The sequence below is a fragment of the Wenyingzhuangia marina genome (genome assembly GCF_900130035.1).
GTDB lineage: Bacteria > Bacteroidota > Bacteroidia > Flavobacteriales > Flavobacteriaceae > Wenyingzhuangia > Wenyingzhuangia marina.
Window position 1 is genome coordinate 1 of the sequence record NZ_FQXQ01000005.1, and the last position, 115,343, is coordinate 115,343.

The following is a 115,343-nucleotide window of genomic DNA, read 5'->3' on the forward strand; positions in this document are numbered from 1 at the left end:
TATGAAAGGAATTATATTAGCCGGAGGATCTGGAACCAGATTGTATCCACTCACCAAAGCAACCTCCAAACAATTATTGGCTATCTATGACAAGCCCATGATTTATTATCCTTTATCTGTTTTGATGCTTGCTGGAATCAAGGATATTTTAATCATTACAACACCCGAAGATCAAGACCGATTTATCAATCTTTTAGGAGATGGAAGCCAACTTGGAATTAAACTTTCATACGAAGTACAACCCAATCCAGAAGGATTGGCTCAAGCTTTTATTATAGGGAAAGAATTTATTGGAACTAATGATGTTGCTCTTATTTTAGGAGATAATATTTTTCATGGACAAGGTTTCATCAAACTACTTTCTAGTGCTATTGAAAATGCTAAAAACGAAAACAAAGCCACTATTTTTGGTTATTATGTAAATGATGCTGAACGTTATGGTGTTGTTGACTTTGATGAAAACAAAACAGCTTTAAGCATAGAAGAAAAGCCTAAAAATCCAAAGAGTAATTATGCGGTTTCTGGTTTGTATTTTTATCCTAATAATGTCATTAAAATTGCAGAAGCTGTAGTGCCAAGCGAAAGAGGAGAATTAGAAATCACCAGTGTAAATCAAGCTTACTTAAAAAATAAAGAATTAAACGTACAAGTAATGGGACGTGGTTATGCTTGGTTAGATACAGGAACACATGAATCTATGTTAGAAGCTTCTAACTTTATTCATACCATAGAAAAAAGACAGGGTTTAAAAGTCGCTTGTATAGAAGAAATTGCCTTTGAAAAAGGTTACATAAGCCAAGAGCAATTGTTAGCTTTGGGACAAGAAATGAAGAAAAATGAATACGGACAGTATTTAATTAGAAGAGCAACAAAATAGATGAAATATACACGTACCGAAATTCCAGATGTTATTATTTGTGAACCCAAAGTGTTTGGGGATCACAGAGGTTATTTTATGGAATCTTTTAAAGAAGATACCTTAACTGAATTCTTAGGGTATAAAATTAATTTTTGTCAAGATAATGAGTCTTCTTCTACAAAAGGAGTCTTAAGAGGATTACATTACCAAATGGGAACATTTGCTCAAACAAAATTGGTGAGAGTGATTCAAGGTGAGGTGATTGATGTGGCAGTAGATATTAGAAAAGGTTCTCCTACTTTTGGACAACATGTGGCGGTAGAATTGTCTGCTGACAATAAAAAACAATTATTGGTTCCTAAAGGATTTGCTCACGGGTTTGTGGTATTGAGTGATACTGCTATTTTTAGTTATAAAGTAGATAATCTTTATAGTTTTGAAAATGAAAGAGGATTGGCTTTTGATGATCCTACTTTAAATATAGATTGGGGATTAGAAAAATCAGCATTGATTTTATCTGATAAAGACACTAAAAACCCGACCATAGGAAACGCTGATTTGTTTGATTATAACATCAACTATTATGAATAATATTTTAGTCACTGGAGCAAGTGGTCAATTAGGATCTGAAATTCAACATCTTTCTAAAGATTACTCACAATATGCATTCTTTTTTACGGATGTTAATGATTTAGACATCACCAATTTAGAAAAGGTACGTGAGTTTTGCAGTACCAATCAAATTAAAACGATCATCAATTGTGCTGCCTACACAGCTGTTGACAAGGCAGAAGAACAAACAGGTATTTGTGATGCCGTAAATCATATCGCGACCATCAACCTAAGTACGGTTGCAAAAGAATTAAATATCAAGTTCATTCATACTTCTACAGATTATGTGTTTAATGGAAAAAATCATGTTCCTTTTAAAGAAGATGACATCACCGATCCTATCAATGTTTATGGAAAAACAAAGTTATTAGGGGAACAAGCCATGATAGAAATCAATCCAAAACATTCCATTATCATTAGAACTTCTTGGGTGTATTCTACTTACGGAAACAATTTTGTGAAAACCATGTTAAAGTTGGCTGAAACTAGAGAACAATTAACTATTATCGCAGATCAAGTGGGAAGTCCTACTTATGCTTATGATTTGGCAAAAACCATTTTGGAAATCCTTCCTAAAATCAACAATGATCAAGTAGAAGTTTATCATTACTCAAACGAAGGAATTTGCTCTTGGTACGATTTTGCTTTTGAAATTTTTCATCAAACCAACACCAATTGTAAAGTGTTGCCCATAGAAACCAAAGATTATCCAACAGCAGCAGAGAGACCACCATATAGTGTCATGAACAAATCAAAATTTAAAAACTCATTTGATACTGAAATTCCACATTGGAAAACATCTTTATCTAACTGTTTAAAAAAATTATAAATGAAAAATATATTAGTTACTGGAGGTGCTGGGTTCATAGGTTCACACTTGGTACGTTTATTAGTAAATAAGTATCCAAATTATAATATTATAAATATGGATCTATTGACGTATGCAGGTAATTTAGAGAATCTAAAAGACATAGAGGATAAAAAAAATTATACATTTATAAAGTGTGATATATGTGATTTTGAAAATGTAAAAAATATATTTTCAACATATAAAATCAATAGTGTTATTCATTTAGCTGCAGAATCTCACGTAGATCGTTCTATAAAAGATCCTTTTTCATTTGCAAGAACTAATGTTATGGGAACTATAAGTTTACTACAAGCAGCAAAAAATGAATGGGAAGGTAACTTTGAAGATAAATTATTTTACCACGTATCCACAGATGAAGTCTATGGTTCTTTAGGAGATGAAGGTTTCTTTTTAGAAACCACAGCGTATGATCCACATTCACCATATTCTGCATCTAAAGCATCCTCAGACCACTTTGTAAGAGCATTTCATGATACTTATGGATTACCAATAGTTATTTCTAACTGTTCTAATAATTACGGATCATATCAATTTCCTGAAAAATTAATTCCATTGTTTATCAATAATATCGTAGAGAACAAGCCATTGCCAGTATATGGTAAAGGTGAAAATATTCGTGATTGGCTATTTGTAAATGATCATGCACGTGCTATTGATGTTATTTTTCATGAAGGAAAATTAGGTGATACGTATAATATTGGAGGATTTAATGAATGGAAAAATATTGATTTGGTTAAGGTTTTAATTGAAACAACCGATCGTTTATTAGGAAGACCAAAAGGGGCTTCTGATAAACTGATAACTTATGTAACAGATAGAGCGGGTCATGATTTACGTTATGCCATTGATGCAACTAAATTAAAAAATGAATTAAACTGGGAGCCTTCTTTACAATTTGAGGAAGGGATTGAAAAAACAGTGAAATGGTATTTAGAAAATAATGATTGGTTGAATAATATTACCAGTGGCGATTATAAAACTTATTATAAAGAAATGTATAAATCTTGATTCATACATTTATTAAAAAGTAAAAAATGAAAAAGAAAATAGCGATTATAGGGAGTGGTATATCAGGAATGACACTTGCTCATCATTTCAAAGATAAATATGAGGTTGAATTATTTGAGAAAGAAAGTAGGCCAGGAGGGTTAATTAAATGTGATGTAATTGATGGTAATTTATACCATATGGTTGGAGGTCATGTTTTTAACTCTAAGAGACAAGATGTCTTAGATTGGTTTTGGAATTTTTTTGATAAAGAGCATGAGTTTACTAAAAGTATTAGAAATGCTGTAGCCTATATGGGGAAACCTATTGGTTATCCAATAGAAAACCATTTGTATCAAATGGATAATGATATCACTAAGGAAGTGATAAATGATTTGTTAGACTTGAGCAAATCAAATGAAGAACCTCAGAATTTTGAAGAATTTCTGAAAGGTAAATTTGGGTTAACATTATATGAAAATTATTTTAAGCCGTATAATGAAAAAATATGGAAAAAAGATTTAAGTAAGGTACCTCTAACTTGGTTAGAAGGAAAGTTGCCTATGCCTAAGATTGAAGAAATATTTTACAATAATATTAAAAAGGAGAAAGAAATGAATATGGTACACAGTTCTTTCTTTTATCCTAAAAATAATGGATCTCAGTTTTTAGCAAATCGATTGTCGGAGGGATTAAAAATTAACTTAAGTACTCCTGTTGAGACCTTGTTAAAAGATAAAGAAAATAACAAGTGGATTGTAAATGCTGATAAAGAATTTGATATGGTTTTTTTCGCTGGAAATATCAAATCTTTAACATCAATGTTAAAAAATGATTTTATAGAAGATTATAAAGAAAAAATTCAATCTCTAGATTTCCATGGAACTACCACTGTTTTATGTGAAATAGATCCAAATGATTTCAGTTGGATATATATGCCAAATGTTAAATATGATGCTCATCGTATTATATGTACTGGGAATTTTTCAAAAAACAATAATAAGGAAGGTATTATGTCTGCAACTGTAGAGTTTACAGATTTTGTTTCTGAAGAAACGATCAAGGAACAATTAAAAGACATTCCTTTTACTCCAAAATATATATCACATAAGTATACAAAATATACTTATCCTATTCAGGACGTTACAACAAGAGCTCTTATTTCCGAAATAAAAGAGTTGACAGAAAAAGAAGGACTTTATTTATCAGGTCGTTTTGCAGAATGGGAATATTACAATATGGATGCTGCTATGGGAGCTGCGATGGATTTAGCTAAAAATTTTTAAGATAATTTAAAAGCTTCTCTAACTTTTACTGAATTAATTTTTATTTATAAAATGCAAACATTTTTTTTTAATACTTCTAATGTATTACCCGTACCTGCTGTTTTTGGCGGAGCTACAGAATCGTTGCTAACATTTTTAATTGAAGAAAATGAAAAGCATAAATTAATGCGTTTTGTAATTCATTGTAAGTATTCTAAAGAGGCTGAATTGTTGAGTGATAAATTGCTTTATACCAAAATATTTTATCACAAAAACTTTCAAGAATTAAGTGTTTATGATAAAATGTTAAACACAGATGTTTTATCTTTTTTATGCTATAAGTTAATCTCTAAAATTAGACCAACTAAGTATCCCAATATTAATAGATACTATTATTTTGCCTATAGAATTGCACGTAAAATAAAACCTGATTATATCATTGCCGAGGGAGGCCTATATGAACAATACGAATATTTTTTAAGAAAATTTGATAAGAGTAAGTTGTATGCTCATTTACATAGAGAAGTTAATGGAAATGAAGATTTATGGAAAATATTTCCAAATGCAATTGCGATTAGTGATTTTATAAAAAATAAATACATAGCATCAAATAAAACAGATAAGTTAAATGTAAAGTTGCTATATAACTCTTGTGATGACTCCAAATTTAAGGCGACAATAGCTGAAGCTAAAAAAGATGAGATTAGAAAAGAACTTCAAATTAAAAAGAACAATTTTGTCATTGTTTTTAGTGGTAGAATTATACCAGAAAAAGGGGTATTAGAATTAATAGATGCAGTAAATTCTATGAATAATAACAATATTAAATTAATCATTATAGGTTCTTCTTTGTTTGCAAATGCTCCTCAATCAGAGTATGAGTCATTAGTTAAATTTAAAGCCGAAGAGTCTAATGGACAAATTGTTGCCACAGGTTTTATCCATAATTCATTACTTCCAGTTTATTTTTCAATAGCAGATACTTGTGTAGTTCCTTCAATTTACGATGAACCTTTAGCACTTGTTCCTGCAGAAGCAATGACTGCTGGTTTACCTGTCATTATAACAGATTCTGGCGGGATGGTTGAATATCAAAAAGAGGAATGTTTAATAGTGGTTAAAAGAGGGGATGATATTGTTAAAAACATTAAAGAAGCAATATTAAGACTGTATAATAACCCTAATGAAAAAGAAGAGTTTATAGAAAGAGGTAAAAAACGTGCCGAGGATTTTACCAAAGAAAAATATTACTTCAATTTTTATGATTTGTTCAAAGCCCTACCTAAAAAATAATGAGTAGCAAATTAAAAATAAATGCCATATACAATGCCTTTTATCAAATAGTATTATTTGTTAGTCCGATAATTGTAGCTCCTTATGTTTCTAGAGTTTTTGGGCCTGAAGGGATTGGAGCTATTAGTTTTTCACAATCAATTTTTATTTTTTTTAATTTACTAGGCTCTTTGGGTTCTGGAACTTATGGACAAAGATTAATTGCCAGTACCAGAAATAACATTGAAGATTTAACAAAGTCTTTTTGGGAAATAGTTATTCTCAAAGTTTTTCTGTCGATTACTAGTATTATTATATATACAACATTTGTGTTTTATTCTAATATTGGCTACAAAACTTTATTATTGGTACTTATCGTGGATCTTTCGGTGAATATGTTTGATATAGCGTGGCTCTATCAAGGGTTAGAAAACTTTAAAAAAACAATCATAAATCAAGTAATCATAAAGGTTTTAGCAATTGTTGGTATTTTTCTTTTTGTAAAGAATTCAGAAGATACGTATGTATATCTTTTGTGTTTTTCTATCCCACTTTTGTTAGGATACATAGCATTATGGAAAGGTGTTAGTAAAAATTTAGTAAAAATAAAAATTAGAGATCTAAAACCGTTTAAGCACTTGGGGGGATTAGTGGCTTTATTTTTACCCTTTATTGCAATATTACTATTCTCTAAAGTAGATAAGTTAATGTTAGGATTTTTGTCTGACGAAATTCTTGAAGTAGGGTATTATGAGCAAGGAATGAAGTTTATTTCCATCGCTCTAGGGTTTATAACTTCTTTTTCAGTAGTGCTGTTACCTACTTTAACAAATTATTTTCAAAGCAAAAACCATAAAGAACTCAAGGATATTATATTAAAAACAATTTTGCGTGTTTTTGGTTTGTCTATTCTGCTTTTTCTAGGACTTTTTGTTGTGAGTAGTAATTTTGTGCCTTGGTTTTTTGGTAAAGAATTTATACCCTCTATTGCAATCATGAAAATATTAAGTGTTTTAATGATGTTTAAAGGTATAAATGCCATACTAGGGTCTGCTTATTTAATTTCTATATACCAGCAAAAAAAATATACAATAGCCATTTATACAAGTGTTATACTTAACATACTGCTTAATTGGTTACTAATACCTATTTATTTTTCTAAAGGAGCCGCTTACACATCAGTGTTTTCAGAAATTTTTTTATTCGCAATGCTAATGTACTTTTCCAAAGACGTCATCAATTATGCTGTTTTATTTAAATTGGTATGGAAATATATTTTAGCAGGTATTTTCACCATTTTACCATTAGGGTTATTGGCAAACCATTTAGACCCCTCAATATTAAATACCATCATTTTAACAATATCTTTATTATTAATGTATGGTACAATATTAATTTTTGTTTTTAAAGATGAAGTAATCATTACTAGTTTTAAAAAAATAGTTGGTAAGTTTTATTAAGTTTTGTTATGGAAGAAAAATTAGTAAGTATCATAATGCCAGTATATAATGTAGAAAACTACCTTAAGGAGTGTTTAGACAGCATTATAAATCAAACATATAAAAATATTGAGCTGATATTAATAAATGATGGCTCTACAGATAATTCGGGCTTCATATGTGATGAATATGCAAGCCAATATAAAAACATAAAAGTACTCCATACAAAAAATGGCGGACAAGGGGCTGCAAGAAATATTGGATTAAAAATAGCAGAAGGTTTCTATGTTTATTTAATAGACTCTGATGATTATATATCCCCTAGTTTAATAGAAAATTGTTGTAGTTTTGCCGAAAAAGAAAAGTTAGATTTGGTTACTTTTAATACAAGTTTAATTGTTGAAAAAGGGGCAACTGTTCAACATCATTACAACAGATCTATCACGCCAAACAAAGTTTATTCCAACATAGAGTTATTTAATTTTATGATTGCCAATGAGGAGTTTTGTGTTCCCCCTTGGTTTTATTTTTATAGGTTAAATTTTTTAAAAGAAAACAATATTTTATTTCTGGAGGGATATATTTATGAAGACAATCTATTTACCATAAAAACATTACATGCCAACGGAAAAATTGGGTTTTTAAAAGAAAAACTTGTATTTCATAGGTTTAACAATCAATCTACTACAGGTAAAAAAATAACCAATTACAAGGTTAAAAGTTTAATTAAGTGCCAACAATCTATTAATGATTTCTACTTAATAAATAAAGGTAAAATAGAGCTAAGGTTTTTACAAAATTTTTTAAAATGGTTTGTAAGTACCACTATTAGGTCTATTATTTTTAACGAAGAAAAAAACAAAGAATCTAAAATATTGGCCAAAGAATATGTTAGGTTTCTGTTTTTTAACAAGCATTTATGGTCAATGCATTTGGTAAAGAGTTTTATAAAAGCAAAAATAAATTAAAGAAATTTATAAATGCCAATAGTTTTTTTGTTTAATAAAATAAAGGGAGTTACAAAGAATAAAATTAAATAAGTTGTTTAAAAAAATGAAAAATTCAAAAATTTTAATCACTGGAGGTTCTGGTTTTATAGGAACCAACTTAATAGAACATTTTTTAAAGAATAACAATGATGTTTTAAGTATAGACATAAAAGCGCCTAAAATATTAGAACACCACTCGGTATATAAAAAGATAGACATAGTAGATTTAGAATCTTTTAAAAGTGCTGTACTAGCCTTTAACCCAGATTACATTATTCATTTAGCTGCCCGTACAGATTTAGATGGTAAAACACTAGAAGATTATGCTGCAAATACAACAGGAGTACAAAATTTAATGACCATTGTATCAGAGCTCCCTACCTTAAAAAAATTGATGGTAGCATCTTCTAAATTTGTAACAGAAAATAATTATCAAATTAAAGATCAATTTGACTATTGTCCACATACTGTTTATGGAGAGAGTAAAGTAGAAACTGAAAGAATGGTTTGGAAAAACGCTCCTAGTTGTGATTGGTGTATTATTAGACCAACGTCTATTTGGGGGCCTTGGTTTGGAGTACCTTACCGTAATTTTTTTGATGTCATAAAAAAACGAATGTATTTTCATATTGGGAATATAAAATGTTATAAAACTTATGGTTTTATAGGTAATAGTATTTATCAAATAGAAACATTATTGTCTACCGAAACGACTAGTAGTGATGATAAAGTTTTTTATATTGGAGATGAACCTGCTTATGAAATTAATGAATGGGCAGATGAAATTGCAAAAGAGTTAGGGTTTAATATGCCAACAATGCCTGTGTGGTTTGTTAAATTATTAGCAAAATTTGGAGATTTTGTAGGAGTATTTGGTTTTCATTTTCCAATGCAATCTTTTCGTTATAACAACATGACAAAAGATGGTAAAAATGATTTAAAAAAGACTCTAAAAATTGCTCCTAACATGCCATTTACAAGAATAGAAGGGGTAAAAGAAACATTAAAGTGGATGCAAAATAATTAGTTAAATGGAAGCAAAAAGAAGAATTAAAATTATTCAACCAACAGATTGGTCTTTTAAACCGATGGATGATTATATAGCATCTGGGGGAGAAGCTTTTTCTGTTTCACGTTTTGGTTATGAGCTTTTTAAAGAAAAAGGAGTTGATGTAGAGGTAATTTCACCAAATTATGATAAATGGATCACACGATTTTTGACAAAGATTTTGCGTCATGAAGGAAGTAATTTGTTACTACAACTAAAATTAATTATTAAAAGCCGTAAATATGATGTTGTTTATTATTCGGCAGATAGACATCCTTATCTTTTAGCATTGGCAAGATGGCTAAGAATATGCAGAACACCTGTTTTAATGGTTTGCCATTTTTCTTATGACACTAGGGCGGTTAATAATAAGTTAAAAAAGACATTGCTTCGTGCAGAACGTTGGTTGGTGTACAGAGGAATGGATAAAATAATATTTAATTGCGAAACTTTAATGCGTTTGGCAGAGCAAGATGGTAAATTGCCTGAAAGACATAAAGAAAATAGTGGTTGGGGAGCAGATTTAAATTATTTTGCAAGAGGTGATAAAGATTTAAATAAGAATATACAACCATACTATTTCTCTGCAGGAGGAGCAAATAGAGATTACCATACGCTAATTTCTGCTTTTAAAAAGATGCCTTATAATATCGTAATAAGTTGTCCTAAAGAAGTTCTCTTAAAAGAGGCTCCATTAACACCTAATATTATTCATTTTGATTATAGCAAATATGGTTTTGAACGTTATGAAAAATTACGTTCTTTCTATCAAGATGCCAAAGCGGTATTAATACCAATTACCGCTAGAAATCATGTAGCCAATGGAGCAAGTGTGTTGGTAGAAGCTTTAGCGTGTGGAAAACCAGTTCTGATATCAGACCTACCTACAGATTTTGTAGATGTTGAAAACGAAATAATTGGAAGAAAAGTAAAGATGCATGATGTTAATGATTGGATTTCACAAATTGAGTATATGGAGAAAAATCCAGAAAAAGTAACAAAAATGGAAGAAAATTCTTTAAAGCTTGCTCAAGAAAAGTACAATTACGAATTGTTTTCAAACAATGTTGTAACACATATAAAAAAATTAGTAAACACATAAAAAATGAAAATTTTAATTTATGATGTACATGCAAGTGAATCTGGTGCATTGGCAATATTAGATGATCTTTATAAACAGGTTTGCAGTCATTCTGATAAAAAAATTGAATGGGTGTTTGCTGTAAGTACACCCAACTATAAAGAAACTAAAAACATCAGAGTAATTAGACATCCTTGGGTTAAAAAAAATTGGTTTTACAGGTTGTATTTTGATCTTATAACAACTAGAAAAATATTAAAAAAAGAAAAACCCAACAAAATAGTTTCGTTACAAAACAAAGGGATTTCTTTTTCTAATTTACCTCAGATGGTCTATTTACACTTACCGTTTGTTTTATGTGATTATAAATTTAATATCAAAAGAGATGGTAAAGTCCTTTGGTTGTATCAAAATGTATTGAGTAAATTTATTTTTAAATCACTAAGAAAGGTCCAAAAAACCATTGTTCAAACGCAATGGATGAAAGAGGCATTAATTAAAAAAGCAAAGGTAAATGAAGATAAAATTGAAATAATAGTACCAGATATCTCTACAAATAACATTCAAAAATATAAGGATTCTATAGAAAACAGAAAACGCTTTTTTTACCCTGCAACGTCCTTTACTTATAAAAATCATTTTATTTTACTAAAAGCATTTAAAATACTTCAAGACAAAGGTTATAAAGATTATGAGCTAATATTTACAATTACGGAAAGTGAAAATGAATATACCTTACAGCTTTCTGAATATGTTAAAAAAAATAGTTTAAATGTAAAATTTAACGGTCCTGTAAAAAGGGAAGAAGTTTTTGAAATGTATGCAAAATCAGTTTTAATTTTTCCTTCTTTTGTAGAGTCATTTGGGCTACCGTTGTTAGAAGCCAGACTAAGTAATGCATTTGTAATAGCAAATAAAACTTCTTTTAGTCAAGAAATTCTTAAAAACTATGAAAATGCAATCTTTTTTAATGGAAATGATGCTGCTGAATTAGCAAGAGGGATTGAAAAGTTAAATTTATTGCCATATATCAATCCAAAAGGTGCTGAATTGAAGAAGGAGTCTGTAAATTTAATTGATTTGTGTATTTCTTTTTAGTCTATAATAAATATTAATCATCAAAAGTAGAGTATGTTAAATATATTCAGTTTTATCTTAATTTTTATTGTTGGCTATATTTTGTCTAAAAAAAACAGCCTCAAGAGTAAGTTTAAGGATTTTTTTATTCTTGAAATTATTTTTTCTGTATTTAGAATTAATGTGGGTTATTTTTTGAAAATTGGTGATTTTGAAATTCAAAATGATGATCTTTTATTAGCTATTTTGTTTGCAATGTCAATAGTAGTATTTGGTTCCTCCATTTCAAAAAAAATTAAAATACGGCAGTATGTAGTAATATATACTATTATAATAATTTTAGGGATGTTAAATTTATATTTAAATCCATCTGATGAAGGTATCATTGCTTTTAATACGGGTAGTTGGGATCGTTATATGCGAGGGGTAACAAACTTAACCACTCCAGTGTTTTCAATGCAGTCTATATTAATGTTTATAAGGGTTGTTATATTTGTGGCAATTATGTTGGCGACAAAAGACCTATTTAATAGAGAAGATTTTATTGAAATGGGAAAGCGTATTGGTTTTTTCTCTAAATTATTATTAATATACGGTATTACAGAGTTTTTACTGTCTTATGTTTTAAAAATTGATACAACCAATATTTTAAAGTTGTTTTTTGGTCGTGGTGTGGCTACTTCAAATGATTTTGGAAGGCTTAAGGGACTTTCACGTGAACCCTCTTATTATTCACATGCATTATACAATGCCATTATTATTCTTTATGCTTTGTCAAAAATAGATTATGAAAATAAAAATATTTTTAAGAAATATAAAGTTTGGATCATCATTGCATTTTTTTTAGGATTAATTTCTTCTTCATTTGCTTTTGTTTTGGTTACAGTTACTTTGCTAATATTTTTTTATGTGGTTTCTAATATTGAAAACAGAAAATTTGTATTTTATTTAAAACCACAAGCTGGGCTAATTTCTATTTTAGGATTACTTATCTTGATGATAATTTTACCATTTGTAGACCTTACAGATTTTACTTATTATGAAAGAATCTTAGAGTCTCTAAATCAATTTTCTAAGGGTGTAAATAGAACCTATAAATTAGGTAGTGATTACTCATCAGAGGCAGTTAGACTTATAAGTGGTATAGAAACTTTTAAAGCAACTTTAAGTCGTCCATTATTTGGTTTAGGGATTGGAACTGCTTATTCTGTTTCGGGAATTATAAGTATTTTAAGTAACATAGGTTTTTTAGGTTTATTTATTTGGTATAGATTAATTTCTACGGAGTTCTATAAAACCAAAAAGAAAATACTAATCTTAATTCTTTTAACACCTATAGTTTTTACAGGTGATATGTATTCTTTGTATGATACATCTTATTTGTTGTTAATTCCTTTAATCGCTATTACAACCGAAACTTTATATATGAAACATCAATTAAAAAAAAGAGATTAATATGAACAAAATAGTATTTGTATCACCCAATATTAATAAAGACGGAGCAGAAAAATCTTTAATAGCATTACAAGTTTATTTAAATAGCAAAGGAATTAGTACTTTAGTAGTAATCCCAAAAAACGGTTTAATAGAAGAGTTGTTAATTAAAGATAACGTAGACTACATAGTTCATCATTTTGTTGGAAGTGTTAATTTTGGACGTGGTAAAAAATTGTTTAGAGGGATAGTTAAAAAATATATAAATATTTTTTCTTCATTTCAACTAGCTTATAAATTGAAAAAAAAAGGAATTAGTGTTGTTGCAGTTCATTCTAATACCATAACAACAGATTTTGGACATTATCTTGCTAGTAGGTTAAATACGCATCATTTCTGGCACATAAGAGAATTTGGGAAGTTAGATTTTAACTTTGATTTTGAGTTAGGAATGGATTATATGGCTAAAATAACAAAGAAAGCCGCTAAAATAATTTGTAATTCTAATGCTGTTAAAAATTATTACTCAAAATATTTTGAGACCAGTAAATTAGTAACGGTTTATAACGGTGTAAAACCAAGTGTAGATGTAGATATACAAAAGGAATCTGGGTTGTTTAAAATGTTGTTAATAGGTAGGTTAAGTAAGGAGAAAGGACAAAAAGAAGCTATATTAGCGTGTAGTAGATTATTAAAGTCTGGAAGAGATAATTTTTTATTAAATCTATATGGTACAGGAAAAGATCTAGAATACCTAAAAGATTTAATTAAGTCTTTACATTTAGAGGAAAAAATTATTTTAAAAGGGTATAGTGATAAAATAGAAATTAATAAATATGATGTTGGCTTGATGTGTTCTCCTTTTGAAGCTTTTGGAAGGGTTACTGTAGAATATATGTTTGCTGGTTTACCAGTAATTGGTAAAAATGCTGGGGGAACACCAGAAATTATTAACAAAGATACAGGGATTTTGTATTCTGATGAAGACTCATTATATAAAGCAATGTCTTTGCTCTATGACAATCAGGATTTGAGAAAAGAAATGGGATATAAAGCCAATGAAAGGGCTATAGAAGTATTTTCCGAAAATAAATACTGCGAAAATATTTTAAAAGTGTACAAAGAAATAATAGAATTATAGATGGATAATAGAAATGACATAACAGCTGTAGTTACTACATTTAATGATAGTAAGAGTATAGTAGATTTTTTAAATAATGTAAGTAAACAAAGTGTTTTGCCAGACAAGATGATTATCGTAGATGGTGGATCAAAAGATAATACTGTTGACGTAATAGAAAAATATGCGTTGACTAGTAAATTTAAGATAGAGGTTGTTTCTGATAATAAAAGAAGAAATATTTCAGAAGGAATTAATACAGGAATAAAATTAGCCAAAACAGAATGGATATTAATCTTGGGTACTGGTAATTCATATAACCCAGAAATGATTGAGCAGTTTATAACTTATAGAAAGAAATCTAAAGCTCAAGTATTTTATAGTGCTATTATTGGAGTGAATGATACTACCTTTGGTTATATATTTAATCAGTATTTTCTTAGAGGAAATCGAATTCAAGATTTAGATGCAAGTAATCACGCTGTATTAGTTCATAAAAATGTTTTTGTAGAAAACGGTTATTTTTGGGAAAGGTTTATTTATGCTGGAGAGGATTTTGAATTTTTTGCGAGACTCAGAAAAAATAACATTGAACTTGTTTATGTAAAAGAAGCAATTTCGTTTTGGGATACTCCTCAAAATTGGAAAGATTACAAGAAGAAAATGCGTGTAAACTCCATTGCAGATTGGCAAATAGAGGATAAATCTAAAATTCTGTTAAAGTGTTATTCTCAATTATTGTTATTACTTATGGTTGTTATACTAACCATAAAAACACCTTTAACACTTTTGCTAATTCCTTTTATTATTGTAGTATCTGGTATTAAAAAGAAAACATTTAATATAATCTCTATTATGTTGGGTCTTTATAATAGATATTTAATGGTCTATTTTTATCTTAAAAATTATAATTACAGTAAAGAAGAATACCATTTTAAAATAGACGAAACTTATGATTCTTAATTTACTATTGTCTGATTTTTTTTCATTTATAATTTATTAAGATTAACTTTTTTTAATAATGAAAGTATCAATTATTACTATAGTATATAACAATGTTAATTGTATTGAAAGCTGTATACAATCAGTATTAAATCAAACATATCCAAACGTAGAACACATCATTATTGATGGAGGTTCAAATGATGGAACTCAAAAAGTGATAGAACCGTATATTCCTAAATTGGGTTGCTATCTTTCAGAAAAAGACAAAGGGTTATACAATGCACTAAACAAAGGAATTAAAGCAGCTACAGGAGACGTGATAGGGATTTTGCACTCAGATGATTTGTTTTATAATGAAAACTGTATACAGGAAGTAGTAAATAGTTTTAAAATCTCTAGTGCTGACGTGCTGTACGGAAATGGAATGTATGTAGAGAGAGACAATATAGAGTCGGTAAAAAGAATTTACAAAGCCAAACCTTATAAAAAAAGATATTTAAACTTTGGATGGATTCCTTTGCATACAACTATTTATGTAAAAAAAGAAGTGTTTGATGATTATGGATTATATGATGAGTCTTATAGAATAGCTAGCGACTATGAAGTCTCTTTAAGGTGGTTCCAGAATGATGCTTTAAAAAAACATCATGTAAACAAGTGGCTAGTAAAAATGAGATTAGGCGGGAAAAGCACTACACCTAAATTACAAAAGTTAAAGTCTACGGAAGATTTAAATATCATTAGGAAGAAAAGTTTATGGGGGGAGTTTACTTTGATTTGTAAAATTGCACGAAAAATACCACAATATATCTTGCCAAAATTTAAAACGTATCGTTAGTTTTTTTGTGTAAACCTTAAGAGGTTAATGAAAGTGAATTTAGAAATATAGCATAGAGAATAATGTCTTGTTATATCAAAAAAAAGAGAAATGACTAGTGTTTAGCCCTGTTTAAGTAAATTGAGATATAGACCTATAGAGAGCCTAAGGCATCAAAATTTTAAAATAAAATAGCCAATATCAATTATTAAGCTTCTTTAATAATATTTTAATCCAAAACATAAAAGCGGTTTTAACAAATCATTACTAACATATGTCATAAAATATTTATAAGTTTGTTGATTAAATTATGTTAAAAAAACAAATTCTATTCACAAGAATGATTTAGTTTGATTAATTTTACTTAAAAAAGCGATGTTCCAAGAAAAGAATAAAAACATATCCATTCTCTCTTTATCAGTAGACTTATTACTCTTATTGATTTCTTTTTTTATAGCCAAACAAACCATTTTTAGTTGGGAAATGTCAGACAAGTTTTTGTATAATGGGTTAATTCTAGCATGGTTAATTATATGGACAGTCATAGGATTAAAACTGGGTTTGTATGACATTCCTAGAATCATTCAAATGCACAAGATTTTTACAAAAAATATTAAATCCATTTTGGTGTTTGGTTTTATATGTACAGGATTGATTTTTTTTGGAACAAACTATAAGTTTTCAAGAAGTTTTGTATTGATAACACTAGGAGTGTTTTTAGTTCTAATTACAATTTGGAGGATGGCTTTAGTCTCTTGGTTAAAATACACCAGAAGAAGAGGGAACAAAGAAAGCAGAATTGTCATTGTGGGGATGAACAAAAATGTAACCAACCTAATTAAAAAAATATATGTAAATCCCAACTTCGGTTTTAATATTTTGGGAGTCTTTACAGATGCCAAAATTACAGAGGAAATACAAGATTATTATAAAGGAAGTTTAAATGAAGTCATTTGTTTTTTTAAAGATAACGACATTGATGAAATTATAATTTCCCTGCCTTATTCTCAAAGTAAGTTAATTAATGATTTGTTTCAATACGCAGACAATAATATGATCAGAGTAAGGGTCATTCCTGAGTTTTCAGAATACTTATCTCAAGTATTTACTATTGACTATGTACAAAATGTACCAGTCATGAAATTAAGAAAAGAACCTTTACAAAGTTTATCAAACAGGTTTATCAAGAGAATTTTTGATTTGGTGTTTTCATTAGGAGTCATTATTTTAATTTTTTCATGGTTATTTCCAATCATTGCCATTATTATAAAAGCAACAAGCAAAGGACCTGTATTCTTTTCACAACTAAGAACAGGGAAAGATGGTAAATCTTTTAAATGTTTAAAGTTTAGAAGCATGGAGGTGAATGAAGAGTCAGATGCTAAACAAGCAACCAAAGATGACAAAAGGATCACACCCTTTGGTGCTTTCATGCGTAAAACCAGTATTGATGAATTGCCGCAAATTATCAATGTATTGTTAAACAATATGTCTCTAGTAGGGCCAAGACCCCATATGTTAAAGCATACTGAGGAATACAGAGTATTGGTAGATAAATTTATGGTGCGTCATTTTGCAAAACCAGGGGTAACAGGTTGGGCACAAATCAATGGGTTTAGGGGGGGAACCAAGTTTGTAAAAGACATGGCAAACAGAGCAGAAGCAGATATTTGGTATATAGAAAACTGGAGTTTCCTTTTAGATGTTAAAATTATTTACATTACGGCTTGGTCTATGTTCTTTAAAAAAGACGAAAATGCTTTTTAGCAACAAACGTTTTTGTAAAGAGAGGAGTCTATAAACAATAATCATCCATTGATGCCTAATAAAATAAGGAATCAAGAACAATATGTACATCATCACTTTCTTAATACTAAGTCTAGTATCAATAGTTTATTTAAAATTAGCAGACAAATTAAATATCATTGACAAACCCAACCAAAGAAGTTCTCATACGGTTCCTACCATTAGAGGTGGAGGAATTTTATTTGTTGTTGCTTTTTTTTTATATCAAATAACCACAGGGTTTACAGATACTTATTTGTCAATAGCGGTCTTATTAATAGCTACAGTAAGTTTTATAGACGACATGGTTACGCTAAGTGCTAAAATTAGGTTTCCTTTTCAGATGGTAACAGTAACTTTAGTAATTTATCAAATAGGCCTTTTTAATTTACCCATTTGGATTCCTTTAATAACTATTTTTTTAGGAACAGCTTTTATTAATTTTTTCAATTTCATGGATGGAATTAATGGAATTACTGGCTTGTATAGCATAGCGGTGTTGATAGGAATATACATAGTAAATTTTAACAATCCCATAATAAGCAATAAGCTAATCGTATATGAATTATTGGCTTTGGTTGTTTTTGGATGTTATAATTTTAGAAAAAAAGCACGTTTTTTTGCGGGAGACATTGGGAGTATCTCAATGGCTTTAATTTTAGCGTACATGCTCATTACCTTGTTTTATAAATTTGAATCTCCAATTTATATTTTATTATTTGTAGTTTATGGTGCAGATGCAACCATAACAGTATTCTATAGAGCAATGATCAAAGAAAACATAACGGAGGCACACAGACACCATATATATCAAAAATTAGTAGATAGAACTCTGTTAACACATCTTCAGGTAGCAGCATTATATAGTGTGTTACAATTAATAATGGTGGCATTCGTTTGGTTAATCTTACCTTATCCAATTGAAATACATTACATATTTACAGGAATTGTGATGTTGTTTATGATGATTTTGTATGTTTTCATCTATACCAAAATGGAAAAAAAATCATAAAAGTAAATTAACAACGATCAACCATCGCCTCCTAACACCTAATTCCCCTCGAATATCGGTTATCGCCCTCGTCTCCTGGCATAATAAATAGCTCCGTAATATTTGCAGAGAACTCTCTTAAAAATTTTAGGCTGTTTGAGTGTTGATAAAATTGTTATAGTGAAAATAATGTAACCACGAGTTCCTAAAATTTAAGAGAGGAACAAAAAATATAGGATGAATTTATGTAGCCTAGATTTTTTTGGTTCGTTTTTTCATCAATGGAAAAAATGAACGTAATTGTTGAAATAAAAAGAGGAGTTAGAAGTGAATAGAAAATTAAACCCTGAATCCATTCCTTTCTCGTCCTGTGGAACTGGTTTCAGCATCTCATTCCTCACAACCCAATCTTCACACTTCGACAACAGAAAAAAAGCAACCATTCATTCCTCACTCCCAACACATAATTCCCCTAGAACATCGGTCATCGCCCTCGTCTCCTGGCATAATAAATAGCTCCGTAATATTTGCAGAGAACTCTCTTAAAAATTTTAGGCTGTTTGAGTGTTGATAAAATTGTTATAGTGAAAATAATGTAACCACGAGTTCCTAAAATTTAAGAGAGGAACAAAAAATATAGGATGAATTTATGTAGCCTAGATTTTTTTGGTTCGTTTTTTCATCAATGGAAAAAATGAACGTAATTGTTGAAATAAAAAGAGGAGTTAGAAGTGAATAGAAAATTAAACCCTGAATCCATTCCTTTCTCGTCCTGCGGAACTGGTTTCAGGATCTTATGCTCCATAACCCAATCTTCACACTTCACCAACAGAAAACAAGTAACCATTCAGGAATCGTTACACAAGTTTAGTGCATAAAAAACACAATTAAATCACAAAAAAAGAACAATTCTTGTGTTTTAAAAAGATATATAGAACTTGGTAGGATTATTTTTCAATTTTTTGTGTATACAAAGGATGAAATCATAAAAAAAGTATAGTATTTTGCGTTTCTGTAGAAATGAGTTTTCAGAACATAAAAAATCAATATTGAATAGCGAAAATGATCAATAAAAAAGTCTTTCAATTAGTAGAGAATGTCAGTGCTTTGTTTTCTTTAAAAGTGATTGATTTAGGATTAAGCTTATGGCTAATTCCTTATTTAATATTAAAAATAGGTTTGCATAACTATGGTGTTTATGCTTTAGCAATGTCTTTGATCTTGTTTTTTGTGAATATTTTAAATTACGGGTTCAATTTATCAACGGTAAGAGAGTTGGCTAGACACAAGAATGATAATATAAAAGTAAATCTTATTTTTAATGAAGTCTTTTCTGTAAAACTTTTTTTATTTGCGTTGTTGTTTCTGTTGTTCATAGGAGTTAGCTTTATAATTCCTAAATTTTCGGAACATTTTCATTTGTATTTTTTTGCTTCTTTAATCTTGTTAGGAGATTTGTTTTCTTTAAGGTGGTTTTTTATGGGCATAGAAAAAATGAAATTTATGACCTTAATTCACTTATGCTCAACCGGAATATTTACAATTTTGGTGTTAATATGTATAACCCTACCTTCAGACTACGTAACAATTCCTTTGTATGAAGCTATTGGTTTGTTAATTAGTGCTGTTTTTTCTTTTATATGGGTGTTGAAAAAATACAAAATTCAAATAAAATTAATTTCTTTTACAGCGGTCTTGAATTATCTTAAAATACATTTTAATTCCTTTGTAAACTTATTGTTGCCATCAACTTCAGGGACACTTATAGTTTTGTTGTCGGGGATGTTAGTAGGGCCTTCTTTTGTAGGTTTAACACAAATAGGGGTCAAATTTACAGCTGCTTTTACAACGCTGAACACCATTTTGACCAGTGCTTTTTATCCTTTGATAAATAGAAATAAAGAAATAGAAGTAACAACAAGAAAAATATTAAATAGCTTAGGCTTCTTAGTTAGTATATCCATGTTTTTATTAGGGGAATTTTTAACAAAAACATGGTTGAATTTTGAATCAGAAGCCATGATGCAAAACATGGTGATGATTGTAAAGATATTGAGTCCTATCCCTTTTTTAGCAGCATTGGTTTCTAGTTATGGAATCAATGGTTTGTTAACGCAATATAAAGACAAATTATTCGGAAGAATAACATTGATCTCTACCTCTGTTATGTTGATAACTGCAATTGTATTAGTACCCTTGTACCCAATAATTGGGGCAGCAGTTTCATTTTTATCAGCAAGAATTGTATATAGTGGTTTATCGTATTATTATTTAAAAGCGAATAGGTAATTGATGAATATTTTAGCGTTAGGAATTTGTGTGGGATTATTTGGATATATAGGATATTTGTTAAAACAACAGATGGGGCTTACAAGCAGCGTAAAGCTTAAATCATTTTTGGTACTTTTTACATTTGTACATTTTTCAATATCCTTAGTATTCGCATCTTATCTAGATAGCTTTTCAAACATTAATGATCCCAAAGATTTTTTTACGATGGCTACAGATAGCAATTCATGGTTACCATTAATAGGCTTAGGTCATGATTTTATAGCTTTCCTAATTTATCCTTTGGTAAAAGCTGGAGTGGGAATTGAGGTCTTATTTTTAATCTTCTCAACCATTAGTTATGTAGCTTTTTTTAAATATTTCAAATTAATTGGCGTTAAAACTTTAGAAAAAACATCAGTATTGTATTTGTTGTTTTATTTAATCCCAACCATTCATGTGTGGACTGCTTTTTTAGGAAAAGAACCCTTATTGATGTGGTTAATGGTTGTGTTACTAGAAATAATAAAAAACAAAAAGAGCTATACTTTAGGAGTCTTGGTGTTAGGATTTATATTTTTAATAAGACCTCATGTTTGTTTGGTGTTAATATTCGTTTTGTTTATTTTAAAATTAGGGGATCCCAAAATATCCAAAAAATATAAAATTAAAATAATCATTGCATTCACAATATTAATTGTTGCTGGTGCAATCCTGTTCATGAAATTCTTTTTAGGTATTGAGTCCTTGAACGTGGAGAGCATCTCAAATTATGTGCAAGAGTTTAAGAATCAAACAACAAATAAAGGTGGGAGTGCCATTAGCATTGAAGATACAAATTTGGGAACAAGAATTTTATATCTTTTATGGATGCCTTTACCTTATTTGTATAAGATAAAAACATCTTTACAAGCATTGGTAGCTTTAGAAAATATATATTATGTTGGGATTATGTTGTGTATAGGTTTTGTGTGTGTCAAAAATAAATTAAAAATGACAATCGAAAAAGAAGTGCAATTTGCCCTCATGGCAGCAGTAGCTTTGATGTTATTATTTGCTTCATATTTGTATAATTTAGGCTTAGGAAACAGAATGAAAATAATGTTTTTACCTTACTTCTTTTATGCATGGATACAAATGAATAAAAGACTTTTTGATAAGACAAAGGGATATGAAAAGAGATAAAGTACTATTAATGGTCATCAATGTAGATTGGCTTTTTTTACTCCATAGATTAGAAATAGCCAAAGAGGCATTAAATAGAGACTGGAGGGTGGTCATTGCTGCAAAAGGTACTGGGAAAGAACATGAAATAAAAGAGCAGGGTTTTGAATTTGTAAATATTGACATCACCCGATCTGGAACTAGTATGGTCAAAGAATTTAAGACCTTTTTTAAATTATATTTTTTATACAGAAAATTACAACCAGAGGTAGTGTATCAAGTAACCATGAAGCCTGTTATTTACGGAACACTTGTGTCAAAGTTTTTAGGAATAAGTACCCTGAATTCAATAAGTGGATTAGGATATAATTTCACCAATGAACGCAAAGGAAGGGTGCAAAACATCATGATAAAAATGATGCGTTATGGGTTTAATAAAAAGAAAAACAGTTTGGTTTTCGAAAATGAAGAGGACTGTCAAGAACTGAGAAATCTTAACATAATTAATATTCAAAACACAGTAAATGTGATCAAAGGAATTGGTGTAAACTTAAACAAATTTAGACCTATAGAGCAACAGCCATCAGATAAGGTAAGAATATTATTGCCTACACGAATGCTTTGGGACAAAGGGGTGAGAGAGTTTGTGGAAGCTGCAATTTTGTTGAAAAAAAAGTATAAAGAAAAGGCAATATTTGTTTTGTGTGGTCGTTTAGATACAGAAAATAAAGAAGCGGTTCCTAAAGAATATCTTGATAAAAATACAATAGAGGGCTATTTAGAGTGGATTGGAAATCAGGAAGATATGGTTACACAGTATAAGAATTCAGATGTTGTAGTTTTGCCATCATATAGAGAAGGTTTACCTGTAGTATTGATGGAGGCATGTGCCATGGGTAAACCTATTGTAACAACCAATGCTGTTGGATGTAAAGAGTGCGTAGAGGAGGGAAGGAATGGGTATAAAGTTCCTGTGAAATCTGTGTTACAATTGGCTGAGGCCATAGAGAAATTAATAAAGAGTCCAGAAGAAAGAATAAGAATGGGACAGGCTTCAAGACAAAAAGCAGAAAAGGAATTTGATAAAACGGTGGTGGTAAAAAAGCATGTAAATTTATGTGAAGAGCTATTAAAGTAGTGTAAGGCTAATAACATGATTATTAATAATAAATGTAATCACAAATGATGTTTAATCTGTAATTATACAGAGAAACAAAAATTGAAAATAGGATGGAAATCATATATTTGCAGCTGTGAAAAAGTATATAATAGACAAAATTAGTAACAACATTCCTAGGTATCTAGTATTGTTAATAGATTTATTGATTGTAACAATCAATTTTATTCTAACTTATTTTATTTTAGAAAATTTTTCGAGGGAGATAGATTATATAAAACTATTGATTCAATTACCATATACAGTTGTCATCGCTTTAGTTTCTTTTTTAATCGTAGGTTCCTATAAAGGGGTAATTAGATACACAGGATTAAGAGATACCATTAGTCTTTACATAAGTATCACTTTAATGAGTATTTTATTTGTATTCATAAATTATGCTAGTGAAACGTTAAATATATCCTCTCTATATAGATTACCCTTTTCGTATATCATTGTTTTGTTCTTGCTAAACGTAATGTTACTGGTAACAAGTAGGTTTTTATTCAAGTTTGTATATAAAACTTTGATAAAAAATCCATTGAATACAATAAATGTTATGATTTTTGGAGCAGGGGAGTTAGGAACAATCGTCTATTCTACCTTAGAAAAAGAAAATGTACAACGAAATAAGGTTCGTTGTTTTATTGATGATGACCCTAGAAAGAAAGGGAAAAGAATTGATAGAATTAATATATATGGTTTAGAAAAAATTGATGAATATTTTGTGAATTCAAGGGGGATAGAAGAAGTAATCATTGCGACAGATAAAATTTCTCAAAAAAGATTGTTAGAGGTCTCTGATAAATTTTTAACACTAGGTGTAAAAGTTAAAATTGTACCTCCAGTAGTCAATTGGGTAGAGGGAGATTTAAGTGTAAATCAAATAAAAGAAATCAATATTGAAGATTTATTAAACAGAACTCCTATAAATATAAAAAATACTTTAATAGAAACAGAAGTGAGTCAAAAAGTGATTTTGATAACAGGAGCTGCGGGTTCTATAGGTGCTGGAATTGTTGAACAATTAGCCAATTATAATTGTGAAAAAATGATACTAATAGACCAAGCGGAGTCTTCATTATATGATTTGCAGCAAAAATTAAAAAGAAATAAAAAAGGAAACATTGTCTGTTATGTGGCTGATGTTAGAGATGTGAACATGATGGAAATGATTTTCCAAAGGCATAAACCTAATTTGATTTTTCATGCAGCTGCTTATAAACATGTGCCTTTGATGGAAGAAAACCCTTATGAGGCAGTAAAAGTGAATGTTGTTGGGACAAAAATCATAGCAGATTTATCTTGTAAATTTAACATAGATAAGTTTGTGATGATCTCTTCCGACAAAGCAGTTAACCCTACAAGTGTAATGGGAGCAACTAAAAGAGTGGCTGAATTGTACGTAGGAACTAAAAACAAAAGAACTAAGGGAACAAAGTTTATAACCACTAGATTTGGAAATGTACTAGGGTCTAATGGGTCTGTAATTCCATTGTTCAAAAAACAGATAGCAGAAGGAGGACCAATTACCTTAACACATCCTGAAATCACAAGGTATTTCATGACCATTCCAGAAGCCTGTCAGTTAGTCATTGAAGCCGGAGCGATGGGAGTAGGAGGGGAAATTTTTATTTTTGACATGGGGAAATCTGTCAAAATCATAGATTTGGCAAAAAGAATGATAAAATTATCAGGATTACATTATCCAAATGATATTGATATCAAAATTACGGGATTGCGACCAGGGGAAAAATTATATGAAGAATTGTTAAATGATGGTGAAAATGCTTTGCCAACACATCATCAAAAAATAATGATTAACAAATCTGAAGTTTTTAATGTGCAAGAGAAAGTAAATTTAATAAAACAATTAATTCAAATCAATCACCCAGAAAATAATATACAAATTGTAGAAAAAATGAAAGAAATTGTACCCGAATTTATTTCTAATAATTCTATCTTTGAAAATCTTGATAAATAACAATATGAAAGGATTAAAAATAATTATTATATCTCTACTGGCATTAGGAACACTGTCATGTGCCTCTAGGAAAGACATCATTTATCTTCAGGATGTAAAGGATAAAACAGCACAGAGTGACGTGCTAGAAATAGATAGTGTATATTTTAAGGCACCAACAATCAAGCCTGATGATCGTTTAACAATCAATATTTCTTCTATCAATCCAGAAGCGGCAAGACCTTTTAATTTATATTTATCAGCGTTCAATACAGGAGGAATAAGTGCTACTGGGCAGCAACAACAACAATCGTATTTGGTAGACGCAGACGGATATATTAGTTTTCCTCAGTTAGGAGATTTAAAAGTAATAGGTTTTACAAGAGTGCAATTAGAAAAACACTTAGAAAAGAAAATAAAACCTTTTTTACCGGATGTAAAAGCCAATGTACAATTGGTGAATTTTAGGGTTTCTATTTTAGGAGAGGTAAAAACTCCGGGAGAATATAGTATCAATAGAGATAAAATATCGGTATTACAAGCCTTAGCTATGGCGGGAGATTTAACCATTCATGGAAAACGTGAAGATATTAAATTGATCAGAGAGAACAAAGGGAAGCTAACTTATTATAACATAGATTTAAGATCTAAGGATATTGTGACTGCTCCTTTTTTTTACTTACAACAAAACGATGTGATCTACGTGGCTCCTAACAAACCTCAAGTAAATGCTTCAGCAAGTTCACCCACAGCTTCTTATATCATATCAGCAACAGGTTTATTAATCACAATTATTTCTATTTTAACGAGATAAATCATGGAAAACAATCTACAGAACAACTTTAGAAATGAAAATGATAGCATAGATATAAGGTCAGAAATTGAAAAATACCTAATCCATTGGAAATGGTTTTTATTATCTACCGTTATATGTCTAGGAATTGCGGTTTTTTATGCCAAATCAAAAGTAAATGTATATCAGTCAAATGCTTCTGTTTTAATCAAGGAAGAAGGGGGAGCTGCCTCTGAACTATCGGCATTCCAAGACTTATCAGCTTTGGGCTTAGGAGGAAAGAACAATGTGACAGATGAAATAGAGATCATCAAATCAAGAACCTTAGCTGAAGCCTATGTAAGGGAACTTGATTTGAATGTATCTTTATTTCAACAACAAGGATTAAAGAAAGTAGAGATATTTAAGAACATACCCATAAAACCTCAAGTATTATCTAACAAAGAATCTTTTTACCAATTAGACACCGTTATAGATATTACAATTATAAACAAAGAACAGTTTAAATATCAAATTGAGGGAACAGATGAAGAAAACACGGCAAGATTTGGGCAGAAATTAAAGATTGGAAACTATGAATTTTTATTAACGCCAAATTTTGAAAAATTTAATGAAGAAGCAAATAATAGTTATGAATTGGTATTTAAAAGTTTAGATGAAACCATTGAGAAATTCAAAAAAGAAGTATCGATGTCGGAAGTTGATGATGCTAATATCATCAATATAAGTTTGCAGTATCCCGTAAAAGCAAAAGCAGAATTGATTCTAAATACTTTGATTGACTTGTATAATCAAATGTCTATAGAAGACAAAAACCAAGTGGGGAAAAAAACAGACGCTTTTATTGAGGAACGTTTAGAAGGAATCAAAAAAGAATTAGATCAAGTAGATCGTATAGAAGAGGCTTATAAAAAGGACAAACAGATCACAGACATTAAAGAGCAAGGAAAGTTATTTGTGGAGGAGAAATCGTTAAATGAACAGGTCTTGTTTCAAAAATCAACGCAGTTGAGTGTCGTTGAATTTATGATTGAGAACATTCAAAAACAAAAAGAAGATTTTGATTTATTACCATCAAGTATTGGTATAGAGGATAATTTGCAGTTAAGTGCCTCCGTGGCAAATTTTAATCAATTATTATTGGAACGAAATAGACTGTTAAGAACATCGTCCTCAGCCAATCCAGTGGTGCAAAATTTAAACATTGAATTGAGTAACTTAAGAGAGAATATTAAGTTTTCATTAATCAATAGCAAACAGCAATTAAAAATAGCTATCAATTCTTTAAAAGAAAAAGAGAGTCAATATGATGGTAAAATTTCTTCAATGCCGCAGCAAGTTCGTGAATACCGTGTCATTTTAAGAAGACAAGAAATCATAGCTCAATTATATTCTTATTTACTTCAAAAGAAGGAAGAAAATAAAATTTCCTTAGCAGTTACTGTATCCAATGCAAAAATCATTGACAGGGCCTATAGTAATAAAAAACCAGTGGCTCCTAAAAAACCTATAATTGCTTTAGCAGGATTAATCATAGGATTAATCATTCCTTTTGCAATCATTTATATTAGAGAGTTATTAGATACTAAATTCCATTCAAGAGAGGATATAGAAAAGCATGTGTCTATTCCAATTTTAGGAGACATTCCTTTTGATAAATCAGAAGAAAAAGTAATCATCAAACAAGGAAGTAGGAGTAGTTCGGCCGAGGCTTTTAGATTATTGAGAACGAATTTAGATTTTATTTTGTCTGGAGTAACTGAAAAATCAAAAGTGATCTTTGTAACTTCTACAGTGTCAGGAGAAGGAAAAACATTTGTGTCTGTAAATACGGCTTCTTCCTTAGCCTTAACAGGAAAAAAAGTATTATTAGTTGGATTGGATTTAAGAGCTCCTAAGATTACGCAATATTTAGGACTACCTAACAGAAGTGGCGTAAGTAATTATTTAATTGGTCAGGAAGAGAAAATTACAGATGTAGTATTCTCTTTACAAGAGGTTGATAATTTAGATGTATTGAGTTCGGGTGTAGTGCCACCAAACCCAGCAGAATTGTTGTTAAATACTAGACTACAAACAATGTTCGAAGAATTAAAAGAGATTTACGACTATATTGTAGTAGATACGGCTCCTGTTAATTTGGTGACGGATACTTTAATGATTAGTAAATATGCAGATATGTTTGTATATGTAGCAAGAGCAAATTATTTAGACAAACGTTTGTTGGAAGTACCTCAAAAATTATATCAAGAAAAACGTTTACCAAATATTTCTATTTTAATAAACGCCATGAGTCATGAAAGATCTTATGGATATGGAGGATATTATACCTATGGTGGTTATGGCTATGGAGAAGAGGACAACGTAAAACAGAATTTTTTCAAAAAAATATTTAAACGATAGTTAACAAAGTGTTTAGAATTAATTTTCTAAACACTTTTTGTATAAAGACAACAAATTGAGAGCAATGAAAAAGATATGTATAGGTTTGTTAATAGTTCCTTTTTTGCTGAATGCCCAAGAGATTCATAAATCTTATTTTCCTAGAACATTAAATTTAGCAGGCAATGTCATCAAAACATCTTTCAAAACCATTCCATCTGATTTTGTGTACATGGGAAAAAATGTATCAGAAGATTGGAAAAAAACGGCCTTATATACTGGCATTGTTGGAGCTTTAGTATTAGTAGACAAGCCTGTGACTCAGTTTTATCAAGAAGAAATTGAAACGAGAATAGACTATACTATTCCAAGATTTAGTAATATAGACTTCCCCTGGTTAGAAGGAAATGATGCCTATATGTTTTATGCCATGGCAGGAACATATGTAGGGTCTTTTTTTGGAGGGTATGAAAAAGGACAATATGCTGCTATTAATGGATTCAAAGCTTTAGGCTACTCTATTTTAGTATCTCAAGTTATCTTAAAAACAATATTTGGAAGAGCAAGACCTTATAATAGTTTAAAAGATAAAAACGCTGATTTTGATTCAGCAACAGATAATCCTTTTGATTTTTTTAATAGTAGGAATGGAGATCATATATATGGAAATTTCTCAGGCACATCACTTCCATCTTTACATGCGACCGCCTTTTTTGCCATGGCAAAAGTATTCCAAATGGAATTTGACAATTATTGGATTCCTTATGGATTCATGACTGCTGTTTTTTTAGCTGAAATAAAAGAACATAGGCACTGGGTATCTGATATGGTAGCAGGTGGAATCATCGGGACAGTTATTGGGAGATCTATCGTAAGGAGTAGTTGGAGAGCTAGAGGAATACTACCGAACAAAGAAAAAGAAATATCGTTTCAGTGGATGCCATCTATTTCATCTCGATACAATGGCTTAACGCTAGTAGCAACTTTTTAACAGCTATCCATTTTCCTAATTTGTAATTCTAAACAATTAACAACATTCATTTTGAAGACGTTTAAGTATCTCAATTTTGAATTTTAAACGTTTAATCTTGAACATCGACTGTTGAGTGACATTCACTGATTTTGTCGAAATCTATTCGAGCTTGGTCATCGAGCGAAGTCGAGATGCACTATCTATACAAATAACAAACAAGTTTTTAAAACGATAGATCTAAGAAATAAGCATGTAGTCATAGAATTGTGTAGCAGGACGGAGCGTTAAAAAAGAATCTAGTAGATTCTTTTAGCGAACGAGCCAGACGGCGGGTTGGAAGATAATAATACGTGAATTGTTACGTAGTAATTTCATAAGATTGATCTTGATTTTTTGATTCGTTTTGTACTTGTGCTGAGCTAGTCGAAGTATCAAGCAAAAATGAATAAAGAAAACATAAATGCATAAATTTTATAATAGTCACAGAACTTATCAGGTAGAGTTTTGGAGTATATCAAAGACGGTTACTGAACTTGTCGAAGTACCAAATAATATCCCAGCTTATATAGATAAAAAACATATGCTATTTGTTTGATTTTAAGTGATTTATTTTTACACTAAAAAAAATGAAATTTTTTATTAAAAAAATGTTTGGTGAATTGTAAAAACCAACTATATTTGCACCCGCAACGCCGATATAGCTCAGCTGGCTAGAGCAGCTGATTTGTAATCAGCAGGTCGTAGGTTCGAGTCCTATTATCGGCTCCAAAGAGACAACTTTCGTTGTCTCTTTTTTTGCTCATATGAGTACTTCCTTTCTTGTAGAGTTTTAGATATATAAATTGTCACTTCGAGTAATTTTTGAGGAACGAAAAAATGTATCGAGAAGTGTCAGGCATAACAAAGCTTAAAAGGTTAACATGGCTTTTCTTAGCTGTATAGCTAAACCATTTTGATTTATAGAAGACTGACGATTAAGTTTTTTATACAAGGTTCACTGAATATGTCTCAGCATCTCAACCTTAGATTTTGAACCTTGAATTCCGAACATAGACCATCGAGCGGCTGTCACAGAGCTTGTCAAAGTCTATTCGAGTTTGGTCATCGAGCGGAGTCGAGATGCACTCTCAATACCAATAACAAACAGGTTTTAAACCGATCAATCTAAGAAATAAGTTATGTAGTCATTGAATTGCGAGCAGGACGGAGCGTTAAAAAAGAATCTAGTAGATTCTTTTAGCGAACGAGCCAGACGGCGGGTTGGAAGATAATAATATGTGAATTGTTACGCAGTAATTTCATAAGATTGATCTTGATTTTTGCGTACTTTGTATCAAGACAAAGTATGAGAATTAAAAAAGAATAGTGATTGTTAGTTTATTTAGTAGACAGTTCTTTATTTTTCACTATTCATTATTCATCTCTCACTCTTCACCAATTCTCGCTCCTCGAATATTGAACCTTAGACATTAAATAATGAATTCCGGACATCGACTATCGAGCGGCTGTCACAGAGCTTATCAAAGTCTATTCGAGTTTGGTCATCGAGCGGAGTCGAGATACATTATATAAAAAAAACTTAATTATCTATTTGTAACTCATAATTCCAAAAAATAATCATTGTAGTACTAATCTCATTTTATTATCTCATCAAAAAAATGCGAAGTAAGTCTAGAACTAACAAAAAGCAACTATCAAACTAACACAGTTAAAAAAAATAAAATTAATGTTTGTCAATGTAGATTTAATTTTTACATTTGCCCTATTATATTACAAGTCATGAAATTATTTAACACTAACGGATTTTATTATTTTTTCTTCTTTATGGGGGAAAAGAGACTTTTCGTGTGTTAATTTTATATAAAACTGCATAACTAGAAGTCTCGATTTATCGAGACTTTTTTTTTTGTTAAAAAAAGAAAATGAAAATAGCAATTCAAGGAATAAAAGGGTCATTTCATCACATAGTAGCCGAGAACTATTTTGGAGAAAACATTGAGTTAATAGAATGTATGACCTTTGGAGAAATGCCAAACCTTCTGTTAAATGGAACCGCAGATTTTTTAGTCATGGCTATTGAAAACTCTATCGCTGGAGCAATCATTCCTAATTACACCTTGATTGATGAAAATGATTTGGCAATTGTAGGGGAATATTATTTGGGAATTCATCAAAATTTAATGAGTTTACCAGGTCAAAAAATAGAAGAAATTAAAAAGGTGTATTCTCACCCGATGGCATTATTGCAGTGTAGAAGTTTTTTTAAAGATTATCCACACATCAAGTTGATTGAAGATACAGATACAGCAGAGGTAGCTAGAAGAATTCAAGAGAATCAATTAAAAAAAGTGGGAGCTATAGCGAGTGATAAAGCGGCAGAAATATATGAATTAGAAATGGTTGCAGAGCAAATTCAAACCATCAAAAACAATTATACAAGGTTTGTGATTTTACAAAGGCAAGAATCATTAAACAATCCAGAAGTAACCAAAGCTTCTTTAAAATTTGTATTAAAAGATGAAAGTGGTTCTTTAGGAGAGGTATTGATGTTGTTGGCAAATCACAAAGTCAATTTATCTAAAATACAATCTTTACCTATCATAGAAACGCCTTGGGAATATGCATTTTTTGCAGATTTGGTTTTTGAGGATTACCAAGAGTACAAAAATGCATTGGTGGACATTAGAGGGAAAGTATCGAGTTTAAAAATATTAGGAGAATACAAAAACAACAAGTAATGATTGTTTCGATAGCAAATAGATTAGAGGAGGTAAAAGAATACTATTTCTCAAAAAAATTAAGAGAAGTAGCCGCTTTAAGAGCAGCAGGGAAACCAATCATTAGTTTAGGGATTGGGAGTCCAGATTTAATCCCTGATGAAAAAGTTTTACAGGCATTAAGTTCGGCAGCTAGTGAGTCTACAGCTCATGGATATCAATCTTACCAAGGATTACCAGCCTTGAGACAAGCAATGGCTTCTTTCTATCAAGAAAATTTTAAGGTAACCTTAAATCCTGATACAGAAGTGTTGCCTTTAATGGGGTCTAAAGAAGGAATCATGCACGTATCGATGGCTTTTTTAAATCCAGGAGATCAAGTATTGGTGCCAAATCCAGGATATCCAACATATACTTCAGTAACAAAGTTGGTGGGGGCAGAACCTGTTTTTTATGATTTAGTAGAAGACAATGAGTGGTTGCCAAATTTTGAGGCTTTAGAAAAATTAGAGGTATCTAAGGTAAAAATCATGTGGATCAATTATCCACACATGCCAACTGGAGCAATAGCGAAGAATCAGGTATATCAAAAGTTAATCGAGTTTGCTAAAAAACATGAAATATTATTGGTAAATGACAATCCATATAGTTTTGTGTTGAATGAAAATCCTGAAAGTATTTTAAACTTTGAAGGAGCCAAAGAAGTAGCTTTAGAGCTGAATTCTTTGAGTAAAAGTTTTAACATGGCAGGTTGGAGAGTTGGAATGTTTGTAGGGGCTCAAGAATATTTAGATCAAATATTAAAAGTAAAAAGCAATATGGACTCTGGAATGTTCTATGGAATTCAAAAAGGAGCTATTGAAGCTTTACACTTGTCAAAAGACTGGTTTAAAAGCATCAATGAACATTATCACAGACGTAGACAAATTGTTTATCAAATATTAGATAGCTTAAATTGTGTGTATGATACCACACATGTTGGAATGTTTGTATGGGCAAAATTACCAGAAGGAATCACATCAGAACAAATGACAGATAAAATGTTATATGAAAAAGATGTATTTATTACACCAGGAACCGTTTTTGGTTCTAACGGAGAGGGATATATAAGATTATCTTTATGTGTTTCCGAAGAAAATTTACAACAAGTTTTAGTTAGGGTTAAGGCATAGTTAAAGTATAGATAAAGCATAGATAGAGTATTAAAAGTATGTTAGTAACAGTCATAGGGTTAGGGTTAATAGGAGGTTCTTTAGCATTAGAATTAAAGAAACGTTTAGGCTATTCCATCCACGGAATCGATGCGAATGAGACGAATGCCCAAAAAGCATTAGACCTTGGTATTGTTGATAAAATAGTAGATTTCCCTCAAATTACTGATAGTGATGTTGTTGTGTTGGCTGTGCCGGTAAATTTTTTACCAGATTTAGCAATAAAAGTACTAGATGTAGTTAAAAAAGACGCCATTGTCTTTGATATGGGCTCTACCAAAGAGAAACTGAGCAAAACAGTTGAAAATCACGAAAAAAGGAGTAATTTTGTGGCCGTTCATCCAATAGCGGGTACAGAACATTCTGGACCAGAGGCTGCTATTTATAATTTGTTTGATGATAAAGTAAATATCATCTGTGATAAAGAGTTAAGTAGTAAGGAGGCCGTAGATAAAGTGTTACACATTTTTAACACTTTAAACATGAGAACTATTTTTATGAATAGTGCAGAACACGACAAGCACATTGCTTACGTTTCTCACTTATCACATATTAGTTCTTTTATGTTAGGGAAAACGGTATTGGAGAAGGAAAAGAACGAGAAGAATATTTTTGACATGGCGGGTTCTGGTTTTGAATCTACCGTTCGTTTGGCAAAAAGTTCTCCAAACATGTGGACTCCTATTTTTATAGAAAACAAGGAGAATATTTTAAGTTCATTAAATGAGTATATAGATAATTTAACTGCATTTAAGAATTTAATCTTAGAAGAAAATAAAGAAGGGTTACAACAAACAATGTTGGAAACCAATCATATAAAAGAAGTATTAACAGGAATTCAAAAATAAAAGTATATAATTACTAAGATGGAAAACAAAAAAGAATTAAGAACGTGGTTGGATGACATGAAATTAGATCATCCTCTAGTAATTGCTGGACCTTGTAGTGCAGAAACAGAAGAGCAAGTATTAAAAATTGCTCACGAATTAAAAGACACAGATGTAACTGTATTTAGAGCAGGTGTTTGGAAACCAAGAACTAGACCAGGAGGATTTGAAGGAGTTGGTGCTGTAGCATTACCTTGGTTAAAGAAAGTAAAAGAACAAACAGGATTGTTAACTGCTGTTGAGGTTGCTAATGTAGCTCACGTAAAATTAGCTTTAGAAGCTGATGTTGATATCTTATGGTTAGGTGCTCGTACTACAGTAAACCCATTTGCTGTTCAAGAAGTAGCAGATGCTTTAGAAGGTACTGATAAAATTATTTTGATTAAAAACCCAATCAATCCAGATTTAGCTTTATGGTTAGGTGGTGTTGAACGTTTGTACAAAGCAAATATTAAAAATTTAGGAGTTATTCACAGAGGATTCTCTTCTTATAAGAAAACTCGTTACAGAAACGTTCCTCAATGGCAATTGCCAATTGAATTGAAACGTCAATTCCCAGATTTACCAATCATCAACGATCCATCTCACATTTGTGGAAACAGAACTGGAATCCAAGAAATTTCTCAAATCGCTTTAGATTTAAACTTCGAAGGATTGATGATTGAAACTCATATTACTCCAGATGATGCTTGGTCTGATGCTGCACAGCAAATTACTCCTGCTCGTTTGGTAGAGATTATGAACGATTTAAAAGTTCGTAAGCCTAAAGCAGAAGGAGAAACTTTAGATCAATTACAACAGTTAAGAGCTGAGATTGATGTGATAGATAACCACATCATTGATACTTTAGCTGAGCGTATGAAAGTTGCCGTTCAAATAGGTGAAGTTAAAAAATCTAAAAACATTTCTGTTTTACAAGATGCTCGTTGGGGAGAAATTTTACAAAACATGGTTGCTGTTGGAGAAAAATCTGGTTTAAGCCAAGATTTTATCGAATCTGTTTTTAAAGCAATTCACCAAGAGTCTATTAACAAACAAGAAGAAATTGTTACTTCTAAGTAATTAAAGATTTTTTTATATTAAAAACGGGGACAAGTTAAACTTGTTCCCGTTTTTGTTTTATGGGATAATAAGAAACAAATAAATTTTTATCTTTCCAATAGAATAAGTTCTTAGGAACAACTATTTTTACCATATGAATGGAATCGTTACAAAATCTACAGGAAGTTGGTATTCAGTAAGAACTGAAGATGGAGAAGTGCATCAATGTAGAATTCCGGGTAAGTTTAGAATGAAAGGAATTAAAAGTACCAATCCAATTGCCGTAGGTGATGTGGTAACTTTTGAGTTAGAACCTAAAAAAGAAACGGGAGTTGTAAAAGAAATTCACGAACGAAGAAATTTCATTGTTCGTAAATCTGTAAACTTATCAAAGCAAACACATATCATCGCTTCTAATATTGATATTGCTTTTCTAATTGTAACCCTTCATAACCCAGAAACCACAACTACTTTTATCGATCGTTTTTTAGCGACTGCCGAAGCCTATAGTATCAAAACAATTTTGTTGTTTAATAAAGTTGATACACATGATGAAGAAATGGATGAGTATCGTGAAGCATTTAAATATATTTATACCAGTATTGGTTATGAATGTATTGATGTTTCTGCGACCGAAAAAATAAATATCAATCTTGTTAAAGTCTTAATGAAAGATAAAGTGAGTTTGTTTGCCGGACATTCTGGAGTAGGAAAATCTACTTTGGTAAATGCTTTAGAACCTACTTTAGATTTAAAAACCAAAGCTATTTCTGAGCAACATCAGCAAGGACAACATACCACAACATTTGCAGAAATGTATCCACTTTCTTTTGGAGGTTATATTATTGATACTCCTGGGATTAGAGGTTTTGGAGTGGTAGATTTTGATAAATACCAAGTCACTGATTATTTTCCTGAATTATTTGCTTTAAAATCAGATTGTAAGTTTAACAATTGTCTTCATTTAAACGAGCCTAAATGTGCGGTAAAAGAAGCTTTGGAGGAAGGAAAAATATCGGAAACCAGATATGAAAGCTATCTTCAATTATTAAGCGAAGATGAGGAACATTATAGACAAGACGTTTTTAAATAATGAGAGTAGTAATTCAGCGAGTTAGTGAAGCATCGGTAACGATTGATCAACAAAAAGTAGCTGAGATAGCTAAAGGATTGTTGGTATTGGTGGGCATTGTTCCTGAAGATACTTATGAAGATATTGAATGGTTATGTCAGAAAATTATCAAGCTAAGGATTTTTGGAGATGAAAAAGGTTTGATGAATTTATCATTACAAGATATTGATGGAGAAATAATTGTTGTAAGTCAATTTACTTTACATGCTTTAACTAAAAAAGGAAATAGACCTAGTTATATAAAAGCCGCGAGGCCAGAAACTGCCATTCCACTTTACGAAAGTTTTAAAAAACGTTTGCAAGAATTATTATCCAAAGAAGTTAAAAGCGGTGAGTTTGGAGCAGATATGAAAGTTGCTTTGATCAATGATGGACCTGTAACGATTACTATAGATTCCCACAATAAAGAATAGTTATGAAAAGAATATTTACATTTTTACTACTCATTTTCTCATTTGTATCTTTTTCACAAAATAAATATCAAGTAGAAAGACTTCCTTCTAGAATTCGTCTTTCTGGTGAAATAGTGAGAATGCAGGGAGAACAAGATTTAGGTTTTTTAGGTCATGGTTATGAAATGTTTGGGCTAATACCTAAGGCTCCAAAATGGTATTTCGGTGTCAATTCATATTCAGCATTAACAGGAATTAGATCAGGTTTATTTGTGTTTGGAGTTACTGCAGGAATTCAGAAGCCTATTATAAAGGATTGGTTATATTATGATGCTGGTCTTTTTCTAGGAGGTGGAGGGGGAAGTGGTGCCCCTGACGGAGGTGGTTTAATGGTTAGACCTCATTTAGATTTAGAAGCTTTTGTAAGTAAGAATATTTCTCTTAGAGCAGGTTTATCCTTAGTTGATTTTCCTAGTGGAGCCATTAACAGTTTTAATCTTAATGTGGGAGCTACCATTAAGACTAATACTTATCTAGCGAATAATATCAATTCAACTGAAAAAGGAAATGGAATTACATTTTTTAATATGATAGAAATAAGTGCGCTTTCTATGAACTTAATGAATTATAAAAAGGGGCCTTTAAAAACAGATGTTGTTGTTGATAAAGATGCTCCAAATATTTCTTTATTAGGGGCACTTTTAAAAAGTGGTCATCATCATAATTTTTATGGGGTTTTAAAATTAGGAGGAGCTTTTATTGGAGAAGTAGATGGTTTTATGATGCTTTTATCAGGAGTAGGATACGAATTGCCAATAACCAATTGGTTGTCTATTGATGCAAAAGGATTGGTTGGAGGTGCAGGAGGTGGAAATGTGCAGTTTGGAGGTGGATTTGCCACTCAAATAGAAGCGGGTGTTGGGCTTCGATTTTCAGATTATTTATTCAACGTAAGCTATGGAAACACCTATGCTCCTAATGGAAATTTTGAATCTAATCACATAGATATTTCTTTAGGAAAAAGATTTAAATTGTATAAAAATCCAGACATAAATTCGATTGAATTGGTAGAGTCAGATAAAATAAAGAAAGAAGAATTTAGTTTTAGTACTTATAACAGGGCTTATTTTTCTGGAAATAAAAAAGATAAAGGAGGGAGAGTTTATGACGATGTTTTTAATTCTATAGGATTTGAATTAGAAAAGAAATTAAATAATCATATTAGTATAATAGGGGCTACCGTTTGGGCATATCAAGGAAATTATGGAGCATATGCTGAAGGTTGGTTAGGACTACAATATTATCATCCTATAAGTACTTCGTGGAGTCTTACTGCTAAAGGATTGTTTGGAGCTGGTGGAGGAGGGAGTATTAATTTAGGAAGTGGAATGATATATCAATATAATATTGGATTAGAAAAACAAATAAACAAGCGTTGGAGTTTTGTTTTAAACACAGGACAAGTAAGAGCTGTTACTGGTAATTTTACACCATTTTTGTTGGATGTAGGAATTAAATTAAATATTAGTCAGTTGGTGAAGAACTAATTCCAGAAATTCCATACAAGACCTAATCTAATAGAAAGGTCTCTAGCAGGATTGTTAGGGGTTACAAAGTAATTTCTTCCTGTAAGAGCGGCAGTTACATTCTCTACTTTAAAATAAATTCGGGTACGTCTTACTTCTCCGTTTACAAATACATCAAAAGTAGGATAATCTCCAATTTTGGTGTCATTCTGAATGTAAAATTCATTTAATACAGGATTAAAAGCATTAGCATAATATTTGGTAAAATATTTAAAACTAATACCTATTTGTGCCAATAAAGGTTTTCCCTTAAAAAAGTAATCTTGATAATATAAAGTGTTTCTAGTCACAAATTCAGGAACTCTAAACACATCACTACCACGTGCCAATTTTTGATACATAATGGTATTGTTCAATCTAAAATTTCCAAACTTAAACTCGTTGTTTACTTTCACTTTTAAATAATCAATGGTTTCGGTATTTTGACTTGCTACGCTGTTACTATTGTAGTAGGTATAGTTTTTTATTTGATGAATATATGCATCTGCATTAATCCACTTGGTTTTGATATTTCCATAAATAGTTCTGTAAACAATGTTTTCGAAATTTTGGTTCCAGTTAAGATTGCTAAAATTAGATTGGTAAAACATCGTATTTGTATTTGGAGCTGCTGTTTTTAATTGAATTCCCGCCCTAGCTAAGGTGTTGTTTTTTAGCTTAAATCCGGCATTTACATGTAAATTACTTCCAAAGTCTCCTCCGCTAATCACTTGTTCGGCATAAGCGTTTAAAAAGATTCCTTTTAGTTTTCCATTCCAATTGGCTCCTGCTGATGTATAACTGGTTGTTTTACTTTTAGGAATAACATTGGATCCTACAACTAAAGAATTATCATATGACTGATTAAAGTTGTAAAGGCTGCTAAAAACTTTAAAGTTTCCTAAAATCCATGGAGAATTAAATTTTAAATATACTTGATTTTCAGTATCAGTAAAGTTGGTTTTATCATTAGTTCCAATATTAATGGTATCTAATCTTGTTCCATATATATTAGGGTTATTGTCGAAATATTGGGTGTCTTTAGACTCGAAAGTATATTTTGATTTTTCGTAACTAATATGATGTCCTAACTTTAAGTTGGTTAAATGTTGATCTAAACTATCTTTAGAGTTTAATATTCTAAGTTCATGCTCGTAATAATATCTGGTTGATTTTAAGAGACTTTCTGAGCTTGATAGGTTTACGTTAACTCTACTTCTTACAGAAAAATCAGGATTGTCATTTTTGAAATTAATGATAGAACGTTCTGTTAAACCACCGTTTTCAAAATTGCTTAATTTTTGAGAAATAATATGGGTTCTGAATTGATACCTTTTAGCTGGATTAAAATAGCTATAGGCAAAACTGAAATTAACATGGCTAACCCTAACTTTTTGATAATCACCTTGAGATCTTAATCCTTTATAATTAATTGCAACATTATTATGTTTGCCAAAATTAGTTGTAAATAAGCTATTTAAATATTGTCCAGTAAAACCAGATCTATAATTTAAAATAGTAGTTGGTGTGGGAACGTGGTAGTAGTTTATATCTTCAACTTTATAAAAATTATATTGCTTGGCTGTAATTCCAAGTTTAGGTGTAATTTGGTTGTTTACCAAATCATATCCTAATTTATTAAAGGTTTGTCCCATGTTTGCAAAAGCCAGCCATTCAAAATCATCTTGATGGGTATAATTATGGGCAAAATATTTTTGAATTGTTAAAGTAGTATCTATTTGTACAGTATCTTGATCATAAGTAATCATTTTATAATCAACATATCTAGCACCATACATGTTCTTAATACTATCTAAAGGGATGTCTTCAGATTTTTTTTCTTTTTGTATTTCTATTTTGGTTTCTACTATTTCATTTTCCTGAGAAAATAGTGGGAACGCCGTAATAAAAAGTATCCAAAGGAAGATGTATTTTTTCATATTCAATAATTGCAAGACAAAGGTAATTTTTTTAAACGAATTAGTTTGATTAATATTGAGCTGTACAACTATCAATATGGGATTAGCGATAAATTTTTCAGGACAAGTATTGGAGGCAGGAACAGATGAAGCTGGTAGAGGTTGTTTATCAGGACCAGTAGTGGCAGCAGCAGTTATTTTACCAGAAAATTTTGAACATCCTTTACTAAACGATTCTAAAAAGTTAACGGAAAAACAACGTAAAATGTTGTTGCCAATTATAGAAAAAGAAGCGATTGCCTTTGGTGTTTCATTTGTTTATCAACAAGAAATAGATGAAATTAATATTTTACAAGCTTCAATAACAGCCATGCATCGTTCGATTGATCAGCTTAGTATAAAACCAGAGTTTATTATTGTAGATGGAAATAAGTTTAGACCTTATCAAGATATTCCTAGCGAAACCATCGTGAAAGGGGATGGAAAGTATTTGTCTATTGCAGCAGCATCGGTCTTGGCAAAAACTTATAGAGATTTTTACATGGAAAAAATTCATAAAGATTTTCCTGCTTATAATTGGAAAAAAAACAAAGGATATCCAACCAAAGAACACAGAAAAGCGATTAAAGAAATAGGAAGTTGTGAACATCATAGACAAACTTTTAAGTTGTTGCCAGATGAACAATTAAGTTTGTTTAAAGACTAAATCAACTCCCATTCAAAAAGTTGACCAAGGTGCTTTAATAATTTTTGCTGAACTTCTTTGATGTCTATTTTCTTACCTAATTCTGCTTCCATAGATGTCACAGCTTTTCCTTTAATTCCACAAGGAATGATATTGTCAAAATAACCCAAATCTACATTTACATTTAAAGCAAAACCATGCATAGTTACCCAACGACTACTACGAACACCCATAGCACAAATTTTTCTTGCAAAAGGAGTTTCAACATCTAGCCAAACACCTGTTTCACCAGAACTTCTTTCAGATTTTAACCCGTATTCATGCAAAGTCAAAATAACGGCTTCTTCCAAAAAACGTAGGTATTTGTGAATGTCAGTAAAAAAATTGTCTAAATCTATAATAGGGTACCCCACTATTTGTCCAGGTCCGTGGTAAGTAATATCACCACCTCTATTGCTTTTGTAAAATGTTGCTCCTTTGGCTTCAAGTTGTTTTTCGTTAAGCAATAAATTAGAAATATCCCCACTTTTACCTAAAGTATAAACATGAGGATGTTCTACAAACAGGAAATAATTTTTAGTAGGAACTTCAGTATTGTTTTTTCTATTATCCATTTTAGACTGAATAATTTCTTGAAACAATTGGTCTTGATAATCCCAAGTTTCTTTGTATCCTTTTTTACCAATATTTTGGTAGGAAACTTTTTTATTTAAGTGTGACTTCAAATTCTAATAAATATGGGTTTAGTGTTAAGGTATCCATCGGATAACTTATTTCTAAAGTTTTTTTATCGTCACTAATAACAGCATCTTTATTGGTAACCTTTTTTATTTTTCTATCAAAATGATATACCAGCTTATAATTGATGCCACTAAAAAATAGTTTGCTATTTTTTATATTAGCTTGGTATTTATTTTCATCTTCTTTAGATAGTTTCTTTTCAATTACAAATCTCTTAAATTTTTTTCTTTTAAAGTCAAAACCTGTATTGTATTTAATAGGATACTTAGTTTCCTTATTTTTATTATTAATGGAAGAAGCTTTTTGCATTAATTCCTCAAAATGTCCAAGTTTACTGATGTGTTTAAACTCGTTAGATATCGCCATTTTTCCAATTTTTTGGTCAGGATCAATGTTCATACGCATACTAAAATTCTTGAGTTCATTAATGGTTTTCTGATCCTCTAAACTTAATAAACCAATACTGTCTTTGTTTTGATCTATAAAATCTTTAAAATAAATAATAGTATCTGTTTTCTTACCAATATTAATTTTGTTTTTAGAATTGCTATTAACAAAACCTTTCATGGTAGAAAGCTGATTTCCGTAGTCAATCACAAAATTGATGTTTCCACTTCCATCATTGTGTAAATATATTTCTTCTTGTATTTCACAACTGATAAGTAATATGGCTGTGACAAATAATAAACATAACTTTTTCATAGCGACAATCATTTTTCTTTTTTTAAAAGTACTAAAAGAATGTTTAATTTAGCTCTAAAATTATAAAGGATGTCTATTAAGGTTGTTCATGTTTCTAAAAAGTACGGAGAGCAAATTGCTGTAAATAATTTAGATTTTGAAATTAACAAAGGAGAAATTGTTGGTTTTTTAGGGCCTAATGGAGCAGGGAAATCTACCTTAATGAAAATGTTAACTGGTTTTTTAACTCCTACCGAAGGTAAATTGTATATTAATGAACTTCCTGTAATTCCTAATCAAAAAGAAACAAACAAACATATAGGATACTTACCTGAACACAACCCACTTTATAAAGAAATGTTTGTGAAAGAATATCTACGATTTATTGCAGACATTCATAAAGTTGATAAAAGAGAGATTGACAAAGTTGTTTATCAAACCGGGTTAACCAATGAAGCTTCAAAAAAAATACATCAATTATCTAAAGGATACCAACAAAGAGTTGGTTTGGCGGCTGCTTTAATTCACAATCCTGAGGTTTTGATTTTAGATGAACCTACCACTGGTTTGGATCCAAATCAAATTCTTGAAATAAGAGCTTTAATTAAAGAAATTGGAAAACAAAAAACTGTGCTTTTTTCTACACATATTATGCAAGAAGTAGAGGCTGTTTGTGATAGAGTTATTATTATTAACAAAGGAAACTTAAAAGTTGATGAAAAATTATCGACTTTAAAAGCAGGGCAACAACAAATTATTCAAGTAGAGTTTGATTTTAAAATTGAAGAACAATTCATCAAACAAATTTCTCATTTAGTTTCTTGGGTAAACTACCATGATAACGAGTGGGAACTTACTTTTAGCACTCAAAAAGATCAACGTTCTGCTATTTTTGATTTTGCTAAGGAGCAAGGTTTAAAAATTTTACAAATGAATACTAAAAATAAGACTTTAGAAACTTTGTTTAAAGAAGTTACTGCCTAGTAATTATTTAATTAATTCCAAGCTAATAGGATATTTATATAATTGTCCACCACTAGCGTTAATAGCAGCAATGACTACAAAAATAATAGATAGTACCCCAAGTATAATGGCTAGAGGTACCATAAGGAAAGCTCCTAAACCAAAAGTAAATAAAGAAAAAAGTAGAGCAGCAGCTCCCACAATTAACATGGTTAACTGAAAGTTTAATGCTGATTTTCCATGCTCATTGATAAATTGACTTTCATCTTTTTTTAGCAACCATATAACTAACGGAATTACAATTGGTAAAAATCCACTTAAAAAAATAGATAAATGTATAATGATGGCTAAAGTTTTTTCTGTGCGAGTATCTATCATAGCATTATTTTTTTGAATTTTATTTGTGTATCTTTTCCTAGGCTTTAAATATACTATGAAACTTACTGTAAAACAATTTAATAGATTTATTTTATACAAACTTCCCTCAGCTTACTTTTGTGGAGTTCGCTTGTTAGATTTGAAACACGATAGTGCGGTAGCAAAAGTTAGGTTCAGGTGGATCAATCAAAATCCTTTTAAATCAATTTATTTTGCAGTATTGGCTATGGCTGCAGAATTATCTACAGGAACATTGGTTTTAAAACAAACCCAAGAAAGTAAACTTAAGTTTTCTACTTTGGTGGTGGGAATGAATGCACAATTTTTGAAAAAAGCAGTTGGCGAAATTCGTTTTACCTGTGCTGATGGGGCTGAGATTCAACAACACATTTATACAGCCATGGAAACTAGAGAAGGAGTTGCCTTTACTTTAAAAAGTACTGGAGTGGATGAAAGCGGTGATGAAGTTGCTCGATTTGAGTTTTCTTGGAGTATTAAAATTAAAGCGTAGCGTCTAATTCTTTTTTTAATAATAATCCATATTTACTTTCTTTTACTTCTGGAGTTAAAGCATCATAAATTTGTTTTTTTAATTTAGGTGTTGCATTCTCCATTCTAGCTAGAGCAATATAGGCCGCAATAATATCGCTACTGTGATTAATAGCGTAGTTTGCAGAGAATAAATAAATTCGCTTTAAATTATTATTGTATTTGTTATCTAATGCTTCTAGTTTATCTAATTCGCCATTTTTTTGTGCGATAAATCTATCTTTAATAAGATCTAAGTTTTGATATTGGATTTGTTTGGTGTAATCATCATGTTCTTTTAATAAATCTTGTTGCGGAGATCCTGTAATTTTTGCGTTTGAAATAAATTTATTTAAATCAGTTTCAATATTCATTTGCCCTGGTTCTCCAAAAAACAATATTTTTTTAGTCATTGATTCATCTAAAGAAATTGCAAAAAGATCTGCTTCTTTAATATTTTCAGAAAAAGAAAAAGTTTCTACTCCATTGTTTATATAAACAGAATCTAATACTTGAGTACTATCAATATCAATTTTTTCTAAATAGATAGTTCCCTTTTTTAAGCCTACTATTTTTCCTTGAATGTTAAAATTTCCGTTTTTGCTTTTTGAACAACTAACGAATAAAACCGCACAAATTACTAGATAAAGAAAATTTCTCATAATGATAAAATAAATAACCCTACTACAAAGGAGTAGTAGGGTTGCAAATATATCTATTTGATTATGATTTGCAAATACTTATTTTAAGAAGTCGGCTAGTGGACTGAAATAAATATAAGTTAACACCACAATAATTACTACAATAATACTTACTGGTTTTAAATACTTCCAAGGAGTAATATCTACTTGTTCAGTGTACTCTTGTACAAAGTCAGTATCTCTTGGTTTTAATTTACCAATAACTAACATAATAACAATATTTAGTACAAAAAGAATAGCCATTACATGTAAAAAGTGAGGGTAAGTACCACCAGCTTCAACAACCATTGGTTTTAAAACAAATTGACTAATAGTATAAAGAACAACTCCAGATATTAATCCAACTTTAGCTGCAATTGCAGGAACACGTTTGGTAACATATCCCACAACAATAATAGTAAAGATTGGAATAGAGTAACATCCGTTAATTTCTTGTAAATAATTAAATAAACCTCCTTTAGCATAAATTAAGAAAGGAGCGATACAAACACCTCCAATAGCTAAAAATACTCCAAAAGTTTGTCCAATTTTTACAACTTTAGCTTCAGACGCTTCTGTATTGATATGCGCTTTATAGATATCTAAACCAAAAATAGTTACAGATGAGTTTAAAGCTCCGTTAAAAGAACTTAAGATTGCTCCAAATAAAACAGCTGCAAAAAAACCAACCATTCCGGCAGGTAATACTTGTTTTACCAATAATGGATATGCTTGATCTTTATAGATACTATCTCCTCCTGCAAAAAAGGTAAAAGATTCAGGATGTTGAGACATATAAAAGGCAATGATACCTGGTAAGACCAACATCAACGGTCCTAATATTTTTAAGAAAGATGCAATTAACAATCCTTTTTGACCTTCAGCCAAGTTTTTAGCTCCTAATGCTCTTTGAATAATAGCTTGATTTGTTCCCCAATAGAACATTTGTACTAACATTAAACCTGTAAAGATTGTTGCGAAAGGTACTGATGCTGTTGAACCACCTATGGCATTAAATTTTCCTGGAAACTCAGTCAGTAAGTTATCAACCCCTGCCATTGCAGAACCATCACCAATAGCAATCAATCCAAATAAAGGAATTGCTAATCCACCAACTAATAATCCAATTGCGTTAATAGAATCAGATACAGCTACGGCTTTTAATCCACCAAAAACAGCATAAATTACTCCAATAAAAGCAATAGAAATTACTGTTGGCCATAAAGCTATAAAGTCATATTCTCTTTGTAAATCTAATAATTCAGTAGGGTTTAAAGTACTTGCTACATCAGCAGGAATGACCAATCCTAAAGCGGTGGGAACATCAAACATGGTGTTTACTGCCAACGCCCCAGAGTATAATACAATAGGTAATAACACTACTACATATCCACTTAAGAACAATCCTGAAACCCAAGTTTTGGTCATTTTATCATACCTATTTTCTAAGAACTGAGGAACTGTTGTGATTCCCCCTTTCAAATATCTAGGTAACAAAAACATTGCGGTAAGAACCATGGCAATAGCAGCTAAGGTTTCCCATGCCATTACTACAACTCCTTCTTCAAAGGCAGCTCCGTTTAATCCTACAATTTGTTCTGTGGATAAGTTTGTTAATAGTAAAGACCCCGCAATTACAGGTCCAGTTAAACTTCTACCTCCTAAAAAGTATCCATCAGAAGAGTTTACATTTTTTCTTGTTGCAAGCCATGCAATTAGGGCTACTAAAAGAGTAAACCCCAAAAAAGATGCTATTGATAAAATCATATTAGATTTGGTATTAAATTAAGTTTTTTACGGACGGCAAATTAGTGATTTTAAGATTCCTATTTCCAGAATCAAATCTTTTTTTTACAGATTTAATTAAAAACAAACCGTAAATATTGTTTTTTGCTACCAGTTGGTATTCTTAATTTTAGAAACCATAAATCCTAAATAAAATTTTTAATAGCTTTGGCTACTCCGTCTCTTTTGTTAGTATCAGAAACAGCATCGGCAATCAGTAAAACTTCTTCTTTAGCGTTTCCAACCGCTACTCCTAGTTTTACCGCTTCTAACATTTCAATGTCATTGTAATTATCGCCAAAAGCAATACAATTTTCAAGCGTTAAGTGAGGGTATTTACAAGCCAATAGCTCATTAATCCCAGTAAGTTTAGAAATATCTTTGTTGGCAATTTCTATGTAAGTGTCTTTAGATCTATATAAGTGTAATTTATCGCCATGTAGTTTTCCTAGTTCAGAATATAAATAATCCATGTGTTCTTTATCTCCCATACACATTACTTTATGAGCTCCTTTTCCTTCTCTAATCCATAAATCAATCACGTCTTTTGTGGGTTTTACAATAGGAGTCACTTTGGTGTTATTTTCTTCTCTTTTTGCCCAAAAATCCATTTCAGGAACATACCAGTCGTCATTATTATATAAACTAATATGGAACTTACCATTTCTGTTTATTTCAAGAATGTCTTCTAAAATGGTTGGGGCAATAGAAATATCGTCTACAACATCTCCATCTACCAAAACCAAACCACCATTATAGCAAATAATTGGTAAGTTTTCTATGTTTAAATCTTTTTGAATATGAGTCATTGCACTTGGCATACGGGAGGAAATTAAAATAAAAGGAACATTTTGCTCAGTAATTCTAGCTACTTGTTCTTTTAACATTTCAGAAACTTCACGTTCTGAATTTAATAAAGTTCCATCGATGTCTGTAAATGCTATTTTGATATTCATGTGTAATAATATTTGAATTGTAACAAAAATAACTTTTTGATTGAATAATGAAGAATGAAAAGTAAATAATACAGTTTTGAGCTAAATAAAAAAACAGCCTTTGTCAAAATTTTGATAAAGGCTGTTTAGTATATTGAGGATTGGTTAAATCAAAATTTTATTTGATTAACTCATAACTACGTTTGATAAATTTGGTTAAATCTTCACCATGTAATAAGTTTTGAGACAATTTAGCCAAATCAAAAGCTTGAGAAATTAATCCTTGTTGCTTTTCTTCATCAGCATTTAAAATATCTGAAACTAATGGATTGTTTGTGTTTACTACCAAGTTGTACATTTCTGGCATGTTTTCCATTCCAAACATTCCACCTCCACCAGTAGCGCTCATCTCTTTCATTCTACGCATAAATTCTGGAACGGTAATAATAAATGGAGAAGCATTAGAATCCATAGCCTCTAACTGAACAGTGTAGTTTTCTTTAGGAACTGCAGCTTCAATAATTGGCTTTAATTTGTCTTTTTCTTCATCAGATAATTTAGAAATTATGTTGTCGTCTTTCTTGATTAAATTATCAATATGATCCGCATCTACACGTACAAAAGTTACATTTTCGTTAGTAGATTCTAATTTTTGAATTAAGTGAGAAACAATAGGAGAATCTAGTAATAATACTTTATACCCTTTATCGTTTGCAGATTGAATAAAACTGTGTTGTGCTTGTTTGTTTGCACTATATAAAACAACTAGTTTACCATCTTTGTCAGTCTGAGCATCTTTAAATTGCTCTTTAATTTCATCAATAGTAACATACTGTCCATCGGTAGTTGGATACAAAGCAAATTTGTTTGCCTTTTCAAAGAATTTCTCGTCAGATAACATTCCGTACTCAATAATTACTTTGATATCATCCCAATATCCTTCAAAGGCTTGTCTGTCTTTTTTATAGATAGAGCTTAATTTATCAGCAATTTTTTTAGTGATGTAACCAGAAATCTTTTTAACTGCACCATCTGCTTGTAAGTAAGAACGAGATACGTTTAATGGAATGTCTGGAGAGTCAATCACCCCTTTTAACATTTGTAAGAAATCAGGAACAATTCCTTCTACATTGTCTGTTACAAAAACTTGGTTTTGATACAATTGGATTTTATCCTTTTGCATGTCCATGTTTTTAGATAATTTAGGGAAGTATAAAATACCTGTTAAATTGAATGGATAATCTACATTTAAGTGAATGTTAAACAATGGCTCTTCAAATTGCATTGGATACAATTCACGGTAGAAGTTTTTATAATCATCAGCTTCTAAATCTGATGGTTTTTTAGTCCAAGCAGGATTTGTATTGTTGATGATATTGTCTACATCAATTTGTTTGTGAGGTTCTTTTTCTTCAGTACCATCTTCTTTTTTAGTAACTTTTGGTTCAAAGTTAGGGTCGTTTACTTTTTTAGTTCCAAATTTAATTGGCACTTGATTAAAACGGTTGTACTTGGTTAATAAACCAGAAATTTTAGATTCTTCAAGGAATTCTTCAGAGTCTTCAGCAATATGTAAAATAATTTCTGTTCCTCTTTCTGCTTTTTCAACTTCTTCTAATTCGTAATTTGGAGAACCATCACAAGACCATTTTACAGCCGGAGCATCTTTGTAAGATTTTGTAATTAATTCTACTTTACTTGCTACCATAAAGGCAGAGTAGAATCCTAATCCAAAGTGACCAATAATTCCAGAATCTTCTACTTTGTCTTTGTATTTTTCAATAAATTCTTCAGCCCCAGAAAAAGCAATTTGGTTGATGTATTTTTCAACCTCGTCTTCTGTCATTCCTAATCCTTGATCAATAATATGAAGTTTTTTTCCTTCCTTATCAATCTTTACTTCTAACTTCGCATCACCCAACTCAACACCTTCAGCTTCACCAATAGTAATTAAATGTTGTAATTTTAAAGTTGCATCTGTTCCGTTAGAAATTAACTCACGTAAAAAGATTTCGTGGTCAGAGTACAAGAACTTTTTAATTAACGGAAAGATATTTTCTACCGATACATTAATGTTTCCTTTAGCCATAATAATATATTTATGTTAATTGTTTAAAATCTGTGATTAGCTTTAAACAAATAGAATACCAAAAGAATAAAAATGACAGGATGTCAGTGGTTAGAACATGTCTCCACCACCATCGCCTTCTTGACCTTGTTGTCCTCTATCATTTTCTTTCTCTTTAGATTTAATACCAAAGTTGTATACAAAACCTAATGTAATTCTACGACTTTCCCATTTAAATTCACCGTCTTGCTCAAAAGGAGCATCAGAATTAAATCGGAATCCAAAAGTGTTAAAAATATCAGAAACACCTAAAGAAATAGTTCCTTTGTCTTTTAATACTTTATAGCTAGCACCTGTGTTTACCATATGCATTGGTTTACGAACTCTTTGTAAGCTTTCGCTAGCTCCACGGTACATGGTAGATAATTGAAAAGTTAATTTATCACTTGCAGTAAAAGTATTACTTACTCTAAAATTAAAACGATTGTTGGTAACGCTTCTGTTTTCTCCTGCTACAAATCCTCTAATTTCTCTAGTGTAAAAATCGGTACTAGCATTTAATCGCCACCAGTTTTGAATTCGTAAATAGGATGCTAATTCAAATCCATAGCTATTTGTATCATCAAAATTATCGTAAGACATAATAGCTCTTTCTGGCATGGTTGGGTCTACAGAAATAGTTCTACTAATATTGTCTTTGGTGTTTCTGTAAAAGGCAGTTGCTGAAACATTTCCGATTCCAACTTCACGATTATATCTTACTTCTAAAGAATTGGTGAATTCTTGCTTTAAGTTTGGATTTCCTCTAGAAGTTGTTAAAGGTGTTCCCCAACTACGAATAGGGGTTACTTGCCTAATAGAAGGTCTATCTACTCTTCTAGAATAACTAAATTGAATTTGGTTGTCTTCGTTCAGTTCATAAGTAGCAAAAAAAGATGGATATAAAGAGTTTACTTTTTGATTGATACTGCTATCTTGGTTGTCTACATCAGTATGGAAATCTCCATCAATATGATATGATTCTGCTCTTAAACCAGCTTGAACTCCTAATTTTTCAAATTGTTGTTTGTAATTAAAATAAGCTGAGTATATTTTTCTTCCATAAGTAAAGTTAGATAGATCTCTTGATACAGGATCTCCATCAATATTGTTTACTTCTTGAGTAGAAAAGTTTTCATTATCAGTGTTTTCTTCTCTATAGGCCAAACCTGTTTCAATATAACTTTCTTCAGCAAAAGGAAGGGTGTAGTCTAAGTTGATTAAAGTAAGATTGTTTTTGTTAGAAATATCTTCAGTGTAATTTGTGCTATTATCATTTGTGTTTAGGCTGTTTGACCATTGACTGTCTTCTGGTTGGGTACGGTCACTGTACATAGCTTCTAAACTTAACTCATGATCTTTGTTTTCTCCAAACTGTTGATGTAATTCTGCATTATAAGTTTGATTATATGGTTTTCTTGTAAAAGCAAATATATTATTACTGGTTGGGGTTGAATTTTTAGTTTCAGAAATAATAGTATTGTTTCTGTAATCTAAATCCACAAAACTTTGCGTGGTAGAAACTCCAATAGATGTTTTTTCGGCTAAATCTATATCTACACCAACTTTAAAAAGTTGATTTAAGAAATCATCATTTCCGTTAATGTCTTGATAATTTGTAGACTGATCTGGGTTGACACGATCTAATTTTCCAAAGGTGTTTTTCTTACCTCCATTGATGTTGTAATTTCCGTAATAATTTACGTTTTTGGTTTTGTAGTTAAGGTTTACACCTCCTGTATGTCTAAAGTTTCTACCGTATTGTGTGTTTGCATTTACACTACCATTAATACCTTGTCTTGTATTTTTTACCAATTCAATATTAATAATTCCGCTGTTTCCTTCTGGATTATATTTTGCAGATGGATTGGTAATTAATTCAATACTTTTAATAGCATTTGAGGGAATTTGTTGTAATAATTGATCTGTAGGAATATTGGTTGGTTTTCCATCTATTAATACTCTAACATTGGAGTTTCCTCTCAAAGAAAGTTCTCCTGTTTGTTGATCTACAGAAACAGATTGTACATTGTTTAAAACAGATGAGGCATCTGTTCCAACAGAGGTCAAATCTTTACCAACATTAATAACCAATCTGTCAATTTTTTGAGTTACAGTAGAGGTTTCTGCTCTCAAAACTACAGCATCCAAAGCTTCTACGTTTTCTTCTAAAAATATTTTTTTTAGATCAACATAATTTTTTCCGTTAAACTCAATTGTTTTATTGATGGTTTTATAACCAATCGCTTCAATAGTTAAATTGTAAGTTTTGTTACTAAGGTTTTGGAGGTTAAATACTCCTGATTCATCAGATAAATTGGTTTTAATTTCATTTCCATTCTTAGCATATATGGTTACATATGGAACAGGTTCTTTGGTGTTTTTGTTGATGATGATACCTGAAATGAAGTTTTTATCTGTTTGGGAAAAGGCAATTTGTGTAAATAGGGTAAGTAGTAATAAAATTCTATTCATGTTGATTATTTCTTGCAGTTGATTTATTTAGACCGAAGAAATTATTAAAGGTTTAATTCTTTCTTTTATATTTTACAAAACTGTAGTCGTAAATGTTTTTTTCGTCAGATTTAAAATCCTCTCTTTTTATTTCTTCCCAAATGTTGGTGTCAATTTTTGGAAAAAAAACATCTGCATCAAAAGTTCTGTGTACTTCGCAAATATCAAGTTCATCAACTAAGTCTATGGCTTTTTTGTAAATTTTAGCCCCACCAATAACAAAAGCATTTTCATCTTTTTTAGCAATTTCAATGGCATGTTCAAGAGAGTCTGTTGTAATACATCCTTCTACTTTATAATTTTTATTTCGGGTAATAATAATGGTGGTTCTATTAGGTAAAGGTTTACCTATAGATTCGTATGTTTTACGTCCCATAATAATATGGTGACCAGTGGTTATTTTTTTAAATCTTTTTAAGTCAGCAGGTAAGTGCCAAATTAAATCATTATTTTTTCCTAACTCGTTGTTGTCTCCTATGGCAGCAATTAGTGTAATCATGTTCATTTTTTAATCGGCTGCAATATAATATCATTTTACGATTTATAATTAGGAATTTTAAAAACCTACACGATAAATTTTTTCATGTTCTTTTTTAATAACCAGTCTTTGAATATAATTTTTGATGTTTTCGGGCAAAGTTCTACCGTTGTCTTTTTCGTATAAAAAATATTTTCTAAACCCTTCGTTGTTTCTAACCAAGTCTGTAATAGTTGAGGGAAAAGTGTATCCGAAATAATAAGGTTCTCCGTTAATTTTTGCAGGACTTTCTGCTTTAGGGAGTGTCTTAATTACTTTGTAATAATTTTCTATCAATTCTTTGTTTTGTGATTCAATTTTGGCAGCTACAACTTTACCATTTTTGTCAATAATAAACTTAGGAAGTACTCTATGGCTATAGTCTATGTCAATATCTTTAGCAAGACTAAGGTCTAGTTTGTTATACATGTAATTTGATATGTATAAATAATTGCAGTTATTTAATCCTTGATAGGTAGTTTCTCCACTACATATTTCAAAAACGGGAGGTGTATAACCAATTACATTTTCGCTACATTTTATAATAGGTTCTCCTTTAAAATCTTCTTGAATTACAACTAAGGTGTATTTGTAGCGAGAATCGTATTCTGGAAATTTAAAGAAATTAAAGTTTAGCTTTTTAAAAGCTTTTTTTAATTGTTTGTCTAATTTTTTACTAGAAGTATTGGTATCTATATAAGTGATTTCTTTTCTGCTGTTTAGTGAAAATTCTATATAAATTTTACTTCTCCACTCTTTAAACTGAACACTTTTTAAGGCATTGTTAGAAATATGTTTTCTGAAGTGATTTGTGATAGGATTTTCAAAACTAGTATGATCTTCTATTTTATCAACTATTTTTTGATCGTATTCAATAAATTTTTGAATGCTATCATTTATTAATAAAGGAAGTTTTTCTTGTTCTAAGGCAATACTATTGTTCACTGCTTGTTTTTTACTTTTACAAGAAACAATTAGCAGTAGCAATATAAATAACTTAACAAGTTTCATTTAGAATATTTTTAAACAGATACTTTTCCTTTAATTAATGGATGTGGGTCGTAATCTACTAAAGTGAAATCTTCATATTTAAAATCAAAAATATTTTTGATTTCAGGATTTAAAATCATTTTAGGTAAAGGTTTAGGATCTCTACTTAGTTGTAACGCTATTTGTTCAAAATGATTGTTATAAATATGTGCATCTCCAAAAGTATGTATAAATTCTCCAGGCTCTAAACCAACCACTTGAGCAATCATTAAAACTAACAAAGCATAAGATGCAATGTTAAAAGGAACTCCTAAAAATACATCAGCACTACGTTGGTATAATTGACATGATAATTTTCCTTCGGCAACATAAAATTGAAAAAAAGCATGACAAGGAGGTAAAGCAGCTTTGTTGTTGGCAACATTTTCTGAAAAAGAAACAGAAGTATCTGGCAGTACACTAGGATTCCAAGCAGAAACCAACATACGTCTACTGTTTGGGTTGTTTTTTAAAGTTTCTATTAGTTCAGAAATTTGATCAATTTCTTCACTGTTCCAATTACGCCATTGATGTCCGTAAACAGGTCCTAAATCTCCATTTTCATCAGCCCATGCATCCCAAATTTTTACATTGTGTTCTTTTAAATATTCAATATTGGTTTCTCCTTTTAAGAACCAAAGCAATTCGTGAATAATAGATTTTAAATGTAGTTTTTTAGTAGTTACCATTGGGAAACCTTCAGACAAATCAAAACGCATTTGATATCCAAAAACACTTTTTGTTCCTGTACCGGTACGATCTCCTTTTTGTACTCCGTTTTCTTGAATGTGCTTAATTAAATCTAAATATTGTTTCATGGTAAAAATATATAAGTATTGGTAAAATTATAAAAAAGCCGATACGTTTAGGTATCGACTTTTATTATTTTATAAAGACATTATTAACAACTTACCTTTTATTGAGTTCATCTCTAATTTTAGCAGCTGTTTCATAATCTTCTTTTTCTATGGCATTATTTAGTTTTTTCTCTAATTCTTGAGTAGAAATATTTTGAAAAGCCTTATTGATGTCTTCAGATTTAGAGCTGTTTAATAAATCTGTAATTTCATCATCCTCTTCTTCCATTAGATTTTCGTTCTCCTCTTCTTCTTGAGCATCTACAAAATCTTCTTGTTTAAGAATAATACCTGCTTTGTCTAAAATGTTTTGGTATGTGTAAATGGGAGTGTTAAAACGAATGGCCAATGCAATGGCATCAGAAGTTCTTGCATCAAACACTTTTTCTTCATTATTTTGAACACAGACCATGCTGGAAAAAAACACGCCATCAACTAATTTGTGAATGATTACTTCTTTTACACGTATGTTATAAGACTCGGCAAAAGTTTTAAATAAATCGTGAGTTAAAGGTCTTGGTGGTGTTATTTCGCTTTCCAACGCAATGGCAATGGATTGAGCTTCAAAAGCACCAATTACAATTGGAAGGGTTCTTTCTCCATTTACCTCACTTAATACTAATGCATATGCACCTGTTTGGGTTTGGCTGTAGGATATTCCTCTAATATCTAATTGTACTAAACTCATTCTTTAATTTTAAAAATTATGCATTTTCAGCTTTAAAGGCTTTTAATTTTTCAATCAATTGTGGCACTACTTCAAAAGCATCTCCTACAATACCATAATCTGCAGCCTTAAAGAAAGGAGCTTCAGGATCTGTATTGATAACAACTTTTGTTTTAGAAGCGTTTACTCCAGCTAAGTGTTGAATGGCACCAGAAATGGCAATGGCAATGTATAGATTGGCAGCTACTGGTTTTCCTGTTTGTCCAACATGTTCTCCATGTGGTCTCCATCCCATGTCAGATACAGGTTTAGAACAAGCGGTAGCAGCACCTAAAACATCTGCTAATTCTTCAATCATTTTAAAGTTTTCAGGTCCTTTTAATCCTCTACCCCCAGAAACTACAATATCTGCATCTGCAATGGCAATTTTACCAGATGCTTTTTCTACTGATTCAGATTTAACGCTTGTAGATAATAATACCGGAGAAAATTCCTCAATTTCAGCAGTAGTAGGTTCTTCTTTTACTTCAAAAGCATTTTTAGCCAATCCAATTACTTTACTATCTGCACTAATAACAGTATTGCTAAATGCTTTGTTAGAAAAAACTTTACGTTCTACGGTAAAAGGAGCAAGGCTACTTGGAGCACTCACTACGTTTGATACGTAACCAGCGTTAAATTTAGCAGCTAATAGTGGAGCTAAATATTTACCATTATTACTACTATCAATTATAATAATATTAGTGTTGCTAGTAAAAGCAGCTTCTGTAATAATACCAGCGTATATTTTTGCATTAAAAACAAAGCTATCATCTTTTACAAATAATATTTTGTTTGCACCATATTTTTGTAACTGTTCTGGTTCTGTGGCATTAATTGTTATTACTGTTAAATCAGTATCTAATTGATTTGCCAGTGCTTTTCCATAAGAAACAACCTCAAGGGCAGATTTCTTAAATTTTCCTTCGCTATTGTCAGCGTATACTAATACAGACATGTTTGTATGTTTTTAGTTGCCTAATTTATTTAAGGCACAAGGTTTTTAAATTAAATTACTTTTGCTTCGTTGTGTAATAAGTTGATCAACTCATCTAGGTTGTTAGCATCAACCATTTTACAAGCACTTTTTTCAGCGTTTTTCTCAAAGTTTGTAATTTGAGTAGTGGTTGTAGATTCTATAGCAGGAACAACGGTTAAAGGTTTTTTACGAGCCATCATAATTCCTCTCATATTAGGTATTTTAAGATCTTTTTCTTCAACCAATCCTTTTTGTCCAGCAATTACTATAGGTAGTGTAGCACTTAGTTTTTCTGTACCACCATCAATTTCTCTAGAAGCACTTACAGTATTTCCTTCAATTTCTAAACCAATACAAGCATTAATGTAATCAATATCTAGGAAAGAAGCAAGTAAACCAGGTACCATTCCTCCATTGTAATCAATAGATTCTTTACCTGTTAAGATTAAATCATATTCTCCATTTCTGTATACTTCTGCAATTTGTTGAGCTACATAAAAACCATCAGTAGGTTTTGCATCAATACGAATTGCTTCATCAGCTCCAATAGCCAATGCTTTTCTTAGAGTAGGTTCTGTTGTAGCATCTCCTACATTTACCACAGTAACAGTTGCTCCTTGTTTTTCTTGAAACCAGATAGCTCTTGTTAGTGCAAACTCATCATAAGGATTTATAACAAATTGTACTCCATTTGTATCAAATTCTGTCGAATCACTTGTGAAATTGATTTTAGAAGTAGTATCTGGGACGTGACTTATACAAACTAATATTTTCATATCGAGATGTTTATCTATTTATATATATTATTAAATAAGTAAAAGCTAATGTAAATTAAATTTTGTAAATATTTTGGTTTAATATTAGAAAATATGGCTGTGTTTTTGTTATTTTTGTGAACGTTTAAATAAAATAGAGTACATGAAAACTATACAATTTAGAGAGGCAATTTGTGAAGCGATGAGCGAGGAAATGCGCATGGATGAGAGCATTTATTTAATTGGAGAAGAGGTTGCTGAATATAATGGAGCTTACAAGGCTTCAAAAGGAATGTTAGACGAGTTTGGTGAAAAACGTGTAATTGATGCTCCCATTGCTGAATTAGGTTTTGGTGGTATTGCTGTAGGTTCTACTATGACTGGTAACAGACCAATTGTAGAGTATATGACTTTTAACTTTGCTTTGGTTGGTATTGATCAAATCATTAACAATGCTGCAAAAATTAGACAAATGTCAGGAGGTCAATTTCCTTGTCCAATTGTATTTAGAGGACCAACTGCATCAGCAGGACAATTAGGAGCGACTCACTCACAAGCTTTTGAAAACTGGTTTGCAAATACTCCAGGTTTAAAAGTTGTAGTACCATCTAACCCATATGATGCGAAAGGATTATTAAAAGCTGCGATTAGAGATAACGATCCAGTTATTTTTATGGAGTCTGAGCAAATGTATGGTGACAAAGGTGAAGTGCCAGAAGGAGAATACATTATTCCTTTAGGAGTTGCCGATATTAAAAGAAAAGGTACAGATGTAACGGTGGTTTCTTTTGGGAAAATTATCAAAGAAGCTTATAAGGCTGCTGAGATTTTAGAAAAAGAAGGAATTTCTATTGAAATTATAGATTTACGTACTGTTCGTCCAATGGATACTAAAGCAATTATAGAATCTGTTAAGAAAACAAATCGTTTGGTTATTTTAGAAGAAGCTTGGCCATTTGGTTCAGTTGCTACTGAAATAGCATATAGAGTACAAGAACAAGCATTTGATTATTTAGATGCTCCAATTCAAAGAATTAATACAGCAGATACACCTGCAGCATATTCTCCTGTTTTAATGGAAGAATGGTTGCCAAATGCACAAGACGTAATTGAAGCCGTAAAAGCAACATTATACGTTAAGTAATTTCTGCGAAACAACATAACTTAATCTAAATTCCTTTCTTACTTTTGAGAAAGGAATTTTTTTATCTACATGAATTATAAACCCCTAATTAATATCATATTTTTATTAATTACTATTGTTGTTTTTAGCCAATCTAAGGTTAAAGGAATAGTAGTAGATATTGATGGGAATCCTTTACCTTTTGCAAGTGTAATTTTTAAAAATACTACCGAAGGAACAGTTTCAGATGAGAATGGATCTTTTTATTTATCATCGCCTAAAACACATACCGAATTACAAGCAAGTTATGTAGGGTTTGATAAAGTAATACTACGAATAGAAAAACAAAATCAGTATTTTAAATTTGTTTTAAAAGAAAGTGCCGATCAACTACAAACTGTAACCATTGTAACGGGAAGAGTTCCTAAAAAAGGAAATCCGGCCATTGCATTGTTGGAAAAAGTTTGGGCAAGAGAAAAAAGTAACGGACTTAGAATGTTCCCGAATTATCAGTACGAAAAATACGAGAAAATTCAGTTCGATTTAAATAATATAGACTCCTCCTTTACAGAACAAAAGATATTCAAAGGGATGGAATTTGTTTTTAAACAAATAGATACTTCTAGAGTTTCTGGGAAAAACTTTTTGCCTGTTTATATAAACGAATCTGTCTATAATGTTTATGGTAAAAATGAGGGGAATAAAGAATTTGTTAGGCAAGATTTAGTAGCCAATAAAAACTCTGGAATTGGTGCGGGTGAAGGAGTTACTACTTACATTAAAGATTTGTATGTAGATTATGATATTTATGATGATTACATTCGTTTGTTTGGTAAGAGTTTTACAAGTCCTGTTGGGAAAGCTGGGGTCAATACTTATAATTATGTGTTAGCAGATAGTGCTACCATTTCTGGAAAATGGTGCTACAATATTATTTATTATCCCATTCGTAAAAATGAGCTAACTTTTAAAGGAGATATGTGGATTGCCGATACTGTTTTTGCAGTAAAAGATATCAGCATGCAAGTCTCTAAAAGTGCCAATCTAAACTGGATCAAAGAGGTTTATTTAGAGCGCGATTATAAGGTTGAAAATGATTCAGTAATCCTTCCAGAAAAAGATTACATGATGGCAGACTTTAGCTTACGTAAGAAAAAATCATCTATGGGTGTTTTTGGAAAAAGAACTACTTATTTTGATTCCTACAGTTTTAACAATCCTAAAAAAGAGAGTTTTTACAAAGAAAAATCAGATGTGTTTGCAGATAGTATTTACAATGCAGGCGATAGTTATTGGAAAACGCATAGAATTGAAAGACTAGATAAAAATGAACAGGGAATTTATTCCATGTTAGATACCCTAAAAACAGTTCCAAAGTTTAAAAGAATCTATAATTTAGGAGTCATTTTAGCGACAGGGTATGTAGAATTTCCAAATTTTGATTATGGACCTGTATTTTCTACTTTTGATTATAATGATGTTGAAGGTGTAAGAATTAGAGTAGGAGGAAGAACCTATTTTGGTGTGAATGATATGTGGCGACTTCAAGGATATACAGCTTATGGTTTTAAAGATCAGAGAGTAAAATATGGAGTGTTTTATAAATACATGTTTGATAAGCAAAAAAGATTAATTTTTGGAATAGGACGTAGAGATGATGTAGAACAAACAGGAGCGGGTTTAACCACAAGTAACGATGTATTAGGAAGAAGTTTTGCAACCTCAGGATTGTTCTCAAGTGGAGCATCAAACTTGTTAACAGATGTAAAGCTAACAAATGTGTTTTTTAGTGCAGAACCCGTTGATAATATCAATTTTGAAATAAACTTTGCTCAAAGGAGTCTAAAATCAGCTTCTCCAGCTTTTAATTTGTCTTATGTTGATGAGTTTGGCAATATTCAAAATGAAACACAACAAACGGAATTAGGTTTTGCGATTAAATACACACCAGGAAGAAAAATATTTGGAAATGGTGTAGAACGTAAAAATGTAAATGATAATTTTCCAGTTTTCTACCTAAGTTATGCCAATGGTTTTGGTGCGTTGTTTAATAGTGATTTTGATTACCAAAAATTACAAATGTATTACAAACAGCCTTTTTATATAGGAAGTATTGGTAGAACCACAACTACGATTGAAGTTGGTAAAACATTTGGAGAGGCTTCTTTAGCGCTTTTAAATATTGTTCCTGGAAATCAATCTTTCTTTAATATTCAAAACACTTTTGGGCTTTTAAATTATTATGAATTTGTAACAGATACTTATGCTTCCTTGCATTTAGAACATAATTTTAACGGACGTATTTTAGGTAAAATACCTTTTTTAAGAAAACTAAATCTTCGTGAAGTGGTTGGTGTAAAAGGAGCTTATGGAACTATCACACAAGCTAATATTGATAGAAACATACCAGCTTTTCAATCACTACCTTTCTTAAATTTAGATGCTAAAACCATTGCTCCTAGTCAAGTTTATTATGAATATAATGCAGGAATAGACAACATACTAAAGGTATTTAGATTAGATTTTTATTGGAGAGGGAGTTATTTAGATCATCCCAACGCTAATAAATTTGGAATTAAAGGTTCATTTGGATTTACTTTTTAACAGATGTATATATACATTTTTTTATTTGTATTTTTGTGCTCTGAAAAATTTGACTTAACATAAAAAAGATATGGCATTAAAAATTTTTGGACATAGATCTCCAGATACTGATGCAACTGCATCGGCAATTGTATGGTCTTGGTATTTAAATCAACAAGGAGTTGAAGCTAAACCTTATGTATTAGGAACTCCTAATACTGAAGCTTTATTTGTGTTAAAACATTGGGGTTTTGAGGTTCCTGAAATTTTAACTTCGGTTTCTGCTCAAGATGAAGTAGTAATTGTCGATACCAACAACCCAGACGAATTGTTTGAAAACATTAATGAATGTAACATTACACAAATTATAGATCATCATAAATTAGTTGGAGGATTAGAGACAGCTGGGCCTATAGATATTACCATAAAGCCTTTAGCATCTACAGCTTCTGTTATGTATTTAATTTTAGGTTCAGAAGAAGTTGAGGATTTACCCAATGAAATTGCAGGATTAATGTTGTCTTGTATTATTTCGGATACATTAGAATTCCGTAGCCCAACCACTACAGAGGATGATAAAATGATGGCTGAACATTTGGCTTTTAAATTAGGAATTGATATTACGGAATATGCTACCAAAATGTTTGAAGCAAAATCTGATATTTCTGCTTTTTCTGATGAGGAATTGATTAAAATGGATAGTAAAAAGTATGAGGCGAGTGGGAATAAATACAGAGTATCTGTATTAGAAACCACAAGTCCTAATATTATTTTAGATAGAAAAAATTCTATTTTATTAGCTATGGAAGCTATAAAAGTAAAAGAGGAACTAGATGAGGTTTTATTATTTGTAGTAGATATTTTAAAAGAAGAATCAACTTTGTTTGTACCTAATGATATAGTAAAACAAGTGGCTGAGTCTAAATTTAACGCAACAGTAACTAGTGATTTAGTAGTGTTGCCAGGAGTAGTGTCTCGTAAAAAGCAAATTATACCAGTATTGTAAATCAATATTAAAACAATAAACAAAAAAAGCCCAACTATTTAGTTGGGCTTTTTTTGTTTGTAAAATGTATTATTCATAAATAGTTTCTTTCTGTGTGTAAGAACTTAAATTTTCTGAGTTTATAATGTTAATAGGTAATAAATTCCTTTTTGGAGTTTTTTTACTAAACATAAAATATTCTATAAGATTTGTTAAGCCTAAGTGTATTTGATGTTTTGCGTTTTGATGGATTAAAAACTGGATTGTGTTATTCTTTAAATAAGTGATGTTTTCTTCTAATAAATCATAACCAATTAATTTAATATCTTTTAAATTGTGTTTTTTGATCAGTTTTGCAACCATATATGTTTTGGAATTTGTTACAAATATTCCTTTTACATCAGGGTTTTGACTTAAAAAATTAGTTAATTCAAGCTCTAAGTTTTCAGATGAAAATGTTTGAGTAACAGAACTTAATGCTGTATCTGTTTGTTTTATATATTCTTTAAAACCTTGGTCTTTCTCGTGAAAATAAGTAGCATTTTTAAAGTTTGCACCAATATAAAGAATTGCTACTTTTCCGTTACCTAAAATTAAATCGAATAATTTAGCAGCAATTCTACCGCTTTTAATTAAATCTTGTCCCACAAAATTAAAAATCTTGTTGTTAGGAATGTTGTTGTTAAAAATACTGACAACAATATCTTGGTTGGCGAGTAAATTAATAATTGTTTCCGATTCCTTTTGAAATGAAGGTACCATTAAAACAGCATCAGGTTTTAGGGCTAATACCTCATTGCTTTTTTGTAAAAATGAGTTAACATCTTTGGAGTGATATAGCAATGTCTTTATTTGAATATCAAATGATGCAAATTCTTGTTTTACAGATTCAATCCCTTCTTTACAAGACAACCAATAATCATCTAAATGATAATCAGGAATTAATACACAAATGCTGTAAACTTTATTATTCTTTAAATTCCTAGCAATCAAGTTAGGTTTGTAGTCAATCTCTTCTAAGATTCTAGTAACATCTATAAGTGCTTTTTCAGAAACCTTTCCTCTTTTATGAATAACACGATCAACAGTCCCCTTAGAAACCCCTGCAAGTTCTGCAATATCTTTAATTGTGTATTTTTTTCTCATGTGGTAAATATAGTAAAAAAACATTTTTCGATTTTTTTTGTGTGTGAAAATGTCATTGTCATGTGTTCGAAAACATTAATAAGTGTGTTCGAGAACAAAATTAAACGTGCTCGAGCACAATAAAATTATGTGTTCGAGCACATTTTTGTGTTTTTTCTTTTTTTTTACGTTTTCATTCTATACTTTAGCAAAGTGAAAAAAACATAAACTCATAATTGATAATTGTTAACTTGTTGTTTTTGAGTGTTTTGTTGGTTGGGTGTAGAGGTGGGGTTTGTTTAAATATGAGTGTGTAATTTTTATAAATTAAAATTTGGGTAAATAATGACAGCAGTAACTACTAAACAAAAAAACTTAGTTCCAATGATGATAATAGCTGGGCTATTTGTCATTTTTGGATTTGTAACATGGATTAATGGAGCGTTGATTCCTTTTATGAAAACCATCAACGAGTTAACAGAATCCGAATCTTATTTGGTAGCGACAGCTTCTTACATTTCATTTGTGGTAATGGCTTTACCTTCTTCTTATGTAATTGGAAAAATTGGTTATAAAAAATCTATTTCTTTAGGACTTGTTATTATGGCAATAGGAGCTTTGGTTTTTATTCCTGCTGCAGAAGCAAGAACCTATTGGGTGTTTTTATTAGCTATTTTTTTACAAGGAGCTGGAATGACTTTGTTACAAACAGCAGCCAATCCATATATCACCATTTTAGGGCCTATAGAAAGTGCTGCAAAACGTATTGCAATTATGGGAATTTGTAATAAAGTAGCTGGAGCTGTAGGGTCTATAATTTTTGGAGCATTACTGTTAACAGGTATTGATGAAGTAAACGAAAAATTAAGCACTGTATCAGCTTTTGAAAAAACTGAACTTTTAAATACGATGGCTAACAGTGTGGTGATGCCATATGTTGTAATGTCTTTAGTATTGGTGATTTTTGCAGTATTAATTAGAAAAGCACCTTTACCTAATGTTGAATCGGAGTCAGAGGCTAGCGAAGATAATAGTTCAGAAAAAACAACAAAAACAAGCATTTTTCAATTTCCACATTTATGGTTAGGAGTTTTAGCATTGTTTGTTTATGTAGGAGCTGAAGTGATTGCAGGAGATACTATTATTGCATACGGAATATCATTAGGTTTCTCTGCTGCCAAAGCAAAGTTCTTTACCACATTAACATTGTTGTTTATGGTAGTAACTTATGGGTTGGGGGCTATATTAATTCCTAAATATATTAGTCAAAATACAGCCTTAAAAGCAAGTGCTGTATTAGGAATTGTTTTCAGTTTGTTAATTCTAAATACTACAGGTTTTACTTCAGTATTATTTGTTGCAGCTTTAGGTATTTCTAATGCTTTGGTTTGGCCGGCTATATGGCCATTAACACTAAAAGGCTTAGGTAAGTTTACCAAAACAGCATCTGCCTTGCTGGTAATGGCTATTTCTGGAGGTGCTATTATTCCACCTTTATATGGAAGAATGGTAGACGCTAGCAAATTGAGTTTAATTAGTGAAGGAGTAGATCAGGTAGAGGCAACTGCAAAAGCAGCAACAGGTAGTTATTGGATCTTAATTCCATGTTATACCATTATTTTGTTCTTTGCATTGTGGGGTCACAAATATAAAAGTTGGTTTAAAAAATAAAGTTGAATATAAAAGTTAGTAAAATGATTAAAAGTAGTATAGATAAGGCGACTGGTTTTGAACGTAGATTTGAAAATATCAATACAAATATTTTTGAAAATGCTAAAAAAGGTTCTATAGCTGTTGCTCAGCAAATAGCGAATGTTATCAAAGATAAACAAGCTAAAGGGGAAAAATGTATTTTAGGATTGGCTACAGGATCATCTCCAAGAGATGTATATGCTGAACTAGTAAAATTGCATAAAAATGAAGGATTGAGCTTTAAAAATGTAATTACTTTCAACTTAGATGAGTATTACCCTATGGATGAAAACTCTGTAAATAGTTACAGACGTTTTATGAGAGAAGCTTTATTTAACCATGTAGATATTGATGTAGAGAATTGTCATGTACCAGATGGTTCTTTAGATAAAGATAAAATTCAAGAATACTGTACAGCTTATGAGTCTAAAATTGAAAAATTAGGAGGAATAGATTTACAGTTGTTAGGAATTGGTTCAAATGGTCATATTGGTTTTAACGAATCAGGATCTTTACAAAATTCAAAAACAAGATTGGTGGCTTTAGATCATTCAACTCGTTTGGCTGCAAGTAAAGATTTTGGAGGATTAAGTAATACGCCAAAAACAGCTATTACTTTAGGTGTTAAAAAAATAATGGAGGCTAAAGAAGTTATTCTTTTGGCTTGGGGTGAAGGAAAATCTGCAATTATAAGTAGAGCTGTTGAAGGTACTGTAACAAACCAAGTACCTGCTTCATTTTTACAAGAACACAGCAATGTAACTTTTGTGGTAGATAGAGAAGCTTCATCTAGATTAACCAGAGTTAAAACACCTTGGTTAGTTGAAAAAGTAGAGTGGAATGAACAATTGACTAAAAAGGCAGTTGTTGGTTTGGCTTTAGAATTAGACAAGCCTATTTTAATGTTAACTGATGCAGATTATATTGAAAATGGAATGAGTGATTTGTTAGCTGAGTTTGGAAATTCATATGACATCAACATTAAAATATTTAACAATCTACAAAACACTATTACCGGTTGGCCTGGAGGAAAACCAAATGCCGATGATAGTAGAAGACCAGAAAGAGCAGAGCCTGCAAGAAAAAGAGTCTTAATTTTTAGTCCACACCCAGATGATGATATCATTAGTATGGGAGGAACTTTTAAAAGATTGGTAGAGCAAGGACATGATGTACATGTAGCTTATCAAACATCTGGAAATATTGCAGTTGCTGATGATGAAGCTTTACGTTTTGCGAATTTTGTAACTGATTACAATCAGCAATTTGGAATAGATAATAAAGAAGCTGGAGAGATTTACGAAAAAGCAAAAGCTTCATTAAAAGATAAAAAGAATAGTGAAGTTGATATTCCTGAAGTAAGATATATTAAAGGAATTATAAGAAAAGGAGAAGCTCGTGCAACAAGTCATTTTGTAGGATTAGAAGATCATCAAATTCACTTTATGAACTTGCCTTTTTACGAAACAGGAACCATTCAGAAAAATCCAATTGGAGAAGCAGATATTCAATTAACTATGAAGTTGATTGAGGAAATTAAACCTCACCAAGTATATGCAGCAGGTGATTTAGCAGATCCACATGGAACACACAAAGTTTGTTTAGATGCTATTTTCGAGTCAATGAAAAGATTAAAATCAAAAGATTTTATGAAAGATTGTTGGTTATGGTTATATAGAGGAGCTTGGCAAGAATGGGGAGTTGATGAAATTGAGATGGCTGTACCGATGAGTCCAGACCAAGTATTAGAAAAGAGATATGGAATTTTTAAACATCAATCTCAAAAAGATGGAGTGGTTTTCCAAGGAACAGATAGTAGAGAGTTCTGGCAAAGAGCAGAAGATAGAAATAGCGAAACAGCTAAGTTATACCAAAAATTAGGTTTGGCAACATATGCTGCTATGGAAGCTTTTGTTAAGTGGGAATATTAAAAAATTATGTTTTTTTTTCAATATCCGAAAGGAGTTGAGTTTTATTAGGTTTCTTAATATGGGCTGCTTTAGAGTTGGTAGCCCATTTAAGAATAAATAAAAGTTTTAAATTGATATATATTTATCCTACCCTATAATTATATACTTACCCTTAAACTAAAAATCCCTCTATCTTTTTTGATAGAGGGATTTTTTATATTATAATAACTAGCTTAAAACAAGCCGTGTACTTGTGCATCAATTCGGTCAATAATAGTTCCTAAGTCTTCAGGATTACTTACGTAATCTAAGTTGTCAATATCAATAATAAGTTTTTTCCCTTTGTCATAAGAAGTAATCCAAGCCTCGTATCTTTCATTTAATCGGCTTAAATAATCTATATTAATAGAGCTTTCGTATTCACGTCCTCTTTTGTGAATTTGTCCAACTAATGTCTTAATATCTGCTCTTAAATAAACTAATAAATCAGGTGGTGTTACTAAATTTTCCATCAACTCAAATAGTTGACTGTAATTGGTAAAATCTCTGTTGGTTAATAAGCCCATTGCGTGTAAATTTGGTGCAAATATTTTAGCATCTTCATAAATGGTTCGATCTTGAATAATGTTTCTACCACTTTTTTGAATTTTTAAAATTTGTTCAAAACGTGTGTTCAAAAAATAAACTTGTAAGTTAAAAGACCAACGCTCCATTTCGTTGTAAAAATCATCTAAATATGGATTTTCTTCAACGCTTTCAAAATGTGCATCCCATTTATAATGTTTAGCCAAAAGTTCTGTTAAGGTGGTTTTTCCAGCTCCAATATTACCGGCAATTGCTATGTGCATAGGATTGTTTGTTTAAACCTTAAAAATAGTTAATTTTTATAAATTGAAAGTGTGTAGATGTTGTTCTTCTTAAAAAAATAAAGTTTTTTATTAATAACTTCAAATGATTCAATTTCATTGGGAGTGTCAATAATTTTATTGTTTTTATGATGTAAAATATTCTCTTTTATGATATATGTATTATTGAGTGATATTGGTAAAAGGTTGTTTTGAATATTAATTGTAGCTTCTTTTCTAGCCAAGTAATTGTATTTTGTTAATTGATTATTGCTATTAATAATAATGGCTTGATTTAAATTTCCTTTGAGCTGTAAAATTTTTTCTTTGATAGGGATTGAGCTAATTTCTGTTTTTTGAGTTTTAAAATTATAGAGCTTCAATATCATTTTAATGTTGTCATAGATCCAAATTTTATCCTTGCTGGCATTGGCAATAAGTTCTGTGCCAATAGGAACATCAAACTCATTTATAAAACTAAGTTGATTGTCTAGCAATATTACTTTGTTAAAAAACTTATAAAGCAATAGAATTTGTAGTGGATTGCTAATATCAATAACGTCTGGAGTGCCGTATTCTATGTTTTTGTAATCGTTTTTTAAACTGCTTTTGTGTAAAGCATCATTTTGTAAATAATAACAGTTTTCATAGATGTCTATACCTACAAATTTGGTTACATCTTTTACCAAAATATTTTGACAAAAGCAGTTTAAATAACAAAAGAATAATAAAATCCAAAGTTTCATATTCTCAAATATAAACTAATAAACTTTAGGTTTTTCATTAGAGTTATACTCAACTCCCATTAAGTTTCCATATCTGTGGTAGTTATGAGAATAACTTTGTTCAATTAAGTAATTTAATAACTCAATACGTCCACTGTTTCTAGGTTCATCTCTGTAAATATTGATGGCGTTTTGGTGACATCTAATTAAAAAGTGATCAGACAACACTCCTAAAGCTCTTACACAAGTAAAATCTTTTGGATGATGTTTTAAGGCGTTACCGCAAGTATCTTTAATTAATGGAATGTTTAAAAATTCTGCAATGTATTCTACCTTATCAATGTGTTTTTGAGGCGTGTGTACATCATATAGTAATAAGATTTCTTTGTATGTGTTATAACTACAAATGTTGTACTGACCTCGTAAGTTTACATAGTCAATTTTTTTACTAAATAATTCATCATACCATTTTTTGTAATCTTCTTTCCAGTCGGTGGTTTTAGATCTGATGTTGGTAAACTGTAATACATAATTAATCCCCCCTGCTTTCATTCCAAAACCAAAACAAGAAGCCTTAATTCCTCCAAAAGGTTGTCTTTGTACAATAGCACCTGTGGTAGATCTGTTTACGTATTTATTTCCTGCTTCAATATGTTTATTCCAATATTCTACTTCGTTGTCATCTAAAGATTCTATTCCGGCAGTTAAACCATAATCTACATTATTGGCAATTTCCACAGCATGTTTTAAATCATCTGCCTTTAAAACAGATAAAATAGGTCCGAACAACTCATTTTGATATGGATAATCATCCATAGTTACATTCCAAATAATTCCAGGAGACAACATGTGGTTTCCGTTTAATCTAGGTTTTACCAACCATTGATCATCTGGGGTGTTTTGAATTACATGTTTTATTTTTTCGGAAATAGGCACTGCTAAAGGTCCAATTTCAGTTGAAAAATCCCAAGGATTTCCGAAGACTTTACTCATAGCAGCATCTTTCAATAAGGTTTTAAATTCCTTGTCATTAAAAACATCTTCAGTTAAAATTAGAAGAGAGGTTGCCGAACATTTTTGACCTGCATTTCCGAATGCCGATTGTACAATGTTTACGCAGGCTTGCTCTTTGTCTGCTAGGCTAGTAACAATAGTACTGTTTTTTCCTCCAGTTTCTGCATATAAGTTTAACTGAGGGTTTCTTTCTAATAAAAAGTGTGCTGTTTCTGTTCCACCAGTTAAAATAACAGCATCAAAAATATTACCGGTACTTAAAAAGTCATCTAAAATAGATTCTTCACAAGGTAAAAAGTATAAGGCATCCTTAGGAATTCCAGCTTCCCACAAACATTTACATACTAAATAGGCACAGGCTGATGCGTTAGTTGAAGGTTTTAAAATTACTTTTTTACCAGCTGCTAACGAAGCTAAAGCACCACCAATAGGAATGGCAATAGGGAAATTCCAAGGTGATAATACCAAATTAATACCTTCATCATCACTGTTAAATTCTTTGGCAATTTCCAAACTACTTTCGGCATAAAAATTAGCAAAATCAATGGCTTCAGAAACCTCTACATCTACTTCTTTTATGGTTTTTCCTAGCTCTGCAACGGCTACTCCAATTAAATTTGCTCTGCTTTTTTCTATTTCTAAAGCAGCTTTTTTAAGTAAATCCGCTCTTTTTTCAACAGAAAAATCTTGCCATTCGGTAGTATTATCAATGGCTTTTTGATAATCTTCTTTAATAGACATTTCGTAACTCCAAGGTGGGGTACCAGACCAATTGTTTACTTTGATGGTATATCTTTCATGATTGTCTAATGCTCCTATCACAGGAATCGTTGTTCCTATAATATTTTCTGGAGTTTTCCAATCTGTTTTAATTTTTTGAGCCCATGTAATGTTTTGTGGTAAGTTCCAATCTGTATTAGGTACATTATGAAAACCTTTCATCAATTCAGGTTTTTCATCATTTCTATCTTGTTTTCTACTAGGATTGGTGTCTAAATCTTCCATTAAAGAAATAGATTTTAAAAACTCTTCTTTTAAACTATCCCATTTTTCCGAACCAATTTTTAAATCATATCCTTCTTTTAAGAAGTTTCCAGCTTGTGTACCTTCATCCAGCCTTCTAACCAAATAAGCAATAGCTGCGTTGTATTGGTTTTCTTTTACAGTAGGTGTGTATAATAATAAATTAACTTTTTCGGCCAATAAATTGTCTACTGTTTGGTTGGCCATACCTTCTAACATTTCAAAATCTACACAATCTTCTAACTGATTTTGTTTTACTAATTGGAGAGCGAAAGAAATATCAAAAATATTATGTGATGCTACTCCAACATTCACAACTCTTGCAGATTGTGGGGTTAACATTTCTGATAATATTTTTTTGTAGTTGGCATCCGTTTCTGGTTTGGTACTAAAGGTTGCCAATGGCCAGTCTTCAATAGAAGATTCTGTCATTTCCATTTCCATATTGGCTCCTTTTACCAACCTTACTTTTACAGAGGAACCTCCGTTGTTAGCTCTTGTATTAGCCCAAGTGAAAAGTTTACGGTAATAATGAATCATTTCTGGAATGTAGGCTTGTAACACAATTCCTGCTCTGATGTTTTTGTATTCTGGTAAAGACAAAGTTTTGATAAAGACATCAAAAGTGATTTCTAGATCTTTGTATTCCTCCATGTCTAAATTCACGAATTTCTGAACTCCTGTTTCTTTTTCAATCTTTAAGATTTCATCATAGAACATAGATAATCTATTAGATAGTTTATCAACGGTGTCTTCGTGAGCTAAAGAAGAGATTTGAGAAAAGATGGTGGAAATTTTAATAGAAATATAGTTTACATCTTTTCTGTTTAATAAAGTTAGATAACCTAGAATTCTTTTTTGAGCTTCATCTTCTCCAATTAACGCTTCACCAATAAGGTTTACGTTTAAAGTAATTTTTTGATCTTTTCTTTTTTGAGCGTGTTTTTTAAACTTTTGGCTATTAATAAAAAAGACCACATCACTAGAAGTTGCTTGAATTTTCTTTAGCATGATAGCGACACTAAAGGATGGGATAATTTTACCTACAATGGTAAAAGTCTTAAGCAATAGGTTTTCTAAAGGAGTGAATAATGCTTGATAATTTTTGTGTGTTTTGAGCAGATGTATTACATGGTCTGCCACTTTTTTATAGTTTTTAGATCGGAAAGCAACATCCATCATTTGTATTAAAAAATGTTTGGATTCAGGTACTTCAATAATGGTTTTAAGCCGATCTGCAAAAGGATTTTTTGCGGTTGTGGTTTGATTGGTTTGTAATTTTTCTGCTAATCTTAGGGTATTTTGTATTTGTTTTTCCATATTTTCTTAAGTTAAAAAAATAGGAGGGGATAACCAAAAAAAAGCCCTGATAATGACGATTATCAAGGCTTTTATAAAAATATGTTAAATGTTTTTTACAAATTAAAAGCTTCTTTAACTTGATTTACATAATCTAACTTTTCCCAAGTAAAAGTTTCAACTTCAATTTCTTTTCTTCCTTCGTAAGGAGATTCAAAAACTACCGTTTTAACTTCAGGAGTTCTACCCATGTGACCATAAGCAGCCGTTTCTGTATAAATAGGGTTACGTAATTTTAATCTAGTTTCAATGGCAAATGGTCTCATGTCAAAAATAGAAGTTACTATTGCTGCAATTTGTCCATCAGTTAAATCAACTTTACTAGTTCCATATGTGTTTACAAAAATACCCATTGGTTCTACAACTCCGATAGCATAAGAAACTTGAACTAAAATTTCAGAAGCAACACCTGCTGCCACTAAGTTTTTAGCAATATGACGTGTTGCATAAGCTGCAGAACGATCTACCTTACTAGGATCTTTTCCTGAAAATGCACCACCACCGTGAGCACCTTTACCACCATAAGTATCAACAATAATTTTACGACCTGTTAAACCAGCATCTCCATGAGGACCTCCAATTACGAATTTTCCTGTTGGGTTGATGTGAAATTTAATATCATCTCCAAATAAATCTTGAACCTCTTGGTTAAAAGTTGCTTTTACTCTAGGGATTAAAATATTGATAATATCAGATTTGATTTTGGCTAACATGGTTTCATCTTCATCAAAATCATCATGTTGTGTAGAAACTACTATCGCATCAATACGTTCAGGTTTGTTGTCATCAGAATATTGTAAGGTAACTTGCGCTTTTGCATCTGGACGTAAATAAGTGATGTCTTTCATTTCTCTACGCAAAGCAGCCAATTCTTTTAATAAACGATGAGAAATTTCTAAAGCCAATGGCATAAAGTTCTCAGTTTCGTTAGTTGCATAACCAAACATCATTCCTTGGTCACCAGCTCCTTGTTCTTCTTTACTAGCTCTATCAACTCCTTGATTGATGTCTTGAGATTGTTCGTGAATGGCAGATAAAACACCACATGAATTTCCATCAAATTGATATTCCCCTTTGGTATATCCTATTTTATTAATGGTGTCACGAGCTATTTGTTGTACATCTAAATACGCTTTAGATTTTACCTCTCCAGCCAATACTACTTGACCCGTAGTAACTAAAGTTTCACATGCTACTTTAGAATCAGCATCATAAGCCAAAAAATGATCAATCAATGCATCAGAAATTTGATCTGCAATTTTATCAGGATGTCCTTCTGAAACTGACTCCGATGTAAATAAATATGACATATCTATTTGTGTTTTTTATTAAATGTTTATTTTGCTGAGTGCCTTGGTCGGCTAAAGAAGTAGATAATTACTGCTTTAGCTCTTTATTTTTTACAGTTGCTTATGGAATACTTTACTAATAGTATATTGTAAACTGTAAAAGAGGTGGCAATCAGTCAAATCTTTCCCCTTTTGTGGGGCAAAATTATAAAAAAGAAATGGAATACCCTCTTTAATAAATCTAATCTTTTTTTTGAATTTAATAATAAGGGATATAATCTGAGTTTAGGTTTTATATATTTGTTGGTTAAATGACTAGAAATTAATAAAAAATAAAAATGGAAAATCAAAGATTAGAAACTTCGGCATTACATGCTGGACATGATGTAAGTAATACGCAAGGAACAAGAGCGGTACCTATTTATCAAACCTCTTCTTATGTATTTAATAATACTGAGCATGCTGCAAACTTATTTGGATTAAAAGAATTAGGATTTATTTATACGAGATTAAATAATCCAACCAATCAGATTTTACAAGATCGTTTGGCTGCTGTAGAAGGAGGAATTGGAGCAGTGGTTTTTGCTTCGGGAACTTCTGCAATTGCAACAGGATTGATGACTTTGTTAAAAGCAGGAGATCACATTGTGGCTTCTAGCAGTTTATATGGAGGAACATTTACCTTGTTAAATGTTACGTTGCCAAGATTAGGAATTACTACTACGTTTGTAGACGCATCAAACCCAGAAGAGTTTAAAGCTGCAGTACAAGACAATACACGTGCATTTTTTGTAGAATCTTTAGGAAATCCAAAATTAGATGTGTTGGATTTAGAAGCGATTGCTGAACAAGCAAAAGCTGCTGAAGTGCCTTTTATTGTTGATAATACAGTAGCATCACCGGCATTGTTAAATCCAATTAAACACGGGGCTAACTTGGTGATTCATTCTTTAACAAAATATATTGGAGGACAAGGAAATTCTTTAGGAGGAGCTATTGTTGATGCTGGAACTTTTAACTGGGCTAATGGAAAATTTCCTGAATTTACAGAACCGTCAGCTGGTTATCACGGATTGGTTTATCATGAAGCATTAGGAGCAGCAGCTTTTACTTTTAAATTAATTTTAGAAGGATTGCGTGATTTTGGTGGAGCTTTAAGTCCAACAAACGCATTTAATATTATTCAAGGATTAGAAACTTTACCAGTAAGAATTAAACAACATTCTGCAAATGCATTAGAATTGGCGACTTGGTTGGAAGAGAGAGAAGAGGTTGCTTGGGTAAATTATCCAGGATTAAAATCTAGTAAGTATCATGATTTGGCTAAAAAATATTTGCCAAACGGACAAAGTGGATTGTTAACTTTTGGTTTAAAAGGAGGTTACGAAGCAGCTAAGAAATTTACAGATGCTACAGAAATTTTTTCTTTATTGGCAAATATCGGAGATACAAAATCATTGATTATTCACCCAGCAAGTACTACACATCAACAATTGAGTGAAGCAGATCAGGCAGGGGCTGGAGTTACTCAAGATTTAATTCGTTTGTCTGTAGGTTTAGAAAATATAGAAGATTTAAAAGCAGACATTGTACAAGCTTTTAGTAAATTGTAATCTTTGTGAAATAAATGAATATAGAAACCATCACTTTTTGTGATGGTTTTTTCTTTTTCTAACTCTTTTGCTCATTTCTTTTATTTCGAAATTTATTTTATATCTTTGCCCCAGCTCATTATGTATTGAAGTAAGTTATCATGAAAGGTAGAGGGAATAGACCCGTTGAAGCCTTAGCAACCCTTTTTTAGTTTCTAAAAATGAAGGTGCTACGTTCTACCAACATTAGTTGGATAGATAACACAGGAGCAATTCTCTTAAAAAAATCACGATAACTTAACAACACACCGCATATTTACTCTAAAAATGTTTAGAGTAGAAAGCTATTTGAGTATAAATGATTTTACGACATTGAATAAAAGTTTACAACATAGAACCCTAAAAGATTACACTACCTTAGTTGGTGTAAATTATCCTAGCTTAGAACTTTCATACGAAGTTTTTGGTCAGCCATTACATACTGCTCCTATAGTGTTGGTAAATCATGCATTAACAGGAAATTCAGATGTAGCAGGTGAACATACAGGATGGTGGAAAGGAATTGTTTCTAAAGGAAATTTAGTAGATACTGATAAGTACACCATAATTTCTATTAATATTCCTGGAAATGGATATGACAACAAGCCTGAAAATTTAATTGAAGATTACAAAAGTTTTACGGTTAGAGATGTAGCACAGTTGTTTGGTTTGCTACTAGAAGATTTAGGAATTACCAAATTACATGCAATTATTGCAGGTTCTTTAGGAGGTGGAATTGCTTGGGAAATGTCAGTTTTATTTCCAGATTTGGCTAATTATGTGATTCCTATTGCTTCTGATTGGAAAGCCACGGATTGGATTTTGGCTCATAATAAAGTACAAGAACAAATTTTAACCAATTCTAAAAAACCTGTACATGATGCTCGTATGATGGCGATGTTGTTTTATAGAACAGCAGCATCATTTAAAGAAAAGTTTAATAGAACTCAGAACGAAGCATTAGGAATTTCCAATGTAGAAAGTTGGTTGTTGCATCATGGATATAAATTAGAACAAAGGTTTGAGTTAAAGGCTTATCAAATGGTAAATCATTTACTAAGTACTTTGGACATTACTTCAGAAAGAGGAACTTTTGAAGAAGTGGCCAAAACAATTAAAGCAACCATTATTCAAATAGGAATAGATTCTGATTTCTTTTTTGTGCCAGAAGAAAATAGAGAAACTCAAGAAGTTTTAGCAAAAATAGGAGCCAAAGCCGTTTATAAAGAAATAACATCAATCCACGGGCACGATGGGTTTTTGGTAGAAGATGAACAGTTAAAAGAATTATTAAAAGACGTTTTTTAATAATTCAGGAGTTAAGGAAAAAGAATTTTAAAGGTTAAGTCTTCGAGCGTAGTCTAGAAGTGGAAACATTAAAAGTTTTAAAAGCGAATTTTAAGGAATTGAAAAATGTGCTAAAAGCAAATAGCTTAAAGCCAAAAGCCTGAAAAGAAATGAAAGTATTAAAATTTGGAGGAAAATCATTGGCCAACGGAGAAGGAATTAAAAGCGTTGTATCCATTCTTTTAAACAAGATAAAAAATAAAGAAGAAATTGTAGTAGTGGTTTCAGCAAGAGGAACAGCTACAGAAGATTTGTTTGAATTGTTAGAGAGAGCTAAAAAAGGAGAGGGGTATCAATCTGCTTTTGAAACTTTTAAAAAGAATCAACTTGAGCCTTATCCAACAATCGATTTTTCTGCGGAATTTACCTTTTTAGAAAAGATTTTTGAAGGGGTAAATTTATTAGGGGATTACAGTCCAAAAATCAAAGATTTGGTTACTGCTTATGGTGAGTTGTTGGCTGGTAAAACCATTACGGCTTTATTAAAAGAAAACAAAGTAAATGCTCAATATACAGATTCTAGAGAGCTGTTTAAAACAGACAATGTATATGGTGAAGCTACTTTGTTAGAAGATATTACAGAAGAGAATACCAAAAAGTATTTTAAAAATATAGATTTAACAACAACAGTTCCTATAGTTACAGGGTTTGTTGGAGCAAGTTTAGAGGGAGAAACCACTTCTATAGGAAACAATGGAAGTAATTATTCGGCTTCATTAATTGCAGGATATTTAAATGCAGAAGAATTAGAAAATTACACTATTGTAAGTGGAATTTACACTGCAAATCCGTTGTTAGTTTCTAATGCACAAAAAATAGATCATTTGTCTTTTAATGAGGCAAATGAATTGGCAAACTTGGGAGATAATGTATTAGATGCCAAAGCGATTATTCCATTGGTAAAAAAGAATATCTCTTTGCGTATTTTAAATACGTTTGAGCCTGAAAGTCAAGGAACTTTAATCAATGCTGAAGCAAGTTCTAAAAATGGAATCAAAGCCATTTCTGTACAAGAAAACATGGCTTTGGTTAGTTTAGAGGGTAGAGGTTTATTGGGTAAAGTAGGTATTGATGCACGTTTGTTTGCAGCTTTACAAAAGGAAAATATAAGTGTGGGAATTATTTCTCAAGGGTCTTCGGAAAGAGGAATTAGTTTTGTGGTTAATGGTAAAGATGCACACAAAGCAAAAGATGCTTTAGGGAACGAATTTAATTTAGACTTTTTAAGTAATGATATCAACAGAATATCTATTACAAGAGGCGTAGCGGTGGTGTCTATTTTAGGGAACTCATTAAGTTCTTTTAACACATCATATACTGCGTTGGTTAATAATAACATTAAGCCATTGCTAATTAATAATACGGTAACGGGTAATAATGTTTGTTTGGTGATAGACAATAAAGAATTAAGAAAAGCAGTAAACGTAATGCATGGAGAGATTTTTGGAATTGCCAAAAAAATCAATGTTGCAGTGTTTGGTGTTGGCTTGGTAGGAGGTACTTTAATCAAACAAATTTTAGAAAGCAAAGAAAATATTCTAAAGCGTAAAGGAATTGATTTAAATGTGTTTGCAGTAGCAAATTCTAAAAAAGTATTTTTTAATGCTGATGGAATTCAAGGAACTTGGAAACAAGATTTAAAAGAAAATGGAACTCCGTACAAAGGAATTGATGCTATTGTGAAATATGCAAAAGACCATCATTTAGGGAACTTAATAGCGGTTGATAATTCTGCAAGTGCAGGAATGACTGAAAATTATATTCCATTAATTGAGAGCGGGTTTAATTTAGTTTCTTCTAATAAAATAGGAAATACAAAATCGTTAGATTTTTATAACGAATTGCGTTTGGCTTTAACACAAAACAGAAAGCAATATTTGTATGAGACCAATGTTGGTGCGGGGTTGCCGTTAATTGATACTATTAAATTAATGCACGCATCAGGAGAAAATATTACAAGAATTAAAGGTGTTTTTTCTGGAACGTTGAGTTATTTATTTAATAATTTTTCTGCTAAAAACGTAAAATTTAGTGAGGTGTTAAATGAAGCAGCAGAGCAAGGTTTTACAGAACCAGACCCTAGAGAAGATTTAAATGGAAATGATGTTGGGCGTAAATTGTTGATTTTAGCACGTGAGTTAGATTTACAAAATGAATTTAGTGATGTGGAAATTCACAATTTAATTCCTGAACATTTAAGAGATGGAGATACCGCTTCTTTTTTAAGTAAATTAGAAGAGTTAGACCCTATCTATCAACAAATAAAAGACAAACAAGAACCAAATCATGTATTACGTTACATAGGTGATTTACACGGTGATTTGGCTTCGGATAAAGGAATTTTAGAAGTAAAATTAGTTTCTGTTCCTAGTGATTCTGCTTTGGGGCAAGTAAAAGGAGCTGATTCTATTTTTGAGATTTATACAGAATCATATGGAGATCAGCCTGTTGTAATTCAAGGAGCAGGAGCAGGAGCCAATGTAACGGCTCGTGGTGTCTTTGGAGACATTATGAGATTAACGGAACTTGAATTATAAAAAAGTTAGTAATTAAAAAGAATAAGAAATGATTATAGAGCCAAAAACTCGTGGATTTATTTGCATTACCTCTCATCCAAAAGGTTGTGAGCAAAATGTATTAAATCAAATAGAATATATTAAATCAAAAGGAAAAATAGGAGAAGCAAAAAGAGTTCTTGTTATTGGTGCATCAACTGGATTTGGATTGGCATCAAGAATAGCAAGTGCTTTTGGTTCAAATTCATCTACGATAGGAGTGTTTTTTGAAAAACCACCAACAGAAGGAAAAACAGCCTCTTCTGGATGGTACAACACAGCTGCTTTTGAAAAAAAGGCTCATGAAGAAGGTATTTATGCAAAAAGTATTAATGGAGATGCTTTTTCAAACGAAATAAAACAACAAACAATAGACTTAATTAAGCAAGATTTAGGACAAGTTGATATGGTTGTTTATAGTCTTGCTTCGCCAGTAAGAACTCACCCTGTAACAGGTGTTAGGCATAAATCAACATTAAAACCTATTGGAGAACCTTACACCAATAAAACAGTAGATTTTCATACTGGAGCTGTAAAAGAGATTACGATTTCTCCTTGTAATCAGGATGATATTGATAATACAGTTGCTGTTATGGGAGGTGAAGATTGGGAGATGTGGATTGATGAATTAAAAAATGCTGATTTGCTTTCTTCAGATTTTACTACAGTAGCTTATTCTTATATTGGTCCAGAGTTGACAGAGGCTGTTTATAGAAAGGGAACTATAGGGAAAGCGAAAGATCATTTAGAGAAAACGGCTTTTACAATTACAGATTTATTAAAAGAAATCAATGGTAAAGCATATGTTTCTGTTAATAAGGCACTTGTTACTCAGTCTAGTTCTGCAATTCCTGTTATTCCATTATATATTTCTTTGCTATATAAAGTAATGAAAGAAAATAATGTACATGAAGGTTGTATAGAACAAATACACAGATTGTATACAGAACGATTAGCATTAGATAAAGTCCCAACAGATGCTGTAGGTAGAATAAGAATTGATGATTTAGAAATGCGTTCAGATATTCAAGAACAAGTATCAGCATTATGGGAGCAAGTTACGGAAGAAAATCTTCCTTCTATAGGAGATTTAGAGGGGTATAAAACCGATTTCTTTAACTTGTTTGGTTTTAATTATGATGAGATAGATTATAATAGTGAAGTAGATGAAATGGTAAATATTCCTGGATTACAATAAATTCGGTTTTAATATTTATAATTTTTTGTGCACATCACAGTGTTTAATTACTAAGCGAATAAAATGAAAGATAGTAATAAAAGTAAAAATTTCGAAACCCTAGCGGTAAGAACACAATCAGAAACAACTCAGTTTTCTGAGCACTCTGTACCCTTGTATTTAACGTCTGGATTTATTTTTGATGATGCCGAAGAAATGAGAGCTTCTTTTGCTGAAGAAAAACAAAGAGACTTGTATAGTAGATACAGTAATCCTAATACCAATGAATTTATTGAAAAAGTTTGTTTGATGGAAGGTGCTGAAGCTGGTTTTGCTTTTTCAAGTGGAATGGCAGCTATCTTTTCTACTTTTGGAGCTTTGTTAAGTGCGGGTGATCATGTAGTTTCTTGTAGTTCTGTTTTTGGAGCTACACATGGTTTGTTTACTAAGTATTTTCCAAAATGGAATATCAATTGTTCTTATTTTGAAGTAAATGAAGTTGATAAAATAGAGAGCTTAATTCAGCCAAATACTAAATTTATTTATGCAGAAACTCCTACAAATCCAGGAGTAGATGTATTGGATTTAGAATTATTGAGCAGTATTGCTAAAAAACATGGAGTTTTATTGGTTATAGACAACTGTTTTGCAACACCATATTTACAACAACCTATTAAGTTTGGAGCAGATTTAGTAGTTCATTCTGCCACTAAATTAATGGATGGACAAGGACGTGTAATGGGAGGAGTAACAGTAGGTAACAAAGAGTTGATTCGTGAAATTTATTTATTCTCACGTTTAACAGGACCTTGCATGAGTCCTTTTAATGCTTGGGTGCTGTCTAAATCTTTAGAAACTTTAGCTGTTAGAGCAGATAGACATTGTGATAATGCTTTGGCTTTAGCTGAATTTTTAGAAAGTCATCCTAAAGTAAAATGGGTAAAATATCCTTTCCTAAAGTCACATCCACAATATGAAATTGCTAAAAAGCAAATGTTAAAAGGAGGAAGCATTGTGGCTTTTGAAGTAGAAGGTGGTGTAGAAGGAGGAAGAAACTTTTTTGATAACATTAAAATGTGTTCATTGTCTGCTAATTTAGGAGATACTAGAACTATTGTTACTCATCCTGCAAGTACTACACATGCTAAAGTAGAACCCGAGGTAAAAAAAGCTGTAAATATTACTGATGGAATGGTTAGGTGTTCATTGGGTCTAGAACACATAGACGATATTATCGCAGATATTAAACAAGCCTTAGAGGCATAAAAATAATAAAAACCGAGACTGTGAAAAGCTCGGTTTTTTTATGTTTAAAAATATCAGATTTTAAAGAGATAAATTTTTTCTTGCAGTGAATAGATAGTAACTTTAGATAAGAAAAATAAAAAAATAATAGAATGAGTTTAAAAGGAAAAAATGCATTAATTACAGGTGCTGGTAAAGGAATAGGGAAAGCTATAGCGTTGGCTTTGGCAGCAGAAGGAGTAAATGTAGCATTGTTAGCAAGAACAGAAAAAGATTTATTAGAAGTTGCCAAAGAAGTTACAGCTTTTGGGGTAAGAGTGGTAACTGCTGTAGCAGATGTTTCTTCACTAGAGGAAGTGAACAAATCAACAGGAGTTGTATTTAATAAATTCGATCACATTGATATATTAATCAATAATGCTGGAATTGGTAAATTTGGAAAGTTTTTAGAGTTAAGTGTTAAAGATTGGGAGCAAATTATTCAAGTAAATTTAATGGGAACCTATTATGTAACTAGGGCTTTTTTACCGCAAATGATTGAAAGAAACTCAGGAGATATTATTAATATTTCCTCAACAGCTGGTTTACGAGGAGCAGCGGTAACGAGTGCTTACAGTGCTTCTAAGTTTGCTGTTTTAGGATTGACAGAGTCTTTAATGCAAGAAGTAAGAAAGCACAATATTAGAGTAACTGCTCTAACGCCAAGTACTGTGGCTACAGATATGGCTATTGATTTAAAGTTAACAGACGGAAATCCAGAATCGGTAATGCAACCTGAAGATATTGCTGAGGTGATTGTTGCACAATTAAAATTAAATAAAAGAGTCTTTATTAAAGATGCAGGAATTTGGTCTACAAATCCTTAATAAGCCTATAGATTACTAAAAAAATCCCATCATGAAAATGATGGGATTTTTTTGTTTAGAAGATCTGTTTTAAATTTTTTAATAAAATTTATAGTACTTTGTTTTGCATAGTACTATTTTTTAGATGTATATTTGCATAAGAAATTACTATAAATAAAAAATGCTATGCTAGAAAATCATCACAAAAACATTGCAACGTTTATTCACCTATCTACTTTTAGTAGGTTTGTGATTCCTTTAGGTAATTATTTAGGGCCTATTATTTTATGGGTATTGAATAAAGAAAAATCAGAATTCATAAATGAACACGGAAAACAAGCTATTAACTTTCAGTTAAGTGTATTGTTATACACTATCGTCCTTGGATTAATTACCATACCGTTTTTTATGTTTAATGTATTTCAGGGTTTTCATTTTGATGGACTTCAACATTTCAGTTTTAATTTAAATAGAGCTTTTCCATTGTTTTTAATATTAGGAGGAAGCATCGGCTTTATAACTGTAATTGGATTTTTGTTTGAATTTGTTTTTGTAATTATAGCAAGTTTAAAAGCCAAAGAAGGAGAATTGTATAAATATCCATTAACTATCAATTTTATAAAGTAAGGATAAGATAATTAGGTTTTAACAAGTAAAAAAGTAGAGAATGAAGATAGAAAACACAAAAGCACAAATGCGAAAAGGTGTTTTAGAATACTGTATACTTTCCGTTTTAAAAGATGAGGATGCGTATGTAGCAGAAATTCTAAGTACGCTTAAAGATGCTAAGTTGCTGGTAGTAGAAGGGACTATATATCCTTTACTAACAAGGCTTAAAAATGCAGGGCTCTTAAGTTATAGGTGGGAGGAGTCTTTGTCTGGCCCTCCTAGAAAATATTATGGTTTAACCGATACTGGTAAACTTTTTTTAAACGAACTAAACACTACTTGGAACGAACTGCAAAATGCGGTTAATATAGTAACAAGCCCAAAACTACCAAAAGATGAATAAAACTGTTAATATAAATTTGGCTGGTATATTTTTTCACATTGATGAAGATGCATATTTAAAGTTGCAAACTTACCTTACAGCTATTAAAAATTCGTTTACCAATTCAGAGGGACGAGAAGAAATTATTGCTGATATTGAAACTAGAATTTCAGAGTTATTTAATGAACGTCTTAAAAATGAAAGACAAGTTGTTAGCATTAAAGATGTTGAAGAGGTTATCGCTATTATGGGACAACCAGAAGACTATTTAGTTGATGATGATATTTTTGAAGATGAAAGCAACTTTACATCTAATAAACAATCAACAAATAATAAAAAACTTTATAGAGATATAGATAACTCATACATTAGCGGGGTGTCCTCAGGTTTTGCTCATTATTTAGGTATAGATCCTATATGGATGCGTTTGTTGTGGGTGTTGCTAGTCATGATGTCGTTTGGAACTTTTGTGGTTATTTATATTCTGTTTTGGATTTTAATACCTGCAGCTACAACTACTGCCGAAAAAATAATGATGACAGGAGAGCCTGTGAACATTAATAATATAGAAAAACAAATTAAAGAAGGATTTGAAACGGTTTCTGGAGTTGCTAAAAATGTATCTAAATCAGTTTCAGATACAGCAAAAAAACATGGAGATACAGTAAAAACAACTTCAAAAAACTTTTTTGATGCCATTGTAGATTTTATCATGTTAGTGGTAAAAATATTCTCAAAATTTATAGGAATCATCATTATAATCTTTTCAGTTTTTGTGTTGATAGCACTTGTGTTGGGATTGATTTCGGTAGGATTTAAAAATATTTTAAATATTCCTGGGATAGAGTTTTTATCTGTCATGAATGCTGCAAACACGCCTATTTGGTTGGGGGTAACAATGGTGTTTTTTGTTGTAGGAATTCCTGTGTTTTTCTTCTTCTATTTAGGTTTAAAGATTTTTGTAAACAATTTAAAATCTATAGGGAAAGTTGCTAAATTGACTTTATTAGGAGTATGGTTGTTTTCGGTAATAGGACTTATTGTTGTTGGCGTTAGAGAAGCTAGCGAACATTCTTTTTCTGAAAGTGTAACAGAGAAAAATATGTTAAATATTACAGAAAATGATACTTTATGGATAGAAATGCGTTCTAGTGATTTGTATAGAAATCAATTTTATATGAACAATGATTTTAAAATTGTAACTAATCAAAACGGAACAAAGGATCTTTATAGAAGAGATATCAGATTAAAGATAAAATCTGCTAGTGATTCTTATGCAAGTATCGTTATTCAGAAAAAAGCAGATGGAGGTGGATATGAACAGGCCTTAAATCGTGCTCAAAAGATTAATTATAATTATTCTTTTGAGAATAATAAATTAACGTTAGATTCCTTTTTGTCAACAAGTATAGAAAATAAATACTGTGATCAAGAAGTAGAAATTATACTTTACTTACCAAAAAAGTTAGTGATTTACACCGAAAGAAATACATGGGATTTCCACGCTAGAGGTTCAATAGTTGATAGAAAGCTAACTAATCATTATTTAAAAATCTTAAAAGATGATGTTGAGTGTTTAGATTGTAATGAGGATTATAAAGTAGAGGTAAAAACACCCAAAGTAAAAATTGATGACGAAGGTGTTGAAATTAATGGTGATGAAGGAAGTTTGAAGATTGATAAAAATGGAATTAGAGCAGAGTCTAATGATGTTAAAGTAAGAATTGATGTTGATGGAATTGATATTCAATCAAAAGAGAATTAATGATTTTAAGCATTATAAACTAAGAGCTTTAAATAAAAAAAATCCCATCATGTAAATGATGGGATTTTTTTTATTGATCAATAATTATTTGCTGTATTGACTTCCAATTTCAGCCAAAGGATCATTTTTAATGTCTTCATAAAATTTAACATAAGTTACATGCATGTATGGGATTAACCATAAAAATCCAATTCCTAAAGTTAAAATACAAAGTAAACTCCAACCAAAAAATCGGATATTTAACCTAAAGAATTTCCATTTATAACCATACATCATTTCTTTACTCTTTCTTAAGGCAGCTTCGGGTCCTATTTCAGGTTCATCTACCATAATATAAAAAACCATTGAATATGAAATTGCAGCAATTATTCCAGGGATAATAAATAATAGACTCCATAAAATAACATACAAAGCCATTAATAAATAAGCGATTAAGCAATTTGCAAAGTTGTTAAATCCTTCAAAAATTTGTTTGATGTCTTCTTTTTGATTTCTAGCAATAGCCATTGAAAATGTTGCTAAACCATAAGAAAATGGTCCTGCTAATATCAAAGCTCCAATACTCCCAAGAATAGGAATTACAGATCAAGACCCAACAATAATATTATAAATTAAAAAAGTGATAATAGCGATCCCCCATTTTAAGTCTAAGGAAGTTCTAGCCTGTTGCATTAATTTCGTATTTTCAGTAGTCATTTTTTACTAATTTTTTTTATTTATAAGTATTTAAATTTTAGAATGCAAAATAATCAATTTATATAGATAAGCATAGTAAAACGGCCTGTGTTATTTATCACATTTTCTTTTTTGCTATCTTCGTTAAAACCTTTACTGTTGAAAGAAAAAATTTATTTATCACCGCCAGATTTAAAAGGAAATGAACAAGCCTTGTTAAAGAATGTTTTTGAAAGTAATTGGATCGCTCCACAAGGTCCTATGATTACTACTTTTGAAAACAATTTATCTAAAACTGTCAGTGTTTCTTATGCAGTTGCCTTAAATTCCGCTACATCTGCAATTCATTTGGGATTAAAGGTTTTGGGTATAAAAAAAGGTGATAAAGTGCTGTGTACAACGTTTACTTTTGTGGCATCAGTGAACCCTATTTCTTATATAGGTGCTGTTCCTATTTTGGTAGATGTAGAAAAAGAAACCTGGAACATTTGTCCTGTTTTATTAGAAAAAGCCATTCTTTCTGAAATAGAAAAAGGACAAAAGCCAAAGGTTCTTATTTTAGTTCATGGTTATGGAATGCCAGCCAAAGTTGATGAAGTTTTAGCAATTACAAAAAAGTACAATATTTTAGTTTTAGAGGATGCCGCATCAGCATTGGGAAGTATTTATAAAAATCAATATTGTGGAACTTTTGGAGATGTTGGAGTTTTTTCTTTTAATGGAAACAAAATCATTACTACTTCGGGTGGTGGAATGTTGGTGACTTATAAAAAAGAACTGGCAGATAAAACTTTATATTTATCTACCCAAGCCAAAGAAGCCAATACAGGGTATGAACATCATCAAATAGGTTTTAATTATAGGTTAAGCAATGTTTTGGCTGCTATTGGGGTAGCGCAATTAGAATTGTTGAATGACTTTGTAAATAAGAGAAGAGAAAATCATTTGTTTTATAAAAATGAACTGAGAGATGTTGAGGTTTCTTTCTTAGAAGATACCATCAACACTAAAAGTAATTTTTGGTTAACAAGTTTGTTGTTTAATAGTCATGAAATAAAAGAGAAAGTAAGATTAAGTTTACTTGCTGATAATATTGAATGTAGGTCTTTGTGGATGCCCATGCATCAACAAAAAATATATCAATTTGCTATTTTTTATAGTAATGGAAATAGTGATGATTTACATCAAAGAGGTTTGAGTTTACCCAGTGGTTCTTCTATGTCTACCAATGATTTACAAAGAGTTTGTAAAGTGATTAAAAATTGTTTTTAGAACCATTTCTTTTTTCTAAAATAGTAGATAGATCCAAGGGTTACAATTACCATTACACCTAATAAAACAAAATAACCATTATGGTGTTTTAGTTCAGGAATATATTCAAAATTCATCCCGTATATTCCTGCCAAAAAAGTCAAAGGAATAAAGATTACAGAAAAAATAGTCAAGGTTTTCATTACTTCATTTAATCGGTGTCCTTGTATACTAAATATCAAATTAATTTTACTCTCCATTTCTTGCAAATCAAAATCAATACTGTTTAATAAGTTGTGAATTTGAGTACTTAGTTCACTGTAAAACTTTTTGTTAATTTTTTGTTGTTCTACTTTTTCTAATTTGGTAATTATATCTCTTAAACTGGTTGCTGCTTTTTTAAAAGTAATTAGGATATTTTTTTCCTTTTCGATATTTTGGGTAAATTCAGGTGTGGGTTTTACGTCAGTTCCTTGGTTTAAGGTTTCCATAGAAGATGAAATTTTATCATAAGCATCTTCATAATTATCAATAATAGACTCAAGAATTAGGAATAGTAAATAATCAGTTTTTTTGTTTCTAACAATTCCTTTGTTTTCTCTAATTCGTTCCCTAATCCATTCAAAATAATCTCCTTTTTCTTCTTGAATGCTCCAAAGGATATGCGGTGTTAATACAAAAAACATTTGCTCTGTCTGAAAGTTTTTGGTTTCTGTTTTTAACACTTTTATGGTTACAAAAAGAGCATTGTCTAGCTCCAGAACTTTGTTTGGGTGTTTTTCTTCGGTAATTAATTTTAATAAAAAATCATCAAGTAAACTTTTTGTAACAATAGCTTTAAATTCACTTTTATGATGGGTTCCATAAGTATTTAACCATCTTATGTTTTTATTTTCAGTTCCAAAATCAATTTCATCTATAGATGTAATAGGGTTTGAATGATAATTCTCTTTAGAATATTCTATTAGCGAAGTGCTTTTAAAGAAATCTTTTTTCATAAAGGATCGTTTTGTTTATGATTCTTGATTTTTAATATGCACATCTAATTGATTGAATGGTACTGAAATACCATTTTCTTTAAATGCTTTGGCAATATTGATTCTAATTTCGCTTTTAATTTTTTCAACTCCAAATATATTTGTGGTATAAAAAATAAGGGTAAAATCTAAAGACGATGCTCCAAAATCTGAAAATCGTACATCTACTTCATCTTTTCTAATGACTTCTGGATGGATAGAAGCACTTTTTCTTAGGATTTGAATTACTTGTTCAACATCACTACCATATGCCACTCCAACTTTTACGGTAAATAGAGTAGTAGGTCCATGGTGACTCCAGTTTACTACTTTATTAGTGGTGATTAAAGAGTTGGGAATAATAACGGAAATATCAAATCTATTGATGGCTTTGGAAGTTCTTAATCCAATACTTTGAATTTGAACTACATCATTATCTACCTCTAAAATATCACCTACTCTGGTGGTTCCTTCAAAAAGTAAAATCAACCCTGAAATAAAATCGTTAAAGGTTTGTTGTAATCCTAAACCAATACCTACTAATAATGCTGCAGATCCAGCTAATAAAAAGGTAATCTCAATACCCAAGCCTTCAAGCATAAAAACAAAGGCAATTATCCAAAAAACATAAGAAGATATTTGTACCAAAGCATAAGCGTTTGAATGATCTATATCTGCTTTTTCTCTATGTTTATGAATGATTTTTGAGACAATCCAAACTAAAATTTTAGTGAAAATAAAAATGGTTAATACCAATAGAACATTAAAAATTTTAATAGAGTTTTCTCCTATTTTAATGATTTCAATATTGATAAATTCATTCAATGCATCCATGTAAAATAATTTTACATAAAAATAGGTAAAAGCCGATGAATATAGGAGAGGAAAATATTTATTTATCCACCAATAGCAATCATGCTACGGTTGTCTAAACGAAGTTCTTCTGAAGTAAATTGTTTTTGAGAATCCATACCACCACGCATTTTCTTTTTAGATTGAATGGCAATTTTAATAGGTTTTTCTATGTTTTCTCCTGCTCTTAAAGTTGTTAAAAGATCTTCTTCTCCACCTGAAAATAAACAGTTTTTTAATTTTCCATTGGCGGTTAATCTAATACGATTACAACTATCACAAAAAGGATTGGTTACTGTACTAATAATAGCAAAAGTTCCTAAAGCATTTTTAAGTTGATAATTTTTAGAAGTGTCGTTTGGGGCATCCTTTATTCTCAAAATGTTATTTGTTCCAAAATGATTTTGTGCGCGATCTACAATGGTTTGTAAAGAAACCAGTTGATCTAATTTCCATTCGTTTCCATTAAAAGGCATAAATTCTATAAAACGAATATTTAGGTTTTGATGTTTGGTAAACTCAATAAAATCATTGATTTCACCATCGTTAACATCTTTCATTAACACACAATTAAGTTTTACTTTAAAAAAATCATCATTGGCAAAAAGCATGATGTTTTTATACACGCGTTCAAAATCGTTACGACGAGTAATTTTGTTAAATTTTTCAGGGTTTAAGGAGTCTATGCTGATGTTTATTTTTTGAATGTTACATTCTTTAAAAACATCCATAAATTTATCAATTATAGCACCGTTGGTGGTAATGGAAAGTTCAACAGGTAAAGTGGCTAATTTTCTTAAAATGATTGCAACATCCTTTCTAACCAAAGGTTCTCCACCAGTAATTCTAATTTTAGTAACGCCTAAATCCACAAACTTTTTAGCAATTTCAAAAACTTCATCATAATTCATAATATGACTTTTGGGAGATAAAGGAATCCCTTCAGCAGGCATACAGTAAGTACATCTTAAGTTGCACTTTTCCGTAATAGAAATTCGCAAATAAGTATGTTCTCTGTTAAAATCATCAATTAATATGTTGTTTGTTTTTTTGATAAGCTGTTTATTTATTGTTTATGTGTTTAATTGATTTTCTAATTTTACTCACTACTCACTACTCACTACTCACTACTCACTACTCACTACTCACTACTCACTACTCACTACTCACTACTCACTACTCACTACTCAATGTCTTTCTCCGTTTAATACACCATAAATATGAAGAACTGCAGGAAAAATAGCTTCCATAGATTCTTCGGCTCCTTTGGTAGATCCTGGTAAGGCTATAACCAATGTATTGTTAATAATCCCTGCCACACTACGTGATAACATCGCATAAGGAGTTCTGGTTTGACCGTAGCTTCTAATGGCTTCCTCAATACCTGGAATTTGTCTTTCAAACAAAGGAGTCAAAGTATCTGGTGTTACATCTCTTGGAGACAATCCTGTTCCACCAGTAAATATAATTAGGTCAAAATCTTTTTGACTGTTAGTAATTGCTTTTTCTGCAATGATGTCTTTTTCATCAGGAATAATGGTATATTCTCCAATAGAAACTTCACATTCTTTCAGTTTTTTAATAATAGCCTTTCCTGCTTTGTCTTCTTTTTTACCTTCAGAAATAGTATCAGAACAAACAATGACAGATGCTTTTAATCCGGCTCCTGATTTTTTATGAAAAGTAGATTTTCCACCTCTTTTTTCTAACAATTTAATGCTACCAATTTCCACTTGTTTGTCAATGGGTTTTAACATGTCATACATGTTCAAAGCCACAACACTTGCTCCGTGCATGGCTTCTACCTCAACACCTGTTTTGTAAATGGTTTTTACCGTCATTAAAATAGTAATCTCTAAACCATTTATTTGATATTCTACCCCTGTAAACTCAATTGGTAACGGATGACAATCGGGTAATAAATAAGGTGTTTGTTTAATTCCTAATAAACCAGCAGCTCTACTCATTTCAAAAACATCTCCTTTTGGAACGGTTTTGTTGTTAATGGCATCAATAGTTTCTTGTTTGCTAACTTTTACAATGGCTTGTGCAGTAGCGGTTCTTAAGGTTGAGCTTTTATGTGTAATGTCGACCATATTGTGTTGATTGGTGGAGTTGTTTATTTGTTTAATTGAGCGTTACGTAAAGCATTTAGTTTGTTTGAAATCATTTCGATTTGAGGACGAATGGATTGATAATCTTCTAAACTAATATAGTTTAATTCGTGAGAAATAATAATTTGATTTAAGACTTCCGTCAATGAACTGTAAGCTAATATTGTAAAATGTGCTTGGTCTTTTGAAATTTTTCTAGAGCTCCCTTCTGCTATATTTGAAGGAACAGAAATAGAGGCTCTTCTTAATTGTGATATCATCCCAAATTTTTCTGAATCAGGAAATTTAGTTGTTATTCTATAAATTTCTTTAACAAATTCTTTGGAGTCTTTCCAAACATTTAATTTCTCAAATGAAAATATATACATGTCAAACAATTAAACAGTTACACAAATCAACAATTCAACTTTATGAATTCACTTTCCACTGATGTGTTTCGTCTTCAAAAATTTCTTTTCCAAAAATAGGACTCTCAGCTTTAATGGTTTCTACCAAATATTCTAAAGCTTTCATCGCTTCTTTTCTTCTTGGAGAAGAAACAAATACAAACAAGCAAATTTCTCCTGCTTTTACTGTTCCTAAACTATGGTAGATATGCATACATGTCAAATCGAATTTATCAAAAGTAGCTTCTCTGATTTCGCTAAATTTTAAGTTGGCCATTTCCTCATATGCGGTATATTCAATAGCAGATACTGTTTTCCCATCAATTTCATCAGCTCTTACCTGACCCAAAAAAATATCATGTGCTCCAATGCTGGTTTTGGTTTGATGCTTGGCTATAGAATTTGCAATAAAATCTGGAGTAATGGCATCTTCAATAAATACATTGTGTTTTTTCATGTTTTTATTCTTTATACTATACAAAGGTAATCATCCTCCTGCGAATGGAGGTAAAAAAGCCAATTCATCTCCGTTTTTTATAGGTTGATTTTTAGTAGCTATTTGTTGATTAACGGCAATGTTATAGGTAGTGTTTTTTAAATTAGGATATCTTGATAGGATAGAAAGTTCAATATCATTAATGGAAATATCTTCCAAATCATACTGATAAGATTCTTGAGTAGTATTGGTAATTTCTACCAACATTCCAAAGTATTTAATGGTGATTAGCATATGTTATATCGTTCTAAATCTTTTGGGGTGTTGATGTTAACAATCTTGTCTCTAATATGATCAGGAGCTACAATGGTTTTATCATCAAGCTGCTTGATCACAAATCGCAATTTCTGAATTTTATTTTTAAGGGCTAGTTTAAAAATCCCTAAGCATTTTCTGTTGTACAACGCAATTAGTGGAGTCGTTCTGGAATCTGCAATGTATTGAACAATGTCATATTTGTTATTTCGTTCCATTAACAAAGGTTTAAAAACTTCAAGATCTACCTTTGGGGCATCGCAACTTACAATAATGCTATAATCTGTTTTGCTTGCTTTTAAGCCTGTGTATACTGCTGCTACAGGACCGTAATCTTTTACATTATCAGGAATTCTTTTTACACCAAATTGATCATAAATTTCATGATTACTTACAATAATAATTTCATCAACAATAGGTTTTAGTTTGTTAATGATGTGTTGTGTGAAGGTAATATTGTTAAGGGTTAGAGTTCCTTTGTCGGTTCCCATTCTTGTACTATTTCCGCCAGCAAGAATAATTCCAGTAATGTTTTTTTGCATAACAATAAATGGTTGTTAATCAATAATATAGGTTTTCACTTTTTCTCCTTTTTTTACCATTTTAACATCATCTTCTAAATAAACCAAAGCATTGGCTTGGGCAAAACTATTTAACATAGCAGAGCTTTGACTTCCCAAAATTTCAACCTCACTTCCTGTTGCTTTTGCTTTTAAAAATTCTCCTCTAGTTCCTTTTTTAATGTATTCGTTAGATAGAGTTAGGGTAGTTGTGGGTTTACTATAATTTGGATTTCCAATGATTTTTTGCAATGCAGATTCAATGTAAATATAATAGCAAGTTAATGCCGATGCTGGATTTCCAGGTAAAGCAAAAATGATGGTATTTTGGTTTTTCCCAAAAAACAAAGGTTTCCCTGGCTTTTGTTTTATTTTGTAAAAGATTTGTTGTGTCTTTAATTCTAACAATGCTTTTCCAACAAAATCATAATCTCCAACGGATATTCCTCCGGAAATTAAAACCAAATCACTTTGTTCTATGACATTGTTTAATACTGTTTTGGTATCATTATAGTCATCTTTTACTTTTACAAGAGTGATGTCTGTAAAGCCTTTTTTAGCCAAAGCAGTTTGTAGCATGATGGCATTGCTCTCATATATTTGTCCAAAGGCTAATGGAGTTCCTGGGGTAACCAATTCGTTACCTGTAATCACAATGCTAATTTTAGGTTTTGGATGCACACTTACTTCGGTAATTCCTAATGTTGCTAAAAAACCAATGGCTGCCGGATTTAGTTTTGCTCCTTTTTGCAAAGCAATTTGTTTTTGTTTGATTTGCTCTCCTTCTAATCTGATGTTTTTATAATCAGTTAATGTGTCATCAATATTTAAAACCCCATTTTCAACAGAGGTGTTTTCTTGCATGATAACGGCATTGGCATTTGTGGGAGTAGGAGCCCCTGTAAAAATTCTTACCGCTTCGCCAATGTTTAATTTTCTTTTGTTATTGTCTCCAGCTTTTATTTCATCAACCAATGTAAAGTTATTTTGATGGGTTTCGTCAAACAAAACAGCAAAACCATCCATGGCAGATTGGTTAAAAGGCGGCATGTTGATAGGGGAAAATACATCTTCTGCTAAAAACAAATCCAAGGCGTCTTTAAGTAAAATCTTTTCAGGTTTTTTGCTTAAAACGTTGGTGTTTACCATTTCCATGGCTTCGCTAATGCTTATTAAATAGTTGTTCATATCAATAAAATATAGAAGACAAAATTAGGGTTATTCTGCTAAAACAACTTCTTTAAACTTAGTTTTTGGAGCTTCGCAAAGACTACAGGTATAATCACTTGGTAAGTCTTTAAATGCTACTCCAGGAGCAATGTTGGCTTCTGCATCCCCAATTTCATCATCATAAACTGTCATGCAGCTAGTGCATTGGTAAACGGGAGTTTCTATCAAACCAGAGTCTTTATTTTCTACTGGTTTGGCAACATTTTCTGTATTGTTGTCTAGTTGTTCAAAATACAATTGACTTAGTTGCATTAGCAAACCAGGTAATTCTATTTCCTCAACATTTTGAGCGTATGAAATATATTCTCTAGTGTTAGGATCAAAGTTTTTACAATACAAAACATTATAAGATGCAATATTTTGGAATTCATTGGTGATTTTTGGAGATGGATTTTTCTCCACAATCATAGAAGTAAAATAATGTGGGTTTTCACTTCTTTCGTGGTATCCAAAAGTTAATCCATAAGTACTAATATCATTTTGATCAAAAGATTTTACAATAAATCTTTTAAGTTTTAGTGCTTCAGCATCGTTTACGGGTAAATGCCAATTTAACTCTAGAGATGAGTGACGTACGTTGATTCCTCTTTGACCTAAGAATTTTTCAAGCATAAACTTGTATTCTTTCTCAATTCCTTTAACAATAAAAGATTTCCAAGGGGTAATACAAATTCTACTGATTTTGTAATCCATACAGAAGTCACAAAAATCTTCTAAAAATTTAATATCGTATTTGTTGTTTCTCCAGTACAATCCTAGCCAATATTGACTAATTCCCATTTTATTCATTCCTTCGTAATAAGGAAATGGCCTGTGTGGAATTTTCAACGGTTCTTTAATTACCTTGTTATTGGCATCGGTTAAATCGGTGATGTGTTTAAATAAATCTTGAGCATTGTCAAAATTCTGATATTCATCTTCAATAATTTTTGCAATCTTCGCGATGTTCCAAGAATATACTAAAACAGGGTAATTGATGTCTTTTTTCCAACCCGGTAAATCTAAATTTAAGTACCAATAATCTTCATCTTTAGAAGCTATAAAGTTTAAGTTTCCACTGTAAATAGGAACCAAATTTTGTTGTGGATCTACAATGTTGATTTTTAATGTTGGGTTGTACTTAAAATCTTCGTGTAAATACAAATAAGTGGAAGCACTTAACCATGGTGTTTGCTGAAAAACATCTGCACAAACATAAGATGAAACAATGTTTTGATATTTATAAGTGTCGTCATCAATATCTTGCTTAAACTCTGGAAAATAAGTTTTTAATAAGTGTTGCTGATTTTCTTTAACGGGCAATAATATATCTTGTCTAGACCCAAAGCTGATAGAAGTTAAATTCAATGCTTTGGCTAAATGTGTTACTTGTTTTAATTCATTGGGAGTAATAACACCTCCTTTGATGAAAATTCTTTTTAGTTTCTCAATCATTATATTATGCGTTTACAGGGGTTAATGATTCTTTTAAAATATCTCTAACTTCTGGCTTACAACTACCACAACCTAAACCGGCACCGGTAGTTTTACAAAGTTCGGTAAAGTTTGTGCATCCACCTGCAATGGCTTGTTTTAAATTACCATCACCTACTTGGCTACAAGAACAAACCAATTGCCCTATCACAGGCTCTCCGCCACCGCCACCACGTAACAATTCATCACGTTTGTCTGATAGTTCTACTCGATCTTCAATCAAAGCTTTAAATTCGGCAAATTCTTTTTTATCTCCCATCAATACAGCTCCAATTAGCACATCATCTTTTACTACACATTTTTTATAGTAACGCTTGCGTTCATCGGTTAAGATAATTTGTTCGTAGGAATTGTCTCCTTTCGGAATTTCAATATTCCCGATGCTACATAGGTCAAGATTTTCAAACTTTAAAATGTTCATCAATACAGAGCCATCATAAACACTTCCTAAATCACCCAAAATATACTTTGCAGCAACATCTGCTTGTTGTTCTGCAGCTGAGGTAATTCCAAATAACCATCCGTTATATTGTGCAATCTCACCCAAAGCAAAAATATTAGGATCGCTAGATTGTAAATGTTGGTTGACTTCAATTCCTCTACCACAATTTAGTTTGATTTCTCTTCCTAATTCAATATTTGGAATAGTACCAATAGCGTAAACAATGGCGTTGGTTTTAATTATTTTTCCTGTTTTTAATCTTACTTCTAACTCTGTTTCTTTATTGGTTTCAAAAACAGTATCCACTTCATTGTTGTAGTGTATTTGGATTCCTCTTTCTTTTACATCTTGATCTAATAATCTACTAGAAACCAAATCTAGTTGACGTTCCATTAATCTGTTGGCACGTTGAATGATACTAGATTTTATATTTATTTTAGAAAGTGATGCGGCTAATTCTAACCCTAACAATCCCCCTCCAACAATAGTTACATGTTGTTTGTCTTGAGGTAATTCTGTTTTTTCTAAATGTGCTTTCAAAGCATCAGCATCTTTTTTGGTACGCATGGTAAAAGCACCAGGCATATCTAATCTAAAATCTTTAGGTACAAAAGCCCTACTCCCGGTAGCCATGATTAAAATATCATAATGATGGGTGTTTCCGTTGCTATCTAAAATTGTTTTTTCTTCTCTGTTTATTTTTACAATACTGCAACTAGCGTGTAAAGTCACTTTTAACTTATCAAGCTCTCCTTCTTTAATTTTTTGTAACTGTTCCCATGTCATTTCTTCATTAATATATTCTGGTAACATCACACGGTTGTAGAATGGGTAGGGTTCTAGAGAGAAAACATCTAACTCATCTTCGGTATTGTGTTCTCTGTATGTTTGAATAAATCTATAAGAGGCAGAACCAGCACCAATCAGACATATTTTTTGTTTTTCTTTTTTGTATTTGGTTACTTCTGCTACCGCGTGTTTAAAATCTGGTTCGCTAGAAACAGGGTCAATTAGTTCGTTGGTTAAATTGTTAGCGCGACCAAAATCAGAACCAGATATTTTCCCAAAATGCATGGGCATAAAAATAGATCCTTTTTTGATGTCTTTGTTGATGATTGCTTTTACTCTAGCAGTACCACGATTGTTTTTTACCACTACTATAGTTCCTTCTTCAATGTTTCTTGCTTTGGCTTCTTCTTCATTTATTTCAACATAAGGACCGCTAATGTGCGTTAATAAACGTTTTACTTTTCCTGTTTTGGTTCTGGTGTGCCATTGATCACGAATACGACCTGTGTTTAGAATTAATGGAAATTCTTCTGTAGGTTGTTCTGATTGATTGTATATGTTTTGAGCAACATTAAAGTTTGCTTTTCCGTCTGGAGTGTAAAATTTTTTATCGGTAAACAACCTCGGTGTTCCTAAGCTGTTTTCATCAATAAATGGCCATTGAACTGTTCCTAAATCTTTTAATTTTTGATAAGTTAAGGCAGAAATATCAATATTAGTTCCTTTGGTCATTCTACAATACTCCTTGTAAACCTCTTCTGCATTTTTAAAATCAAAACCTCTGTAATTCATGGCTTGTGCAAATCGCCATAAGATTTCTACATCAGGTAAAGCTTCACCTGGAGGTTCAATTCCTTTTTCTAAATAAGATATTCTACGCTCTGAGTTAGACATGGTTCCTTCTTTTTCTAACCACCCTGCTGCAGGTAATAATAAATCTGCATATTTGGTGGTTTCAGAATTGTGAGAAATGTCTTGAACCACTACAAATTTTGCTTTTTTAAGTGCTCTTTCTACTTTGTTAGAGTTTGGTAAGCTCACTACTGGGTTGGTACAAATAATCCAAATTGCTTTTAAGTCTCCTTTATCTAAAGCATCAAACATTTTGGTGGCTGTATATCCTGGTTTTGGATTGATAGGATTACTTCCCCAAAAATCTGAAACTTCTTTTCTGTGGGTTGGATTCATTAAGTCTTTATGAACAGCTAATAAATTAGCCATTCCTCCAACTTCACGACCTCCCATGGCGTTTGGTTGCCCTGTTAAAGAAAACGGTCCCGATCCAGGTTTACCAATTTGACCAGTCACTAAAGAGATGTTTAAAAGAGATACGTTTTTATCAACACCAATAACACTTTGGTTTAATCCCATGGTCCACATGCTAATGAATCCTTTGGCATCTCCAATATATTTCGCAGCTAGTTTGATGTCTTCTAAAGAAACATCACAAATTTTAGCAGCATCTTCTAAAGAAGTTTCAAAGACTTGTCTTTTAACGTCTTCAAAGTTGTTGGTGTGGTTTTGAATAAAATCGATATCAATTTTATCTGTTTCTATCAATTCACGAACAATGGCATTGTTTAAAATAACATCTGTCCCTTGTTGAATTTGTAAATGTAAATCAGCAATGGCAGCAGTTTGCGTTTTACGTGGATCTACAACAATAAATTTAGTATCAGGATTGGCTTCTTTATGGTTTTCTAGTCTTCTGTATAAAATAGGATGACACCAAGCAGGGTTGGCTCCTGTAATTAAAAAAGTATCTGCCAATTCAATATCAGCATAAGCAATAGGTACTGCATCTTCTCCTAACGCTTTTTTATATCCTACTACTGCAGAACTCATGCATAGTCTAGAATTAGTGTCTATGTTGTTGGTTCCAATAAATCCTTTGGTTAATTTGTTTACCAAATAATATTCTTCGGTTAAACATTGTCCAGATACGTAAAAACCAACACTATCAGGTCCGTGTTTTTTAATGATAGATTTAAAAACAGCAGCTGCTCTTTCGAAGGCAGTGTCCCATGAAACTCTTTTTAATGGATGGTTTTTACTCCACTTCATTTCTGGGTATAAAATTCTATCCGTAGTATCTTGTGCAACATAATGAAGGTTCATTCCTTTAGAGCATAACATTCCTTTGTTTACAGGATGTTCTGTGTCTCCAGTTACCTTTAATGTTCCGTTATTGTCTTTATTTACGATGATTCCGCAACCTACTCCACAGTAAGAACAAGTTGTTTTATATGATTTATTTGCAGACATATTGATTCGTTTTTGTAGAATACTTATGCAAATATACTAAAATTACGTAGATATTAAGTATATATACGTAGTTTTGGGAGATTGATTTTGTTTAAATTTTAAATGGTTGGTAATAAGATTGTTGTTGTCTTGATTTTATGAGGTTTTGTTAATGTTAGATTAAGTGAAAAAGCCCGAGCAAAATGCTCGAGCCTTTAACACTGAATAATTAAGGAATAATTACTGAATATTTTTATAAAAATTTAGGTTTGATAATTAACATTAGCCAAGCCCAGTTTTGAGTGTCTTTTGCTCCAACAATAGAGTCTGGTTCAAAGAATTGAGAATAACCTCCAACTAATTTAAATCCTTTGAATCCTTTAGCAACTACTAAGTCTAATTCAGACCCTAATTCAGATCCAGTACCATCTAAATCTTCTACTTCAGAAAAGTTGTGGTATTTTAAACTTACCGCAGCACCTGCAATTTTACTAGATACACTAGCATTTAAATCGTTTAAACCTCCTGCATTTCCATGATTTCCTACGTAAAATCTATCCATCAAACCATTAAATTTATGGTTAGTTCCGTATAATGGGAAGAATGCGGCAGAATCGTCAGTTTTTCCAGAAATAGTTTCGTATCCTAAACCAAAAGTAACTTTATCTAATTTATATCCTAGATCTAAACTAGCTAAATATGCTCCATCAATAGTAACATCTGCTCCACCTACGTTTCTGTTTCCGTTTTGTAAATAAGCATTTGCACTAGCAGTAAAAGCCCCTGTTTTGTAGTCTAAATGTGCACCAGCAGTTTTTATGGTTGATTTGTTTTCAGTTCCTGCTTGATGAGTGGTTACTAAACCTAATAAAGAAATGTTTAAGCTTCCATAAGTTTTATTAATTCTTAGAAATCCCATATCTCTGTAAGAAAATAATGTAGCAGATGGGTAAATAGTACCTGCGTAAGTGTTTAAAGAACCTCCTAAGTCTAAATTGTACCCATCGTTACTATATTTAAAAACAGCAGCATCGTGAGTTCTTGCTTGTTGAGCCCAGCCTAATCCTCCTAAAATTCTTTGATCGTCATAAGATAATGGTTGGCGACCTACTTTTAGGCTACCACCTTCAAATAAATTAATATTAGCCCAGGCTTCTTGAAATCTTAAATTACCATTTCCTGTAGCAGATATTTGTGTTCTGTCTCCATAAAAGAATACTTCTTGTACGCCTAAGTACAATGTGTAGGAGTCATTTTTGTATGTAGCATTAAGAGCTGCTCTTACCGATGTTTTAATAAATGATTCAGATCCTACAGGAGCAGTGCTTCCTCCTGGTGTTGCGGGTGATGCAGTAAATGGTCCTCCGCTTCCACCTAATTCTGTTCGTGGTCTAAATTCTCCAGTTAATGAGAAGCTTGGTTTTTCTTCCTGTGCGTTTGCTACTGATGAAAAGGCAAAAGCAGCGATTAATAATGATTTAGTGAATTTCATAATTAAGTTTGTTAAGTTGTTTGTTGATTATTTCTTCGCTATTAAAAACGAAATAGTTAAAAAGTGGTTTAGTGTTCTAAAAAGTCAATTAGATGTTTTCTGTATTTGTAGTAATCATCATGTTCTAAAATGGCTTTTCTTGTTCTGGGTCTTTCAAACTCAATAGGGAGTACGTCTCCAATTTTGGCTTTAGGACCGCTGGTCATCATGACAACTCTGTCTGCTAAAAAAATAGCTTCATCAACATCATGTGTAATCATTACTGCAGTAATTTTTTCTTTGTTCCAAACATCAATCAATACATCTTGTAGTTGACCTCTGGTTAAAGAATCTAACATTCCAAAAGGCTCATCTAGTAAAAGCACTTTTGGTTTGATAGCAAATGCTCTTGCAATACCAACTCTTTGTTGTTCTCCTTGAGATATTTCAGAAGCTCTTTTGTTAAAAGAACTTTCCATTCCTACTTTGTGTAAGTAGTATTTACAAATGTCTTCTTTTTGTTTTTTAGTGGCGTGGGGGTAAACTTTTTTTACTCCTAACATTACATTTTCCATGGTGGTTAGCCATGGCATTAAGCTTGGAGCTTGAAAAATAACACCTCTGTCTGGTCCAGGACCTTTAATACTGCTTCCTAATACTGAAATTTTACCTCCGGAAATTTCATTTAATCCAGCCATCATAGATAGCATGGTTGTTTTTCCACATCCTGAGTGACCAATAATTGTAATGAACTCTTCTTTTTTAATTTGTAGGTTTAGGTTTTCTAATACTACATAATCACCTTTTGGGGTAGGGTATACTTTTTTTAGATCTATCAAATCTAACATCACTTCGTTAGATGGGAATTTCTCTATTTCTGGGTTGTGTATTAATTGGTTCATGTTTTTAGTTTTTAATTAGTATCCCATCTAAAGTCCTTGGGTTGAATGTCTGGGAGTTCGTAACTAGAAGTGCTTTTGGCTGCTTGTTTTTCTCCAAGATCCATTAAATATTCAATGATTTTGATGCGAGTTTTTTTATACTCTTCATTATCATTAAGGGCTGTTTTGTTTCTTGGTCTTTCAATATTTATTTTAAACTCAGGTCCAAGGGTTGCGTTGGGTCCTGGCTTTAAAGGAATAATTCTGTCTGCCATGTACATTGCTTCATCAACGTCGTTAGTGATTAATAAAGCGGTACGTTTGTTAACTTCCCAAATTTTAAGAATTTCATCTTGTAAATTTCCACGAGTCAAAGCATCTAAAGCTCCTAGTGGTTCGTCCATAATAATCATTTCTGGATTCATTGATAATGCTCTGGCTACAGAAACACGTTGTCTCATTCCTCCTGACAATTCTTTTGGATATTTGTTTAAAGCGTGGGTTAATCCTACCATTTCAACATGTTCTTTTACACGTACATCTTTTTCTTGTTTTGATGCTTTTGGAAAAGCTTCTTGAATTGCCATATCAATATTTTGATAAACGGTCAGCCAAGGCAAAAGAGAATAGTTTTGAAAAATAACTCCTCTTTCGTGGCTTGTGTCTTCTACGGGCTTTCCTTTAAAAATAACTTCTCCTTCGGTTGGTTTTAGTAGTCCGTTAATAAGATTTACTAAAGTTGTTTTTCCACTCCCTGAGAATCCTACAATGGCTACAAATTCTCCTTCTTCAATGTTAAGGTTAATGTTGTCTAGAATTTCTCCCTTGTCCTCCTTTGTTGGATTGTAGGTTTTGTATATGTTCTTGAGTTCTAATATGGCCATGATATTTAGTTTTAATGATTCTTAAATGGTCTCTTTTTCAAAAGAAACTAAGTTTTGAATAAATAACATGATTCTGTCTAAAGCAAATCCAATGAAACCAATAACAAACATGGCAACAATTATTTTTGAGTTAGAATCCATGGCTCCATTTTGGAATTCCTCCCATACAAATGACCCTAATCCAGGAGATTGAGCAAGTAATTCAATTGCGATTAATACCATCCATGCTACTGATAAAGTAATACGTAAGCCCGTAAAAATTAAAGGTAATGATGCAGGTAAAATCACTTTAAATATTTTTTGAAGAGGTCTTAATCTTAATACTTTAGCTACATTAATATAATCGGTATTTACTGATGAAACTCCCATAGCAGTGTTTACTAAGGTTGCCCACATGGAACACAATCCTACAGAGATGAATGAAATGATAAATGAACTGTCACTATCAGAATTTTTAGTTAAGGTTTTTACAATCATGAAAACTAATAATAACCATACAACAGGTGATACAGGTTTAAAAATTTGAATAATCCAGTTGATAGATCCTCTTAAGGTTTTACTTAATCCAAGTACAATACCAATAGGAACTGCAATAAAAAGGGCTAATAAAAAACCTGCAAAAACCGTTTTTAAACTTGTTTTAATCTGGTCTACAAATGAAGGCCTTCCGGTGTATGTAATGGCTCTTTTACCTTGTGCTACACGTTTTTTATTCATTTCAAAAGTTTTCTCAGCAAACGCTTCTTTGTCAGCAGAAATTTGTTTGTGGTCTTCTAGTAAAACTTGATATGCCGCATAAACTTGGCTAGGTGATGGCAATGTGTTTGGTTGACAGTTAGCATCTCCTGATTCCATACATGCTTTTAGCTTTGCTGCAGCCTCCTCACCTTGGTTTCTTGTTGCTGCTTCAATTTTATACTCAGCCTCTTTATTATATAAAGAAGTAGATCCTAGTTGCCAAAGTCCAATAAAGATGAATACAGATGCAATAGGTGCAACTATTTTTCTCATTACTTCTCTAGTGTTTTTTTTAGGTTCTTCTTTATTGATTAAACGTATTAGCGGTTCTAAAAACCCTAGTCCAATAAATTTAATTCCTCTGATGATTGAATCTTTCATGATGTGCTATTTTCCTTAATGCTTCCTTAGTTGTTCAGTAATGTATATCAGGGATTGGGTATCCCTGATATGGGTTCTCTTTTAAGTAGATTAGTCTTTGTTTCCTATTTTGAAAGAGTTGATGTATCCGATAGGGTCTTTACCATCATATTTATTCCCGTCAATAAAATCTGTTGTTGCTGGTTTATATCCATCAGTTTCTGGAATATCTGATGCAGGAATTTTTCCTTCTGCAACTAATAAGTCAGCAGCTTTTTTCCAGATATCAGGACGGTAAATGTCTTTAGCTTTTTTAGCGTACCATTCAGCTGGTTTTGTCTCGGGAATTTGTCCCCATCTTCTCATTTGAGTTAAGAACCATACTGCATCAGAATAGAATGGATAAGTTGCGTTGTAACGGTAGAATACGTTAAAGTCTGGCATTGCACGTTTGTCATCTTTTTCGAATTCAAAAGTTCCAGTCATTGAGTTTGCTAATACAGCTTCATCAGCACCAACATATTGTGGCATCGATAGTATTTTTACGGCTTCAGCTCTGTTTCCAGGAGCATCTAACCATTGTCCTGCTCTAATTAATGCTTTGGTTACAGCAATAGCGGTGTTTGGATTTTCTTCTACAAACTTCTTAGTCATTACAAATACTTTTTCTGGATTGTTTTTCCAGATGTCGTAGTTGGTTACAACAGGTACACCAATTCCTTTAGCAACAGCTTGTTGGTTCCAAGGTTCTCCTACACAATATCCGTAAATAGTTCCTGCTTCTAAAGTAGCTGGCATTTGTGGTGGAGGCGTTACTGATAATAATACTTCTGCATCAATTTGTCCTTGAATGTTATCTGCAGAATACATCCCTGGATTGATTCCTGCCGCAGCTAACCAATATCTAATTTCGTAGTTATGTGTTGATACAGGAAATACCATTCCCATTTTAAAAGGTTTTCCTTCGTTTTTGTACTGGGTAATAACTGGTTTTAAAGCATCTGCGCTAATTGGGTGAATAGGTTTTCCGTTTCCGTCTTTTTTTACATGTGGCTCCATTCCTTCCCATACTTTGTTAGAAACCGTGATAGCATTTCCATTTAAGTCCATAGAGAAAGGAGTTACCAAAGCTGCCTGACGTCCGAAACCAGCACCTGCAGCAATTGGTTGACCTGCTAACATGTGTGATCCGTCTAATTGACCGTCAATAACACGGTCTAAAATATTTTTCCAGTTAGATTGTGCTTCTACAGAAACAAATAATCCTTCGTCTTCAAAGAAACCTTTTTCTTTTGCAATGGCTAAAGGAGCCATATCTGTTAATTTAATAAAACCAAAAGTTAATTGTGGTTTTTCAATTTCTAATGAAGAGCTAACTTGGGCGACATCACTTGTTTTGGTGGTTTCCTTTTTTTTCTTGTTTCCACATGATGCTAACATAAATGCTGCAGCAATCAAAGTAGAGGCTTTAAAGAATGTAATTTTCATGTTGATTAATTTAAGTTAATTACGTATTGATACTTAGTTTTAACAAAGATATATACGTAGTTGGTTTACGTAAACCTTGTTTAGGCATCTGTAATTAGGTTTTTAGGCATAAAAAAAACTGCCGATAGGCAGTTTTTCAATGTGGATTTAAGTGTTTACGTAGTTTTTAACTATCTAGGAAGAAATTGTGTTCAGAGATTTCTTTCTTAAGTTTAGGTACATCTAGTATTTTTATCAATTTAGATTTTGTGTGTATTAGGTGTTCTTTTTTTAAGGCTGATAAAATACGGATTACTTGTTCGTCTGTAGTCCCCGCGTAATCAGCTAGTTCTTTTCTAGATAGCTCAATTCCTATTGCTCCATTCTCTTCACCAAACTTTCTGTATAAGTATAGTAGCATATCTATTACTTTCTCTCTAACTGTCATTTGAGACATGGTTTTTACCTTAGTTTCACTACGGTTTAGCTCTTCTGCATAAAAATGCATAAAATCGAAAGTGACTTTAGGTTCGGATAATAAGATCTCTTTTAGTAGGGCTGTAGAGAAATTACATAATACAGTGTCTTCAAGGGCTGTGGCTCCAATCTTATAAGTTTCACCCATACCAAATCCTCGGTGACCAATTACTTCTCCGTCTTTTGACAGTCTAAGTATTTGTTCTTTTCCGTTGTATCCAGTTTTAATCACTTTTACTTTACCACTATATATAAAGTATAAACCATTAACAGGGGCTCCTTCCATAATGAATTGTCTAGACTTTTTACACTGTATGGTGTGTTTTTGTTCTGTAATCTCAGGGTTTACATTGTTTATATGACCTAAGTTTTTTTTGATTAAGCACGTCTCATTAGTGCAGTTTGTACAGCTATAACTCATAATTCTACGTATTTATACGACAAATTTACTTAATTTTTTGTTAATCTAGGTATTACTACGTATATTTGCCTCGTAGTACAAAGTAAAACAAACTTATTTATATATGAAAACAATTTTAGTAATAGGTAACGGAATGGTAGGTTATAAGTTTTGTGAAAAGCTTATGGCTAAGGCTAAGAGTGGTTATTATAAGGTGATTGTTTTTGGTGAAGAACCAAGGCCTGCTTATGATAGAGTACATTTAAGTGAGTATTTTTCTGATCAAAATGCTGAGCGATTAAGTATGGCACCAAGATCTTGGTATGAGGAAAATAATATCGAATTAATTACTAATGAACGTGTAACTGACATTCATAGAGCAAGTAAAACCATCACAACTATTAGTGATAAGGAGTATACTTATGATTATTTGATCTTAGCAACAGGGTCTTCTGCTTTTGTTCCTCCAATTTCAGGAATAGAGAAAAAAGGAGTGTTTGTGTATAGAACTATTGAAGATTTAGACGCTACGATGTCTTATGTTGAGGAGATTAAAAAAAACAAACCTAATGGAAAGGCTGCTATTCTAGGGGGAGGGCTTTTAGGTTTAGAGGCTGGAAAGGCAATCATAGATATGGGGCTTAAAACATCGGTAGTGGAGTTTGCACCAAGATTAATGCCGAGACAGTTAGATGGAGATGCTAGTAAAGTGTTGCAAAGAAAATTAGAAGACTTAGGAATAGATATATTATTAAATAAAGGAACACAGAATATTGAAGGGCAAGATTCAATAACAGGGATGAAGTTTTCTGAAGAGGAAACACTTCCTGTGGATATGTTATTGGTTTCTGCAGGGATTCGTCCAAGAGATGAGTTGGCTAAAACTTGTGGTTTGGATGTTGGAACTCGTGGTGGAATTGTTGTTACCAACGATATGAAAACTTCAGATGATAGTATTTATGCTATTGGTGAGTGTGCTTTGTTAAATCATATGATTTATGGTTTGGTAGCTCCGGGGTATGACATGGCGGGTGTTGCTGTAGATCAAATACTAGGAGGAGATGCTTTAATGCCAACAGCAATTGACATGTCTACGAAATTAAAATTAAGTGGAATTGATGTAGCCAGTTTTGGTGATGCGTTAAATGAAGCAAAGGAAAGTGAGTCTATTGTATATGAAAATAAGTTCCAAGGGATTTACAAAAAAATCAATGTATCTAAAGATGGTAAAAAATTATTAGGAGGTATTTTGGTTGGGGATGCAAGTGATTATAATATGTTGCATCAAATATTCTTAAACGGAATGGCGATTCCAGAAAATCCTGAAGATTTAATTTTAGGAGCACGTGGAGGAGAAGAGGCCTCTTTTGGATCGGCTTTGGATTTACCAGATTCAGCGGTAGTTTGTTCTTGTGAGGCGGTAACAAAAGGAGCAATTTGTTGCAAAGTAAATGATGAAGGAATGACTACTTTAAAAGAAGTAGCAGCAGCAACTAAAGCAACTACAGGTTGTGGAGGATGTAAACCAATGGTTACCGATTTAATTAACGAATCATTAAAAGCGCAAGGGGTAACTGTAAAGGAAACTGTTTGTGATCATTTTGATTATTCTCGTCAAGAATTATATGATATTGTTAAGTTAAAAGGAATTAAAACTTTTGATGAGTTAATTAGTTCTCATGGAAAAGGAAAATTAGGTTGTGAAACATGTAAGCCTGTAGCTGCATCATTATTTGCGAGTATTTATGCAGATACAGGAAATGATCACAATGTGATTCAAGACTCAAATGATAAATTTTTAGCTAACATTCAAAGAAATGGTACTTATTCTGTAGTGCCAAGAGTAGCTGGAGGAGAAATCACTCCAGAGCAATTAATTGTATTGGGACAAATTGGTAAAAAATACGATTTGTATACAAAGATCACAGGAGGAGCTCGTATTGACTTTTTTGGAGCAGAGTTGCATGAATTACCCTTGATTTGGAAAGATTTAATTGATGCTGGTTTTGAATCGGGTCATGCCTATGGAAAATCTTTACGTACAGTTAAATCTTGTGTAGGTTCTACTTGGTGTCGTTATGGTATGGATGAATCTGTATCTTTTGCTATTGAAATTGAGAATAGATACAAAGGGTTAAGGTCACCACATAAAATTAAAGGAGGAGTTTCTGGTTGTATTCGTGAATGTGCAGAGGCTAGAGGAAAAGATTTTGGAATTATTGCTGTAGAAGGTGGTTGGAATTTATATATCGGTGGTAACGGAGGGGCTACTCCAAGACATGCTCAGTTGTTGGCAGAGAAAATTACCAATGAAGAAGTGATTAGATATACTGATAGATTTTTAATGTACTATATAAAAACAGCAGGGCCATTAGTAAGAACTGCAGCGTGGTTAGATAAAATAGAAGGAGGAATTGAGCATGTAAAAGATGTGGTGATTAATGATTCTTTAGGTTTGTGTGAGCAGTTAGATAATGATATGGCTGGTTTGGTAGATGCTTATAAATGTGAGTGGAAAGAAGCTATTGAGAATATTGATGAACAAAATAATCGTTTTGCACATTTTGTAAACTCTAATGAAAGTGATGAAACTATTGAGTTTGTATCTCTAAGAGATCAAAAAATGCCAAAACTTTGGGCTTAATTGGTAATCCTTAAAAATTTAAAAAGATGAATTCAATTTTAGAAAATTATAAATCATTAGCAGAGTCAGAAGTTACTACATGGTTCAAAGCAGCTCCAGTTAGTAAGTTTCCTGAGAACGGAGGAGCGTGTGTAAAAGTAAATGATAAACAAATAGCTGTATTTAACTTTACAGCAGAAGGTAAATGGTATGCATCACAAAACGTGTGTCCACATAAAATGGAAATGGTATTGTCAAGAGGTATGATAGGAGAGGATTGCGGAACTCCTAAAATAGCATGTCCACTACATAAAAAGACTTTTTCTCTTGAAACAGGAGAGAATTTAAACGGAGAAGATTATTCAATAGCTGTTTTTCCAGTAAAAATTGAAGATGGATTCGTTTATATCGGTACTCGTTAATAAATAATTTATTTATTAATAAGTTTGTTTTATACTCAACGAAGCTCGATGGAAACATCGAGCTTTTTTAATTATTGTAAGAGTAAATTTATGCTGCTTTAGAAATTTTTTGTTGTAACAACATAAATTGTTCAGGAACTAGATTTCTTTTTGCTTCGTTAAAAGTGGCTACGTAAAAGTAAGGATTGTGTTTCTTTGCTTTCAAAATCAATTCGAAATACTGAGTGTAAGTAAGTTTTTTCATAGGATTATGGTTTTTTGAGTTAATATTTTGAGTTTTTCTTTTTCATAAAGTTATTAATTATCTGTGTTTGGAGGACTGTTTTTATACAGGGATAAAAACTGCTTTATGTCAGTAAGGTGTTGTTTTTAAGTAGGTTGATAATTTTTTTTGTCTGGTGTATAAGCCTGTTTTTTGATGGTTTTTGTATGTGAAAACTTTTCCCCACTATATAAGTAGGAATTGTATATTTGTGTAAATGTTATCAAAGAAAACAAAATACGGTATTAAGGCATTGACTTATTTGGCCAAGCGAAAAGAGAATTGTCCTGTGCAAATTTCTGAGATCGCAGGTCATGAAAATATATCTGTAAAGTTTTTAGAAAGGATACTTTTAGAGTTGAGAAAAGCAGGTGTGTTAGATTCTAAAAAAGGAAAAGGTGGAGGGTATTTTTTGGCTCGTTTGCCAAAAGATATTCCAATGACAGATATTATTCGTACTTTAGAAGGGCCTATTGCAATGGTGCCTTGTGTATCTCTTAATTTTTATAAAAAATGTGATGATTGCAAAAGTGAAGAAGTTTGTGCGGTGAACAAATTAATGATACAAGTAAGAGATAGTTCGTTGCAAGTCTTTAAAAATACATCATTACAGGATTTAATAAATTACTAAATATGGCTTTTATCAAAGTGTTTTCAGGTAGCGTTGTTGAGGTTCAACATGTAAGACAATTATTACAAGATCAAGGTATTGAACCTATTGTAAAAGACAATACTACTTCGGCTAGTGTTGCTGGTTTTGGGGCTGTAATGCCAGATTTTCAAGAACTTTATGTGCATTCTGATCAAGAGTCAGAGGTCAAAGAAATCATTTCTTCTTTAAAATAAATCTCAGTAATTCTTATTGTAAATAAGAACTCTTATTACTGTTAATTTTATTACCCTACTAAATTTGTAGATTTTTATGTTTTTTGTTGTGAGCATCTAATAAAAACTTTATCTTTGCTGCCTACTTATTTTAATTTCCTACTTATTAAGTAGGGTAATAGGTGAAAAGATTTAAAGAAAATGGTAACAGAGAAAATTTTTAATAAAGATGGAGATAGTAGTTATGCTACATCTGTGTCTTCAGAAAAGCCGATTCGTAGTGTAGTAAAAGCTGTGAGTTGGAGAATGATAGGTAGTTTAGATACCTTAATCATATCTTGGATTGCTACTGGTGATGTAAAAACAGCAACATCAATTGCATCTATAGATCTTTTCACAAAAATGATTTTATACTTTTTTCACGAACGCATTTGGAATGCAATAAAATGGGGGAAATAATGAGTAAGCGATTTACAGATCAAGAAATAGCACAATTTAATACTGAGTTGGAAGGAAAATTACCAGAAGAAATTGTGGCATGGGCCATTATACATGCAAAAAAACCAGTAGTTACCACTAATTTTAGACCATATGAAGGAGCTATTCTTCATGCAGTAACTAGTGTAAAGCCAAGTATTGATGTAATTTGGTGTGATACAGGATATAACACTCGTAATACTTACAAGCACGCAGAGGAGTTAATCAAATTGTTAGATTTAAATATCGATTTGTATGTGCCAAAACAAACTTCTTCTCATAGAGATGCAATTATGGGAATTCCTCAAATTGAGGATCCAATGCATAAAGAGTTTACAGAACAAGTAAAGTTAGAGCCTTTTAGAAGAGCGATGGCTACACATCAACCAGATGTATGGTTTACCAACTTAAGAAAAGGACAAACTGCTTTTAGAGATTCTATTAATGTGGTTTCTCAAGGAGAAGATGGAATTTTAAAAGTAAGTCCTTTTTATAATTACACAGATGAGCAATTAGATGCTTATTTAGAAGAAAATAAGATTCCAAACGAACACAAGTATTTTGATCCTACAAAAGTGTTAGGAAACAGAGAGTGTGGGTTGCACAATTAAAAAAGTACAGAGTACAAAGTATTCAGTACATAGTTAAAAAATAAAATAGAAGTTGTTAGTCTTAGTACTCAGTACTAATTACTTAATACTAAATAAAGAAATGAACGAATTAAGAGTAAATACATTAGAAAGTGAAGCAATCTATATTTTAAGAGAGGTAGCGGCACAATTTGAAAAACCAGTATTGTTATTCTCTGGAGGTAAAGATTCTATTACATTGGTAAGATTGGCTCAAAAAGCATTCTGGCCAGCTAAAATACCTTTCCCATTTTTACACGTAGATACAGGTCATAACTTTCCAGAAACTATTGAGTTTAGAGATCGTTTGGCAAAAGAATTAGGAATAGACTTGATTGTACGTAATGTACAAGATAATATTGATGCTGGTAAAGTAGTAGAAGAAACAGGTAAATACGCTTCTCGAAACATGTTACAAACTGAAACATTGTTAGATGCTATTGAGGAATTTGGTTTTGATGCATGTATTGGAGGAGCTCGTAGAGATGAGGAAAAAGCAAGAGCTAAGGAACGTATTTTTTCAGTTCGTTCTGATTTTGGAGAGTGGGATGAAAAAAACCAACGTCCAGAATTATTCGATTTATTAAACGGTAAAATAGAATTAGGTCAAAACGTAAGATGTTTTCCTATTTCTAACTGGACAGAATTAGATGTTTGGTCTTATATAGAAAGAGAAAATATTGAAATTCCATCTATTTATTTTGCACATAAACGTAAAGTATTCTTAAGAGACGGAATGATTTGGTCTGCAGAAGACGATGTAGTATACCGTGCAGAAGATGAAGAAGTACAAGAAATGATGGTCCGTTTTAGAACTGTGGGAGATATGAGTTGTACAGCAGCAGTTTTATCTGATGCGGTTTCTATTTCTAAAGTAGTACAAGAAATTAGAGATTCATCTATTTCTGAACGTGGTGCTCGTATTGATGATAAGCGTTCTGAAGCAGCGATGGAAAAACGTAAACAACAAGGGTATTTTTAGGAAGTACAGAGTAATTAGTACAAAGTACATAGATTAAAAGAATTAAAAAAACACAGAAAGTACACGTAGCCACTGAAACTTAATACTCAGTACTCAGTACTTAATACTATAAGTAAAATGGAAGTTTTAAAAATAGCAACAGCAGGAAGTGTAGATGATGGAAAAAGTACGTTAATCGGACGTATTTTATATGATACACGTTCTTTAACTGATGATAAATTAGAAGCAATTGAGCGTACTAGTAAACAAAAAGGATTTGATTATTTAGATTTTTCTTTGGCTACAGATGGTTTGGTTGCAGAAAGAGAACAAGGAATTACAATTGATGTAGCTCATATTTACTTTTCTACAGCTAAAAAAAGTTACATTATTGCAGACACCCCAGGACATGTAGAATATACTCGTAATATGGTTACAGGTGCTTCTACCTCACAAGCAGCTATTATTTTAGTAGATGCTCGTAACGGAGTAATAGAACAAACATATCGTCACTTTTTTATCAACAACTTGTTAAAAGTAAAAGATATTATTGTAGCAGTAAATAAAATGGATTTGGTAGATTTTGCTCAAGATAAATTTGAAGCCATCAAAGCTGAAATTACTGCGTTGGCAAAAAGAGCAGGTTCTACTCAAAACATCACTTTTATTCCTGTTTCAGCTTTACAAGGAGACAACGTGGTAGATAAATCAGAAAATACACCTTGGTATACAGGAACCACTTTGTTAGAACATTTTGAAGCTTTAGAAGCTCAAGATATTTATGAGGAATCTGTAGCACGTTTACCAGTACAAACGGTAATCCGTCCTAAAAAAGATGAGTTTCACGATTTTAGAGGATATGCGGGTAAATTGTACGGAGGTAGCTTAGCGGTAGGTGATGAGGTAACTGTATTACCATCAAAAACTGCATCTAAAATAAAAGATATTTACTTTTTTGATAAAAAGTACAGTGTTGCAGAAAGAGGAACATCTATCAATATTACTTTAGAAAATGATATCAATATTTCTCGTGGAGATATTGTTGTAAAATCATCAGAATTACCAAGAGAAACAAAAGCTTTAGAGGCTAAAGTTTGTTGGATGGATACTACAAATTTAGTAGTTGGTAAAAAATACTTTTTACAACAAGGAGCTAATGTAATTGCAGCAAAAGTATCTGCAATTAATTCAGTAATTGCTACTGATTTTTCTGGAGAAGCTCCAGCTACGGAATTAAAAATTAACGAGATTGGAAATGTTTCTTTTAAACTAGCCAAAACGTTGTTTTATGATACGTATGCAGAAAACAAAACCACAGGATCTTTTATTTTAATAGACCCTCAAACAAATAATACATCAGGAGCTGGATTTATTCAATAAAAATTTAGTTTGTAAAGTTTCAAGTTATCAAGTTCTGAAAGTAAAGAGCCTTTTAACTTTCAACTTTTAAACCTTAAAACTCATTAAGACATGCAAAGTTTTAGATCAGAAATAGAAAACCCAATCGTTCAAAAAGATATTATTGAACTAGGAGATAAAATTCAACAGTTTTATGATGGTAAAATTGATGAAGAAAAATTTAGAAGTTTACGTTTAGCTCGTGGAGTTTACGGTCAACGTCAGTTTGGTGTACAAATGATTCGTATCAAATTGCCATATGGTAAAGTAACTTCAGATCAGTTGTTAAGAATTTGTAACGTTTCAGAAGAATATTCTAGAGGACGTTTACACATTACCACTCGTCAAGATATTCAAATTCACTATGTGAGTTTAGATAGAACTCCTGAGTTATGGGCTGAGTTAGAAAAGAGTGATATTACTTTACGTGAAGCTTGTGGAAACGCAGTACGTAACGTAACTGCTTCTCCAGATGCCGGAATCAATCCAGAAGAACCATTTGATGTAACTCCATATGCACATGCAGTATTTCAATTTTTCTTACGTAACCCAATTTGTCAAGAATTAGGACGTAAGTTTAAAGTTTCTTTCTCTTCTGCAGATGATGATTCAGCTTTGTCTTACATGCATGATATAGGTTTTATCGCTAAAATTAAAGTAATAGATGGTAAACCTGTAGTTGGATTTAAAGTAATGTTAGCTGGTGGATTAGGTTCTCAACCTCGTTTGGCTGATGTAGCTCATGAATTCTTAGCATCAGATAAAATTATTCCTTACATGGAATCTATTTTACGTGTATTTGATAGATACGGTGAACGTTCTAAGAGAGCAAAAGCACGTTTAAAATTCTTAGTAAAAGATTTAGGTTTTGAAGCTTTTAACGAATTGGTTGCTAAAGAACAATTAGCATTATCTAATCAATCTGTAGCCATTAGCACAGAAGGTTTTGATAACAATCCAAATGTGTCAGGAATAGTAGCACCAGAAGTTACTATTGATAATGTAGCAGCATACGAAGCATGGAAAGCAAACAATGTATTTGCTCAAAAGCAAGAAGGTTTATTCGCTATTGGAATTAAAGTAAATATTGGAGATTTCTATTTGCCAGAAGCAAGAGCTTTGGCAGCTTTAATTAAAGAATACGCAGCAGATGAATTAAGATTTACGCTACGTCAAAATATATTGGTTCGTCACGTACGTGAGGACTTATTGCCTTTCTTTTATACCAAATTAAAAGAATTAGGATTTACAGATTTAGGATACGAAGCGGTTGCGGATATTACTGCTTGTCCTGGAACAGATACTTGTAATTTAGGAATTGCTTCTTCTACAGGAGCAGCTCAAAAATTAGGAGAAGTTTTAAAAGCTGAATATCCAGAATTTGCAAACGATTCTGATTTAGTGATTAAAATTTCTGGATGTATGAATGCTTGTGGACAGCACAACTTGTGTAACATTGGTTTCCAAGGAATGTCTATAAAATCAGGAAAATTAGTAGCTCCAGCTTTACAAATTTTGTTAGGAGGAGGAACCTTAGGAAATGGAGAAGGTAGAATTGCAGATAAAGTAATTAAAATACCATCTAAGAGAGGACCAGAGGCTTTAAGATTGATCTTAAATGACTATATAGAAAATTCTGGAGGAGTTGATTTTATCGAATACTACGATGAAAAAGGAGGTCAAAAATATTTCTACGATTTCTTAAAACCATTATCTAGTACTGATGATTTAGTGGATGCTGACTTCATCGACTGGGGATCTGAAGAAAAGTACGAAACGGCTGTTGGAGTTGGAGAATGTGCTGGGGTTGTAATTGATTTAGTAGCTACTTTATTATACGATTCTAAAGATAAATTAAACAATGCTAAAGAAGCTTTAGAAGCGGGAAAATTAAGTGATGCTATTTATTTTGCATATAGTTCAATGGTACACACAGCCAAAGCTATTTTAACTGCAGAAGGAACCAAAACGAATACACACAATAAAATTATTTCTGACTTTAACGAAATTTTTGTGCAAGGAGGTAAAATTGATTTGGGAACTGATTTTGAATCATACATTTATCAAATCAATCAAAATGCACAATCTACAGAGTTTGCAAAATCATACATTGCAGATGCTGATAAGTTTTACAATTTAGTAGATGCTTACAGAGCAGCAGAATTGGCAGAATAATTAAGAAATAAAAAGTTAAGATTGAAGATTTGATTAATTTTGAATCTTCAATCTTAAAATAAAAAATACATGAGCGGTAAATTAACATTAGTAGGAGCGGGACCTGGAGATCCAGAGTTGATTACGCTAAAAGGAGTGAGAGCTCTTAAAGAAGCTGATGTTGTGTTATACGATGCCTTGGCAAATGAGGAATTGTTGCAGTATGCAGAGAATGCAGAAAAAATCTTTGTGGGAAAACGAAGAGGAATGCACAAATTCATTCAAGAAAAAATCCAAGAGTTAATTGTAGAACATGCTTCTCAAGGAAAACATGTAGTACGCTTAAAAGGAGGTGATCCTTTTATTTTTGGTCGTGGAGCCGAAGAGTTAAAATACGTGTTAGAAAAAGGAATTGATTTTGAAATAGTATCTGGAGTAACTTCTGCTATTGCAGCCCCTGCTAGTTACGGAATTTCATTAACCCAAAGAGGAGTGAATGAAAGTTTTAGAGTAATTACGGGAACTACTTCGGATTTAGAGTTAAGTAATGATATAGAAGCAGCAGCAAAATCTAACGTAACCATTGTGGTGTTAATGGGTATGAGCAAGTTAGAAAAAATTGTAAATGCTTTCATCAAACAAGGAAAAACAGAAATTCCTGTTGCTATTATTGAAAATGGAACCAAAGATATTGAACGTTTGGCTATTGGAAATATCAGTACCATTTTAGAAATCATCAATCAAAAAGGTTTAACCAATCCATCAATGATTGTAATTGGTGAAACTGTAAAACAAAGTGAAGTATTGTATCAATACTTATTAAAGAAAAAAGGACAAACAATTTAATGGAAAAGAATCAATTATATCCAGTGTTTTTAAAAGTTACAGCCCTAAATACATTAATTGT

The 115,343-nt window shown here is 31.5% G+C and carries 99 protein-coding genes, 1 tRNA gene and 1 riboswitch (1 of these 101 running past the window's edge); of the genes, 61 read left to right on the plus strand and 39 right to left on the minus strand.

Going from position 1 to position 115,343, the window contains the following annotated elements; translation table 11 throughout:
* The first annotated feature begins 1 nt into the window (after position 1).
* From rfbA to BUB70_RS11530, 32 genes are all read left to right on the plus strand, one after another.
* Complete coding sequence (rfbA, locus tag BUB70_RS11375; RefSeq protein ID WP_073121697.1) at positions 2–877, plus strand: glucose-1-phosphate thymidylyltransferase RfbA; 876 nt, start codon at positions 2–4, stop codon at positions 875–877.
* Positions 878–1,450, plus strand: coding sequence for a dTDP-4-dehydrorhamnose 3,5-epimerase (rfbC, locus tag BUB70_RS11380; protein WP_073121699.1), 573 nt, complete (start codon positions 878–880; stop codon positions 1,448–1,450).
* Complete coding sequence (gene rfbD / locus BUB70_RS11385; RefSeq protein WP_073121701.1) at positions 1,443–2,300, plus strand: dTDP-4-dehydrorhamnose reductase; 858 nt, start codon at positions 1,443–1,445, stop codon at positions 2,298–2,300. The genes rfbC and rfbD overlap by 8 nt, the downstream gene beginning before the upstream one ends.
* Complete coding sequence (rfbB, locus tag BUB70_RS11390) at positions 2,301–3,350, plus strand: dTDP-glucose 4,6-dehydratase (protein WP_073121703.1); 1,050 nt, start codon at positions 2,301–2,303, stop codon at positions 3,348–3,350. It abuts the gene before it with no gap.
* A 26-nt stretch (positions 3,351–3,376) separates the two neighbouring features.
* A complete protein-coding gene (locus BUB70_RS11395) occupies positions 3,377–4,615 on the plus strand; it encodes a protoporphyrinogen/coproporphyrinogen oxidase (protein ID WP_073121705.1) in 1,239 nt (412 codons plus the stop codon).
* A gap of 51 nt (positions 4,616–4,666) precedes the next feature.
* Positions 4,667–5,887 carry a glycosyltransferase family 4 protein gene (locus tag BUB70_RS11400; RefSeq protein ID WP_073121708.1) on the plus strand — a complete coding sequence of 407 codons (1,221 nt, stop codon included), beginning with the start codon at positions 4,667–4,669 and terminating at the stop codon, positions 5,885–5,887.
* Entirely contained in the window at positions 5,887–7,326 is a 1,440-nt protein-coding gene (locus BUB70_RS11405) for an oligosaccharide flippase family protein (RefSeq protein WP_073121710.1), read from the plus strand. The genes BUB70_RS11400 and BUB70_RS11405 overlap by 1 nt, the downstream gene beginning before the upstream one ends.
* Positions 7,327–7,334: 8 nt before the next feature.
* Positions 7,335–8,273: a glycosyltransferase family 2 protein gene (locus BUB70_RS11410; protein WP_073121712.1), complete on the plus strand. Its 939-nt coding sequence runs from the start codon at positions 7,335–7,337 to the stop codon at positions 8,271–8,273.
* Positions 8,274–8,358: 85 nt separating this feature from the next.
* On the plus strand, positions 8,359–9,321 hold the full coding sequence (locus BUB70_RS11415) for an NAD-dependent epimerase/dehydratase family protein (protein WP_073121714.1): 963 nt from the start codon (positions 8,359–8,361) through the stop codon (positions 9,319–9,321).
* Between the two features lie 4 nt (positions 9,322–9,325).
* Positions 9,326–10,444: a glycosyltransferase gene (locus BUB70_RS11420; protein ID WP_073121716.1), complete on the plus strand. Its 1,119-nt coding sequence runs from the start codon at positions 9,326–9,328 to the stop codon at positions 10,442–10,444.
* Between the two features lie 3 nt (positions 10,445–10,447).
* A complete protein-coding gene (locus BUB70_RS11425; protein WP_073121718.1) occupies positions 10,448–11,521 on the plus strand; it encodes a glycosyltransferase in 1,074 nt (357 codons plus the stop codon).
* Between the two features lie 324 nt (positions 11,522–11,845).
* Positions 11,846–12,955 carry a hypothetical protein gene (locus tag BUB70_RS11430; RefSeq protein ID WP_143155300.1) on the plus strand — a complete coding sequence of 370 codons (1,110 nt, stop codon included), beginning with the start codon at positions 11,846–11,848 and terminating at the stop codon, positions 12,953–12,955.
* A gap of 1 nt (position 12,956) precedes the next feature.
* Entirely contained in the window at positions 12,957–14,075 is a 1,119-nt protein-coding gene (locus BUB70_RS11435; protein WP_073121723.1) for a glycosyltransferase family 4 protein, read from the plus strand.
* The gene (locus tag BUB70_RS11440) at positions 14,076–15,017 is read left to right on the plus strand and encodes a glycosyltransferase family 2 protein (RefSeq protein ID WP_073121725.1); all 942 of its coding nucleotides are present in this window, start codon (positions 14,076–14,078) and stop codon (positions 15,015–15,017) included.
* A 58-nt stretch (positions 15,018–15,075) separates the two neighbouring features.
* Positions 15,076–15,837, plus strand: a complete 762-nt coding sequence (locus BUB70_RS11445) for a glycosyltransferase family 2 protein (protein WP_073121727.1) — start codon at positions 15,076–15,078, stop codon at positions 15,835–15,837.
* 354 nt (positions 15,838–16,191) lie between these two features.
* On the plus strand, positions 16,192–17,583 hold the full coding sequence (locus BUB70_RS11450) for an undecaprenyl-phosphate glucose phosphotransferase (RefSeq protein WP_073121729.1): 1,392 nt from the start codon (positions 16,192–16,194) through the stop codon (positions 17,581–17,583).
* Positions 17,584–17,665: 82 nt separating this feature from the next.
* Positions 17,666–18,613, plus strand: a complete 948-nt coding sequence (locus BUB70_RS11455; protein WP_073121731.1) for an MraY family glycosyltransferase — start codon at positions 17,666–17,668, stop codon at positions 18,611–18,613.
* A gap of 1,041 nt (positions 18,614–19,654) precedes the next feature.
* The gene (locus tag BUB70_RS11460) at positions 19,655–20,881 is read left to right on the plus strand and encodes an oligosaccharide flippase family protein (RefSeq protein ID WP_073121734.1); all 1,227 of its coding nucleotides are present in this window, start codon (positions 19,655–19,657) and stop codon (positions 20,879–20,881) included.
* A gap of 3 nt (positions 20,882–20,884) precedes the next feature.
* Positions 20,885–22,045: a hypothetical protein gene (locus BUB70_RS11465; RefSeq protein ID WP_073121736.1), complete on the plus strand. Its 1,161-nt coding sequence runs from the start codon at positions 20,885–20,887 to the stop codon at positions 22,043–22,045.
* Positions 22,032–23,162, plus strand: coding sequence for a glycosyltransferase family 4 protein (locus tag BUB70_RS11470; RefSeq protein WP_073121738.1), 1,131 nt, complete (start codon positions 22,032–22,034; stop codon positions 23,160–23,162). Before BUB70_RS11465 ends, BUB70_RS11470 begins: the two co-directional genes overlap by 14 nt.
* Positions 23,163–23,277: 115 nt before the next feature.
* A complete protein-coding gene (locus BUB70_RS11475; protein ID WP_073121740.1) occupies positions 23,278–25,164 on the plus strand; it encodes a polysaccharide biosynthesis protein in 1,887 nt (628 codons plus the stop codon).
* 4 nt (positions 25,165–25,168) lie between these two features.
* Positions 25,169–25,957, plus strand: coding sequence for a polysaccharide biosynthesis/export family protein (locus tag BUB70_RS11480; protein WP_073121742.1), 789 nt, complete (start codon positions 25,169–25,171; stop codon positions 25,955–25,957).
* A 3-nt stretch (positions 25,958–25,960) separates the two neighbouring features.
* Complete coding sequence (locus BUB70_RS11485) at positions 25,961–28,339, plus strand: GumC family protein (RefSeq protein ID WP_073121744.1); 2,379 nt, start codon at positions 25,961–25,963, stop codon at positions 28,337–28,339.
* A 64-nt stretch (positions 28,340–28,403) separates the two neighbouring features.
* Entirely contained in the window at positions 28,404–29,309 is a 906-nt protein-coding gene (locus BUB70_RS11490) for a phosphatase PAP2 family protein (RefSeq protein ID WP_073121747.1), read from the plus strand.
* A 673-nt stretch (positions 29,310–29,982) separates the two neighbouring features.
* A tRNA-Thr gene (locus BUB70_RS11495) sits at positions 29,983–30,059 on the plus strand.
* Positions 30,060–31,213: 1,154 nt separating this feature from the next.
* Positions 31,214–32,029: a prephenate dehydratase gene (locus tag BUB70_RS11500; RefSeq protein ID WP_073121749.1), complete on the plus strand. Its 816-nt coding sequence runs from the start codon at positions 31,214–31,216 to the stop codon at positions 32,027–32,029.
* Between the two features lie 2 nt (positions 32,030–32,031).
* A complete protein-coding gene (locus BUB70_RS11505) occupies positions 32,032–33,180 on the plus strand; it encodes a pyridoxal phosphate-dependent aminotransferase (RefSeq protein WP_073122015.1) in 1,149 nt (382 codons plus the stop codon).
* A gap of 38 nt (positions 33,181–33,218) precedes the next feature.
* Entirely contained in the window at positions 33,219–34,067 is an 849-nt protein-coding gene (locus tag BUB70_RS11510; RefSeq protein WP_073121751.1) for a prephenate dehydrogenase, read from the plus strand.
* Between the two features lie 18 nt (positions 34,068–34,085).
* Complete coding sequence (locus BUB70_RS11515) at positions 34,086–35,168, plus strand: bifunctional 3-deoxy-7-phosphoheptulonate synthase/chorismate mutase type II (protein ID WP_073121753.1); 1,083 nt, start codon at positions 34,086–34,088, stop codon at positions 35,166–35,168.
* A 133-nt stretch (positions 35,169–35,301) separates the two neighbouring features.
* Positions 35,302–36,240: a ribosome small subunit-dependent GTPase A gene (rsgA, locus tag BUB70_RS11520; RefSeq protein ID WP_073121755.1), complete on the plus strand. Its 939-nt coding sequence runs from the start codon at positions 35,302–35,304 to the stop codon at positions 36,238–36,240.
* Complete coding sequence (gene dtd, locus BUB70_RS11525) at positions 36,240–36,692, plus strand: D-aminoacyl-tRNA deacylase (RefSeq protein WP_073121757.1); 453 nt, start codon at positions 36,240–36,242, stop codon at positions 36,690–36,692. Before rsgA ends, dtd begins: the two co-directional genes overlap by 1 nt.
* 2 nt (positions 36,693–36,694) lie before the next feature.
* On the plus strand, positions 36,695–38,218 hold the full coding sequence (locus tag BUB70_RS11530; protein WP_073121759.1) for a hypothetical protein: 1,524 nt from the start codon (positions 36,695–36,697) through the stop codon (positions 38,216–38,218).
* Here BUB70_RS11530 and BUB70_RS11535 read toward each other — a convergent pair.
* The gene (locus tag BUB70_RS11535; RefSeq protein ID WP_073121761.1) at positions 38,215–40,176 is read right to left on the minus strand and encodes a putative porin; all 1,962 of its coding nucleotides are present in this window, start codon (positions 40,174–40,176) and stop codon (positions 38,215–38,217) included. The two genes, BUB70_RS11530 and BUB70_RS11535, sit on opposite strands and share 4 nt — an antisense overlap.
* A 76-nt stretch (positions 40,177–40,252) precedes the next feature.
* Between BUB70_RS11535 and BUB70_RS11540 the strand changes: the two genes are divergently transcribed.
* The gene (locus tag BUB70_RS11540) at positions 40,253–40,861 is read left to right on the plus strand and encodes a ribonuclease HII (RefSeq protein WP_073121763.1); all 609 of its coding nucleotides are present in this window, start codon (positions 40,253–40,255) and stop codon (positions 40,859–40,861) included.
* Here BUB70_RS11540 and lipB read toward each other — a convergent pair.
* Both lipB and BUB70_RS11550 read right to left on the minus strand, forming a co-directional pair.
* Positions 40,858–41,565 carry a lipoyl(octanoyl) transferase LipB gene (lipB, locus tag BUB70_RS11545; RefSeq protein WP_073121765.1) on the minus strand — a complete coding sequence of 236 codons (708 nt, stop codon included), beginning with the start codon at positions 41,563–41,565 and terminating at the stop codon, positions 40,858–40,860. The genes BUB70_RS11540 and lipB overlap by 4 nt on opposite strands.
* A complete protein-coding gene (locus tag BUB70_RS11550; protein WP_073121767.1) occupies positions 41,546–42,283 on the minus strand; it encodes a hypothetical protein in 738 nt (245 codons plus the stop codon). Before BUB70_RS11550 ends, lipB begins: the two co-directional genes overlap by 20 nt.
* Before the next feature lie 69 nt (positions 42,284–42,352).
* Here BUB70_RS11550 and gldA point away from each other — a divergent pair, with 69 nt between their 5' ends.
* Complete coding sequence (gene gldA, locus BUB70_RS11555) at positions 42,353–43,246, plus strand: gliding motility-associated ABC transporter ATP-binding subunit GldA (RefSeq protein WP_073121769.1); 894 nt, start codon at positions 42,353–42,355, stop codon at positions 43,244–43,246.
* Between the two features lie 3 nt (positions 43,247–43,249).
* Here the strand turns inward: gldA and BUB70_RS11560 are convergent, their stop codons facing one another.
* Positions 43,250–43,603, minus strand: coding sequence for a DUF4870 domain-containing protein (locus BUB70_RS11560; protein ID WP_143155301.1), 354 nt, complete (start codon positions 43,601–43,603; stop codon positions 43,250–43,252).
* Positions 43,604–43,658: 55 nt separating this feature from the next.
* Here BUB70_RS11560 and BUB70_RS11565 point away from each other — a divergent pair, with 55 nt between their 5' ends.
* Positions 43,659–44,114: a DUF4442 domain-containing protein gene (locus tag BUB70_RS11565; protein ID WP_073121770.1), complete on the plus strand. Its 456-nt coding sequence runs from the start codon at positions 43,659–43,661 to the stop codon at positions 44,112–44,114.
* Here the strand turns inward: BUB70_RS11565 and BUB70_RS11570 are convergent.
* From BUB70_RS11570 to BUB70_RS11620, 11 genes are all read right to left on the minus strand, one after another.
* Positions 44,104–44,793 carry a DUF4369 domain-containing protein gene (locus tag BUB70_RS11570; protein WP_073121772.1) on the minus strand — a complete coding sequence of 230 codons (690 nt, stop codon included), beginning with the start codon at positions 44,791–44,793 and terminating at the stop codon, positions 44,104–44,106. The genes BUB70_RS11565 and BUB70_RS11570 overlap by 11 nt on opposite strands.
* Positions 44,794–44,871: 78 nt before the next feature.
* Complete coding sequence (locus BUB70_RS11575; RefSeq protein ID WP_073121775.1) at positions 44,872–46,578, minus strand: solute:sodium symporter family transporter; 1,707 nt, start codon at positions 46,576–46,578, stop codon at positions 44,872–44,874.
* A 164-nt stretch (positions 46,579–46,742) separates the two neighbouring features.
* Positions 46,743–47,552, minus strand: coding sequence for a Cof-type HAD-IIB family hydrolase (locus BUB70_RS11580; protein WP_073121777.1), 810 nt, complete (start codon positions 47,550–47,552; stop codon positions 46,743–46,745).
* A 157-nt stretch (positions 47,553–47,709) separates the two neighbouring features.
* Positions 47,710–49,620: a molecular chaperone HtpG gene (gene htpG / locus BUB70_RS11585; protein ID WP_073121779.1), complete on the minus strand. Its 1,911-nt coding sequence runs from the start codon at positions 49,618–49,620 to the stop codon at positions 47,710–47,712.
* Between the two features lie 90 nt (positions 49,621–49,710).
* Positions 49,711–52,113 (minus strand): TonB-dependent receptor, encoded by a 2,403-nt coding sequence (locus tag BUB70_RS11590; protein ID WP_073121781.1) that lies wholly within the window; start codon positions 52,111–52,113, stop codon positions 49,711–49,713.
* A gap of 52 nt (positions 52,114–52,165) precedes the next feature.
* Complete coding sequence (locus BUB70_RS11595) at positions 52,166–52,651, minus strand: dihydrofolate reductase (RefSeq protein WP_084730277.1); 486 nt, start codon at positions 52,649–52,651, stop codon at positions 52,166–52,168.
* A 57-nt stretch (positions 52,652–52,708) separates the two neighbouring features.
* Positions 52,709–53,680, minus strand: a complete 972-nt coding sequence (locus BUB70_RS11600; protein ID WP_073121785.1) for a hypothetical protein — start codon at positions 53,678–53,680, stop codon at positions 52,709–52,711.
* Positions 53,681–53,691: 11 nt separating this feature from the next.
* Entirely contained in the window at positions 53,692–54,516 is an 825-nt protein-coding gene (locus tag BUB70_RS11605) for a thymidylate synthase (protein ID WP_073121788.1), read from the minus strand.
* A 91-nt stretch (positions 54,517–54,607) separates the two neighbouring features.
* The gene (locus BUB70_RS11610; RefSeq protein WP_073121791.1) at positions 54,608–55,243 is read right to left on the minus strand and encodes a bifunctional nuclease family protein; all 636 of its coding nucleotides are present in this window, start codon (positions 55,241–55,243) and stop codon (positions 54,608–54,610) included.
* Positions 55,244–55,259: 16 nt separating this feature from the next.
* Positions 55,260–56,219, minus strand: a complete 960-nt coding sequence (locus BUB70_RS11615) for an electron transfer flavoprotein subunit alpha/FixB family protein (protein ID WP_073121793.1) — start codon at positions 56,217–56,219, stop codon at positions 55,260–55,262.
* Between the two features lie 50 nt (positions 56,220–56,269).
* On the minus strand, positions 56,270–57,016 hold the full coding sequence (locus tag BUB70_RS11620) for an electron transfer flavoprotein subunit beta/FixA family protein (protein WP_073121794.1): 747 nt from the start codon (positions 57,014–57,016) through the stop codon (positions 56,270–56,272).
* Positions 57,017–57,158: 142 nt separating this feature from the next.
* Here BUB70_RS11620 and BUB70_RS11625 point away from each other — a divergent pair, with 142 nt between their 5' ends.
* From BUB70_RS11625 to BUB70_RS11635, 3 genes are all read left to right on the plus strand, one after another.
* Entirely contained in the window at positions 57,159–58,139 is a 981-nt protein-coding gene (locus tag BUB70_RS11625; RefSeq protein ID WP_073121797.1) for a pyruvate dehydrogenase complex E1 component subunit beta, read from the plus strand.
* Positions 58,140–58,208: 69 nt separating this feature from the next.
* Entirely contained in the window at positions 58,209–60,722 is a 2,514-nt protein-coding gene (locus BUB70_RS11630; protein WP_073121799.1) for a DUF5686 and carboxypeptidase-like regulatory domain-containing protein, read from the plus strand.
* Between the two features lie 70 nt (positions 60,723–60,792).
* Positions 60,793–61,707, plus strand: a complete 915-nt coding sequence (locus BUB70_RS11635) for a manganese-dependent inorganic pyrophosphatase (RefSeq protein WP_073121801.1) — start codon at positions 60,793–60,795, stop codon at positions 61,705–61,707.
* Between the two features lie 69 nt (positions 61,708–61,776).
* On the opposite strand, the gene BUB70_RS11640 is transcribed toward BUB70_RS11635, so the two are convergent.
* Positions 61,777–62,832, minus strand: a complete 1,056-nt coding sequence (locus BUB70_RS11640) for a LacI family DNA-binding transcriptional regulator (protein ID WP_073121803.1) — start codon at positions 62,830–62,832, stop codon at positions 61,777–61,779.
* A 324-nt stretch (positions 62,833–63,156) separates the two neighbouring features.
* On the opposite strand from BUB70_RS11640, the gene BUB70_RS11645 reads away from it, so the two are divergent.
* Together BUB70_RS11645 and nagB are read left to right on the plus strand one after the other, a co-directional pair.
* The gene (locus BUB70_RS11645) at positions 63,157–64,482 is read left to right on the plus strand and encodes a sugar MFS transporter (RefSeq protein WP_073121806.1); all 1,326 of its coding nucleotides are present in this window, start codon (positions 63,157–63,159) and stop codon (positions 64,480–64,482) included.
* A 2-nt stretch (positions 64,483–64,484) separates the two neighbouring features.
* Positions 64,485–66,434, plus strand: a complete 1,950-nt coding sequence (gene nagB / locus BUB70_RS11650) for a glucosamine-6-phosphate deaminase (RefSeq protein ID WP_308691683.1) — start codon at positions 64,485–64,487, stop codon at positions 66,432–66,434.
* Between the two features lie 212 nt (positions 66,435–66,646).
* On the opposite strand, the gene BUB70_RS11655 is transcribed toward nagB, so the two are convergent.
* The 4 genes from BUB70_RS11655 to metK all read right to left on the minus strand — a co-directional run bounded on the left by BUB70_RS11655 (position 66,647) and on the right by metK (position 72,689).
* Complete coding sequence (locus tag BUB70_RS11655) at positions 66,647–67,261, minus strand: deoxynucleoside kinase (RefSeq protein ID WP_073121810.1); 615 nt, start codon at positions 67,259–67,261, stop codon at positions 66,647–66,649.
* A 29-nt stretch (positions 67,262–67,290) separates the two neighbouring features.
* The gene (locus tag BUB70_RS11660) at positions 67,291–68,004 is read right to left on the minus strand and encodes a hypothetical protein (protein WP_073121812.1); all 714 of its coding nucleotides are present in this window, start codon (positions 68,002–68,004) and stop codon (positions 67,291–67,293) included.
* Positions 68,005–68,019: 15 nt separating this feature from the next.
* Positions 68,020–71,340, minus strand: a complete 3,321-nt coding sequence (locus tag BUB70_RS11665; protein ID WP_073121814.1) for a proline dehydrogenase family protein — start codon at positions 71,338–71,340, stop codon at positions 68,020–68,022.
* Positions 71,341–71,435: 95 nt separating this feature from the next.
* Positions 71,436–72,689: a methionine adenosyltransferase gene (gene metK / locus BUB70_RS11670; protein ID WP_073121816.1), complete on the minus strand. Its 1,254-nt coding sequence runs from the start codon at positions 72,687–72,689 to the stop codon at positions 71,436–71,438.
* Between the two features lie 317 nt (positions 72,690–73,006).
* Between metK and BUB70_RS11675 the strand changes: the two genes are divergently transcribed.
* The 9 genes from BUB70_RS11675 to BUB70_RS11715 all read left to right on the plus strand — a co-directional run bounded on the left by BUB70_RS11675 (position 73,007) and on the right by BUB70_RS11715 (position 84,224).
* Positions 73,007–74,281 carry an O-acetylhomoserine aminocarboxypropyltransferase/cysteine synthase family protein gene (locus BUB70_RS11675; protein ID WP_073121818.1) on the plus strand — a complete coding sequence of 425 codons (1,275 nt, stop codon included), beginning with the start codon at positions 73,007–73,009 and terminating at the stop codon, positions 74,279–74,281.
* A 132-nt stretch (positions 74,282–74,413) separates the two neighbouring features.
* Positions 74,414–74,525: riboswitch (SAM riboswitch) on the plus strand.
* A 62-nt stretch (positions 74,526–74,587) separates the two neighbouring features.
* Positions 74,588–75,607 carry an alpha/beta fold hydrolase gene (locus BUB70_RS11680; RefSeq protein ID WP_229743005.1) on the plus strand — a complete coding sequence of 340 codons (1,020 nt, stop codon included), beginning with the start codon at positions 74,588–74,590 and terminating at the stop codon, positions 75,605–75,607.
* Positions 75,608–75,756: 149 nt separating this feature from the next.
* Positions 75,757–78,183 carry a bifunctional aspartate kinase/homoserine dehydrogenase I gene (thrA, locus tag BUB70_RS11685; RefSeq protein WP_073121821.1) on the plus strand — a complete coding sequence of 809 codons (2,427 nt, stop codon included), beginning with the start codon at positions 75,757–75,759 and terminating at the stop codon, positions 78,181–78,183.
* Between the two features lie 28 nt (positions 78,184–78,211).
* A complete protein-coding gene (fabV, locus tag BUB70_RS11690; protein WP_073121823.1) occupies positions 78,212–79,399 on the plus strand; it encodes an enoyl-ACP reductase FabV in 1,188 nt (395 codons plus the stop codon).
* A 63-nt stretch (positions 79,400–79,462) separates the two neighbouring features.
* Positions 79,463–80,644, plus strand: a complete 1,182-nt coding sequence (locus BUB70_RS11695; RefSeq protein WP_073121825.1) for a trans-sulfuration enzyme family protein — start codon at positions 79,463–79,465, stop codon at positions 80,642–80,644.
* A 131-nt stretch (positions 80,645–80,775) separates the two neighbouring features.
* Positions 80,776–81,489, plus strand: coding sequence for a 3-ketoacyl-ACP reductase (locus tag BUB70_RS11700; protein ID WP_073121827.1), 714 nt, complete (start codon positions 80,776–80,778; stop codon positions 81,487–81,489).
* 165 nt (positions 81,490–81,654) lie between these two features.
* Complete coding sequence (locus tag BUB70_RS11705; protein WP_073121830.1) at positions 81,655–82,095, plus strand: DUF4870 domain-containing protein; 441 nt, start codon at positions 81,655–81,657, stop codon at positions 82,093–82,095.
* Between the two features lie 40 nt (positions 82,096–82,135).
* Positions 82,136–82,480 carry a PadR family transcriptional regulator gene (locus tag BUB70_RS11710; RefSeq protein ID WP_073121832.1) on the plus strand — a complete coding sequence of 115 codons (345 nt, stop codon included), beginning with the start codon at positions 82,136–82,138 and terminating at the stop codon, positions 82,478–82,480.
* Positions 82,473–84,224 (plus strand): PspC domain-containing protein, encoded by a 1,752-nt coding sequence (locus BUB70_RS11715; protein WP_073121835.1) that lies wholly within the window; start codon positions 82,473–82,475, stop codon positions 84,222–84,224. Before BUB70_RS11710 ends, BUB70_RS11715 begins: the two co-directional genes overlap by 8 nt.
* Positions 84,225–84,308: 84 nt before the next feature.
* Here the strand turns inward: BUB70_RS11715 and BUB70_RS11720 are convergent, their stop codons facing one another.
* The gene (locus BUB70_RS11720) at positions 84,309–84,776 is read right to left on the minus strand and encodes a DUF975 family protein (RefSeq protein WP_200777497.1); all 468 of its coding nucleotides are present in this window, start codon (positions 84,774–84,776) and stop codon (positions 84,309–84,311) included.
* A gap of 282 nt (positions 84,777–85,058) precedes the next feature.
* On the opposite strand from BUB70_RS11720, the gene BUB70_RS11725 reads away from it, so the two are divergent.
* Positions 85,059–86,171 carry a DegT/DnrJ/EryC1/StrS family aminotransferase gene (locus BUB70_RS11725; protein WP_073121836.1) on the plus strand — a complete coding sequence of 371 codons (1,113 nt, stop codon included), beginning with the start codon at positions 85,059–85,061 and terminating at the stop codon, positions 86,169–86,171.
* On the opposite strand, the gene BUB70_RS11730 is transcribed toward BUB70_RS11725, so the two are convergent.
* From BUB70_RS11730 to BUB70_RS11810, 17 genes are all read right to left on the minus strand, one after another.
* Positions 86,168–87,148, minus strand: a complete 981-nt coding sequence (locus tag BUB70_RS11730) for a magnesium and cobalt transport protein CorA (protein ID WP_073121837.1) — start codon at positions 87,146–87,148, stop codon at positions 86,168–86,170. The two genes, BUB70_RS11725 and BUB70_RS11730, sit on opposite strands and share 4 nt — an antisense overlap.
* A gap of 15 nt (positions 87,149–87,163) precedes the next feature.
* The gene (locus BUB70_RS11735; RefSeq protein ID WP_073121839.1) at positions 87,164–88,000 is read right to left on the minus strand and encodes a mechanosensitive ion channel family protein; all 837 of its coding nucleotides are present in this window, start codon (positions 87,998–88,000) and stop codon (positions 87,164–87,166) included.
* Positions 88,001–88,062: 62 nt separating this feature from the next.
* The gene (moaA, locus tag BUB70_RS11740; protein ID WP_073121841.1) at positions 88,063–89,073 is read right to left on the minus strand and encodes a GTP 3',8-cyclase MoaA; all 1,011 of its coding nucleotides are present in this window, start codon (positions 89,071–89,073) and stop codon (positions 88,063–88,065) included.
* 132 nt (positions 89,074–89,205) lie between these two features.
* On the minus strand, positions 89,206–90,141 hold the full coding sequence (gene moaCB, locus BUB70_RS11745; RefSeq protein ID WP_262508095.1) for a bifunctional molybdenum cofactor biosynthesis protein MoaC/MoaB: 936 nt from the start codon (positions 90,139–90,141) through the stop codon (positions 89,206–89,208).
* Positions 90,138–90,500: a four helix bundle protein gene (locus tag BUB70_RS11750; protein WP_073121845.1), complete on the minus strand. Its 363-nt coding sequence runs from the start codon at positions 90,498–90,500 to the stop codon at positions 90,138–90,140. The genes moaCB and BUB70_RS11750 overlap by 4 nt, the downstream gene beginning before the upstream one ends.
* A 40-nt stretch (positions 90,501–90,540) precedes the next feature.
* Entirely contained in the window at positions 90,541–90,975 is a 435-nt protein-coding gene (locus BUB70_RS11755; RefSeq protein WP_073121847.1) for a molybdenum cofactor biosynthesis protein MoaE, read from the minus strand.
* A 30-nt stretch (positions 90,976–91,005) separates the two neighbouring features.
* Positions 91,006–91,248 (minus strand): MoaD/ThiS family protein, encoded by a 243-nt coding sequence (locus BUB70_RS11760; protein ID WP_073121850.1) that lies wholly within the window; start codon positions 91,246–91,248, stop codon positions 91,006–91,008.
* Complete coding sequence (gene mobA / locus BUB70_RS11765) at positions 91,242–91,811, minus strand: molybdenum cofactor guanylyltransferase (RefSeq protein ID WP_073121851.1); 570 nt, start codon at positions 91,809–91,811, stop codon at positions 91,242–91,244. The genes BUB70_RS11760 and mobA overlap by 7 nt, the downstream gene beginning before the upstream one ends.
* A 15-nt stretch (positions 91,812–91,826) precedes the next feature.
* On the minus strand, positions 91,827–93,017 hold the full coding sequence (locus BUB70_RS11770) for a molybdopterin molybdotransferase MoeA (RefSeq protein WP_073121852.1): 1,191 nt from the start codon (positions 93,015–93,017) through the stop codon (positions 91,827–91,829).
* A gap of 30 nt (positions 93,018–93,047) precedes the next feature.
* Entirely contained in the window at positions 93,048–94,493 is a 1,446-nt protein-coding gene (locus tag BUB70_RS11775; RefSeq protein WP_073121854.1) for a rubredoxin, read from the minus strand.
* A 4-nt stretch (positions 94,494–94,497) separates the two neighbouring features.
* Complete coding sequence (locus BUB70_RS11780; RefSeq protein ID WP_073121855.1) at positions 94,498–98,028, minus strand: nitrate reductase; 3,531 nt, start codon at positions 98,026–98,028, stop codon at positions 94,498–94,500.
* A 232-nt stretch (positions 98,029–98,260) separates the two neighbouring features.
* Entirely contained in the window at positions 98,261–99,499 is a 1,239-nt protein-coding gene (locus BUB70_RS11785) for an alginate export family protein (RefSeq protein ID WP_073121857.1), read from the minus strand.
* A 68-nt stretch (positions 99,500–99,567) separates the two neighbouring features.
* Complete coding sequence (locus BUB70_RS11790) at positions 99,568–100,380, minus strand: ABC transporter ATP-binding protein (protein ID WP_073121859.1); 813 nt, start codon at positions 100,378–100,380, stop codon at positions 99,568–99,570.
* Between the two features lie 11 nt (positions 100,381–100,391).
* Positions 100,392–101,243, minus strand: a complete 852-nt coding sequence (locus BUB70_RS11795) for an ABC transporter ATP-binding protein (RefSeq protein ID WP_188351969.1) — start codon at positions 101,241–101,243, stop codon at positions 100,392–100,394.
* A 21-nt stretch (positions 101,244–101,264) separates the two neighbouring features.
* Positions 101,265–102,362, minus strand: coding sequence for an ABC transporter permease (locus BUB70_RS11800; protein ID WP_073121862.1), 1,098 nt, complete (start codon positions 102,360–102,362; stop codon positions 101,265–101,267).
* Positions 102,363–102,452: 90 nt separating this feature from the next.
* Positions 102,453–103,829 (minus strand): CmpA/NrtA family ABC transporter substrate-binding protein, encoded by a 1,377-nt coding sequence (locus tag BUB70_RS11805; RefSeq protein WP_073121863.1) that lies wholly within the window; start codon positions 103,827–103,829, stop codon positions 102,453–102,455.
* A gap of 166 nt (positions 103,830–103,995) precedes the next feature.
* Positions 103,996–104,706: a Crp/Fnr family transcriptional regulator gene (locus BUB70_RS11810; RefSeq protein ID WP_073121864.1), complete on the minus strand. Its 711-nt coding sequence runs from the start codon at positions 104,704–104,706 to the stop codon at positions 103,996–103,998.
* Between the two features lie 103 nt (positions 104,707–104,809).
* Between BUB70_RS11810 and nirB the strand changes: the two genes are divergently transcribed.
* A complete protein-coding gene (gene nirB / locus BUB70_RS11815) occupies positions 104,810–107,329 on the plus strand; it encodes a nitrite reductase large subunit NirB (protein ID WP_073121866.1) in 2,520 nt (839 codons plus the stop codon).
* A 26-nt stretch (positions 107,330–107,355) separates the two neighbouring features.
* Positions 107,356–107,730 carry a nitrite reductase small subunit NirD gene (gene nirD, locus BUB70_RS11820; RefSeq protein WP_073121868.1) on the plus strand — a complete coding sequence of 125 codons (375 nt, stop codon included), beginning with the start codon at positions 107,356–107,358 and terminating at the stop codon, positions 107,728–107,730.
* Positions 107,731–107,818: 88 nt separating this feature from the next.
* Here the strand turns inward: nirD and BUB70_RS14110 are convergent, their stop codons facing one another.
* Positions 107,819–107,974 carry a hypothetical protein gene (locus BUB70_RS14110; protein ID WP_159431430.1) on the minus strand — a complete coding sequence of 52 codons (156 nt, stop codon included), beginning with the start codon at positions 107,972–107,974 and terminating at the stop codon, positions 107,819–107,821.
* 235 nt (positions 107,975–108,209) lie between these two features.
* Between BUB70_RS14110 and BUB70_RS11825 the strand changes: the two genes are divergently transcribed.
* The 9 genes from BUB70_RS11825 to BUB70_RS11865 form a co-directional block, all read left to right on the plus strand.
* Positions 108,210–108,623, plus strand: a complete 414-nt coding sequence (locus tag BUB70_RS11825) for an RrF2 family transcriptional regulator (protein ID WP_073121869.1) — start codon at positions 108,210–108,212, stop codon at positions 108,621–108,623.
* Positions 108,624–108,625: 2 nt separating this feature from the next.
* Positions 108,626–108,838 carry a putative signal transducing protein gene (locus BUB70_RS11830; RefSeq protein WP_073121870.1) on the plus strand — a complete coding sequence of 71 codons (213 nt, stop codon included), beginning with the start codon at positions 108,626–108,628 and terminating at the stop codon, positions 108,836–108,838.
* A 180-nt stretch (positions 108,839–109,018) separates the two neighbouring features.
* Positions 109,019–109,276 carry a DUF2061 domain-containing protein gene (locus BUB70_RS11835; protein ID WP_073121872.1) on the plus strand — a complete coding sequence of 86 codons (258 nt, stop codon included), beginning with the start codon at positions 109,019–109,021 and terminating at the stop codon, positions 109,274–109,276.
* Entirely contained in the window at positions 109,276–109,905 is a 630-nt protein-coding gene (locus BUB70_RS11840) for a phosphoadenosine phosphosulfate reductase domain-containing protein (RefSeq protein ID WP_073121874.1), read from the plus strand. Before BUB70_RS11835 ends, BUB70_RS11840 begins: the two co-directional genes overlap by 1 nt.
* 100 nt (positions 109,906–110,005) lie before the next feature.
* Positions 110,006–110,905: a sulfate adenylyltransferase subunit CysD gene (gene cysD / locus BUB70_RS11845; RefSeq protein WP_073121876.1), complete on the plus strand. Its 900-nt coding sequence runs from the start codon at positions 110,006–110,008 to the stop codon at positions 110,903–110,905.
* 117 nt (positions 110,906–111,022) lie between these two features.
* The gene (locus tag BUB70_RS11850; protein ID WP_073121878.1) at positions 111,023–112,264 is read left to right on the plus strand and encodes a sulfate adenylyltransferase subunit 1; all 1,242 of its coding nucleotides are present in this window, start codon (positions 111,023–111,025) and stop codon (positions 112,262–112,264) included.
* A gap of 90 nt (positions 112,265–112,354) precedes the next feature.
* Positions 112,355–114,457: a HEPN domain-containing protein gene (locus BUB70_RS11855; RefSeq protein ID WP_073121880.1), complete on the plus strand. Its 2,103-nt coding sequence runs from the start codon at positions 112,355–112,357 to the stop codon at positions 114,455–114,457.
* 69 nt (positions 114,458–114,526) lie between these two features.
* Entirely contained in the window at positions 114,527–115,282 is a 756-nt protein-coding gene (gene cobA / locus BUB70_RS11860; protein WP_073121881.1) for a uroporphyrinogen-III C-methyltransferase, read from the plus strand.
* Positions 115,282–115,343, plus strand: partial view of a precorrin-2 dehydrogenase/sirohydrochlorin ferrochelatase family protein gene (locus tag BUB70_RS11865; protein ID WP_073121883.1) — the 5' portion only. It continues 535 nt past the right edge of the window; 62 of the gene's 597 nt are visible here — the first part of the coding sequence; the start codon lies at positions 115,282–115,284; its stop codon lies beyond the right edge, outside the window. The genes cobA and BUB70_RS11865 overlap by 1 nt, the downstream gene beginning before the upstream one ends.

What these genes read in the sequence shown, in the direction of transcription:
- rsgA (WP_073121755.1), top strand. Translation starts at nt 35,302, where the DNA reads ATGAATGGAATCGTTACAAAATCTACAGGAAGTTGGTATTCAGTAAGA.
- BUB70_RS11395 (WP_073121705.1), top strand. Translation starts at nt 3,377, where the DNA reads ATGAAAAAGAAAATAGCGATTATAGGGAGTGGTATATCAGGAATGACA.
- BUB70_RS11800 (WP_073121862.1), bottom strand. Translation starts at nt 102,362, where the DNA reads ATGAAAGATTCAATCATCAGAGGAATTAAATTTATTGGACTAGGGTTT.
- BUB70_RS11640 (WP_073121803.1), bottom strand. Translation starts at nt 62,832, where the DNA reads ATGAGAAAAAAATACACAATTAAAGATATTGCAGAACTTGCAGGGGTT.
- BUB70_RS11625 (WP_073121797.1), top strand. Translation starts at nt 57,159, where the DNA reads ATGAAAACTATACAATTTAGAGAGGCAATTTGTGAAGCGATGAGCGAG.
- BUB70_RS11600 (WP_073121785.1), bottom strand. Translation starts at nt 53,680, where the DNA reads ATGAAACTTGTTAAGTTATTTATATTGCTACTGCTAATTGTTTCTTGT.
- BUB70_RS11535 (WP_073121761.1), bottom strand. Translation starts at nt 40,176, where the DNA reads ATGAAAAAATACATCTTCCTTTGGATACTTTTTATTACGGCGTTCCCA.
- BUB70_RS11595 (WP_084730277.1), bottom strand. Translation starts at nt 52,651, where the DNA reads ATGATTACACTAATTGCTGCCATAGGAGACAACAACGAGTTAGGAAAA.
- BUB70_RS11645 (WP_073121806.1), top strand. Translation starts at nt 63,157, where the DNA reads ATGACAGCAGTAACTACTAAACAAAAAAACTTAGTTCCAATGATGATA.
- BUB70_RS14110 (WP_159431430.1), bottom strand. Translation starts at nt 107,974, where the DNA reads ATGAAAAAACTTACTTACACTCAGTATTTCGAATTGATTTTGAAAGCA.
- BUB70_RS11610 (WP_073121791.1), bottom strand. Translation starts at nt 55,243, where the DNA reads ATGAGTTTAGTACAATTAGATATTAGAGGAATATCCTACAGCCAAACC.
- BUB70_RS11415 (WP_073121714.1), top strand. Translation starts at nt 8,359, where the DNA reads ATGAAAAATTCAAAAATTTTAATCACTGGAGGTTCTGGTTTTATAGGA.
- BUB70_RS11695 (WP_073121825.1), top strand. Translation starts at nt 79,463, where the DNA reads ATGAAAGATAGTAATAAAAGTAAAAATTTCGAAACCCTAGCGGTAAGA.
- BUB70_RS11750 (WP_073121845.1), bottom strand. Translation starts at nt 90,500, where the DNA reads ATGTATATATTTTCATTTGAGAAATTAAATGTTTGGAAAGACTCCAAA.
- BUB70_RS11500 (WP_073121749.1), top strand. Translation starts at nt 31,214, where the DNA reads ATGAAAATAGCAATTCAAGGAATAAAAGGGTCATTTCATCACATAGTA.
- metK (WP_073121816.1), bottom strand. Translation starts at nt 72,689, where the DNA reads ATGTCATATTTATTTACATCGGAGTCAGTTTCAGAAGGACATCCTGAT.
- htpG (WP_073121779.1), bottom strand. Translation starts at nt 49,620, where the DNA reads ATGGCTAAAGGAAACATTAATGTATCGGTAGAAAATATCTTTCCGTTA.
- BUB70_RS11490 (WP_073121747.1), top strand. Translation starts at nt 28,404, where the DNA reads ATGAAAAAGATATGTATAGGTTTGTTAATAGTTCCTTTTTTGCTGAAT.
- rfbD (WP_073121701.1), top strand. Translation starts at nt 1,443, where the DNA reads ATGAATAATATTTTAGTCACTGGAGCAAGTGGTCAATTAGGATCTGAA.
- nirB (WP_073121866.1), top strand. Translation starts at nt 104,810, where the DNA reads ATGAAAACAATTTTAGTAATAGGTAACGGAATGGTAGGTTATAAGTTT.
- BUB70_RS11465 (WP_073121736.1), top strand. Translation starts at nt 20,885, where the DNA reads ATGAATATTTTAGCGTTAGGAATTTGTGTGGGATTATTTGGATATATA.
- BUB70_RS11850 (WP_073121878.1), top strand. Translation starts at nt 111,023, where the DNA reads ATGGAAGTTTTAAAAATAGCAACAGCAGGAAGTGTAGATGATGGAAAA.
- nirD (WP_073121868.1), top strand. Translation starts at nt 107,356, where the DNA reads ATGAATTCAATTTTAGAAAATTATAAATCATTAGCAGAGTCAGAAGTT.
- BUB70_RS11680 (WP_229743005.1), top strand. Translation starts at nt 74,588, where the DNA reads ATGTTTAGAGTAGAAAGCTATTTGAGTATAAATGATTTTACGACATTG.
- BUB70_RS11565 (WP_073121770.1), top strand. Translation starts at nt 43,659, where the DNA reads ATGAAACTTACTGTAAAACAATTTAATAGATTTATTTTATACAAACTT.
- cobA (WP_073121881.1), top strand. Translation starts at nt 114,527, where the DNA reads ATGAGCGGTAAATTAACATTAGTAGGAGCGGGACCTGGAGATCCAGAG.
- mobA (WP_073121851.1), bottom strand. Translation starts at nt 91,811, where the DNA reads ATGCAAAAAAACATTACTGGAATTATTCTTGCTGGCGGAAATAGTACA.
- BUB70_RS11735 (WP_073121839.1), bottom strand. Translation starts at nt 88,000, where the DNA reads ATGGATGCATTGAATGAATTTATCAATATTGAAATCATTAAAATAGGA.
- BUB70_RS11515 (WP_073121753.1), top strand. Translation starts at nt 34,086, where the DNA reads ATGGAAAACAAAAAAGAATTAAGAACGTGGTTGGATGACATGAAATTA.
- BUB70_RS11805 (WP_073121863.1), bottom strand. Translation starts at nt 103,829, where the DNA reads ATGAAAATTACATTCTTTAAAGCCTCTACTTTGATTGCTGCAGCATTT.
- thrA (WP_073121821.1), top strand. Translation starts at nt 75,757, where the DNA reads ATGAAAGTATTAAAATTTGGAGGAAAATCATTGGCCAACGGAGAAGGA.
- BUB70_RS11730 (WP_073121837.1), bottom strand. Translation starts at nt 87,148, where the DNA reads ATGAAAAAAGATTTCTTTAAAAGCACTTCGCTAATAGAATATTCTAAA.
- BUB70_RS11430 (WP_143155300.1), top strand. Translation starts at nt 11,846, where the DNA reads ATGTTAAATTTATATTTAAATCCATCTGATGAAGGTATCATTGCTTTT.
- BUB70_RS11635 (WP_073121801.1), top strand. Translation starts at nt 60,793, where the DNA reads ATGGCATTAAAAATTTTTGGACATAGATCTCCAGATACTGATGCAACT.
- BUB70_RS11485 (WP_073121744.1), top strand. Translation starts at nt 25,961, where the DNA reads ATGGAAAACAATCTACAGAACAACTTTAGAAATGAAAATGATAGCATA.
- BUB70_RS11530 (WP_073121759.1), top strand. Translation starts at nt 36,695, where the DNA reads ATGAAAAGAATATTTACATTTTTACTACTCATTTTCTCATTTGTATCT.
- BUB70_RS11785 (WP_073121857.1), bottom strand. Translation starts at nt 99,499, where the DNA reads ATGAAATTCACTAAATCATTATTAATCGCTGCTTTTGCCTTTTCATCA.
- BUB70_RS11450 (WP_073121729.1), top strand. Translation starts at nt 16,192, where the DNA reads ATGTTCCAAGAAAAGAATAAAAACATATCCATTCTCTCTTTATCAGTA.
- dtd (WP_073121757.1), top strand. Translation starts at nt 36,240, where the DNA reads ATGAGAGTAGTAATTCAGCGAGTTAGTGAAGCATCGGTAACGATTGAT.
- rfbC (WP_073121699.1), top strand. Translation starts at nt 878, where the DNA reads ATGAAATATACACGTACCGAAATTCCAGATGTTATTATTTGTGAACCC.
- BUB70_RS11830 (WP_073121870.1), top strand. Translation starts at nt 108,626, where the DNA reads ATGGCTTTTATCAAAGTGTTTTCAGGTAGCGTTGTTGAGGTTCAACAT.
- BUB70_RS11420 (WP_073121716.1), top strand. Translation starts at nt 9,326, where the DNA reads ATGGAAGCAAAAAGAAGAATTAAAATTATTCAACCAACAGATTGGTCT.
- BUB70_RS11665 (WP_073121814.1), bottom strand. Translation starts at nt 71,340, where the DNA reads ATGGAAAAACAAATACAAAATACCCTAAGATTAGCAGAAAAATTACAA.
- BUB70_RS11810 (WP_073121864.1), bottom strand. Translation starts at nt 104,706, where the DNA reads ATGAGTTATAGCTGTACAAACTGCACTAATGAGACGTGCTTAATCAAA.
- BUB70_RS11770 (WP_073121852.1), bottom strand. Translation starts at nt 93,017, where the DNA reads ATGAACAACTATTTAATAAGCATTAGCGAAGCCATGGAAATGGTAAAC.
- fabV (WP_073121823.1), top strand. Translation starts at nt 78,212, where the DNA reads ATGATTATAGAGCCAAAAACTCGTGGATTTATTTGCATTACCTCTCAT.
- BUB70_RS11855 (WP_073121880.1), top strand. Translation starts at nt 112,355, where the DNA reads ATGCAAAGTTTTAGATCAGAAATAGAAAACCCAATCGTTCAAAAAGAT.
- BUB70_RS11480 (WP_073121742.1), top strand. Translation starts at nt 25,169, where the DNA reads ATGAAAGGATTAAAAATAATTATTATATCTCTACTGGCATTAGGAACA.
- BUB70_RS11410 (WP_073121712.1), top strand. Translation starts at nt 7,335, where the DNA reads ATGGAAGAAAAATTAGTAAGTATCATAATGCCAGTATATAATGTAGAA.
- BUB70_RS11755 (WP_073121847.1), bottom strand. Translation starts at nt 90,975, where the DNA reads ATGAAAAAACACAATGTATTTATTGAAGATGCCATTACTCCAGATTTT.
- BUB70_RS11570 (WP_073121772.1), bottom strand. Translation starts at nt 44,793, where the DNA reads ATGAGAAATTTTCTTTATCTAGTAATTTGTGCGGTTTTATTCGTTAGT.
- BUB70_RS11700 (WP_073121827.1), top strand. Translation starts at nt 80,776, where the DNA reads ATGAGTTTAAAAGGAAAAAATGCATTAATTACAGGTGCTGGTAAAGGA.
- BUB70_RS11675 (WP_073121818.1), top strand. Translation starts at nt 73,007, where the DNA reads ATGGAAAATCAAAGATTAGAAACTTCGGCATTACATGCTGGACATGAT.
- gldA (WP_073121769.1), top strand. Translation starts at nt 42,353, where the DNA reads ATGTCTATTAAGGTTGTTCATGTTTCTAAAAAGTACGGAGAGCAAATT.
- rfbA (WP_073121697.1), top strand. Translation starts at nt 2, where the DNA reads ATGAAAGGAATTATATTAGCCGGAGGATCTGGAACCAGATTGTATCCA.
- BUB70_RS11590 (WP_073121781.1), bottom strand. Translation starts at nt 52,113, where the DNA reads ATGAATAGAATTTTATTACTACTTACCCTATTTACACAAATTGCCTTT.
- BUB70_RS11580 (WP_073121777.1), bottom strand. Translation starts at nt 47,552, where the DNA reads ATGAATATCAAAATAGCATTTACAGACATCGATGGAACTTTATTAAAT.
- BUB70_RS11405 (WP_073121710.1), top strand. Translation starts at nt 5,887, where the DNA reads ATGAGTAGCAAATTAAAAATAAATGCCATATACAATGCCTTTTATCAA.
- BUB70_RS11540 (WP_073121763.1), top strand. Translation starts at nt 40,253, where the DNA reads ATGGGATTAGCGATAAATTTTTCAGGACAAGTATTGGAGGCAGGAACA.
- BUB70_RS11705 (WP_073121830.1), top strand. Translation starts at nt 81,655, where the DNA reads ATGCTAGAAAATCATCACAAAAACATTGCAACGTTTATTCACCTATCT.
- BUB70_RS11775 (WP_073121854.1), bottom strand. Translation starts at nt 94,493, where the DNA reads ATGATTGAGAAACTAAAAAGAATTTTCATCAAAGGAGGTGTTATTACT.
- BUB70_RS11510 (WP_073121751.1), top strand. Translation starts at nt 33,219, where the DNA reads ATGTTAGTAACAGTCATAGGGTTAGGGTTAATAGGAGGTTCTTTAGCA.
- BUB70_RS11460 (WP_073121734.1), top strand. Translation starts at nt 19,655, where the DNA reads ATGATCAATAAAAAAGTCTTTCAATTAGTAGAGAATGTCAGTGCTTTG.
- BUB70_RS11615 (WP_073121793.1), bottom strand. Translation starts at nt 56,219, where the DNA reads ATGTCTGTATTAGTATACGCTGACAATAGCGAAGGAAAATTTAAGAAA.
- BUB70_RS11790 (WP_073121859.1), bottom strand. Translation starts at nt 100,380, where the DNA reads ATGAACCAATTAATACACAACCCAGAAATAGAGAAATTCCCATCTAAC.
- BUB70_RS11825 (WP_073121869.1), top strand. Translation starts at nt 108,210, where the DNA reads ATGTTATCAAAGAAAACAAAATACGGTATTAAGGCATTGACTTATTTG.
- BUB70_RS11435 (WP_073121723.1), top strand. Translation starts at nt 12,957, where the DNA reads ATGAACAAAATAGTATTTGTATCACCCAATATTAATAAAGACGGAGCA.
- BUB70_RS11780 (WP_073121855.1), bottom strand. Translation starts at nt 98,028, where the DNA reads ATGTCTGCAAATAAATCATATAAAACAACTTGTTCTTACTGTGGAGTA.
- BUB70_RS11400 (WP_073121708.1), top strand. Translation starts at nt 4,667, where the DNA reads ATGCAAACATTTTTTTTTAATACTTCTAATGTATTACCCGTACCTGCT.
- BUB70_RS11560 (WP_143155301.1), bottom strand. Translation starts at nt 43,603, where the DNA reads ATGATAGATACTCGCACAGAAAAAACTTTAGCCATCATTATACATTTA.
- BUB70_RS11425 (WP_073121718.1), top strand. Translation starts at nt 10,448, where the DNA reads ATGAAAATTTTAATTTATGATGTACATGCAAGTGAATCTGGTGCATTG.
- BUB70_RS11655 (WP_073121810.1), bottom strand. Translation starts at nt 67,261, where the DNA reads ATGCACATAGCAATTGCCGGTAATATTGGAGCTGGAAAAACCACCTTA.
- BUB70_RS11605 (WP_073121788.1), bottom strand. Translation starts at nt 54,516, where the DNA reads ATGAAACAATATTTAGATTTAATTAAGCACATTCAAGAAAACGGAGTA.
- rfbB (WP_073121703.1), top strand. Translation starts at nt 2,301, where the DNA reads ATGAAAAATATATTAGTTACTGGAGGTGCTGGGTTCATAGGTTCACAC.
- BUB70_RS11630 (WP_073121799.1), top strand. Translation starts at nt 58,209, where the DNA reads ATGAATTATAAACCCCTAATTAATATCATATTTTTATTAATTACTATT.
- BUB70_RS11470 (WP_073121738.1), top strand. Translation starts at nt 22,032, where the DNA reads ATGAAAAGAGATAAAGTACTATTAATGGTCATCAATGTAGATTGGCTT.
- cysD (WP_073121876.1), top strand. Translation starts at nt 110,006, where the DNA reads ATGAACGAATTAAGAGTAAATACATTAGAAAGTGAAGCAATCTATATT.
- BUB70_RS11835 (WP_073121872.1), top strand. Translation starts at nt 109,019, where the DNA reads ATGGTAACAGAGAAAATTTTTAATAAAGATGGAGATAGTAGTTATGCT.
- BUB70_RS11760 (WP_073121850.1), bottom strand. Translation starts at nt 91,248, where the DNA reads ATGCTAATCACCATTAAATACTTTGGAATGTTGGTAGAAATTACCAAT.
- BUB70_RS11445 (WP_073121727.1), top strand. Translation starts at nt 15,076, where the DNA reads ATGAAAGTATCAATTATTACTATAGTATATAACAATGTTAATTGTATT.
- BUB70_RS11575 (WP_073121775.1), bottom strand. Translation starts at nt 46,578, where the DNA reads ATGATTTTATCAATAGCATCTTTTTTGGGGTTTACTCTTTTAGTAGCC.
- BUB70_RS11440 (WP_073121725.1), top strand. Translation starts at nt 14,076, where the DNA reads ATGGATAATAGAAATGACATAACAGCTGTAGTTACTACATTTAATGAT.
- BUB70_RS11715 (WP_073121835.1), top strand. Translation starts at nt 82,473, where the DNA reads ATGAATAAAACTGTTAATATAAATTTGGCTGGTATATTTTTTCACATT.
- BUB70_RS11840 (WP_073121874.1), top strand. Translation starts at nt 109,276, where the DNA reads ATGAGTAAGCGATTTACAGATCAAGAAATAGCACAATTTAATACTGAG.
- BUB70_RS11660 (WP_073121812.1), bottom strand. Translation starts at nt 68,004, where the DNA reads ATGAAACTTTGGATTTTATTATTCTTTTGTTATTTAAACTGCTTTTGT.
- BUB70_RS11710 (WP_073121832.1), top strand. Translation starts at nt 82,136, where the DNA reads ATGAAGATAGAAAACACAAAAGCACAAATGCGAAAAGGTGTTTTAGAA.
- BUB70_RS11795 (WP_188351969.1), bottom strand. Translation starts at nt 101,243, where the DNA reads ATGGCCATATTAGAACTCAAGAACATATACAAAACCTACAATCCAACA.
- BUB70_RS11455 (WP_073121731.1), top strand. Translation starts at nt 17,666, where the DNA reads ATGTACATCATCACTTTCTTAATACTAAGTCTAGTATCAATAGTTTAT.
- BUB70_RS11550 (WP_073121767.1), bottom strand. Translation starts at nt 42,283, where the DNA reads ATGAAAAAGTTATGTTTATTATTTGTCACAGCCATATTACTTATCAGT.
- BUB70_RS11620 (WP_073121794.1), bottom strand. Translation starts at nt 57,016, where the DNA reads ATGAAAATATTAGTTTGTATAAGTCACGTCCCAGATACTACTTCTAAA.